Raw genomic sequence first — 115,343 nt, forward strand, 5'->3', positions numbered from 1 at the left:
TTAGCCAGGTATTGGATGGGTCGAACGCCATATGGTTAGGCACAATATCTTGTAACCAACCTAAGCCATTATTCAACAAGCTGCTTTTTAGCTCCCGCAATTGTTCCAGATTGCCGATTTCGGGATTTATCTGGTGCATATTAATGCCATCATAGCCGTGCATACTGCCTGCTACGGCGCTCAGGATCGGCGATGCATAAATCGTGTCTACACCCAGCTTACTGAGGTAGCCGTGCACGTTTGCTAAGTCGTGCAACGTAAAGTCTTTATTAAATTGAATGCGGTAAGTCGCTAATGGAGCCTTCATGGTTTGTCTATCGTTCTTTTATCTAACAGGGAGAACAATGATTTATGGCTAAAGTTTTAGATTGAAAAACGGTAAATCGGCAAACGATTTTATATCACAAACGTTCACCTCGTATAGGAAAGTTCACGCTTTACAAACAGAAATACGCTGAAAAAATAGCGTGAACGTCCATCTAACGTATTAAGACAGATAAGATACTATGAAATGGCAAACGAAACTTCAGTATTACAACAGTTATTTTAGAGCGACCTATCATCTGGGCGATTTCGATCTGCCTTTCGGTATCGATAAGATGTTGTGCAAAAACGAAGCACTGCGCTCGAAAAATAGAACATTGTTTCTTGATTTTCTACGCGAGTATGGTGCTGCTGAAGTGGAGGCGGAGATGCGCAGTTTTGATCACACCGCAGAAAATCTCCTTGTGCTGGATCAAGCAAGCGTACAGCACTTTCTTAGCGATTCACATGTGCACATGCTTCAGTCTGATATCTGGATTGATGATGAAGACTGTATTTTCAAAGTGGTCGATGTTGCCGAGAAAGACGTGCTGTTTGAGTTGGATAAAACACTGACCGCCATTGTAGGTGTTAATGTGTTGCCGCAAGAGATTGTAGGGCACAGTTGCGTATGGATCGATGTAAGCGACTTTAGCCAACATGTAAACCGTTCGAATCTAGAAAAATATCGCACCCGAATCGCCTCGTAGACATCCATGAATAATGGAGATATGATGATCGCTGCATTTTAGCACACACAGGGCGGTACATAGCTCGTCATGGACTACCAAGCAACCAAAAAAGCAAATCCAAAAAGTAAATAAAATGAGTACAGAAAATTTATACAACGCAGAAGCTATTGACAAATTGAAGGAATTGGTCAATGCTATTGATATCGGTATGCTGTCGACTTATCCTACGGATAGTGGCTATGTGCACGCTGTTCCGATGAGTAGGCAAGAGGTAGACGACGAAGGGAATATTTGGTTTTTGTTCTCTTCGGAGAGCGAAACCTTCAGCCATTTACGTGCAGACAATAAAGTAAGTTTATTATACAGCGATGTAAGCGATTACAAATTTCTAAGCATCAATGGCTCCTCTGAAATTAGTGAAGACCAGTCCCGCATTGATAAATATTGGAATAAAATGGTCGAGGGATGGTTTGATAAAGGGAAAGAAGATCCACGGATCCGCGTACTGAAAGTGATACCAAGTGAGGCCCATTATTGGGATACAAAATCCAATAAGCTGGTCACGTTTTTGAAGGTGGCTGCTGGTGCGATCACCGGTCAAAAAACAGATAGTGGCCGAGAGGGTAACCTAGACTATTAGGTCGATATTTTTAAGTTTCTTTTAAGCGGCGAATCCAATCGCCGCTTTACCATTCCAATCCATAGTACATGATAAAAACACCCCGAATAGAAGACCTCGCCATTTTGAGTGACAGAAATACATGCGCCGTGACGGATTCGTGTGGCGGTATAGTCTGGTATTGTCCTGACAGGTTTGATAGCGAACCACTTCTTTCGTCCCTTATCGATCCGGCTGATGGCGGCTATTGGTCCGTGCGTGTACAACATTCTACGCCCAAAAGCCGACGATACCTAGAAGGAACAAGTATCCTGGAGCATGTCTTCGCAGATGCCGCTGGCGTAGAGACAACGTTTCGGGACTGGATGCCGGTGTCGGAAAGCCAGCACGGCATTATCAGAGAATTTCCGGTCATAGCGCAGCCGTTGAACGCCACCTTACGCATTTGGAATACGGTCAAGCAACGCGCCGGGCGTCCTGAGATGATTCATGAGAAAGCGGTGCGCTTCGTAAACGAAGGATTGTACCTTATTTGCAGCCATCCGATTCATATTTTGGATGATTGCACGGTTAATTTTAGCATGAACACCGGCGAGAGCGGCTGGGCTTTTTTGACCAAGCATATGGTCACGTTCGATTCAACTGTTCTGAGCCATCTATTCCAGGAAACCCAAAAGAGTTGGAAAGAGATAACGGGCCTTTTTGATTACCAGGGACTTTACAGAAATGAAGTTTTAGCATCCATACGAAGTATACAGCAACTCACCTGTGGTGTCACAGGCGGTGTGTTGGCTGCGGCGACCACCTCGTTGCCGGAGGTTATCGGTGGTGAACGGAATTATGATTACCGATACGTTTGGGTAAGGGACGCTGCCCTGATTACCGCTGCATTAACGACGCTTGATGTGGAAGGAAAGGTGGAGGTAAAGTTTCTCGAATTCATCTATCAAGCGATGCGTAAAAATAGTGATAAGTGTGTATATCCATTGTATACCATTGATCACGAAGTTATTGATCATTTGGAAGAACTTCAGGCCGATGGTTATGAAGGAAGTAAGCCTGTCCAGATCGGAAATATAGCCGGCGATCAACGGCAGTTGGATGCGGAAGCGAATATATTGATATCGGCAAAGATGATTTACGATAAATATGGAGAGCGTTACCACTGGAAATCCGTGCGTGCGGTTGCCAACCATGTCTGCGATCATTGGCAAGCGCCTTGCCATGGGATATGGGAGGAAGGTGCTGAACTACAGTATACCTGCGGCAAAGTATTTGCCGCAATAGGACTGGAAATGATAGCTAAGTTCACAGAGGATTTCGAGGAAGCCAAGCGCTGGCGAGATGAGGCTACCGAAATTCGAAAATTCGTAAGCACGAATTGTTTGACGGATGATGGGGCCTTTGCTAACTATGCAGGATCGCAGGATGTTGATCTTTCGGCGGCGCTTTACGTCCTGTGGGACTACGTGGAGCCTGATGCAAAAGAAATGCAGGCCACGGTACGCCGTTTGGAAGCAGAATATTGTCAAGAGGATTTATACTGGCGCACGCTGGTCGAATTTGATTCCAAGCGGGAAGGTGCATTTCTTGCTGGCTCCTGCTGGATGGCGCATTATTACGCAGTGGCGGGTGATTTCGAAAAGAGCAGCAGAATTTTGGACGCTGTAAAATCGTTCCAGAATGATTTGGGCTTCTTTTCCGAAGAGGCTGATGTAAAAAATGATCGGTTTTTAGGAAATTTTCCCCAGACGTTTGTACAGTCGTCTTTTATCTGTGCAGCCAATGGGTTAAGCCGGGAACGAGAGGGCGTAGATACCGTGACACGGGTGGAATAAATACCTGCTCCGCCAAAATAAATCCAGTTCTATGGAATCAGATTGTCGTAAAAACTCCTGTTTTGATAATATACAAAGATATGTGAAAACTTGGTCGCAAAATTGCCGTTATCTATACACTAATGTTGCTCTGATGCTGTTACCTGATTGCGGGTATAATGAATGATGATGCTGTGCTAGATTAACGTTAGTGAACTACTTGGAAAAACATAAGATTTATACGATGAAAATAGGTATCACTTTCTCTGCTTTCGACCTTCTACACGCGGGACACATTAAAATGCTTGAAGATGCAAAAGATCAATGCGACTACTTAATCTGCGGGTTGCAGACCGACCCGACATTGGACAGGCCTGAAAAAAACAAGCCTACACAAACGGTGTTTGAACGCTACATGCAACTAAGAGGCTGCAAACACGTCGATAAGGTTATTCCGTATGCTACAGAGCAGGATCTGGAAGATATTTTACGCTCTTTTAAAGTACATGTCCGCATTTTAGGCGACGAATACATGGATAAAAATTTTACCGGCCGCGCGTATTGTGAAGAGAAGGGGATCGATCTATATTTCAACAGACGCGAAAATAGATTTTCGAGTTCATCGTTACGTAAGATTATCGCGACGAAACAAGAATCGGTTGATACAGCGATCGTCAATCTCAAGGAAAATTTCGAGTTTGAAACAAAGCGCGCGAAAGCATAGTCTAGGTTTATCTTAATATCAGGAAAATAAGAATGAAAATAGGAATAACATTTGGAGTATTTGATTTGCTTCACATCGGACATTTGGTTATGCTGGAAGAGGCTAAACGAAACTGCGATTACCTCATTGTAGGTTTGAAAGCAGACACCAAGGATGTTGATGCGGAAAAAGCAGCTCCTGCGCAGACGGTTGTCGAGCGGTTTATCAAGTTAGAAGGATGCCAATTTGTGGATGAAATTCTTCCCTATGAATCTGAAGAAGATCTGATGGACATCTTGCAGTCGCTTTCCGTTGATGTACGGTTTATCGGAGAGGAATACAAAAATGTCAATTTTATTGGGAAGCAGTATTGCATCGAAGAAGGTATCCATATTCATTACACGAAGAGAAAGCATCGTTTTTCAAGTGGTGGACTGCGTTCTATCGTTACGGAGAAAGAGCTCGCAAAATCTATGTTGGCGAAACCCGCAGATAAGTATTCCTTGTCACTTCAACGTTAGGCGCATAAAATAATAAGTAGTAATTTTTTAATCATAAACTATATATATATTATGGGAAGTATAGCAATTTTAAACGATTTAACAGAAATCAATAACGATCGTGTAGCTGGGTTTGAGAAAGCTTTAGCGGATATCAATGACGAAAATGTAGACTTGAAGGCTATTTTTCAACGTTACGCTGAGCAGAGCCGCAAGTTTAGCCAAGAACTTAGCGCTCTAGTTGCTAGTCATGGTGGAGAAATAGAAACTGGAAACAGTGTAAGTGGTACGTTGCACCGCGCATGGATTGATGTGAAGGCATTATTCGGTGGTTCGGATCGTGTAAGTATCTTAAATGAAGCTGAACGCGGCGAAGATGCTATCAAAGCAGCGTACAAAACAGCTTTGGAAAAAGGTGAAATTTCCGGTGAAGCACTTTCAGTGGTTACGAAGCAAGCAACTGAAATTAATGAAGGTCATGACGAAATCAAGGCACTTCGTGATGCAGCGCGCTTAAGCGAATAATTTGTTCATATATTTTCAATGAAGGCTGTGCACGCGCGCAGCCTTTTTTTTGTGAAGGGTGGTGTGTGAAGGATATTGGGTAGTGAAATATATTTCTTTAGATTTTAGTAGGTATTGATCGTGTTAAAAAAAAACCTTAACCTCCCTCGCTCAAACCTCTCTGCCGCTCGCCGCGGCAAGGCATCACTTTTGGGGACAAAAGTGACCAAAATCCTTTGTCTCCTTCAGGTGCGCCGTCCCACAGCCCATACCCGCGAAACGAAAATGTTTGCCAAAGCTGAAATAAAATCGAAATCGTAGTATATCGATTTCGATATGATTTCTAGGCTTCGCCCATCCCCTCATTCCCAAACATTTCCCTTGCCTCCCCGCACGGGAAGGATACGTTGTAAATTTGAGTAGTGGGTAGTACGTAATGCGAATTAGACTTTAGTAGATAGTACATAGATTTTAGTATGGTGTACAGTCTTATTTTTCAATTTTAACTGTTAAATTCTAAATTCTTATTGATCTTTTTTTGACTTTTGAATTTTCAATTTTTACTTTCAAATAGGAACGATGGCGTGGCAATCTAGCGTATTGCGTATTGAGTATTACACCTGACATAGACGAAGTTGTACCTTCGCACTATCACAAACCGTATAGAAATGACCCCAACGGGGTCAACTATATATAGCCAAAAATCCGTCACGATTTTCTACCCCGGGAGGGGTCGCATTACGAACGAACAATATATATGCGACCCAATACGGGGTCGGTTTAAGCTCCTGATTACTTGCTATAGATATGTGACCTCTACGAGGTCAATTCGGTTATCGCACCTTTTTTAATTAATCGACATGTCGCATCGAAAGCGATTGGTAGTGCGTATTTGGTAGAGAGATGTGTTTCTTTAGATTTAGTAGGTAGTATTTAGATGTTAGTACTTCGTACATATAAATATGTTAATATCAATCTATTGCTCCCAACCCTTGTTAACAAAAATGTCGCCTCGAAAGCTTTGCAATATGTACAAACTTGCCGCTGCACAAGCCTTCCCTGTAAAGGTTTCAAGCAACGGGCTTTTGCTTTTTGGCCAACAAAAGTAGTGCCTTGCCGCGGCATGCGGCGGAAGGTACTTGGGCTGGACAAGGCGAATAAAAGCAACGTTTTTAAAACATCAAAATACTAACAGCCGGGGTGACAAAAAGGGATACAATAGCCGATAAACCGACCAGCACAGCTGCATTTTCTTCTTCCGTTTCTAAGAACGAAGCAAATACAACGAGGTTTGCCGCAATCGGGAAGCTCCCCATTAGTAGCATCAGCATACTTTGATCCTCATCCAATACACCAATAAATTGCTTTTCCGCCAAAACAAAAAGAATTAAAAATACGGCGCCGGCTAGATAGCGCATGCCCAAGATTTTACCGAGCGCAGCGTACGCTACTTTTTTAAAGTGTATCGTGCCGAGCGTCAAGCCGATAATGAGCATCCCGAGCGAAGATACGATCCAACTAACCACGTTGGCAATACTTTCGGCCTGTTCTGGAAGTTTCACTTCAGCAACATTTAAACCGATAGCTAGCGCGCAAGCATAGATCGCTGGTATCTTAAAAACTTTCGTCGCTGCTTCTTTAACGGATATGCCTTTCGTTCGCGACATCAGGTAAAACCCGATGGTATCTCCATACAACGCATTTCCAACATAGGCGCTAATGACTAGCGGCATTTGTTCTTCACCAAATAGCGCCATGACTACGGGAATCCCAAACCAACCGATATTGAAATAAGAAAATGCACCTTTCAATAGATTTCCATCAAAATCGTCGCCGACAAATTTTTTGGTAAGCATGGCAGGGAGATTCATCGCCAGGGCCAATAGAAATATCATCGAACCGATGACAGCCGTCTCTTCCAAATCGGCTTTCAACAGATTTTCAATAATTAAAAAAGGAATCAAAAGAAAGAGTAGCAGTTTTGAGATCCAGCGGCTGCTGAGGTCCCATTTTTTCTTTAGTCCCCATCCGATCAGCATAAAAATGTATAGTGGCAACACTTTGGTTGCTAGTTCTTGTAGTACCTCCATCGTTAAATATTTTTTAATAGACTGTCCGACAAGAGGTCTGCCTGTTCTACATTAAACCAAAAAGCGTTGATATCCAGTTGTAATCCGGCTAGCTGGTGTCCAATTACATAAAACGGAGACGGGCGTTTTCGGCTTTCCGTGGTCACGCGCAGGCTGTCTAAGTCTGCCTTGATCCCGCCGGCAGGATACTCCTCCACATATTTTTTCTTTAGTAGCCGTGGTAATAGGGGCTGATCTATTATTTTCTGAACAAGGGCGGCGGGTCCCGAAGCATTAATCACATAGTCCGCTTCACTACTTTCACCTTTTTCGGTGGTCAATACAAAGCGACCGTCTTTCCATTCAATATCATTGGTGTTGCCGATGATGCTCAGCTGTCCGCTACGAAGCACCTCTCGTATCTTCAACGCATTTTCCATCGGCATGGCATGGCGGGTGATATCGAAGTAAGGTTTCATCCATTGCAGAAATAAAAGCTTTTGGTCTGCAGGTAGCAACTTCCAGATGTCATACGTTTCTTCCCGGAGGGAATAGAGTATATTTTGCAGCAGGCACTGTTTCCCCGCGGCCAGCGCGATGTCCTCTTCCAATAGGGTAAGCTGATCCTTGTCTTCGCGCTCTTCTGCAGCCCAGTCTACCGGCTTTTCTCGGTAGCTTTCTGCTTCCGATCGAAACATGCGGATGAGGTCGGTCAGTCTAAGCGCCTTTTGCTTTTCCCGAATATGCTTCCGCACATTGGCCAGCGTGAGTACTTTGCGGATGTAGGGAATTTCGGTGGGTGATTGCACGCGCGGGAGCAAGCCTTTCAACGAGAAAAAGCTGATAGGGCCCTCGTGGCCATTACCGATAAGGGTTATTAAAGCGTCGATAGCGGTCAGGCTACTTCCCACGATGCTGACACGTGCTGATTTATCTGTTATTTCAGCAAGAATGCGGCTCGATGGCCATGGCGAAGGGAAGAAGCCTTTCTGTTTGGCCAGTTTCTGGAAGGTGTTGGATGCGGGGTTGCCCGTAGCGAGAATGGCGTAATCTGCTTGGTGGGGTTTGCTGTGCGTCGTTTTTAGCGAGATTGTATGATTACGTTGGATTGTTGCGTCGACCACCTCATTCTGCACCAGCTGAACGTTAATACCATGCTCTTTCGCTATAGCACAATATTCATGGAACATAGCCTGTACATAGGCGCCGAATAGCATCCGCGGCGGATAGGCATCCGGATGGATACTCACCTGCGGAAACTCTTTGGCAATCATATCCTGATTTTGGTGCATCCATTGCACGAAGTGCATGCGTTCGTAAGGAAAAATGCCCATTAATCCTGCTTTCGTATTGAGAAGATGACCTTCTTGTCCGGTGCCAAAAGCGAGCCCCTCACCAAATTCATTTCTTTTTTCGAAGATGATTATGCGTAGGGGCTGTTTAACTTGACGGACTATATATTTCAGGACTAATTGTAAGAAGCACGCTGTTCCGCTAGCTCCAGCGCCGATGATGGCGATAGTTTTTGATCTTTCGTTCATACTCTCGGATGAACAATGCTAGCTCCTGATAAGTTCAGAAAAAAATGGAAATAAATAGTACATAGCACCGCAATTTTCAAATGACGCACAGGCTATTTCGCCTGTGCTCGTGCCGATCATACCAATTATTCCTTTATGGTTAATGATGGAATGCTAAACCAAAACGTAGAACCTTCTCCCGGTACACTCTGCAGACCTATTGTGCCCGCATGCAGATGTATGATCTCTTTAGAGATATAGAGTCCGATACCAAAACCACTCACCGTTTCCGTGTACGTATTCTCTACGCGATAAAAGCGGGTAAATATTTTTTGTTGGTCTTCGGGTGCAATTCCTGCGCCTTCATCGGTTACGGCAACGTAGAGGTTGCTCTGTTGTCGCTTAGCCGTTATGCTGATCGTACTTCCTGCAGGGGCGTATTTGATAGCGTTGTTTATAAAATTAATGATAACCTGCTCTATCTTATCCCGATCGGCCAATACGTAACATTCGCCCTCAATTTGTACATCAAAAACGTGGCTTGTCACCGTTTGTCGGAGCATTTGCTCGATATTAGAAAGTAGGTCGTGCGCAGGAAATTCCGTTTTATTTAATCGCAGCTTGCCCTCGCCTATGCGTGCGATATCTAAGAAGCTTTCAATAAGCACCTTCATGCGTACGCTTTGTCTGTTTGCGCTCACGATGAGCTCGTAAAACTTGTCATTTTCCAGGGCTTTGCTTTTAACCTGCAAAATTTGGAGATAACCCGATAGCGCAGTTAGGGGAGATCGTAATTCGTGACTCACGATACCCAAGAAATCGAGTTTTCTCTTTTCTTCCATTTTCTGGGTAGTAAAGTCGATAATGACGCCATAAGCCATTAAATTATTATTTTCTTCGTTCCAGATCTTGCTTCCCACCATGCGAAGCCATTTTTTGTGCTCAGCAGTTGTTCGCAAATTAAATTCGAGGTCGAAGCTGTTATTTTCTCGAATGACATCGAGCATGCTTTCGTTCTGTTCAATATCGCCAATGGTATACTTCCGCTCAAATAGATCGGTCGCCGTAACGTCATCATCGTCGTCAAATCCATACATCTGTCGGGTGTGTTTGTTGATGATGATTTCATTGGTTATTGGGTTGAACGAAAATGTGCCGATTTTTCCGGCATCCACAATAAGTCGTTGTTCCAGCGCATTTTGCGCTATCGCTCTATTGAAAGCATCTATTCGCTGTTGCGAATGAATGCGATCGCTAATATCCAAGATCGTTCCCGAGAAATGAATAGGGTTGTTTTCGCCGTCGAAGTATGCCCTCCCTTTGGCTTGGACCCAGGTGATACGGTTTCCTGATTCGTCGACGGTACGAAACTGAATATCATAGTAACCCCCTGAAGCAGGATTTTGTGCATAACTAATCGCGTCCGCCACCGCCTGCCTGTCTTCTTCGTAGATGTATTGAAGCGCTACTTGATAGGGGATTTCTTCCTTTTCGTCCGCGCCGAACAGCTCTCGGCTGCGCTCGTCCCAATGAACCACTTCGGTCGCTATATTAAACTCCCAAATCCCTATTTTGGCTGATGTCAAGGCGAGGTTTAATCGGCGTTCGCTGATAGAGAGCTTTTCGAATGCAGCCTGCAGATTGGTGTTCACCTCGGCGTTTATCAATTCAGAATGTCGGAGCTGGATATTAGCTGTGGCCAGGTCGTCGTTCACGTTTGTCAGTTCTTCCATTGTCGCAGTAAGCTCTTCCATCGTCGCCGCAAGCTGCTCATTTGTGTCTTGCAATTTGCGTTCACGATCTTCCAGCAGCTTCCTTGACTCGACGGATTCGGTGACATCCATAACCGTTCCGATAAAGCGTATGGGTTGATCTTGCTCATCAAAATATACCGTGCCAACAGCATGTACCCAAGTGATTTTACCATGGGCAGGATTTACTGTTCGGTACTGTGTATCATACCGCCCGTTACTTTGTTTGCGGTCGAAAGCGTGTTTGACAGCCGCTAATGTTTGCTGTTTATCGTCTGGATGGAGCCCGGCTACAAAGTCCCGGGTGTAGCTTACATCACTTTCGGTAGGTACGCCGAAAAGCTCTTTGCAGCGTTCGTCCCAAAGCAGGATATCTTGCTGTACATCCAAGTCAAACATGCCCAAGTTAGACGCTTCTTTCGCCCGTCTGGATTGGTCGAGCGCAAAGTCCAGCTGTTTGTACGAGTTACTTAGCTCATCAACGGTAGTCGAAAGCTTCTCGTTGATGGCCATATATTCTTCCGTTAGCGCCCGCTGTTCTTCTATACTGGAGCGTAGCTCTTCGTTTAAAGCCGCTTCCTGCATTTCTTTTTTCCGTACAGCAGCCCATGCCTCCAAACGGCTCGAAACTTCCTGCGCTGTATGAAGAATAGCATAGGTTTCCCGGTTTTCGTTCAGCAAGGCCCGGTATTCGAAATCAAAATAAAAGGTGGTAGGAATACCGTCTAACAAAATGTTGGCCGGTACGTCGTGTGCGCGGTACGTCTCCCCGGTCAACCATACCTTCTTTAAAATACCTACGAAACCCTGTGTTTCAAATTCGGGGAAACTATCTCCTAAATTTGTTCCAAGCACCTCGTCCGTTGTAGCCCACATATCGAGCATGTCCTGATTTACGTAGGCGATATGTAAGTCTTTATTATCATATATGGCAGTTGCCTGCGGAACCTGTTGCAGTATGTTAAGAATCTCCTGTGGCGAATTAATCATAAGCGAATTTAAATCAATTTAGTCTCGACAGCAAGTGTCGAATTCCTCATCGTCACCAATACGTATTTTATCAGCGAAAATACCGAAAATAACGCAATATGTAAACGTAAAACCATTACATTTTCCTCGATTAGAAGTAAAAAAACGGGCCATAGTATTCCGTCATTCATTTTTGAATCACGCATGGTTTAGCGTGTATAAAGCAAGTGAAATAAACCAAGGTAATCGAGCAATCAACAAGATAACGCCAAGTGCCGCTTTTACATAGGAGATATGTTTTATTTGTTTTTGTTAACTTAAAATAAGTGTATTTATTAACTGTAGAATTATGTTTACAGCAAATATAGAATTATAAAGTTAATTTTATGGCGACAATATGTTTGTTTATGGTTGAGTCTCGTTAATATTTGTTTTCTATCCATCAGTGATTCGTTTTGTTGATATAAATATCTCTTTAAATGAAATCTAATGCACATATAAACGTGCTGCCTTGATGCTAAAGGATTTATGTATCGTCGAGAAGAAACAAACATGGCCAGGCAGATGATGAGGGAGTACAGATATCATTCACCGTAGTTGCAACGAAAAAATATATACTATAACCCGAGTTTTTATGATGACAACAAAAGCAGAGCTAAAGACCTTTTTCAAAAACGGGGATGTGCCCGGACAGGAACAATTTTGGACATGGATGGATAGCTATTGGCATAAGGAGGAGGCTATTGATGCTGAATCAACACTTTACACCAATCCAAAGCGAACGCAATATCAGGTCGGGGGCGTGCCTATAGGCACATCATTTGATCGCATTCCGATACGCGAGGTGTTGGACTTCATTCTGTATGGCAAGCCGGAGCGCACGCTGGCGATTACGACCTCGCCTCCAGACGCCGTGATAACGATCAACGGTGTTGTGGCAAGCTCACTAAGCGTATATGAGGGCGCCAATATAACCTACACGGTAGAACGTCCTGGATATTTTTCGAAAACAGCTACTGTCAAGGTGACGGAAGATATGACCGTGCACGTCGCACTGGAGCCAGATCTTTCCAACACCGAAATAAAATTTAAGATTCGTACATCGGAACCAAACCAAGAAGTTCCAATTGCTATGCTTCGTACATCCGATACGCAAACCTTGGCGAAGATAAGCTACGGTGATGGGCAATCCAACTTGGTATCCGTACCGGAATACAATGGTTCTGAATCTTGGACAGATAACGAGGGGAATGTCCATCATGTTGATAATGGGAATACATTTTACCATGTTTATGAAACTGTGGGCGATTATGAGATCAGCATCAACGCGGGCGCCAATGTGAGCTATGTACGTTTCTGTGAAGGGTTAACCAGCGATCCGCAAGGTTATCTTTCGCCTACGGTCAATAATTTTGTGCAAGAGATATCCGTATTCCGGTCAGACTCGATAACGAACCTGGATTATACATTTGCGGGATTGTCGCTGGCTAATGTGACGCCTGGTTTCAAACTGGAAACACCCGAGGCAACAACGTTGATTGCTAGTTTTTACGGATTTGGAGCGGGCCGCGAATTCGAAAGCTTTCCGGCAGCCATGCTTTCCCTAATCCGTAAACCTACCGTGTTGCGAGGAACCTTTTTCAAGGCCGGACTCAAAAAAATTCTTCCAGGTTTTCTAGACAGTCTAACCGAGCTGCAGAGCGTATTCGAATGTTTTAAAAACTCTAAACTAGGGAAGGGCTATTATAATGGTGTGGATGCAGGACAGTTTCCGACTATAGCCGTGCAGGGAAGCGACGACTTCGTGCCCGTATCACTTTTCTGGAACAACGCTAAATTAACCGATATCAGTCATGCGTTTAACTATATCGGCGAAGGCTGGTTTGGTAATCTCAGCAGTGGATACTTGGCCTATTTTATCATTCGTAGCGAAATATTTTGGAACGGTAAGACATCGGGGAATGCACAGGGAACTATTGTAAGTGCATTTTACGCGTTTGGGAAGTGTAATCGGATACTGTGTGAGCCGAATATATTGAAACATGCTCCAGCTATGGTTTACATCGGCGGAATGTTTACGCAGACCAATACCACGCAGCATGCTGTCGGCTGGGGCACCATGATTCCCGTGGCGGCCAGCGAATCAACGGTGTATCAATTTTCGGAAAATGCGGGAAATTATACGGCTGTAGCAGTGCCAGGAAAAGGCTTGACGTTTGACCTGAGCGTCATGTTTCCCGAGGCGGCGTATCCGAAAATCACCTGTATCTCCGGTGCATTTACAGCTGCGGCAACAGGCGATGGCATAGGCTTTCAACACCCTATTGACTACACGCCGAATGGGTTGCCAGCAAAACTTGATTTGAGTATAAGCGGTGCGGATTTTCTTGCAAAATTTCCGAATGCAAATGCCGGCAGTATCGATGACTACGCCAAGTTGATCTTAGGGCAATCCGGCGGTACGGATTCAGATAAAAATGATGGCCGACATGGTGTATTCCATCTGCTGGATCAGGACGACAGGATTCGTGACAAAGCAACATTGCCAAGCCTAGTTTTCAACAACGCTATTGCTTACTAATTTAACGCGTTTAAATCGATTTGTATATGGACACGAAACAAATGAGGTGGGCGGCGAGTGCGTTGTCTACAGAGGCTGCACAGGCTGCTAACTTGCGCGCTGATCTACCTGCTGAGGATGGCGTCATGCGCATTGGAGCTACGCGAATAGGGCACGCCTATATCTTCGAGCGAGGAAATCCAAATCCAGCGTCGGACTCCGATCTGCTGTTTAAATATGATGCGGCAGGAAATCAGATCCGCCGGGAAGTGAAGAAGGTAAGTTAAGCAGCTTCGTAAGAAGTACCCGGGGGAGACAGGCAATTTAGCCTCCCCGGCTTTCCATGCCTTCGTGGGACGGAGAAAACTTATGCGTGCAGGCCCAGCTTACATGATGCGCTAGCAGAAGTTTATCAAAATATTTATAAGCGCCAAACTGCAGGAAAAGCATGTAGTGCAGACGCTAAAGTCACTAGATGGCCATTAACTAACAAATGAGCGTAAGGCTCTTGAAATAATGATTTACATATGGACAATTCAACTGTTATAGCAGGTGTACCCAATCTTGATATATTGCCAACGGAAGCCGAAGATCAGCGTATAAAGCTTGAAATCAGCACGTTTTCAAATGCGCCGCAAGCTCTTCAAGCTGCTGTGGGCTATCAGGAACCCAGTGAAACGCCGGATACGATTTCTTTTCATGATACCCAAGGTACTATCGAGGTGAATGGGAGTGGGCAGCTACAGTTTACGCTACCTATTGCGCTGCCGCCGGCTATCAAAAGTGTGGCACCGCAGGTCAATCTGATCTACAGCAGCGGATCGGGCAATGGCATCGCTGGTTATGGCTGGGCCCTTTCCGGAGTAACCGGTATCTCGCGAATGGGGCGAAACATGGATAGAGACGGGGAAATTCGAACGATCCAGTTTGATTATACCGACTATTATATGTTTAGCGGTCAGCGGTTAATCCTGAAATCCGGCGAGTATGGTAAAGACGGCGCTGAATACGTTACCGAGAAGTATTCCAACACCAAAATACGATCCATAGGGGAGAACCCGGAACGCAACGGGCCAGCACATTTTGAGGTAACTTTTGAAGATGGATCGCAGGCATTATACGGAAGTAGTGCCGAGGCCCGTACCCCGATCGAATACAATATTGTGCACTGGCAGGACGCACAGGGCAATTACATATCCTACGGTTATGTGCAGGGCGACAACGTCGCCTCCATATACCGTATTGAATGGGGTGGTAACGCACGGGCTGGCACGCCCCATTTTAACAGTGTTATCTTCGATTACGCGCAACGTGAGCTTCGCGAAACCTCCTATGTCAACGGAACGCTTTTCGCGCAACATAACTTGCTATCTGGCATTTATGTGCATGCCAATAATGCGCTCTTCAAAACGTATAAAATGGCCTACGAGAAAGACGATAAAGGCAACCGCTATCAATTTCTGAAGTCCATTACCGAGACCAACGCCGCAGGCGAATCTGCAAATCCGGTAGTTTTTGATTATGCAAAATCCAACCCTGGTCGATGGACGAGGACATCCATTACCAATGATAAAAACCAAAAGTTGCTATACGGCGATTTCGACGGCGATGGCAAACTGGATGTCATTAAATACGCCGATGCGTTTAAAGGCTGTTTGCGTTATGAAAACATCTACCGTCCGGGCGATGTCACAGACAACGACAATTCGCAGACAGGCTATTGGGAATCCTATTGTGCAGAGCCCATAGATTACCCGGCAGGCATTTATCACTTTGGGAGCGTATTTGATGATGATAAACCACAGCGGATAAATGTAGGCTCTCTGATTAGTAGGGCGCAGCTGGAAAGAGCGAAGGTATTTAACCTAAAAAACGCGCAAGGCGAAATACTGTCTAGGCAAGGTTTTTTTATTCATGATAGGGTTTCATCGACCAACAGCCCGATTCCTGGCAGACGGGATCTTGTTATTAAGGGGTACTCATTAGAGGGCGATAGCGAAACAAATGCCAGACAACTGAAGGAAGAGTTTGTGCGAACGATACCAGCCGATCGATTTGACTTGACTCGGCCTCGGAATTATCAAAATACTAGCCAAATTACGCACTGGGTTAATACCATCATCTTAGATGTCCGAGAATTGGACATCGATGGCGACGGTGTTTCAGAGTTGATTTTTGTATTGAGAGATTATATGTATTGGGAAGAAAGACCTCCTGCGATTGGAGGAGGTCAGCAGCAGCCTCAATATAAAGAAGAGGTTGCTCACCGCTATCTTTTAGTACGCCCAAGCGAGTCTGATCCCGAGAAATTGACATCCTTCATTAATTTGTATTCCAACTCCGAGTATTTCTTTTCTGGTACGGCATTACAGGGTGATTTCAACGGTGATGGCTGTGTTGACTTTATCGATTTCGACAGCGGAGGTAGGGCGTTCTTGACCAAATTTGAAAAGAATGCATTAGGTCATTATTATGCGGATCGATCTCAATTCTCTGCTGTGCCTATTGATGGACTGCGACATCGGGCTATTGTGGGCGATTTTACGGGCGATGGAAAAACCGATCTTTTGGTTCCGCAGGCTATTGATAGCGAGCAATGGAAACTCTACATTTCAACCGGTACGGGATTCCGCGTGCAGGTGTTGGAAGGCTTTCAACTGTATAAAGAGAGTTTTGACTTTAAAGGAGATACACATTCTCGAAACATCAGTAGACAGTATTTTGCGCAGGACCTGAATAAAGATGGAAAAGCGGATTTTCTCGCATTCTACTCGCATATGCTTTTTCGTTTTAAGCAGGAAGAGACAACAACCAAGTTTATGATCTTGTATCATGAGAACAAAGGAATAGATGCGCAGGGAAATGTTATCTTCGAGAAGAGAAATATAGACGGAAGCCAGTTGCGAGGCCGCCGGCGGTACAAGATGGATTGGTACCCCGATGAATATGATGTGTATTGGACCGATGTACAGCCTTACGCTTCGCATTTTCAGAGAAGTGAAAAACCAACCTTAGCGCATTTTTCCCCGCTGATCGGTGATTTTCGGATCAATAATTTCAATGAGAACATTCTGGTTTTCCGGGAAGGTAGTTTGGTAAAATACGCCCATTACAGCGTTGCTGACGAAACGTATATCACGGCGATCACGCAGGGTGGTATCGTGACACAGGTGAAATACGATGAACTGGATCCGCAGGTGAACCCCGGTTTTTACGATGCCGTGAAAAAAGAGCAATATCCCTATGTGGAGATGGATCGGCTATCGCGCACCTTCGTGGTTTCCCAACTGCGGCAGGAGAATAAGAAGCAAGATTTTAAATACCGGGGCTTTGTGGCCCATGTGCTGGGTAAGGGCATGCTTGGTTTTCGGAAATCTGCCCGGTCCTCTTGGTATACGGATCCGCTGGTCGATACCAAGATCTGGAGCGGTAGCGAGATGGATCCCCTAAACGATGGGCTTCCCATAAAGGAGTGGACCGTCCGCACGCGGGATGATAATGCGCTTATTTTCCCCACGGACCTTTCGCCGGATAATGCACAATTGCTTTCTTTTAGAGCCATTTCGTACGCCCATTCCCAACCATCGCCGGGTGTGACGGCCATTGTCCCGGTAAAGACGATAGCCAAAGATTTCCTGACAGATGTACTCGAGGAGCGCACCATAACGTATGGCGACTATTACCTTCCCGCCAGCACAACGACGGTGATCAACAATGGCTATGCCACAACAACCACTGTTTTAGCCTATGCACACAACATAGCCGGTACCGGGAGAGATTACTTTGTCGGCCGCCCGAGCAGCAAAGTGGAAACTGTCCAAGCTTATGCCGATACCAAACAGCAAAAAGAGGAGTATACTTACGATGACCATCTGCTAACAGCTAAAAAAACCTATAACAGAGATGGCTCTGGCTGGGTACAGGAAACCTACGAACATGATACCTTTGGCAATATTGTCAGCAAGACTATCTCCAATAGCGTGGATGCCATGACCCAAACTGAGACCACTGCATATGAGCCTATGGGGCGCTTTGTGGTTAAGAAAACGGACAATCTGGGGCTGGAAACACAGATCAGCTATAATGATCTGGGGCAGGTGCTAACCCAGAACGACCCCTCGGGCATGATGCAGACCAACGTGTATGATGGCTGGGGCAAGATGCTTTCTTCGCAAACCAATCTGGGCGGTACGACAACCTATGTCTACCAAAAAATGACCGACAAAGGAACTCGCGTCACGGAACAGCTGCCTGACGGAACCACGAAAACAGTCTTTACCAATAAACTGGGGCAGCAGGTTAAAAGCAGACAGCGCGGGTTTAATAGTGCGGGATATGTGGTTATTAGCGGTGATCTACACTTGTCTACAGATCCGGAACAAAATAATCTACTATCAACCCTAACGGTGTATGACGACTTGGGGCGAAAAGTTATGGAGTCGGAGCCCCACCGCGACAAAAGTCCCGATAAATGGAATACAATCAGTTATGACGATAGCGTATTCCCTACTGTAGTGACTGCGCTTGCTTTTACAGGAAAGCAAATGCGTAGCCGGCAGGAGGGGCGAACGAGCATTGCGGAAGAATCAAACGGTTATCTACGGATTAACAAACAAACAGCCGATCCTCTTGGAAATGTACTTTCTTCGGAAGACGCGGGTGGTGTTATTAACTTCTCGTTCAATGCGGCGGGCGATCAGATCAGCGCCCAGTATGTAGACAATACCGTCCGAACAGCCTATGATGCCTGGGGGCGGCGCTCACTTTTCGCCGATCCTGCCAATGGCGAATACAGCTTTGCCTACAACGGCTTTGGTCAGATCACGAAAGAAATCAGTCCAAAGGGGTATAAAGAATACCGTTATAATGAAAAAGGGCAGCTGATTGAACAGATTGAAAAATCAACTGAAGAAGGCATTACCGACAAGACCATTAACTATCGCTATGATGCTAAAGGTCTTTTGTTGGAGCAGTCTGGTACCGCAAACGGTGAGCCATTCCGGACGTTGTTTACCTACGACAGCTATGGCCGATTGCTGGAAAACCGGGAAGAAAGCTTTGGTCGCGTTTATATGCAGCGCGATATCCAATATGATGACAAGTCCCGGATTGTGTCCTACGTTAAAAGTCTGCAATCAGAGGGCGTTGAGACGGTAGCACGCATTCAGCATAGCTATGATCCCTGGAGCGGTCTGCTGTTCACAATTAGCGATGCCGATACCGGCAGAGAGTTGTGGCGTATAGACGAGAGCAATCCCAACGGCCAGATCCTGCGGAGCCAGTTTGGCGAAACCCGTATCAGGAATACTTACAACGAGCAGAATATGCTGACAGAGACCTTGCAGGAGTCAAACCAAGGACGGATCTTGGGGCAGCAGTATGTATTTGACCCGGTTCGCAATGAGCTCAATAGCCGCGTGCGGAGCGGAAACATCGCACTCACGGAAAGTTTCGCCTACGATAATAACAATAGGCTGGTAGAATGGACGAACCCGGTAACAGGTTCGCAATCAACCAATACGTATGACATCCAGGGGCGTATTATTGCGCTTGATACGATTGGTACAGTTCGCTTTGATAATGCCGGGCAGCAATATAGGCCATCGCGGGTAAATTTGAATGCCACCGGGAAGCAGCATTACACGAATGACCTGATTCAGGAAGTTGTTTATAACGAGAACAGCGACCCTCGGCAGATCCTGGGAACGCAGGCTACTATTGCATTTGACTATGGCCTCGGGTCTACGCGCCAGCGTGTGGTTGTCAATGACAAGGCGCCAACAGGGAGCCTTGAAGGTCAACCAAATGCGAGTTCTGGGGGCGGCTTTACCAAGTATTACAGTGCAGACGGCAGTTGTGAGGTCATCCGGAACAATGCTACCGGAGAAGAGAAGCACATCCTCTTTATCGGTGGTTCGCCTTATGAAAGTAGTATCGTGTATTTGAAAGACTACGCGGAGCGTGGGGGTTCTTATAAATTTTTGCACAAAGATTACCTCGGGAGTATCCTCGCTATCAGCGATGAGAACGGGCATTTGGTTGAGGAACGGCATTTTGATGCCTGGGGTAACCTGACCCACGGCACGATGGCTTTGCTGGATCGGGGCTATACCTCACACGAGCATTTCGACAAGGTGGGCATTATCCATATGAATGGCAGGTTGTACGACCCAACCTTGCGCCGCTTTCTAAACGCCGACGCCCACATCCAAGAAATGTTCAATACCCAGAACTACAATAAATATGGCTATGTGCTCAACAATCCGCTGATGAACACAGACCCTAGCGGGCAGTTTTTTCTGGCGTTCATAAGCTTTGTCGCTATACTAAAAGGAATAGTCATTGGCGCGGTGGTGGGTATCGCAACGTATTCGTTGACGGCGTTGATTACCAAAACGCCGTGGCGGCTCAGCGGAGCCCTAGGCGCGATGCTACAGGGTGCAATTACAGGAGCGATAACATCGGGCTTTAATGTAGATATTTTCAGTACGACCATCGGCACGTTGAAATATTTAGGGCAACAGACCCTTTCGGCGGTGATGCCCAGCTACAGTTTGAACATTGGTAACTTTGACTTCAGTATTTCCGCAAGCATTGCATTTGGAAAAGGCTGGGGATTCGGTGCCAATTTAAGCGTGACTTTTCGGGCAGGTGAGTTCTCCATCTCTGGCGGATACGGTATTATGAACTATGGCAGCCATGCCGGAAGCGGCCAGTCTGGCTGGGAATATCGATACTCGAAGATGTTTAGTTATGACAGTAAATCGTTTGGTTTCAAATTGGGTACCAATAGCTGGAGAGGTTTGCACCCCCAGCAAGCAGGCATCCTAGGATTTGGGTTCGGGAAATTTTCGCTGACATACGAAAATGATGGTTCTCCGTTTGCAAAAGGAATTGGTACAGGCGTACTAGCGGATAATAATGATAGCTACCGTACTGCTGCAATGACATTTCGCTTAGGGGACAGCTTTCAATTTGGATTTAATTTATTTACAGGAGAGAGAAGTCGGGAGAGTTACGCTGATAAGGAAATGGGCGCCGATAGAGCTACCATGGACCTTTATGCTGGTAACCAAAAAGGTTTTTTTAGACGGCTGATTAGCTCGATACCCACGGGATTGGTCAAGAATGGTGTTAATTATCCGTTTGGATTGGTTGAAGAGAGTGAACCTCGTTATCGCTTGGGCGCAGCATACGTGGGCTGGAATAATTATAGGATCGGTATAGATTCCGATCGGTATGTTCGGTATCCGATACAAGTTTTGGGTGCACATTATTATATTTCGCAGCAACCCGGTCAGGAAGTGTTGTCGAATGCTGTTAAACCTTATTTTCAGTATCAATCCCGTAACAAATTTACATCATGGTAATGTATAGACTAATCACTCTTTTTGTGTGTATCTTTCTGTGTTCCTGTTATGCAACAAAAAGATTGCCGGACGGTACAAAGGTATTATCAAAAAAGTATAAAAATATCGACAAATTTGATCCATTCATTTATTCACAAATAGACCCTAATTACTTTTATAAACAGGTGGAAGTTTACAAAACTGGTAAGAGTTACAAAGATGTGATGGGATATTGGCGCGGACCATCAAGCCGTCGGCTTCAATTTTATGACGGTGGTTATATCCGAATTCTCGTCGATAACCAAAAGGAAAGCCCCGATCCAGATCTTTCCGGCAAAAGAGGGATAATCTATATGAAAAATCAAGATATCAGAATTGATAGAGATACCGCAGATCAAGATGGTACCCTGCAAAAACAAACCCTTAAAGTAATAGTCAAGGGAGATAAAATTTATCTGGTTGAGAGATTATTTGGAATGTCGTGGGGCTGGTCATCAAATCCAATGTGCTATGTTTTTCAAAAAGCAGAAAAGGTTCCTGAGGAATGGAAGCAATACAAGCCGGATTGGTAGTTGTTTTTTCAGTAACGTCAAGCAATATGCGTCACCGACTATTCCATCGCTCATCCCTTCCGTCCTTTGCCAGGACAGGGCATTCCTTTTGTAGGGCAAAAGGAACCAAAACCCCGTCGCTTGAAACCTTTGCAAGGGATGGCTTGTGCTCTTGAAAGTAAAAAGTAAAAAATAAAAAGTAAAAAACAATACGTAATAAAATGTACACACAGTACCATTTCTATATACTAAGTACTCAATACTACAATCTATAAAAGAGGCGACATTTCGGTTAAAGATGTGCAGTACAATCGTAAGTCACCATAGGCAATACAAGCGATTGAGCAGTCTGATCGCTGCATGTCCCGGGTAGGGACATAGCGGTGGGATTTTTAGTTCGGCGATTTCCGGTTTGTTAGGAAGTTTAGGAGCTTACGGTTGGGGAAAAGCCATGAATTTACTTGGCTTGAGCCAATTCTCACAAAGTGCCTACGGTACGATCTTATTCGGAGCGCTATCGGGCGGCATTGGTGCAGAATTAAGCGGTGGAAACTTTTGGCAAGGTGCAATAGTAGGGGGTGTTGTTGCTGGGTTGAATCATGTGATGCACTCCATCAAAAGCCCTTCTAACGCTTTTGAACAAACAGAAAATGTTGGAACCAATTTACAAGACCTTGGTGATCCACCGTATATGTACGACGGTAAGACGTATAAAACGAAAGCCGATTTATATGGCGCAATACTGGTGGATCAAGCTGCTGAACAATTTGGAATTAAAGATATCGTATCTTTAGCGGCAGCTTTGGATTACCGAGGGTTGTTAAGTAAACCTTTTGTTATGGAAGGTGCTTCCAGTAAAACATCTTTTGCTTCTAAATATGGTGCTAAAATTTTGCCGCAAAATATGCCTGTGAGACTTCCCACTCATATAAGTAAAGGAACGTTGAGATACACCAAGGTTTTTGGACGGTTTTTGGGTAGAATGGCAGGGCCTATAGGTTGGGGAATATTAGCCTATGATGTAGGCATGACACTCTATAACACACAAATTATATATAATGGTATTATCGATGGAAAATAGAAATTACAGTATTGTTATAAAATATATATCAAAGGAATTTGGTATTAAAGAAAGTAAATTAGGAGCTTATACGTCCCTTTCCGATTTAGGTTTGGATGGGGATGATGTTCTAGACTTTTTGCTTGAATTTTTTGATTTCTTCGAAATTGAATATGAGGATACAAACTACAAAGCATTTATCCCCCGAGAAGGGGGGGGGATAGGCAAAACTTTGTCAAGTATATTTAATAGAAAAGTGAGGCGATCTGATAATGAGATTTTTATAGAGGATTTGGTGATATCGTTGGATAAAAAGAAGTGGTGTAAAATTTGGATTAGCTAAAGAGTAGACTTCAACCAAATATTTTATTAAGTTTCGGGAGCAGATGACGGATTAACAAATGCTGTTAAACCCTATTTCCAATATCAATCACGTAACAAATTTACATCATGGTAAGGCAAATAGTTATTATACTTTTATGCATCGGTATCTTTTCCTCTTGTGCGCCAACACGAAGATTGAGAGACGGTCAGAAAATAATGGTCAAAAAATATCGTAATATCGATAAATTTGATCCTTCAATTTACGAGGAGATAGACACTAATTATTTTTATCAAAAAGTTGGAACTTGTTACGCCGACCGCAAGGTTAGAAATATTAAAGACTTCAAGAAAAAAGAATCGAGACTGAGGATTAAATTCTACCCGGGCGGTTATTTGCGTTTTTTAGCCTTTTCTGGAATGCCTGAGGGGCCTGATCCAGAAGATAGTGGGGAAAGGGGAGTTATTTATAAAAAAGGTGATAAAATAAAAATTGATACGCAATCTGCTACAGATGTTGGTAGTCTTTACAAACAAACCTTTGAAGTAATAGTGGATGGGGATAAAATTTATCTGGTTGAGAGATTATTTGGAATGTCGTGGGGCTGGTCATCAAATCCACTATGCTTTGTATATGAAAAAGCAGAAAAGGTTCCTGAGGATTGGAAAAAATACAAGCCGGATTGGTAATTGCATTCTAGTAATGTCAAGCAATATGCGTCACCGACTATTCCATCGCTCATCCTTTCCGTCCTTTGCCCGGACAGGGCTTTCCTTTTGTAGGGCAAAAGGAACCAAAACCCCGTCGCTTGAAACCTTTGCAGGGATGGCTTGTGCTCTTGAAAGTAAAAAGTAAAAAATAAAAAGTAAAAAACAATACGTAATAAAATGTACACACAGTACCATTTCTATATACTAAGTACTCAATACTACAATCTATAAAAGAGGCGACATTTCGGTTAAAGATGTGCAGTGCAATTGTAACGTCACCATCGGCAACAAAAGCGATTGAGCAGTCTGATCGCTGCATGTCCCGGGTAGGGACATAGCGGTGGAATTTTTAGTTCGGCTATTTCCGGTTTTTTAGGAAGTTTAGGAGCTTACGGTTGGGGAATATTAGCCTATGATGTAGGCATGACGCTTTATAACACACAAATAACATACAATGGTATTATCGACGGATAATAGAAATTACAATATTGTTATAAAATATATATCAAAGGAATTTGGTATTAAAGAAAGTAAATTAGGAGCTTATACGTCCCTTTCCGATTGAGGTGTGGATGGGGATGATGTTCTAAATTTTTTGCTTGAATTTTTGATTTCTTCGAAATTGAATATGATGATACAAACTACAAACCATTTATCCCGCAGGAAGGGGGATTTTTAGGCAAAACCTTGTTAAGTATATTCGATAGAAAAGTGAGGCGAACTGATTGCGAAATCCTCATAGAAGATTTGGTGACATCGTTGGATAAAAAAAGTGGTGTAAAAATCTGGATTAGTGAAACAGATAGCGTAGTGGGTAATGCGTATGGGTAGCGCAAGAAGTTCCTTGTTCTTATTTATTGAAAGTTGAGAGTTACCTTACATGAATAATGCTTTAACGCGGCATGCGGCAGCATTTGTATAGTTTTCGCAATTATACTTCCTTAACGCGGCATTCGTCAGATGACAACCGAGGTAGTCAACATGTTGGAAAGCAAGTTTCCGTTATTCGAGAGCAGCGTTATCTGCTTTTACGTAGGAGAGACGGTCAATTGATGTGGTTGTTAGGCTACATATTGAATTTTTATCGAAATTAAGTTTCTTTTCGATGTATCATTTCTCTTTACTTTAGTAGGCAGTTTACGGGCTGCGATCTTATGCTTATCAATATTGCTATTCGGTTGAAATTAGGGAAGCAGCGGTTGAATCAATTTATTTATGCTAATACGTATTGTAATCTTGTCTCTTTATATGACGTTAATCTCTTGTACTAGTCGATTAGAGTTTACATATAATGATGCGGTGAGAAATCAGTTAACGTATTTTTTTGAGCCTAATAACGAGTCAATGCGTTTTTATCATGATATAGAAAATTCTGAAATATCAGGCTATTTCACTCCCATTAATAAGCTTAATTATTTTATGAACGCAGATAGTCTTGCAATGAGAGAGAACTGGAAAAAGATTGTTAATGATAGCGATAAGAAGATATACATCCAAGATTTGGGCAATGGCGATTATTCTATCTGTACTTTACATAGTACTGGCAATATGGTTCATTTACGGATTCTTACTCTTTAATTTTAGGCATAGGTTGCACAAGAGTTTCGGACATATTGTAAAACCCTATATAAAGCACTAACCTATGGCAAAACGAACCGTATTCGTGATCTTTCCCCGGCTAATCAGGCTGTCGAAAATGGAGTTTCGGGCTTCCTATTTATGCGAGCGACTGGTCTATGCAAAAATTTAATCTGACATTTGATAAACAAGAAAAACATAAAAATGACTACTGAAGATATTACTAACCTCGTGGAATTTGAGTTAAAAAATCAAGAATTCGGGGTAACCGAACAAATCTTGGAAATTCATTCCCCAGCTTTGTTAGAAAATAAATTGCAAATTGCTAATGTTGCTTTCAAAGGAGATGCTGTTAGCGTGTTTATTCCGATTGAGGGTGAGCATTTCTATCTGGTGTTTTATATAGATACGGAAAAACGTGAAATCACAGGTATTTCAACGGAACCCTACATTTCAGTTTATTTCAAGGCGACATCGAAAGAATTAAGTGCGTCCGAACTAAATGGCTACACAAATCTTGAGTTGTCAGAAAGTTGGAATAAGGGTGACAAAAAGCCATCGGAACGCGCTTTCTACTCCGTTAGCGGTATTATTATTGAACCAAATACAAAACCCAACGATTTTGAGACTAAATTCAAGGAATTAATTTCCGAACTTAAGAAAGATAAGGCAGGCGTTCAACAGCTTGCTAAGTTTGCTGATGGATACATACAGGTGGTAATGGATTTTCATAATGGGAACGGAATACTAGGAGGGCCGAATTTGAATGAGGCGAATATTAGAGATTTAAACGATTTAGGTTTGTCCATAGACTTCGCTTTTTATGCGTCTGGACGCTCTTATAAATCATAGAAAAAGTGGTGAATGCTTTTTCTTTGATCAATGCGTCGAGAAACATAAGTCAAATGGAAGCAACTGCACTTTCCTTTATTAAATGAAATGTCGCATTTGAAGGGGTAATGCGTATTGTGTATTGCGAAAAGTGCAGGTATTCTATAGTTGTCGCTTCTGACCATTATTAAACGCAATGTCGCGTCAGTTTTGTTGCGTCTGTCGTCATTGGCCTTCGCACTATCCAATAAGGATGCAACTAAAATAAGCGACGGGGTTTTGGTTCCTTTTGCCCTACAAAAGGAACGCCCTGTCCTGGCGAAGGACGGAAAGGCTGTGCGATCGACAAACTGTTTAACATGCAAAACTCTACCTTTAGAATATTAATCGAACTGTCGCATTTGAAGGGGTATTGCGTAATGCGTATTGTGTATTGCGAAAAGTGCAGGTATTCTACAGTTATCGCTTCTGACCATTATTAAACGCAATGTCGCATCAGTTTTGTTGCGTCTGTCGTCATTGGCCTTCGCACTATCCAATAACGATGCAACAAAAATAAGCGACGGGGTTTTGGTTCCTTTTGCCCTACAAAAGGAACGCCCTGTCCTGGCTAAGGACGGAAAGGTTGTGCGATGGACAGACTGCTTAACATGTAAAACTTTACCCTTACAAGTCATGTTTTGCTGCGGTATTTGTATAATACAAATTCCTTAACTACAAATGATTCGACCTAAAATTACAGACCTATGCGACAATGCAAAAAAAGCTCCCCGGCACATGCAGCACCGGAGAGCTTTTTTAAGGTGTCTTGCGCAGCAAGACGCCCGAATGTTCAGCTTGCAGGAATTATCTTACAACCCGTACATTTTTTGCGTTGATTCCTTTCTTTCCTTCTTCAGTTTCATATTCAACCGTATCGTTTTCACGAATGTTTCCTAATAAACCTGTAGAATGGACAAAAATGTCTTTGCCACCATTGGAAGGTGTGATAAAACCAAAACCCTTTGTTTCGTTGAAAAATTTAACTTTGCCTTGTTGCATGTTCTTAAAATTAGTAAATAAAGCTTTTTTTATTGACGTAAAATACGTTAAAATGTTCAATCTACAATTTTTATTCCAAATAGTAAAATAAAGTAAACTTTCTTTGGTCGTGTTCCCCCGACTTGCGCTGTCGTCGGTAATTCGTCTAAACAATCTGCTTTACCAACTGTTTCTTAGATGTATGGAATGGAAAGAAAGATTATGGGGCTTTAATGTCCTTTACGGTTTTTATGAAAACCCACAAATATTCAATTTCGAATTTAATGCCGAACGATTGATCGTGCGCAATTTGGCGCTCCGAACCGCCAATAGAGATATGTACAAAGATTACCTATATGATAATTATCCCTTTCATCTGAAAACGGAGCTTAAAAAGTTTGATCGTGTTGCCAAAAATTTATTGAAGCTTACCGTTGCCGATGCGATTCGTTTCTTCAAAAAGAAGAAGGTTAATGTTGTTTGCTCCGATTTAGATTATCGTGAGGAGTCTGCCATTTTCACGGCAATGCGTGTTGAAGAGAGCGAACTCAAATCGTTTATGCACAATGTGGATGGGCGTCTGGTCGAAAACCACGTCGTGCCCGAGCAAGTGATTGACCGCGCGTTTCTATGGATAGACGGCTCGGAGTTGCCCAATTTTGCTGTGTAGAATTTCGGACAGTTCATGATTTTATCAGTCATCTTCTCATAAGTGCTGTTATTTTTGAAATAAAGGTAGCCTTAAAAATACTGCCCCATTGCTTATACCCTTGTTTTACACCTTATTTATTTAGCAAAATTTTTATATTTATTATTTTTTGTCGTAATTTAGTGACTTATTATTGCCGGATTTGCTATGAAAAGTGAGGACATTATTTACACGCTGATTGCCGCTGTGGTCGTCAGCAAGATCATTATTGGCTTCTTAATATTTTATCTGTTAAAGCGCAAGCGTGAGTTGCACTTGGAGCGGGCCAACTTGTCTACCACCAATGGGGAATTGCAAAATCACATAACCGTTATCGAGGAGCAACAAAAGGAATTGTTATCGGCAGAAAATTTCAAACTGAAAATCCTTTCCTTAGCATCGCATGATTTAAGAACCCCTTTTCAGGAGTTGCTCATCCTATTCGAACATGTAGAAATCTTAGGCTTGAGCGAGCGAGAGTTTAAGGAAGTTGTAGCGGATATCAAATACAAAGCCAATGTATCGAAAGGTATGTTGGATAATGTCCTGATTTGGACTGCCGGCCAGTTACGTAAAAGAGAGTATTCCGTAATTCGTTTTTCGCTTCTGGAACAGGTGCGGGCTACCACAGATCTTTTCGGTATACAATTACGGACGAAAGAATTGGTATTGGACTGCCGTGTAGAACCATCGACGACGCTTTTTGGAAACGTAGAGATATTCAATTTCGTGTTGAGGAATTTATTGAGTAATGCCATCAAGTATAGCCATGTCGGTGGTGTAATCGAGGTGGGTGTCACGGAAGAAGATAACCAAATTATCAGTTTCTATGTGCGAGATTTTGGGAAAGGAATGGATGCTGATCAATTAGCCAATTTGCGCGTTGGTGAGGCAGTATATAGTCAAATGGGTACCAAAGACGAAATGGGTGCCGGGCTAGGACTTTCTTTGTGTAGAGACCTTTTAGCGAAAGTCGGTTGGTATCTTTCCGCAGAAAGCGAACTCGGAAAGGGGAGCTGCTTTACGCTGGTACTTAACGCAGAATCAGCTCGTAACGTAACAAATCTTGGTCGTGACCGCTTCCAGTCGAAAGTAAGCTAATATAACCGATCTTTATCGGGTTACCGATTACCAGCGACGCGAAACGCGAAATAAATATATGAGGCCAACTATAGACAATAAGTTAAAAATGAAAATAAACCCAAGCAAATAGATGAATGTCGATGGGTCAAGAAGGTAATAGATAATAAGTAATGCAACAACACCAATAGAAGATAGTATCCCTATTTTAATATATTTTTTTTGTTGTGCCGAGCGATGAGATAAACGTTCCTTCTGCTTCTCTTTTCCTTTTGCTAATATTGCTTCCACTGCTGAAAATTGTCTGTTGTTTCTTAGGTCTTTATCCTGATGTGCATAATTCAAAAACTATGTTATGACAAATGCAGGTACAACAGCTCTCACAAATACTATGCCCAATTATTTAATTTCAAATTTTGTACACTATATAGTTGATATTCGCCTTAGTAGGCGAATCCATTTCGTAAGGTTAGGCATCGAATATATTTCGGTGCATACGCACCTGTTTAGCATTACCTTATTTCTACCGTAATTACTTGTGATTGAAATCAGTGAGATTGACAATATTCTTTATTTTTTCATCCAGTTCTCGCGTCGATAATTTGAGCATTTCAAGTTCCTCAGGTACTTCGTTTCCAAATTTTCCAGATAGGTATTCGACGATGCCCAATATGGAGGATACAGGCCTTCGAAGATCATGCGATTGGTAAAAGGCTACCTGTCTGAGATGCTCGTTTTGCTGGGTCAGCTGCGCCTCCTGCTTCACATTTTTCGTGATGTCCAGGGCATTGCAGGAAACGCCTATTATTTCGTTTTCGGGATCAAGCGCTAACTCGAAATAAACAAGCCAATGCGTATTGGCGACCTCATTCACTACTTGCGTTTGTATAACATGGGATTCGCCATTCAGGGCACGGCTGTAGCTATCAACGAATTTCGCACCGGTATCTTTCTGAATGTATGCTCGAATATCATCGCCTTCTTGGGGTGTCGTCTTAAAATTGTCCCAGACAAGCTTAGCGAAAATGGAGTTAAAGCTTATGATGCGAAATTCTTTATCTAATAATAAATGAATGACCCATTTGCTTTCAAAAAATGATTTGAGCTGTATTTGTGATTTCCGAGCATCTTCCAACTTTTCTTTCAATAACATAATGCTGGCTTGCAGTTCGAAAAGCTGAACGATTTGTTTTGCAAGTATGGACAACATCGATACCTGGGTCTCCGTTAGGGTCAGTGAATGATCATCGAGTACACACAAGCTTCCTACATGATGTTCATCATGCGTTAATAACGGCACACCCGCATAGAAATGTATAGAAGGAATCTCCGTCACAAAAGGATGATTCGAAAATTTGGGGTCTGCGTGAAGATCTGGCACCACAACGGGGTGAATGCTATCTGCCGTGAGGCTAAAAAATAAATCATCCCAGGGCACTTCGCCGCCTGCCACGCTCCAATTGTACCGATAATGGTGCTTCACCGCATCGAGGATAGTGATTGATGCGATTTTAGCGCCACATATTTCGGCAGCGAGCTGTACGAGATCACGCACCTCCTTTTCATTTTCGAACTCAATACTCAGAAAACGATCTAATGCTTGTAGCCGTTTTATCTCTCTTAGTGGCATAGTACTTCTATTATATCCTTCAAGCGCCGCTCAGCAGCGTTCATTATCGGATCGATGGAAGGCTAGTTTCCAAATGCGTCTTTAAAGATGCTGTCGAAAACAGATGGGCTAATCGGTTTCTTCAGGTAATCTTTTACCAACGATTTGGACAAGCTCTGCTCGCGGTCATCCGAAGCAATGGAAGAACTAACCATATACACATGGCTTTCGTTAAAAATAGTCATACGTTCCATATTGTCTACCAGCTCCCATCCATCCATTAAGGGCATATTGATATCAATCAACATTAATTTCGGGACGCGATCGAGCGTCTCTGGCATTTCCTGAAAATGCTTCATCGCATCTGCGCCATTGTTGAAAAAAAGCAACTCAACATCGCTAGAGCAATTCTTTAAATAGGTTCTGCACAAAAACTGGAAAACCGGGTCATCGTCAACAACACTTATCAACATATGTAAATAAAATATTCATTTAGTTAAAATAGTAAAATTATCCCATAATCAAATTAACGGCTCAATAATACGAAAAAGATGATTAAAATGTGCCTTAGTAACAATAATATCAGAAAAATAATGCCATCGAACTAGACCCCTCATAGCGTAACAACCCGTTAAATTTTGTAACGTATTTCAAGCTTAATTGTTTTTAATATCATCGAATGATTAGCCAATAAATTGGATTTTTTAAAAATATGTAAAGAAAAGTTTACATTTATACCTGTATCCGATTCTAAAGATCTGTAATTTAAAGTAATTTGATATTCCTATAAGTATTTCAAAATTGCACTGCGTTTCTAAGCTTACCGCGAACCATCATCTTAGACGTTTTTACGCGCTTGTCGTTATTTTTTTATGTACTATCCTCTGTTATCTGTATCATCATCGCTGTACGATAATAAGCTTTTAAAAACCTTAATGATAAAATCAGAAATATTTGTCAATATTAGGGAATAAAAGCCGGCAAAAATAAACTTAAGTAGGAGATTTTACTATATTTGGGCATAATTTAGATTTAGTTTAAATAGTTACCTTGGTCCTATGATAAAAAGATACATGTTATCTGCGCTGCTACTGAGCGCGCTATTCGGTAAAGCACAACAAACGACATTATTAACTGCAGATTTTTGGAAATCGAAACCTTCGTTGGTTCAGGTGAAGGCCGAGATCGAAAATGGAAGCAGCCCCTCGCAGCCAAATGCGGCATCTTTCGATCCCGTGACGATGGCTATTATGAATAAGGCGTCTAACGACGTTGTAAAATTTTTGATCGAGCAAGAGGGTAATGGTGTTTATAAGAAAACCCATCATAGCCGTAGCTACTTACACTGGGCTGCATCAAGCGGAAACCTAGAGTTGGTTGAGTATTTGATCAGTAAAGGTTCCGACGTGCATTATCAGGATAGTCATGGCGATGCCATAGCAGCATATGCCGCTTCGACTGGAAATAAAAATACCGCAGTCTTTGATGCCTTATTCGCTGCTGGCGTTGATCCAAAACAACGTTATGAGGGCGGAGCCAACCTACTATTACTGGCCGTTCCGGCTGATAAGGATTTATCCGTAACGAAATACTTTTTGAACAAAGGGCTTTCGTTGGAAGCTACCGATGACTATGGCCGTACCGCCGCAGACTATGCCGCCAAGCTAGGTGATATGGAATTGGTACAAAAGCTGATGGATAAGGGCGTGCGTCCGACCGATAACGCACTCTTCTTTGCTGCTCAAGGTTCAAGACAAACCAGCAATGGATTGCCAGTTTACAAGCATTTGATCGAAAATTTAAAATTAGACCCAACCGCAAGCAACAAAGATGGTGCTACAATTCTCCACCTGTTGGTTAGAAGGCCAAATATAGAGCTGATAAACTACCTGATAGCGAAAGGTGTAGACCTTCAAAAAGCCGATAACGAGGGCAACACTATTTTAATGAATGCGGCAGCGGGTCATGATGTCGACTTGGTCAAGTTGCTGCTTTCCAAAGTGGAAAATGTGAATGCGCAAAATGACAAAGGCGAATCGGCACTAACGCGATCCATAGCGAATGGTTCGGCACAGATAGCTTCCGTTTTGCTTGAGCATGGTGCCGACATTCATGTTCTGGATAAAGATGAGAAAAATCTAGCCTACTACTGGTTCAGCTCATTTAGAGATATGAGCCAAAACCCAGGCAATGGGGGAAGAGGCGCTGCTGGTGACGACTTTGAGGAGAAACTTGCCCTTTTTAAGCGCAACAATTTCTCCGTTATTGAAAGCCAGAAAGACGGAAGCTCGCTATTTCACATTGCTGTGGCAAAAGAAAACCTTTCGCTGGTAAAAAAAGCTGCTGAACTAGGCGCTGATGTCAATTCGCAAGATCAGGAAGGCACGACTGCATTGCATAAAGCCGCGCTTATTGCAAAAGACGATACGATACTAAAGTCGTTGATTGCGTTGGGTGCAAAAAAGGATCTTAAAACAGAGTTTGAGGAGACGGCATTTGATCTCGCGCAAGAGAATGAATTTTTAAGTGGTAACAGTATTTCTTTAGACTTTCTAAAATAACGATATGATGAATGTATTGAGAATTGGGGTGTTATTGACGTTTTCTTTACTGTGCTGTAAGGCTGCTGTAGGGCAATCGAGTCGATATAAGTGTATGGTGCAAATGAATAGTTACGAAGGTGAGGCAGCTTATGTAATCATCTCGTTAATAAGTCCGAATGGTGCTTACGAAAAAACACTGTCTGTCCTCGGAACGGATAAACAATGGTACAATACGTTGAAGGAATGGTATAAATTCCAAACAAAATCCAAGGAAAAGCTAAGTGCCGTAACGGGTGCTTCCGTAGGCGGGGGAGATCGCGCGGTGCGTACCCTCGTGATTGATGATGCCAAATTGAATAAAGGCTATACCTTGCGTTTTGAGTCAGCCGTGGAAGAACAGAAGTACCATGTGAAAGATGTAGAAATTCCACTAACCACCGAAGCCGTTACCGCTCGCGCGACAGGGAAGGGGTATATCCGTTTTGTGAAGCTGAATAAGACACCTTAATTGGGTGCCGGAGTAAAATAACAATGACCTTATCCATCTGGCGATATGCTCATTTAGCACTGGCTATCTTATCATCGCTTTTTTTATTTATTCTTGCTATTACAGGCGCCATTTTGGCGCTTGATGCTGTTGTCGAAAAATCGGCAGCTCACCGGGCGCCGAATTTTGACGCGTTAACCCTCGCGGATGTTATACCGGTCATGCGCCAGCAGTATACCGAAATAGTCGAGTTGTCCGTTGACCATAACGGATCGGTTCAGATTGATGCGTTCGATGCAGCGGGCAATGCCGTTAAAGCTTACGTCGATCCCAATACGGGACAACGGCTTGGCGACGTGACGCTAAAGCATGATTTTATGCTAGGCGTTACCGCATTGCATCGCTCTCTATTTTTACATGAAACCGGGCGAATACTTGTCGGGATCGCCTCTTTCCTGCTTTTTTTGATTACCACAAGTGGGTTTGCGCTGATCGTGAAACGACAACAGGGAATCCGTCATTTTTTCACAAAAATCAATCGGGATTTCCTAGCCCAATACCTGCACGTCGTCGTAGGACGATGGAGCTTGCTGCCTATCTTGCTGATCTCGCTCACGGGTACATACCTCTTTTTGGCCCGGATGGATGTGTTTAAAAAGCCCTCGTTAACCGTGACGTACGAGACGAGCAATGCCGATCAAGCGCAGAAGGCGATAGCAGATTTCGACATATTCAAAACCACGAAACTTGCCCAGACAGAGAAAATTGAATTCCCTTTTGTGGAGGATGATCCCGAGGAGTTTTTCTTGCTATCCACAAAGAAAGGTAACTTCACGATTAATCAAATAACGGGAGACGTCGTTGCGCAGGCGAAGTATTCTTCGGGCGTTCTGTTGGAGAAACTGAGTTTGGAGCTGCATACCGGCAGAAGCCATATGCTCTTGGCCATAGTACTTGGCATTGCCTCGCTAAATATCGTATTGTTTATCTATTCGGGCTTTGCCATTACCTATAGACGGACGCGCAATAGCATCAAAAATCGATATAAGGCAGAGGAAGCGTCGATTATACTCTTTGTGGGATCCGAAAATGGAAGTACACTATTTTTTGCGAACCAAGTGCATGGTCAGCTCCTTCAAGCGGGCAAACGATCCATGATTGTGGAGATGAATGCTTACGGTAGGTATCCAAAGGCGACGCATTTTATCTTTTTTACATCAACTTTTGGTTTAGGTGATGCACCAACGAATGCAAACAAGTTTTTAACACGCTTGTCGTCGTTCGAGCAACAACAAGAGGTCTCTTTTTCTGTTGTAGGTTTTGGATCGCGATCGTACTCCAATTACTGCGGATACGCGATTGACGTCGATAGTATGCTGGAACAGCAGTCTTGGGCTAAGCGTTTTCTACCGCTCGCTACGGTCAACGATCGGTCGGCGGAAGAATTTGTTGGCTGGGCGACCCAATGGTCGGAAAAAGCTGCGATAGCGCTGCATACAACGCCTGCGGTCTACCAGTCGCAGGTAACAGGCTTACGGAAAATGAAGGTGGTCGAAAAGACCGCCGTTACAGCCGATAATCAAACGTTCAAGATCGTGCTAAAGCCCATTGCAAAAGCCCACTTTTCATCGGGCGATCTTTTGGGAATTTTTCCAACAGCAACGCAAGATGAACGATTTTATTCCATTGGAGCGTACAAAGGCATGGTGCACCTGCTCGTTAAACTGCACGCGCAAGGGTTGGGGTCTAATTTTCTGTACGGACTAGCACTGGGCGAGGTTATTCCGGCGCGAATCCTCAGCAATGCACACTTCCATTTTCCGCAACATGCGCCCCGTGTGTTGATGATAGCTAATGGCACGGGCATAGCCCCGTTTCTAGGTATGATCATGAGCAACAAACGGGCTGTGGAAAGCCATTTGTATGTAGGCTTCAGGCAACATAATGCCATGGCAGCATATTACGAAGGATTTGCGGATACGGCCATTGGCCAAGGAAAGCTAACAAGCTACGCTGTAGCATTTTCCAGAGAAAAGGAATCGCAGTATGTAATGGATCTCATCAATCGCGACGCACCTTTCGTTATGGATCTGTTGGAAAGCGGAGGTGTCATTATGATTTGTGGATCGCTAGCGATGCAACAAGATGTGGAAATGCTGTTGGAAACGCTCCTGCTTATCCATAGACAGCCTGCTTTAGCGAACTATAAACAACGAGGACAGCTATTAGCAGATTGCTATTAAGGCGTAATGTACAACGTAAATATCTTGATGAAAGCCATAGTTCATATGCTCAGCGCCGTCTTTTTGGTCGGCTGCCTGTCCATGTCGGTTCGCGCGCAGGTGACCGTGACTCGCACAGCAACACTCATGGGTTCCAGGTTTGAGTTTACCGTGATAGAAAAGGATAGTATGCTTGCCCAGGAAAGAATAGCGGAAGCTATGGCGGAGGTGAGCAGAATCGAAAACCTAATTTCTGAATGGCAACCCCACACGCAAATTTCAGAAGTAAATCGGCATGCGGGCATTCGTGCCGTTCAGGTAGATCGGGAAGTTTTTGATCTAACAGCTAGAGCAATCCAGTTTTCGAAATTGACACATGGTGCGTTTGATATCAGTATCGCGGCTATGGACCACATCTGGCGATTTGATGATACGATGGAAGCGTTGCCCACAGCAGAAGCCATCAAGAAATCCGTAGAAAAGGTGGGGTTCCAAGACATTATTTTAGACAGCGTGGCCTGCACCATTTTTTTGTCAAAGCTGGGGATGAAAATAGGGTTTGGCTCGATTGGGAAAGGCTATGCTGCAGACAAGTGTCGAACGTTGATGAAGATGAAAGGCGTGGTGGGAGGCATCATCAACGCGTCGGGCGACATTGCGACCTGGGGAAATCAGCAGCATGGAGAGGCTTGGCTAATTGGCCTGAGAAATCCTTTTAAGCAGCACAAAATGGTTAAGCGGCTTAAGATGCGTGAGCGTGCTGTCGCTACGTCCGGAACATATGAGAAGTATGTGGAGTTTGAGGGGAAAAGGTATGCGCACATCATCAATCCGAAAACAGGCTACCCGAGCACAGGGCTGGTCAGTGTCACGATCTATGGTCCATCGGCCGAGTTTGCCAATGGATTAAGCACCTCGATTATGGTCATGGGCGTAAAAGCTGGAAAGAAAGTTCTTCGAAAGTTTCCGCATTACAAAGGGATTTTCATCACCGACGACGGCAAGGTTTTGCGATAATAACACAGGTGAAAATCACGCGTTAGGGCAGCTTCCTTTCGTTATGTTTTAATGCTTGATGAGGGGCGCTATCAGGCAAAAAATATGACTTGTTCCACTCAAAACCGATTGAAAATCTCTCCTGCAAACAGGTCAACGAAGCATTTTCAACGCTGTCAAAAAAATAGGGCAACGCGCATTTTATACGGGTTGAGATGGAGTGAGTTTAGTATTTAATGTTTAGCTTTGCTTTTCATTGGAACACTAATAACCTTTTTTGTGGCACTGATATTTAAAGATGGCCGTCCGGTAGTGAGGTTGCGTGCGTTTCGCGCAATTGATGATCCAGAAACCTGCGAGCGTTTTATAGAAGGGCACGCGCGGGTTTTAACCGCTATAGGCGTGCAAAAAGTTACCTCGTCAAAGAACGACTGGATGTATAATCCAGCTGCGTTTGTATTGATCGTTGAATCATTAGATGGAGAAAATGTATTCGGCGGGGTTCGAATACATGTTTCAGGAGGCAGTGAACCCCTGCCCATCGAACAAGCAACCGGCAATATGGATGCCGACATCTATGAGCTCGTGTACAGACATGCTTTACAGGGCACGGGCGAGGGATGCGGCTTGTGGAATTCACGCGAAATAGCAGGATACGGAATTGGCAGTATTTTTCTAACAAGAGCTGGCGCAGCTATTGCCACTCAAATTGGCATTACTTCTTTGTTTGCCCTCTGTGCACCCTACACGGTCAAATTGGCCGAAAGCGTGGGCTATCGAATCGATACCAGCGTAGGAAATAACGGTACGTTTTATTATCCGAAACTGGATCTTATTGCAACCGTTATGATTATGCACAATCTGGATACACTAAGCGAGGCCGATCAGGAAAATAAAGATGCTATTTCATCCTTGCGAAGTAATTCTAACGTGGTGCGCATTGAAACGTTGCGAAATAAGGAAATTGAAATCCATTATCAAATCGATATTCCAAATCTTGATCAATGGAATTTGAACCAAGTTATTGAAAACTTAAAACTTATTCCCAAAGACTTCGAGGCAGATGATACCAACCTCAATATATTATGACGGATACAAAACACTATGGCGCCGCTTACCTAAGCGATACGGGCAATTTCTTAAAGCATATCAAGACACAGTCTTACCAACCTTTTGCAGCCGTCCAGGCGGGCGTCGTTCTTGATCTGGGTTGTGGTACCGGGATGGATGCGATCAACCTTGCCGATATGTTGAAAGGCCGTGCCGAGGTGGTCGGTGTGGATCACGATGCCGCCCTGATCGAAAAGGCGATGGCCGATGCCGCTGATCGGAAAAATATTCGTTTTGTAAAAGGCGAAACACAGCAGTTAGCCGAGCAAGACCATTCCGCTGCGGGTGTGCGCATGGAGCGCGTTGTGCAGCATCTTATCGAACCCGACCGTACATTTGCGGAAGTATATCGGGTTTTGCAAGCGGACGCTCCATTCGTCGTTGTAGAAACGATCTGGAACAGCTTGAACCTCTATGCTGGCCTGGTAGAAACCGAACAGAAAATTCGAAATTATCTAGTCGATACCAAAGTAAACAATGGGTTTGCAGGCAATAAACTCACCACAGATCTTGCTCGGCATGCGTTCAAAAATATAAGTATCGATACCTATTGCATGGTCGTTCGTTCCTTGGAAGAGGCAAATCGCTATTTATTTTTGGAACGGATTTTTTCCGAAATGCAGGAAAACGACGCGCTGACCGCACACGAAGTAGCTGAATTTTCCAAAGGGTTGCAGGCTGCCGATCGGGGAGGCTACTTCCTAACGTCCATGAACATTGTCATCGCGAAAGCGACGAAATAATCGCGGTAGGATGAAATTACGTAGTTGGATACTTTTTTTACTGGTATGTCTTGCGACGTCCTGCTCGACGAGCTCTTCCCTGCGGTTTGATGGCGTGCACGATGATCCCTTTATAACAAAGGAAATCGCCTTATACACCGGTAGCAGTAAGACCTTTCCTGAAATTCTTAACGATAATACATTTAAAAATTTCGAAAATGAGGTGCCAAATCTAGGCATATCCAATACCGATAAGTGGTTAAGGTTAACGGTCAATAATTCCGGCGAACGGGAACGATTTCTGCTTGAAATTGCGTATCCGCTATTGGATGAGGTCGAACTCTACTCGCCGGTAGGAAATGGCAAATACGCGCCAACAAAGCTTGGCGAACACGCCGTGTTTTCAGAAAGAAAGTATAAAATGCCGAGTTATCTGTTTGACCTCACTATTCCGAAAAATGAACAGCGAGTTTTTTATGTAAAGGTTCGAAGCACCGAACAAATTATACTTCCTATCTACATCAGAAGCCGGCTTTCCCAGGTTTTTCATGCCAATAAGGACAATTTGGTTAGCGGGGTTTACATCGGCATCGTGTTTATCATGGCCATCTATAACCTGTTTCTTTTCTTCTCCGTACGCGACCGTGGTTACCTCTATTATGTTGTTTATGTGGTTTGCGCAGGCATCACGCAAATGGCAATCAAGGGCTACAGCTTTCAGTATCTTTGGCCATCTTGGCCCGATTTTGCATCCGTAGGTCCCGTACTGTTCGGCTGCTTATCCGGATTAAGTGCCCTCTTATTTGCAGATTCCTTTCTGCAACTGCAACGCAATGCCCGTCGAGCCCGTCGAGTGTTCCGGGTGTTTATTGTGCTGTTTATCTCCAGTGCGCTCATGGCTATCATCGGGCTGAAGCAAACGGCTTTTTTAGCGATGCAAGTTACGACGGGCCTTGCTTCAATTTTCGTGCTGTATGTCTCTTACCGTGTCATGATACGTGGTTACCGGCCCGCAAAATATTTCGTTTTTGGCTGGACAGCGCTTCTTACCGGCTCGGTCATCTTTTTATTAAAAGACTACGGCATTTTAAATTACAACGATTTCACCAGTAATGCCGTACAAATTGCATCCGTGATCGAAATGGCTTTGCTTTCTTTCGGTTTGGCTTATAGCATCAATATGTTAAAGCAGGAAAAGGAGATGTCGCAAGCGCGGGAGCTGGCTATCTCTTTGGAAAACGAACGATTGATTCGCGAGCAAAATGCGTTTTTGGAATCGAAAGTGGAAGAGCGAACCGTGGAATTAAGAAGTTCAAATGAATCCTTACGCGATACGTTGCAGCATTTGAAAGAGACTCAATCGCAACTTGTTGAGGCCGAAAAGATGGCCTCGCTGGGACAACTCACGGCAGGTGTAGCCCACGAAATCAATAACCCGATCAACTTCGTCACCTCCAACGTCGCTCCATTAAAGCGCGATATCAAAATGATTTGGGAAACCTTGGATTTTGTGGAAGAGACGGCATTTCAAGACGGTTTATCTTTGGAAGAACGAAAAAAACGCGTACAGTCTTTCAAAGATGAAATGGACATTGATTATTTGAAGACCGAAGTAGAGTTTTTGTTAAAAGGTATGCATGACGGTGCGCACCGGACAGCGGAAATTGTGAAAAGCTTACGGATTTTTTCGCGGGTCGATGAAGATACGGTCAAGTTTGCTGATCTTAATGAAGGGCTGGAATCTACCATGGTCATTTTAAGCAGCTTGATGCGCGAAGGAATTGAGGTCGACAAAAAATATGGCGATTTACCCAAAGTAGAATGTCACGCCGGTAAGCTAAATCAAGTTTTTTTGAATATTTTAACAAATGCCGTCTACGCCATCAATAAAAAGTTTGATAGCAACCCCGGCGGTAAGCTGCAAATCGAAACAGGTATTCATGAAGATAGCCGTTACATTTTCATCCATATTGTGGATAATGGTATCGGAATACCCAATGACATTCGCGAGAAAATTTTCGAACCATTTTTTACAACAAAAGACGTGGGAGAAGGCACCGGATTAGGTATGTCAATCGCTTACAATACAATAGCCAAGCACCATGGCAGGATTCTTGTCGATTCAGAAGTAGGGCGAGGAACCACCTTTACTTTACTGCTTCCTATTGAGCAGAATAATTTATAAAAGGACTCCTAAAACCCCACAAATATGATTAACTTCGTTTACACGCTCACCACGTAAACATTTTAGCGTTGTTGGATTATGCAAAAAAAGATACAGGTATTATATATTGATGATGAAATAAATAATTTGGTTGGTTTTAAAGCCAATTTTAGATATCAATATGATATTTACATTGCATCTAGCACGCGGGAAGCAGAAACTATTTTAGCGGAAAATCCAGAAATCCGAATCATCTTTTGCGACCAACGTATGCCAGACGAGCTCGGCGTGAGCTTTTTACAGCGCATCAAGCGGGATTATCCCAGGCCAATACGCATTTTGTTGACAGCTTATGCAGATATGGAAACGGTGGTTGATGCTGTTAACAAAGGGCATATATTTCGGTTTGTACGCAAACCTTGGATGGAGGAAGAAATCATCTCCTCTATTGAAGAAGCTGATCGATTTTATGTGACGAGTTCACTGTTGGATATACAAAACGAGCAGTTGCAGAAAGCTTACGATGAGCTGGACAAATTTGCCTATAGCGTGAGCCATGATCTTCGCGATCCCTTGTCCGGTGTACTATCTGCTGTCAAATTAGCACTGCAGTTTGATCAGGTAGAGCATATCCACGAATTGCTGGGCTTAATGGTCAATTCATTGACCAAGCTTGATGCGTATATCGATAGTCTGCGCGATTACTATTTGCTGCGTAGAGGAGGCCTTACGCTGTCGGATATTAATTTCACGCAACTGTTTGAAGACATTGGTGAGTTTTATAAAGTATCAACCCGGAGCCATGCCGTGATCTTTAATACACGGGTAGAGCAGAATAGTATTTTTCGAAGTGATAAAGTCGTGCTGGAATTAATTCTGCATAATCTGCTCTCCAATGCGTTTAAGTACCAACGACAAGATTTTGCAGGCAAGGAGATTGAACTTGCCGTTAAGGTAGCGAATAGTGAGGCCGTTATCACGGTTCGCGATACAGGCATAGGCATTCCAGAAGAGCACTTGGATGATATATTCACCTTATTTTTCAGAGCGAGCGATCAAGCTCAGGGAATGGGTTTCGGTTTGTATAATGTGCAAAGCGCCTTATTGAAATTGAAAGGCAGTATTGAAGTAGAATCGAAGCTAGGTTTAGGCACGACGTTCAAGGTAATTATTCCGTCCAAGTAAAACCTATTTCCATTTAAAAACGGGTTTATTTGTATATTTTGCCCGTAAACCGGCCTTAAGAAAGTAGTTTTTGACGCAATAAAAATTCGAGTTGCTCATTGGAAACTTCCAGTTTGGAATACGTTTCTAAAATTTGCTTGCGTTCTGCATACAGTTCATACGCACGCTGAATGGTTTGATCCAATTCCTCTTCACTCCATGGTTTATTTAAGTAATGGAATATTTTGCCCTTGTTGACAGCATCTACAACGGCAGCCATATCGGTATATCCTGTAAGCAAGATGCGCATCGGATCGGGATCAATTTTTATGATTTCCTCCAAAAATTCGACACCGGTCATTTCAGGCATACGTTGATCCGTGATGATCACATCAATCGGGTTATTTCGAACGATTTCTATCGCTTTGGCGCCACTAATCGCCGTGAAAACATCATACTTAAGACGGAAAGTCGCCTTAAATGAAATTAAGTTATTCTCCTCATCATCAACGTAGAGAACCTTCACTTTCTTGCTTTTGTCTTCCATAGGATTTCTTCTTTTGTTAAAGTTAGGCAAAAGTAAGGTAATCTTTCCACATAAAAATCAAAAAAAAGGGCATAACAACCGATAGAAACGGTTTCACAGTCTTTATTTTACATCTTCGTATCACGTATAGCAAAACATAGGGTATAGCAGATAGTAAGAGTGGCTCTTATAATAGATTGGTTAAAATTATTTAATCTATTTTCAGCTGCTCTTTGCTGTCATTTGTCTGTGCGCGGATTTTGTCTATAGCATGCTCACGCTTATGCTGATTCCGTTCTTTTCAAGACGAGTACAGTAATTTCCGGCCACATGCCAATACGCCCTTTCAAACCGTGAAAGCCAAATCCTCTATTCACATAAAGGTACTGCTGGCCCTTTTGGTAGAGTCCGGCCCACTGTTTGTAGAAGTACTGAATCGGGCTCCACTTAAATCGCCTTATTTCGAAGCCAAACTGCATGCCGTGTGTGTGACCCGACAACGTGAGTTGAATGGGTTGTTGATGCTGTCTTACTACCTCATCCCAATGAGACGGATCATGGGACATCAAAATATTGAATGACTGGTGGGGCACATTGGCGGTAGCCTTTGCTAAATCGCCATACCGTTGAAAGCCACCTTTGCCCCAGTTTTCAACGCCGATCAAACGAATGCTTTCGCCGTCTTTTCTTAACGTTACGGACTCGTTAAGCAGTAGCCGAAATCCCATCGCACTATGGTTTTGCTTCAGTTGATCCAGGTTTCTACGCTTCGCCATGCTGTTCTCCCAAGCCATATAGTCGCCATAGTCATGATTTCCTAAAATAGCGTATTTTCCATACGGAGCGTCCAGTTGGGCAAAGGTGCTCATCCAAGCCGTCACCTCGGAAGCCGCATTATTCACAAGATCTCCAGTAAAGAGTAACAGATCGCTGCCTTGGGCATTCGCAAGGTTAACGCCGCGTTGGACTTCCCGTTTATTTTTTAAACTCCCCGCATGTATATCCGACAGTTGGGTGATGCTAAAACCATCAAATGATTTCGGTAAATCTGGAAAATAGATTGTGGTTTTTCGGACTTTGTAATGATGTCGGCCTCGCGTTAATCCGAATACAATCAAGCCGAACAGGATTATTGCTAAGGCTACAACTAGCTCACTCACGTAAAGGTTTCGCGCAGGAAATCCATTAAATGCCCGGCCGACGTCTTCCAAAAGCAAGAAAGGAACAGACACTAACTTCGGAACAAAAAAGAGCAGCATGGCTGATATAAACGTTGGAAAATATTTCGCGGTATTCTTCCGCAGTCGCGGGAAAGACAATAAGGCGACGATCGATAGGATCAGCAACAGGTCCAGTGCCCAATATATGTAGCGCAATGCAGCGCTTGAAATAAGCGTTGAAAAAGCCTGATAAAAATAGATATCGCCGAGTAGGAAAAGTATAAAAATGAGTGCAATTCGTTTTGCCATATAGCCTTGTTTTACAACAGTAGACGCATGTGAAGTCGAATTACTTTATATTATTCGCTCTTTACCTCATCCTCCAAAATTTCCTCTTTACGGACGGATGTTTCTGGTTCGAGCGCGTTGATGAGCGCCACGATATCATCCGGTGAGAGATAGAGCTGTGCTATTTTGTTTTTGTAACGCATGGATAGTCCACTATGTCCTAAAATAAATGCTTTTGTTTTGATGATGTAGCTTCCCATACCGCGGTTAACGGCAAAGGTGTCGGCAACACGTTCGGCTTTGCGAACAAAGCGTTTCGATAGCCAGTACAGCAGGCCAAATTTGGCAATACTTAGCGTACTCCGCTGCTCGTAGTCCATCACATGCCCCAATTCATGCCCAATCCATCCGATAAGAACATCATCTTCTATGTGGTGTATCGGCTCGATACTGTGTTGCAATTTGAATACGGGGCTGATCAAAATATCGTACTTTCGTTTGTTTTTCGGCCCTAGTAGGGAGCTTACGACAGGGCGCGCCGCCATAATAGAGCCCTTTAATTTTTGTGTAAAGATAAATCGTACGCAGGTATTTTTCAACTCGGGATAATGCGATAACGCCTTCACGATCTGCGCATCCATCACTTTTGGTATCTGTTTATGGGCACGTAGATCCGTTAAGGATGTACCCAGCGTATTATCTATCATTTCAGAAATCTTTCCCATTCATCTTCGCTTAAGTCCGGTTATAGAACAATGCGCATGATGAAATGGTTGATATTTTTTGTGGATACGCCCGGTTGATGAAACGTTCGTCGCGTTTGATTGATCCGCAATCAAACCTTTGTGGCTTGCTGGCGTTCCCCTAGAAAACAAAACAGCGATATGGAAAATAACGGAAACAATAAGCCAAAGACCCAACAGGAGCGTGGGGTGGCAGAAAATGAAAAAGAAAATTATACATCGGTGTCTTCCGACAAGCAAAGTAAGGCAGATACCGAAGATAAAAAGGACATCAAAGAGACAGATAAAAAAAAGGAGTCGGAGCGTTCTGGAGGCGATTTAGCGGGAAATGCTGCAGGGAATTCCGATTAATAAGTTTTCTATTTATAGCTGCTACACAAGGAGTTGATCAACTATTGCTACATGGTTGATCAACTCAAGCTGTTGCTAGCAGGCAAGCAAAATTTAGCCCTGTTTTGATTCGTTGTTTTTTGTTAATTTGCTATCCTTTACAACACATCATGATGAGGCTTATTTTATTGCTGCTGCTGTTATGTCCAGCTATGTTCGTCAACGGGCAATCTAAAGTGATCCAGGCGAAACGCTATTACCCAGAAGACGCTGCTGAATTCACCAAAAAAACATCGCATAGCTACAACGAGCTCGGCGGATATGAAGCGGCTAAATTTGGTGAAACGACGATGATTATCCGCGCGGTCACCAATTATGGCACCTTTTATTTTGTCTTTAAAAAGAAAAACAAAGACAACGACGAACCGATTAATCGCAACTTGTACGCCTTTATCCTTGTAGAAGACCATGCTGGAGTACTTGAAAAGGTCCGTTTTCAAGACTTTGGAAATCCGCTGTATTGGCCAGCGTTTGATTATGACAATTGTTTGGTCGAAGACGCCGATCAAGATGGCATTCCAGAATTTTATTTGAGCTATATGGGTGAAAGTGATGGGCTTGATGCAAAGCCATACAAGCAAATTGTTTATTTCTTTGGCTCAGCAGTGCCGAAAGCTGGAGTAGTAAAGGCTAAGGCCACCGCTTACTATCCGGCAGGAAATGAGGAGGATGTGTATACGGTTGCGTTTGATAGTGCTTGGCAAAGCATGGCACCAGCGGTAAAGGAGCGCAGCAAAGCGATACTAAACGCACACAAGAAGGCGTACGGCGAAACTTTTTTTTGATAAAAACGCTTAAAATTTCTATAATTATTAGAACTTTGTTCAATACGTTAGGATTATGGATTTTTGGCAGCGATCATCGGGGTGTGGGCATTGCTTGAGCACGGCGCGATGATGGTAAGTGGATTTTTGCTTGCAGTCGTTGTAGGCTTGACATTGGGTTTAATAGGAAGTGGCGGAACCATATTAACCGTGCCTATTTTTGTATACGTAATGGGCGTTGATGCGGTGATGGCAACGACATACGCGCTTTTCGCCGTCGGTGTTACGTCGGTAGTAGGTACAGTTCGTGGCTTTTTCAACAACGAGATAGATCTTCCAGAAGCTTGTCGTTTCGGTATTCCTTCCTTACTTACGGTGTTCCTCACGCGGACGTTTTTATTGCCGCTGGTGCCTGAAACAATCCGATTTGGATCTTTTGAGATACATCAATCAATTGCGTTGATGATTATTTTTGCGCTGATCATGTTTGCTTCGGGGATCTCCATGGTTATAAGCTCCAGTAGCTTGACCGGATACACGTTGGCGGCTGAAAAGTCCAGTGCAGCAAAGACGACCATACTTGCCGTGCTCGTGGGATTGATCACAGGCGTTGCGGGGGCGGGGGGCGGATTCCTGATTGTGCCGGCTCTACTAAGCGTACTCAGGCTCTCTATACGAAAAGCTGTATCCACGTCGTTGTTGATCATTAGTGTTAATTCGCTATTCGGCATGCTGGGCGACATGGAAAAAATAAAGGATTTTGATTGGTTCATTCTTTGCGGATATACCCTGTTTGCGATCATCGGAATCTTTGCCGGATTTTCCCTGTCTGAGAAAGTAAGTAGTTCCGTTTTAAAGAAGGTATTTGGTTATTTTATTATTTGCCTGTCCATATTTATCCTTTGTAAAGAGTTACTTTTATCCGTATAGCAGGTGTTCGTAGGATCGTAATCATTTATTTCATTGAAAAAAATAAAAAGCGTATGTTTTTCCAACAGATTTATGATAAAACATTATCCCAGGCAAGCTATTTTATAGGTTGTCAGGCAAGTAAAGAGGCTATTGTTATCGACGCCAAGCGCGACGTGGACACGTACCTAACGATTGCCAAACAACAAAATATGAAGATTACCCAGGTGCTGGAAACGCATATCCATGCTGATTTTTTGTCGGGCACGCGGGAGTTGGCAGCGCTGACGGGGGCTGCGATATCCCTGTCCGATGCAGGAGGTGATGCTTGGCAGTATCAGTATCCGCACATCGGATTAGTAGACGGAACTATCGTACACGTCGGAAACCTGTCGTTGGAAGTTTTGCACACCCCCGGCCATACGCCGGAAAGCATCAGCTTATTGCTTCGCGATCATCCTGCATCTGATGAGCCGGTGATGATCTTTACCGGAGATTTTGTGTTTGTCGGTGACGTAGGTCGTCCAGACTTGTTGGAAGAAGTCGCCGGCGTAGTTGGATCTCGAGAGCAAGGTGCTAAACAGCTTTTTGCTTCCTTGCAACGCTTTATGGCGTTGCCAGACTATGTCCAGGTATGGCCCGGGCACGGCGCAGGCTCAGCATGTGGTAAAGCACTGGGCGCAGTACCCTGCAGCACCGTAGGCTACGAAAAAATTAGAAACTGGGCCTTGCGCTATTCGGCGGCAGATTACGCCAAGTTTGAGGCCTATCTATTAAGCGATCAGCCTGAAGTACCGCGTTATTTTGCCGCAATGAAAACGTTAAATCGTATGCCTCGCCCTTTGCTTACGGAAGTACCTGTGCATCCGGTTTTGCGTAGCCTGGATTGGCTGGCCAAAGATAGCCAGATTATTGATGCCCGGCAGAAAATCGATTTCGCTGCTGCACACCGCGCTGGCGCTCTCAACATACAGCATAATCAAGCGATGGCGACTTGGGTAGGATCACTACTCGACTATACCGAGCCCCTTATTATCGTTTCTAATGATGAGGAGCGGGAGGAAATCACGCGCAAGCTGATGCGGATCGGTTTCGATAATATAACAGGTTTTATAACAGAATGTAGGGAATCTGTGGCGCAAGAATCAGTGCAGCTGATAAATGCGCAGGAGGTGGAGCAATCCATGGATAACGAGGCCTATTTATTGGTGGACGTGCGCAGTAGACAGGAGTTTGAGCGCGCTCATATTCCGGGTGCGGTACATAGTTTTGTTGGCCATCTGTACAAAGAGGATCTTCGTAAGTTCGACGGCAAACACGTCATTATATACTGCCAAGCGGGTGATCGCGCTTCGGTAGCGTATTCCTATCTAGCTAGCCGAGGAGTGCGTCCACTGTCGCTATATTTAGGTAGTTTTCAGGAGTGGCAACAGTCGGATAGGCCTGTAACGTAAAGCGGTCTCCCCAGTTTGTGCGCAGAAAAGCCAAGAGACAGTTTGCTGTGGGTCAGCTCTCGGTTACCATCTGTTTTGCTCAATCAATCGGATCAAAAGCGGTGTAGGGATGCTTTGGCTCGTAATGGTTCCAGATGAGGTTTGCTATTTTGCGGGTCAATTCCTCTGCGGCGTTGTCTCGCGTCCAACGTTGGTCCTTGTTGTTTTTGGTCAACACGGCGAATGCAAAATCGCCTGATGGCGCGTGTACAAACACCACTTCACCACGGGCGGCATCCACAGAGCCTGTTTTCGACGCTGTCGCGATGTGGGCCGGAAACTGCGATAACGAACGCTCATTATAAAATTGATTTTTTAAATAGCGGTACATTTTGCTGGATAGGCGAGGCGTGAATAGTTCCTCCTGCTCGATCATCCTCATCAATTTAACAATTTCACGCGGCGTGGTTTGCCCCCAGCCATATTGCTCCCATATCTTTTCGCGTCCTGCTGTTCGCGAGTTTACCTTCGTGTCTTTGAGGCCCAAGCGATCCATTAAAGGATTGATGGCCTGCCCGCCGCCAGCAAGCTCTTGGCACCATATGGAGGCCACATTGTCGCTGTAGGTCAGCATCAGCGATATCATGGTACTAAGGTCAATCTGCGCACTATCTTTGAAAAGCTGCATGAGACCGGATCCGCCGTATGCGCGCTCCAAGCGGTAGCGGTAATTTGCCTGCAGCAACAGTTCCCCGGCATTTATCTTGTCAAACACACCCACGAGAAGCGGAACTTTGACAATGCTGGCTGTGGGAAAAACCGTGTCGGCAGAAAGTTCCACAGTTTTATTCGCTTTGAAATGCTGCACGTAAATACCGATCTCGCCATCGAAACCGGCAATCAGCTCTTTCAAATTATTGGTTAATTTTTTGTCTGTTTTTTGCGCATGTGCAGTGGAATACATGGATATGCATAGGAGAAGTCCGAAAATATAATTTGCCATGCTGTAAAATAGAAAAAAAAATCAGTTTTCGCTAATAAGCTGCGGTAAATCGCTGCTTTATAAATTTAGGATCTTCCAGCTCGTCGACAATGGCCACAGCAAGGTCTTCTACTGCAAGTTTTGAACGCCCTTCTGTATCAAAGACGGGGCTGTCCAGACCTGTTCGATAGCTACCCGTTCGTGTGCCAGAGCTTGCTGCATTCATCTCTATGGCCGGACTGAAAAAAGTCCAGTTGAGGTCGTGTTCCCGCTTCACAATTTCCAAATAGTCAGAAGCTGCCTGTGCACCCTCTTTAATTTCTTCAGGAAAATCTTCTCCGTCGATCAGTTTTTTGCCGTCGATTTCGAGGCTGCCCGCGCCACCGATGAACAAAGCGCGTTCTACACCTGCTTCTTTCGCAGCGTTGATTATCGCCCGACCGCCTGCTATGTAATCATCGTACAGCGATGGGTTCGACCAACCCGCGTTGAAGGCAGATACTACAATATCGTTGCCTTTAATGGCCGCTGTGAGCGCGGTATACTCGCTAACATCGGCTTGTACAGCCACCACATTCGGAGCCGATTTAATCGCTTGAACATTTCTCGCAATGGCGGTCACCGTATAATTCCTATCCACCAATTCTTGTAAAATCGCTGAGCCAACAAATCCTGTTGCGCCTATTAATGCTACTTTTTTCATGTCTAACTATTATTTTATGAGCGCGCTACGCTCGGGTTGTTTGTAAAAACCGTTTAACGAGTGACGGCCCGTTGGTGGAGGTGCGCCCTTCCTCTTTATGTCGATATGTAGCGTTCACCGTAGTGATTTCTTCATGCCGCAACATAAGAATGGTTTTTTAATCCATATTGTTTTCTTTATTTGATCTTCGCAGGCGCGCGAAAATCTGGCGTTAGGCGTAGGGACGTTTAGGGCAAATAGTACGGTAGAAATGCATGTTAACGATACATTTACACGATTAAAGGTTTGTAAAATTATCTAAGATTAATATTTTATCTATACAATCTATTTATGATCTTTTGAAAAATTTTAAACAAAAAATACTATTAAAATTTTTTTTGAATTTTATTTGTTTTAATTTTATGTAATCACACACACAATTAACTACACTTGATGGTTGTTAACACCGTAAAAGCTTCCTGACCGCCCGGCCAGGAAGCTTCCTTTTATACGTAAGTACCGATTTGTAGGGTAATTGAAGCGATACTACAGTCGAGTACCAGCTTTATAGTATAATTCTGCCAACGTTTTCTGATAGCTCATAATCAAACTTTCCCGTTTAATTTGCATATCGATCAGTTTGCTCTCTCTGCTATTGATGATAAATAGGGTAGTCTCGCCCAAATCGAATTTCTGTAACTCTCCTTGTAGAAGAATTTGCTGGTTAGCGATGTTCTCAATTTGAAGGCGGATCTGCTGGCTGTACGCCGTGAGATCATTATACTTCAATGTGACGTCGTTTTTTATATTCCGACCTAGAATAACCTGGTCATAGCGCAGCTCATTTTGCTTAATCCGCACTTCTCGCAGCTTGCCACGTTCAGCGCGCAAAAATATGGGAAAGGCAAAGTCTACGCCCAGCTTATAATTTCCCCAGTTAAAATCATAATGGGGCGGCAAGGATTCATTAAAATTACGGCGGCTTGATATTAAGGTTCCGGAGAGATTCAGTTTGGGTTTAAGCATCTCCCTTCTATACCGCTCTTCAATAGACAACTGCAGTTCTTTGCTCTCCAGTTGTAAAATTTCCGGATGCAGGGTTTCTGCCTGCGACAACAAGTCTAGCAATAGCGTTGCATCGGGAGCTAACTTGGAATTGGCCATGCTATCGGGCATAGCACTCTCCGGTAATTCCACCGGCTGCTGTTCCGGGCTCCAGAGATGGTTGGAGAGAATTAGCCGTGTGTTTTTTAATTCAATTTCATACTTCGCCAGCTCCATTTGCCTTTCTTGCACGGTAATAGCGGCTTCGATGGAATCGATGGGCGGCTTATCGCCCAATATGGTTTGTTCACTGATTGCCCGAAAGCGTGTTTCTGCCAGTCGGACACCTTCGGCAATGAGCATATACTGCTGGTAAGCATAATACCAATCCCAATAATCCGAGACTGCCTCGAACCAAATGCTGTTGATTTGCTTAATTTTTTGCGCTTCTGCATACTCCAGCATCGCCTCGGCTTGCCATAGCGTGTTGCGCCGGCCGTCAATAAAAAGACCTTGCCCGAGTGGAATGCTGATCCCGACAGCGGATAGCCCCGCTCGATCTGTTCGGGTTTGCGGATTGGTATAGGCACCGACGTTACGATCATAACCTACCTTTAAATCTGCTCCGGCAAGCCACAAGGGCACTTTCAATTCGCTGGACCAGTGGTTGTAATAATCGGTATTTCCGAAATGTTTATTGTTGAATGAGGTATACAGCGCGGGATCAAATTTTCCGAGCGCCTGAAAAACCTGTGCCCGTGCCGTTTCGCTCAGTAAGCTTGTTTGCTTCACTACAGGATGATGCGCCATGAGTAGCTCTTCAAGATCCACCAGCGTGAACACAGGATTTGTGTTCGGCCGGTTAGCTTCTTGCGCCATGGCTGCCGATACAAATAGCGATATGCATAGCAGGAGCAGTCTCCAAAACTTGATCATGCGGATTGTTGTTTTACTCTTCTTTGGGTTCACGTTCTAAACTAGGTGGGAAGCCATTTAATTGACGCCAGATCTCATACCATAGTGGCACTGCATTGAGGATAACGCGGCTGTATACGCCCGATCCCAACCGTAATTGAGGGGGCCATGGTTCATCGCCTTCCGGAACGGGGTGGGCAGGCCGGATCAATAATCTGTATTGCCCATTCGCGCTACTTACTTTGTCGATCACGGTTACTTTGCCAGCAAATGTTCCGACGGCAACCGATGGCCAACCCGAAAATTGTACCGATGGCCAACCTTCGAACTGCAGGCGGGTATCGCTTTCTTTGAGGATAAGCGGGACATCCATAGCGTTGACGTAGATCTCGGCAGCCAACTGAGGCGCCCCAGGTTGTAGCGTTGCTACCGATTCACCTTCTTTGATATTTTCGCCTATCCCGGCCTTTAACGTCTTCACAATAAATCCGTTTTGCGGTGCCCGAACTACGTACAAATTTCGTCGAATATCAATATTCGTGATTTCATTGCGTAATTTCGCAATGTCACCTTGAACGCTCGCTTTCGACGACAGTGCAGAACTAAGATCGGACTGAGCTTTCGCTAGCGCCTCATTATATTTAGCCCGTATGTTATCAAGCTCGATCCTGGCGTTCGTTAAAGACTGTCTGGAGTTTGTCAGTTTGTTTTCCGCACTCACCACTTTCGCCCGGTCATTCTGTAAAGTAAGGCGCCTCGTCTCGATATCAGTCAGCGAAAACAATCCGTCTTGGTAACCGCGCTCGTAGCGTTCCAAACGCGACACGCTCGTTGCATACATGGTTTCCGTCGCAACCAAATCAGCGCTGTCAATTTTCACAACATTACGCGCTTGTATTACATTATTCTGGGCCGCTTCCAGTTGATAACGTAAGCCCGAACCCAACGCATCAATCTGTGCTTCGGTCGCTCTCATCTTTTGCGAAGCAGCATCCTCGCCACTACGTTTTGCCAATAGCTGCTCCTGCAAACGTTGCGGAAGATCGGGGTCGAAGTACGATTGGCTGGTTTCTGAGATCACCAAAATGGTATCGCCCTTTTTAACTTCTTGTCCTTCGCGTACAGCCCAACGTTCTATTCTGCCGCCAATCTGATTCTGAACCGTCTGCGGTCGATCTTCAGGACGTAATGCTGTGACGGTGCCCTTACCGGGAATCGTCTGCCGCCAAGGCAAGAACAAAACGATAACAAAAATGATCGACGCAACCAACATTAAACGACCCAAAAATATGGAACCTTTTTCTTTCAAAAGTTGCCCCTGCCCGTGTTGAGATAGCTCTTGCCACTCCACAAAACTGTCTATACTGAATTTTTTATCGGCCATATGGTTCTGCGCCCTCCTCCAACGCTAGATCAGTAACGGCACCAAGCTTGACGCTACCTGTCAACATGTCAAAAATAGTATTCAAGTTCAAGAATAGTTTTTCGATCGCATAGCCGATTTGCACAATAACAACTTCTGCGGCCACAAATTGACCGAAGGTCATTTGACGTTCGACAACAAAGTATGAACCAAGCAATAGCATAGCACCAAAGAGTAGTGTTCGTATAATCACGGATCCCGCAAAAAATCGTTTCAACACTTTGAAATGTTCATTACGGGAACGTAAGTATTTGCTGCTGATAAAATCAGTCTGCGATATCACTTCTTGCATTTTTGCTGGATTGCCCCGATAATTTTCAATATGCGCGGCTACGTTTTCCAAGTAAGCTACTGTTTCATATTTATAGGCTGATTCCTGAATACTCGTGCTCAAGCCTTGTCGGTAATAAATAACCAACACAAGGGCTATTGCAATAATCACCACCAAGCCGAATGTCAGAAACACAGGGTGATAAAAGGAGAGCAGAACCACACTAAAGAATATGGTGACAACAGCCGCCATGATATCGATCAGCAGCTTGATGATCCCTTTCTGAATAATAATGACGTCGAAAAACCTATTGACCAATTCGACCAGATTTTCGTCTGCTAATTCCTTTGCCTTGATGCGCGGTAAGCGATAAGCAAACTCAATCGCAGATTTTAGGAAGATCTTCTGCTCCAGATACTCGACTAAGCTCATCTGTCCGATAAGTAATATACCGGCAATGGCGACACCAACGATGACAAAAGCAATGAGGATATACGTGGAGCTATACATCGCTCCGTTATTCAATAAATTAAAGATCGCTGTTATTCCTACCGGAATTGTTAAACTGAAAGCACCGATAACGATGGCATACAGGAAGATATAATTTATCGTTCTGCGTTCCGGATGAAGAAGTCGTAGCAAGCGTTGCAGAGGCGTGATACTACCGTGTTTGTGCGTCATAAATAAAATGTAAAATTTTAAGAAATCTTGTCAATTTTATCTTTTGCCTAGCTATCGGCAAAAGACCACTATACGGCTTAGCAGTCCGGAGGCGGGGAGGGTATACTATCGAAATGCGCTGAGGTAAATAAAATGCTTGAGTTTTTCCGGAGCAATGCGATACTTCGCTCTTTGATGGGAGTACTTTGGAAATAATCCGATAGCAAACAGATTAATTTACCTGTCGTTTTCTTAATCTCGTGACTTTCGTCGGTCTCGGATGCATCGGCATCAATCGGCATGCTCGAAATAATACAATTTTTGTCCGGAAATACGCTAAATAGTAATCCGCTCGTCTTCAATGCAAGTAACGCAAGGAGGAACGTGCTTAAAAGCTGTACAAAAAATGTGTTTCGTAAATACTGGAGCATTCTTTGGTATTTGTCGATGCAATTATACAAAATATTCAAAAAAAAAATACACCGAAAGTCATGAAAGTGCGCGGCTAACTATTTTGTGACGAATTTCTTATAAAAAAACGGGGAGGAAAATCTGATTTGTAGATTTTGGTCGACGCTGACGCGCAGACGATTTTTTGAGCAAGATTTTGTTCGTGGATATGTTTGGATGACAACCTCAGACATGTCAGCCAAAATCGATTATGCTATAAGCCACTTATGCCGAATAAAACAATCTGCCTTCTACATTGTTGAACAGATGTTGTGTCAAACCACATTCCTATGATAAATAAATCCTTGCCCGTTCTTTCTATACTGCTGCTGCTAGGAAATTTTGTTTTTGCACAGGTTTCCGACAGTCGCTGTGATTGTCCAGAAAATAAGTTCGCACCGACCCAACCCGAAGCGTTCTTCCATCTATCTTCGGGAGAATCCATAGCCTTGTGTGGTTATCGCGCAGACGATGATGCACGCGACCTTTTTTCCGAATTTGTAGTCACGGTTTGCGGATCAGATACGATCCTTGATTTTTGGGATGCCAGTCTGCTGTGCGAGGTGCGTCAAATCGGGGATACGCTCTTTATAGGACAGATCGCCAGTTTGCCGATCGGTATGGAATACGCACGGGAAGACATAGCATGGCTTATAGAAAAGATAACGCTAGCCGAAGGGACGCTTGATCGAAAGTTGCAATTAAACACGGATGTGAGGCGCTACAGCAGAAGCGAGATCGACACCGTTCTGCGGCAATATGAGCAGGCAGATTCTGTTCCGAATGAATACAACATGGCGCTGGTTGCCCGGCTTTTTATAGCAACAATTTCAGGCGATACGATGGCTCGATCATATTTTATGCGCGTCAGAGAACGGTTCGGTATACAGGATGGTGCGTATTCACAGGAGTATCGCTTTCTGCAGCACATGCTTGCGCACTGGGATAGGGAAGAAGGCGTTTCGTCCGCAGGCTATTGATCTCGCCTTCCTCCCATATTTTTTGCGTGATGGATTCGAGAGCTGTCGCTACCGCTCTATATCTTTTAAACTGGTCATCTTTTTGTATTCCAAAAAGCCCTTAATATCTTCAAAGTGCTCGCGGACACGTTTATTGCCAAATTCAAACACCTTATTGGCCAATCCATCTAGAAAATCACGGTCGTGCGATACCAGAATCAATGTGCCATCAAAATCCTGCAACGCATCTTTTATAATATCTTTGGTTTTCATGTCCAAATGGTTTGTCGGCTCGTCCAGTATTAAAACATTCACCGGTTCTAATAGCAATTTGATCATCGCCAACCGGGTTTTTTCACCGCCAGACAATACTTTTACCTTCTTGGTCGTATCATCACCACTAAACATAAAAGCGCCGAGTAAATCCTTAACACGTACCCGAACGTCGCCAACAGCGATTTGATCAATTGTTTCAAATACAGTCAATTCTTCATCCAGCAGGGCCGCTTGATTTTGTGCGAAGTAGCCAATTTTCGCATTATGACCGACCTTCAGCACACCGTCGTAATCGATCTCGCCCATAATTGCTTTGATCATGGTCGACTTTCCTTCTCCATTTTTACCCACAAAGGCCACTTTTTCACCGCGTTCAATAACCATGGACGCATCTTTAAAGACGATGTGATCTCCGTAGACTTTACATAGTTCTTCGACGATCACTGGATACTGACCTGAGCGGGGCGATGGCGGGAATTTTAAGCGCAGCGCAGAAGTGTCAACCTCATCGATTTCAATGACTTCTAATTTTTCCAGCATTTTAACCCGAGATTGCACCTGCAAGGTTTTGGAGTACGTTCCCCGGAATCGATCTATAAACTCCTGATTGTCGGCAATAAATCGCTGTTGCTCCTCGTAAGCCTTTAACTGGTGTTGGCGTCGCTCTTTGCGAAGTTCCAGGTAATGGCTGTATTTTGCTTTATAATCATAAATACGGCCCATAGTAACCTCAATGGTACGGTTTGTAATGTTGTCAACAAAAGCTCGATCGTGTGAGATCACGATCACGGCTTTCGCGGAATGTAAGAGGAAATCTTCCAACCATTGGATACTTTCAATATCCATGTGGTTGGTGGGCTCATCGAGCAAAATAAGATCTGGTTTTTTCAATAATATCTTTGCCAGTTCAATGCGCATCCGCCAGCCCCCGGAAAACTCCGATGTTTGCCTGCCAAAGTCAGCGCGTTCAAAGCCCAAACCTTTTAAAACCTTTTCTACCTCGGCATCGTAATTGGTCTCTTCGATAGAATAAAATTTCTCACTGAGTTCCGATACGCGTTCGATAAGTCGCATGTAGTCATCAGTTTCATAATCCGTACGCGTATTCAGCTGCTCGTTTAAGGATTCGAGCTCGTCCCGCATATGATAAACCTCCTCAAAGGCCTTTGAGGTTTCTTGGAAAACCGTCACATCATCCTGCGTTAACAAATGTTGTGGCAAGTAAGCGATAACAGCTTCCTTCGGGCCAGAGATATTGCCTGTAGTGGGCTTTCCGGCTCCTGCAATGATCTTCAATAACGTTGATTTACCGGCTCCATTTTTTCCCATCAATGCGATCTTATCATTTTCATTAATGGAAAACGATACATCGCTGAATAGCGTAGTTCCTCCGAAGGATACTGAAATATTATTTACGTTGATCACGATCTGCTTATTTTAAATCCGCGCCAAAGATAAGCTAATAACCGTGTTTTACAGCGAAAAACTGATTTTTTGAAGATAAGATCTCTATTTTATTTGCTGGGCAGGTCAGCTCCGTCAAGAATAGGAATAGCAAACCAAAATGTCGTGCCCTGGCCTTCTTCACTTGTCAAACCTATTTCGCCATGGTGTAGGCGTACAATCTCTTTCGAGATAAACAGACCGATACCAAAGCCATTGACGTGTACATTCTGCGCGTTTTCAATCCGGTAAAATCGCTCAAATATTTTGGCCTGCTCGCTTAGCGATATGCCACTTCCCTGATCGACCACCCGCGTGATCAACTGATCACCAACTTGCTCTGCTTCCACACGAATTGCTGTTCCGGAAGGAGCATACTTGATTGCGTTGTTCACGAAGTTGATAATCACCTGCTCCAATTTGTCCCGATCGGCATAGAGAGAAAGCGTATCCAAATCATGCTCAAAAACGAAGCTATGCGAGGATATTGTTTCAGAAAGCGTCTTTTTGATGTCGACAAAAAGGGCGTCCGCATGAAACGTGCTCCTGCGGAGTTGCAGTTTGCCTTCGTTGACACGTGCAATATCCAGAAAGCTATCGATCAATAAGCGCATGCGCTCTGCCTGTCGGGTAGCGTTGATGATCATAGCGTTCACCCGATCGTCGTCCATTTGATTTCTTTTCAGCATCAGAATTTGAAGATATCCCGATAGCGAGGTTAACGGCGAACGGAGCTCATGGCTGGCGATACTTAAAAAATCGATTTTCCGCTGTTCCTCTTCCTTTTGCGCCGTAATATCGATGATAACGCCGTAAAACATGTTATCCGGTCGCTCTTGATTTTCTGTTCCATTGCCGAAAGATCGTAGCCATTTCATTTTTCCAGATCGGTGGTCTACAAGCTGGTGCGTGTAGTCGCAGGGTTTATTGTGTAGAAGAGCATCGTGTATGGCGCGTTCGGCCACTGCAAGGTAAGCTTCCAATGCCTGCAAGGCAATATGTTGATCCTCCTCCAACGCGAACATCGCGCGGGCATGTTCGTTGAGCTGTATGGCATTCGTTTTCCGGTTAAATGTAAACGTTCCAATCTGGGCAGAATCGACAATAAGTTGGTGTATCTTTTCCTTTTCGGCAATAAGATGGTTGAAGTGATCAATTTTTTCCTGCGCGATCGTTACGTCGGTAATATCGCGAGCGGTACCGGAAAAAAGCATCGGTTGATTAAGCTCGTCAAAATAAGCACGGCCTTTGCAGTGTAACCACCGTAATCGACCATCTGTAGCACCCACTGTGCGAAACTGGACTTCATAAAGTCCGCCAGATTTAGGATCGATGGCGGTTTGTACAGCTTGGTCAACGAACGCCCGATCATCATCATGTATGTAGCGCAGCACTTCGTGATAGGGAATAGCATTGCCGCTGGGATAGCCAAACATCTCTTTTGTCCGGTCGTCAAAAAAGACATTCGCCTCCGCGATATCGAGTGTCCATGTACCCAACTCCGCAGACTGTATGGCCAAGTTCATACGATCCTCATTCAATTTAAGTTTGTCGAATGCATCTTGCAGTTCGTCATTCAACGATCGCGAGATTTCTTCAGCTTTTACCAAGCTCAGGTTAGATGCTTCCAAGTCTTTATTCAACGCCATCAATTCTTCATTCAGGCTGCTGAGTTCCCTATTCACCTGCTGAAATTCGATATCGCGTTTCTTTAGCGCATCCATAGCACTCGTGGCATCGCTGATATCTCGAACAGAACCGATAAGACGGATGGGCTTATTCTCCGTGTCGAAATACACAAGCCCCAATGCATGCAAGCGTTTAAGCGGGCCATGATTGTCTGTGCCTGTACGAAATGTTACATTGAAATCCGCTTGCTTGTTGTGCTCGTCATAAGCTTCTGATAGGGCTCGGATAACGCTCAGTTTATCGGCCGGATAAATACCATTTAGAAAATCCAGTGGCGAATCTCCTTTCTTATCGGCGGTGACGAAAAATAGATCTCTGCAGCGTTGGTCCCAAGAGAGCATATTTCGTTTGATGTCTAAATCGAACAATCCGATCTGCGCCGATTTTTTTGCTAACTCAGCTTGAATAATAACATCGTCAATTTCCTTTACGGAAAGCTTGTCTTCCAAGCCTGTCTTTGCGGCGCCAACATTTTTTACCGATTGGATAATAGCATAGGTAAGACCTTCTTTATCAACCAAAGCTTTAAATTCAAAATCATAATAGCAAACCTGCTGTTGCTCGTTGGTGGTGATCTGTATGGGCACATGATTCAGCTGCTGTGTACGGGCCGTGTACCAGACGTTTTGAAGGATTTTTAGAAAAGAATGTGGATCGGTATTGGAAAAAACTGAGGCGAAAGGCTCCCCGATGATGTTGTCCTTTCTATTCCAAATATGGAGCATACGCTCGTTGGCAAACGCAATGTTTAATTCTGGACCATCGAAGACAGCTAATGCATCCGGAGCATAACGGAGCACATCAAACAATACCTGATCCGACGTAAGCATAGATTGAGAATTTTAGCTAAATATAGTCATAATAAATCTCCTTAGCGAAAAAAAAAGTATATATAAAAACAGGCTTCACAGGGTGTATGCCCAAGTTTTTTTTTCATATATTATTTAATAAAACGTGAGTCATGTAGGAAAAGAGCCACACATAAAAAGCAGGTGTCCTTGTAGGGCTGTTGTGCCTAAAATTTTCCGCAGGTAACCAGAAAGATTTTGCGCGGCAATGGATCGGTCATACTGTACAGCTGTTGCTGGGAAAGACCGCTGCTTAGCGTGTACAGCGAAATTTTACGATTTGGTTTGCGGGAGGTAATTCCATTAGCGTTGGTAACGCACTGTTGTGTTTCAAGGGCTAGTGTTCATCTTGTTGCTGCGCTGTCGGCATTTATGGTGCGGTCTGTAGTGCATCCTGCAGCACGTTAAGGAATTCGTCCATATCGAAGGGTTTAGCCAAGAACACATTAGCACCTGCTTCTAAGGCCACTTCATAGCCATTTCGACTCGCAGAAATACACAACACAAACGTGTCTTTCAGCTTTTCTTGGCTGCGTACATACCGGATACTTTCATCACCGGTGACGACTGGCATCCAAAGGTCAACGATAAACAGGTCCGGCTGTTCTTCTTGAAGACGATCGAAAATCTTACTGCTATCCGTTTCGGATATAACTTCGGCGTCTATATCCTCCAACATCAATTCCAGCATATTGACGATGCCGAAATCGTCATCGCAAATCAAGATTTTTTTCATCCTCATTTATGTATTAGATTAAGTGTATATCGTCGGATCTATGCACGATTCCAGCACGCCTGTACTGTTCCGTTTTACGCATGGAAAAGGTTGATTGCCAAAAATAGCACGTCCTGCTGAACTGTGAAAATATTTTTTGAATTTCTTGCTAAATAAAGTTTGCGACAATGAGGAAACGATCCATGGCTAAGTATGCTGGATCCATCTTCTATTTTAAATACATGGCTTCCCGGTGTTCTAATACATCTTTTATGGTGGGTATGCCTTTTGCTAATAAAGATTCGTGGTGCGGCGCTTTAATAATCACCTTATACGTTTTGCCATTGACAGCAAGAAAAAACAAGGCTCCGCTGCTGATCTGGTTTTCATCAACCAAAAGCGTATATTTTTCAGCAGGCTGCTTGAGCAGCTGATGTTTACTAAAAAGTTTATGTAGTTGTTCCATTTTAAAAATTTCCGGGGTCATCACCTTCCTGCAAAACAAGCGTCGCCATATTGGCGTGCACCCGAAGGCGATTGCTTATGCTTGACGTAAAGATACGTTCCAAAAAGTTTCTATTTCGCTTCACTAGGCAGAGTAGGTCGGCGCCATGCTCGTTGATATATAGATTCACGGTGTTTTCGATAGACTCCTTAAAATCGAGGAATACGAACTCGAGCTGCTCGTCCTGAAATCTTTTCCGCCAACGTTCTGAAATACCGATTACCTCGGCGTTGTATTCCTTGTGCACATACACGCATTTCACACGCACGCCAAACGGGCGGACAATAGTAAATATCTCTTGCAGTGCTGCTTCATCATTATCGCGGAATAGTGTGGTAAAGATCACTTCTTTGATCCGCTTGTACTGCGATTCTCGGGGTACGGATAACACCGGTATCTTCACGCCACGTATCACGCCTAACGTGTTTGAACCAAAAATTTTGTCAATCAAACCCTGGGCTCGGTTTGTTCCCATCAGCACAAAATCTATTTTCTCCCGTTCAATGATTTCCTGAGCGTTGGATACCACGGTGCCTTCTTCAAACAAGAAGGTGAGCGGGATCGCCGCTAAGTCTTTCTCGATCGCGATACTACGCAGTAATTCCGTATGCCGCTTGTAGCTTTCAAATTGATGAAATTCATAGTTTTCATATACCTCGGGCACAATTTCTGGCTGGCCACCGTGTGTGGCAGTCAGAACAGGCTGCATGTAGGTATGCAAAACGTAAATGGAAGCCTGAAGGTCCTTCGCTAGGTGTAGGGCATACGTGAAGGCGTTATTAGCCGCGTCCGAAAAGTCAGTAGGAAACAAAATTCTCATGAGCTCAGGTTTTTTTATTCTATCAAGCAATTTACGCAATTTTACTAGGTTGAACAAGCAGAATAAGTGAATTGTTTTTTTTCTAAAAAGCTGTAGCATTCAGAAGAAAGCCGTCGTTCTATCAACAGTTATTAAAACGAGGTGTATGATGAGATTTTAGTTCGCTGTTCAGGTAGTAAAAGATTATTTCGCTAAATTGGCTTATCGGAGCAGACGATTAAATGAAGAGCATTCGGCAATACTGGAAAAAAGAAACTCTTTTGTCATTAAGAGGGGCATTAGAGGACTGTGTTTTGGGAAAAACCGAACGAGGCAAATCTTTCATTTATAAAAAATACTATGGTTATGTGATGGCGGTGGTTCTTCGGTATGTTAATGCCGAGATGGATGCGGAAGAAGTGGTGAATGAAACATTTGTAAAAGTGTTTCGGAAGAGCGAAACCTTTGAAAGGCATGCCGATGACGAAGTCTTGGAAAAAACCTTTCGATCATGGTTGGCACGCATCGCGGTTAATACGTCCATTGACATGTTGCGTAGCAAAAAGCCCCTTGATTATTTTGACGATACGGCACCGGAAGATCTAAAAATGCACAGCACTGTGATCAATGATAGGCTCGGTGTTGAGGATATTTTAAAATTGCTGAACAAAATACCGGATATCCAGCGTACCATATTTAATCTATTCGAGGTCGAGGGGTATTCGCATGAAGAAATAGGGGAGATGCTTCGTATTCCCGAAAGCACGTCAAGAACGTACCTGACCAGAGCGAAGCAACGGTTGAGAAAATTGTACATAGAAGAATTTAATGTTTCGCAAAATATACATATGTAATTGCGGGGAAAGATGGAAGAAAGCAACAATAAGGAACTGATCGAGGTTATCAAAGAGCGTCTTAAAGTCGCCGATGATAGACCTTACCGCGCGGGAGCATGGGAGGGCTTTAAGGCGAAATATGAGCCGAAAAAGACGACCAAGCTATTGCCGGCGTATTGGGCTGCCGCAGCGGCATTGGTTGTGGCTGGGTTTACATTTTTGCTTCGTACTGAAGATCAACCACGTGATTTCGTTGTTGTGCAACAGGAAAATGCCGGCACGCAAAACCAAGAGCTTAAGCCGCAAATCGATTCGAAAAGCGGATGGAAAGAGGAGCAACAGCGGCCGACTGAGACACCACGGCCAGCATCAGGTGCGTTGTCAGACGCTGTCTTCCCTGACGACGCGGTGCCATCATCACGGCTAGCTTGGTATGATCATTCGACTATAGTCGCTATGAACGAACGTGGTCTAAGCGGACCAACGCAGCCTTGGCAGACAGGACAGTCCATGTTGAACTTCAAGTTGAACCTTTCACCTAAAATAGCTTCGTTTGGCGATGACGTGGATCACCCCGAAATCCGGGAGACGAATTTGGGCGAGGGATTTGAACTGGCTCAACGGCCTGATGCACACGAGTTAGCGCGGGATAAAGCGGCTTTAAAACTCAACCCGACACGCTTTAACTTCAATGATAAATTCGAAGTGGGTGCTTTTCTTAGCCCATCGACCACAAATCAACGTTTTGATGTTGGAGGCGGTTTGGTGCTCGCATACCAGTTGTCGGATAAGCTGGCACTCCGAACCGGTGCCGCTTTCAACCAGTATGAGGTCGGTCTGTTAGGTTCAGAACTGAGCGCTTCCTCCAGCGAAGGTATGCGCTTCAATTCGCCAGAAACCCCCGTGGATGGTGCAGCACTTGTTTCAAAGGATGTTCCTTATAGAGCAAGCAATTTGCTCTTGCCTGACTTGAATTTCGTATCCGGCAAGGTGCAGACATTGGATATACCGTTGGAAATTAAGTACAATGTCGGTCGGCAGTTTTATGCCACCGGCGGTATTTCCTATGCTGTCGTACTTTCGCAGGAACGCTTTAACCACATCACCGAGTATAGTGGCGCTCCAACATATTCAAGCGCTTCAGACTCTGGACAGCCGACCAACCAGCCAACGGCCGTCGAGCGTACTTTGCAAGCCGAAACGAATAATGTCAATACGAATGGTTTTGGTGGTTTCGCCAACTTCTCGATAGGCCGAAAGACAACACTCAGCAAGTCGTTTAAACTGTCTATAGAGCCTTTCGTCAAGATTCCTATTGGACAGTTTAAACGTGCAGATATGAATTACACCAATGGCGGCCTTCGCGTGATCACGACGTTTTAACAGCGGAGCATCGATAAAAGTCTTTTCTGCCTAGGTGCTATCACGATAGTCTGTCGCACAAGTAGGCCGCTACAGCTGGTCTGTCCTTACCCAGGCCATCCCTGCGGCAATTGCACCCTGCACGCCGGGATCGCCGTCTTCAAAGACGAGGCATTCCTGAGGCGTCACGCCCAGCTGTTCGGCGGCTAATAAAAACGGTTGAGGGGAAGGTTTGCCTTCCGGTGTGTCGCCGGCGCAGACCAGCGTTTCATATGTGCCAGTCAACTGGATCACGTCCAGGGTAATACGTAAGGTGGATCGTGAACCTCCAGAAACCAGTCCTATTTTCTTCTGACCAATGTTTGCTAGTAAATGTTGAAAAACGTGGTCTACGGGCAGGGTCTGCTGGATAAACTGCTCAATAAAAACGGCAGATTTTCGCTTTGCAAACTCCAGGACGTTGATTTTTTTTCCGTAGCGCCGGCCAATCTCTTCGGCTACGGCCACCGTCGGCCATCCGGCCAGCTCGTCAACGATGCCGCCATCCAGATCGATACCGTATTCACCAGCAGTGGCAACATACGATGCGCGGTGTGCAGCCATGTTATCGGCAAGGGTGCCATCTACATCATAAAGTAGGGCACGGTAGGGGGCCGATTTCTGTTGTAATAGTTCGAATTTTCGTTGAGATTCTGCATTCATAGCGCAAACATAAAAAATCTTGACAGATCATACCGATCCAGATTCTATTTTTGTTTTTTTCCTACGTGCTTTTTCTTTCATTATTAAATTCAGTTCCCGTCCGGTTTGGCCACCTACCGAAGTGTTTTCCTGTGCACGACGGAAAAGGTAAGGCATCACCGCTTTAACTGGGCCATAAGGCATATATTTTGCGATGTTGAAGCCGGCTGCCGCAAGATTGAACGATAGGTTGTCAGACATGCCTAATAGCTGCGCAAAATACACATGGTCATTTTTTGGCGATATGCCGCGCTTCAAAACCTCCTCGGCCAATAGCTGGGAGCTCTCTTCATTATGTGTACCGGCCATCATGCCGATTCTGTTGATGTGTTCTAAGCAAAAAAGGATAGCCTCGTTGTAGTCTACATCACTCGCCGGCTTATTCGGTTGGATGGGTGATTCGTATCGTTTTTCTGCTGCCCGAGCGCGTTCAATTTCCATATAGGCACCCCGTACAATCTTCGCACCCAAATAAAAATTCTGGGTTTGCGCGTAGGCGAAGTCGGCTTTTAAAGAAGCAAGCTTATCGTGTCTATACAATTGGTAGGTGTTATACACGATGGCTTTCTCTTTGTTATATTTTTCCATCATTTCCCGAGCGAAGTCATCAATCGTATCCTGTATCCAAGAGTGTTCTGCATCGACAAGCACTTTGATGTCGGCGTCATAGCATGCTTTGCAGATTTTGTCGATACGTTGGTGTACCTTGTCAAATTCTGAACGTTCCCGTTCCGTCAATGTTTGTTTTGCATCCAGCTTGGCGAATAGATCAAAGCGGCCTAAACCGGTGGGTTTAAATACGCAGAAAGAAATATGGGGGTTATTTTTTGCGAAGGCTACCGTGCGTAATATTTCGTTGCAAGTGCTGTCAAAGCTCTGCTCTGACTCTTCACCTTCGACGGAATAATCCAAGATGGTGGTAACGTTTCCCTTGCCCAATTCGTCTATCGTGCGGGCACAGCCCTCAATCGATTCTCCGCCGCAAAACTGTTTGTAAATGGTGTTCCGAATGATACCTTGGATAGGTAACCCTATGTTTAGGGCAAAAGTGGTAAGGGGTGTTCCCACTTTGATCAAGGCATTACTTGCAACCATCTTGAAAAGCCAATAGGCTTTATCCAACTCCTTGTCACTTTTGTTACGAAATGCAATTTCCGTATTATCGAAATCGATCTTTACCTCGCTATGGGCAGCTATCATATGTGTAAAATTAATGGCCAAAATTAAATATTTATTTTGAATAGCCTTATATTTACAAGATGCTAAAAATGGATTTATTTTAATTTATGCAAACGTTTTCATTAAAGGGAGAATATATTCAAATGATTCAGCTGTTAAAGGTGATGAATTGGGTAGAACATGGTGCTATGGCACAGCTTGTTGTGGAGGAAGGACTAGTCAAGTACAATGGCGAAGTAGATTACAGAAAAAGGCTTAAAGTAAAGCGCGATGATGTTGTGGAGTTTGACGGACAGCAAGTCAAAATTATTTAATATCTTAGCACATGACAAAACAAATAGCTAGCTTAGGCTATACCGTATATTTCGAGAAAAACCTTGATTCCTTATCCTCTTTTATTGCCGCTCGCGCGTATTCACAGATTTTGATCCTTGTGGATCGCAATACAAACGATCATTGCCTACCACTGTTGCAGCAGGCAATACCGCAGATCTCAGACTACGATATCATCGAGGTAGACCCTGGAGAGGAAAATAAAAACATTGACTTTTGTATAGGGGTTTGGAAAACCATGCTCGATTTTGGTGCTGACAGAAAAGCGTTGATGATTAACCTTGGCGGTGGAGTTGTTACTGATTTAGGCGGATTTGCCGCGGCGACATACAAAAGAGGAATTGATTTTATACAAATACCGACGACATTGTTGTCGCAGGTAGACGCTTCGGTCGGCGGAAAAACGGGTATCGATTTAGATAATGTGAAGAACATTATCGGCACGTTTACACAGCCACAGGCTGTTTTTATTAGTTCGCTGTTCTTGAAGTCATTGGACGATAGGCAGATGCGTTCTGGATTTGCAGAGGTCATTAAGCATGGTTTGATTTTTGATCGTAACCTGTTCGAGCAAACCCAACAGGTGGATTTGGAGGCTGATGATCTCGATGAAATCATTTATAGATCAGTCGCCATCAAGAATGAAGTGATTACCCAAGATCCTACAGAGCAGGGCCTGCGAAAGATACTTAACTTTGGCCATACCATCGGACATGCTGTGGAGGGGTACTCGCTCCTTCACGACGAAAACCCGCTGCTGCATGGCGAGGCTATTGCCATCGGCATGATATGTGAAGCTTACTTGTCCGTTAAGCTGAATGGACTGAAAGAGGAAGGTCTGCACCGCATTGTTAAACGCTTTGATGAGCTATTTGATCGGTATGCATTAAAGACAGAAACCTATGAAGAGCTTTTGGCGCTGATGCAGAATGATAAGAAAAACGAGTCCAAGCGCGTCGGTTTTGCGCTGCTTGCTGATGTAGGACAGTGCGACTATAACTTATTTGTCGAGGAAGAGGCTATTAAAGAGAGTCTGGATTTTTACAAAAACTTACCGGTATGATAAAAAGAAACCTATCGATCTTGCTTTTTACATGGTGCAGCATAATGTATTCCCACGCACAACACAAAGTGCTAATTTTTTCAAAGACTGCAGAATTTCGACACGAAAGCATCCCAAAGGGAGTGGCTACCGTTTCCGAAATCGTAAAAAAAGCGGGGATAGGTGTTCAACATACCGAGGATGTCGCCTATTTTTGTCAGGATAGTTTAGCGAATTTCCAGGCGTTGATATTTTTAAGCACCACGGGAGATCTTTTCAATGCCGCACAAAAAGAAGCTATTCAGCAATTTATTCAAGCTGGAAAGGGTTTTGTGGGGATTCACGCCGCTTCCGACACCGAACACCACTGGCCTTGGTATGGTGAGCTCGTTGGCGGCTATTTCGCTAGTCACCCGGCAGTGCAAAATGCAAAACTAGAGGTGCTCAATCAAAAACATCCATCCACAGAAACATTGCAGCGTGTTTGGTGGCATAAAGATGAGTGGTATGATTTTACCAAGGTGCAGCCGGGTCTCCATATACTGATGACCGTTGATGAAAGTACATACAAAGGTGGAAAAATGGGTAAGTTTCATCCGGTCGCTTGGTTTCGAGAGTTTGACGGCGGACGAACGTTCTATACCGCCCTCGGTCATACCGATGAATCTTTCGATAGCCAGGAATTTCGCCAACATCTATTGGGCGGAATTAAGTATGTGTTAAATATACAGTAACCCACGTTGCTGCCCGAGCAAACAAGCTAAACCCAATCGGTTTAGCTTTTTTTTTTGAAAATTTCTGGAATCTTTTATTTGTTTTAACATAAGTATTTCTATACATTAGTTATTGAAATTTATTATTGTAAAATTATAATTCTAAAATGATTTTATTATTATATTAAGTTTCGGAGTAAAATAGCTATAATTTGTATTTACTTATCTGGATTAAATATATTGTTAATCGGTTTTAAACTAATAATAGTGCCTATGTGTTAAATAAAATCACCACATATACAGGTTACGCGCTTGTTATGTTCAGCGAACTTTAATTTTAAACCTTCACTTTTACGTATGTAATGAAAAGAATAATCCTTTTTTTTGGACAGGCATTTTTTTGCCCCAATTATCCTATTATGCAAGTGTTTTGGATTTCCTGTACGCTGTTGTGTATATGGAACTATGCACTGGCCAGCGGCATCGAACCGCCGCCGCAGAAAACCGAAGTCATGGCGCATCTGCTACCGCAAAGCACGATTCGGGGGAGTGTGGTAGACGCTGTAAGTAAATCGCCGCTAGCGGGCGTCACCTTAAAAGTCATCGGCAAGAGTGCTGCTACATCAACCGATGAAAACGGCGTGTTTGAATTATCGGTCTCGGTAAACGACATTGTTGAGGTCAACTACATCGGCTACCAGTCGCTACGTGTCACGGTAGCTTCGATAACAGCCAACCTCACTATTGAAATGCAGACAGATAACAGCAGCTTGGAAGAGGTGTTGGTGACCGGCTATGGGTCGCAGCGAAAGAAAGACCTTACCGGTGCGGTTGCTGTCGTTAATGTCGCCCAGTTAAAGACGCAGCCAGCTGCTACCGCTGTTGAAGCTTTGCAGGGGCGGGCGACAGGGGTGCAGGTGGTGAATGATGGAGCACCCGGTTCAACGCCGCAGATCAAGATTCGCGGTTACAGTACGATCAATAACAATGAACCGCTTTACATTATCGATGGTGTGCCCTTCGAAGGTAAGCTGAGTTGGTTAAATCAAAATGATATTGAAACCATGCAGGTTTTGAAAGATGCATCGGCGGCTTCGATTTATGGTTCACGCGCCAATAACGGTGTCGTCATTATCACAACGAAAACCGGTAGGCAAGGTAAGCCGGAAATTTCGTTCGACTCTTACGTGGGGTTACAAACACCGCGGCCGAATACTTTTCCAGAGATGATGAGCCCACAACAAGTGTATGACCTTAATAATCGATTAGGGGGTACGAATTTGCTTTTACCCGAATATTTGTTGGCTGGAGGACTTGGACGAGAAAATGTGGCGTCTATGACCCCCGCAGATTACGATATGTCCAGGTACAATTACTCGCGAAATCCCAACACATTCTATCAGATTACGAAAGCGAATAGAGAAGGTACAAACTGGTTTCGGGAGCTGTCGCAGAATGCGCCCACACAAAGCTATCAGCTTAGCGCTACGGGCGGCGGAGAAAATGCTACCTATGCCGTTTCTCTGGGACATTTGAAACAAAAGGGTGCCATCATTCATAGTGGTTTCGAGCGATTTAATGTACGATCGAACACCGTTTTTAAAGCTTTTGGCGGTAAACTGCGTTTGGGGGAGAATATGCAGTTCGGGCACACCCGAGGTTTTGGCGTTGGCGTTAATCCAAATGTAGCGGGCGGTTATATGGGCGACGGCAGCATTTTAGGATTTGCATTTCGTGTACAAAATATCATTCCCGTATACGATGAAGGAGGGAATTTTGCTGGCTCTAGAGGGGGTTGGGGAAACGGCCAAAACCCAGTAGCGATGGCTTTCCGAGGAAAGGATAATGTCAATAAAGCCAATATGTTCTTCGGTAATGCTTTTGCCGAATATGACATCCTGGACGGTTTGATGTTTCGCTCTAGTTTTGGTATGAAGTACGAAAATTACAACGGTATGAATATTACCTATCCAAATCCAGAGTTTTCGGAAGGTTCGTTTAATAATGCCCTGAGCGAGTATGCGGGTTACAATACCGAATGGACATGGACCAATACCCTAAATTGGCGAAAGGTGATTGATAAACACAACATCAATGTGTTGGCGGGTACAGAAGCGATCGATAATCGTTCGCGGGATCTTTCGGCCAGTAGAAACGGTTTTTTCCTGTTGAACAGCTTGGACTATTTCTACCTGAACGCCGGTACCTCCAATTTCGGCAACTCGGGGATCGGATCTTTAGGCGCGCTTTTCTCTATTTTCGGAAAAGTCGATTATAGCTTTGACGATCGCTTTATTTTAAGCGCTACCGTTCGTCGGGATGGATCTTCCAACTTCGGTGCAGCCAATCAATATGGCGTGTTTCCAGGAATCAGCGGAGCGTGGAGGCTTTCCAATGAAGAATTTTTAAAACCTGTTGCTTGGATCAGCGATTTAAAGCTGCGGGCTGGTTATGGTGTCACCGGCAATCAGCGCATACCGGTGTTGCAGTTCATGAACCGATATAGTTCTATTATCAACGAGTCGTCGTACCCTATCAATGGAACGGTGGCCACCGGTATCTGGCAAAGCGACTATGCCAATCCTGACGTAAAGTGGGAACAGGTAAATGCGCTGAATTTAGGTATAGACTTTACGCTGTTTAACGGCGATATTGATGGTGCGATTGACTACTACGATAAGCGTACCAATGATATGTTGTTTCGGGTTCCGCTACCGGCAGCGGCGTTAGGCAATGCCAGAGCCCCGTATGTCAATGTAGGTAGCATGAGCAATAAAGGATTGGAATTGGCACTCGGCTACCATTACGGCTATCGGCAAGAAAGTGATTTCAAGTTGGATTTGGCGGGTACGATATCACGAAACGTGAACAGGGTAGAGTCGTTGGCGCCATCAATAACTTCGCAGGTTTATGGCAACCTTCGGGATCTACAAACGACCATTTTACAGGCAGGGGAGCAGTTTGGTGCGTTTTACGGTTATCAGGTTGTCGGAATATACCAGAGCGATAGTGATGTTGCAAACTCTCCATCTTATGCCGGCGCACGCCCCGGAGGCCTTAAGTATGCGGATATCAATGGTGATGGTGTGATTAACGATGCCGACCGAACGGTTATCGGATCGCCCCATCCCGATTTTATTTATTCTTTAGCCATCAACACGGCCTATAAGAATTTTGATTTGTCGATGTTCTTTTATGGTTCACAAGGTAATCAAGTTTTTGATGCGACGCGCTATTTTACAGATTTTAGTGTGTTTGATGGTGCAAAAAGCGCTCGACTACTCGATGCTTGGAGCCCGGAAAATGCGGGGAGCGGTATACCCTCACCGGCACTAAACGCCTCGAGCTTTGAGTTTCAGTCCTCCTCGTATTATGTACAGGATGCCAGCTTTTTGAAATTAAGGACGATGCAGCTGGGTTATAATCTGCCTGTTAAAAACCTTTTTGGAGAAAATACCGCTGTCAGCCGCTTGCGTGTGTATTTAGGGGTCAATAACGTTTTTACGATTACGAAATATGATGGCTTAGATCCTGAAGTTACAGCTATGCCCAGTGATTATCCTGCTCTAGGTGTCGACATAGGGAGTTACCCGCAAGCGAGGCAATACACATTCGGCGTCAGTTTAGGTTTTTAGTTTTTAAAGAATTTTATCATGAAAAATTACACGATATATATAGTGGTCTTATGTTCGGGGTTATTGCTTGCTGGATGTGGAAAAGATTTTCTCAATAAGAATCCGCAGGGCGCGCTAAGTGAGGAGCAAGTGCTAAACAGCGATGGCGTGGAAGCAAATCTACTGGGTGCCTATGGGATATTGAACGGTAATGTTAGAGGCACATGGGGAAATGTGGGTGCAGCACCTAGTCAGTGGCTTTTTGGGGAGGTTCCATCTGACAATGCGCATAAGGGCTCTGAGCCTACGGACGATCCCGGTATGAATCTTATCGAGTTGTTAACGCCCAATCCGGCAAGTACGCACCTCACGCACATGTGGCAAGTGTATTATGAAGGTGTAGCGCGTTGTAACAGAACGCTCGTATTACTGCGAAGAGATCAGGAAGGTGAAAATACCATTTCGGCGGCACGTGCGGTGGAGATACAGGCAGAATCCAGGATGTTGCGGGCACATTACTATTTTTACCTCTGGCGTGTATTTAGAAATATACCTTGGATCGATGAAAATACCGCATTCGACGAGGCACAAACTATGCCCAATAATGAAGATGTATATCCAAGAATTGTTGCTGATGCGCAATTTGCCGTTGACAATCTTCCAGAAGCCAAAATAAACGGAGAGATGGGACGGATGGATAGAACGACCGCGAAAGCGTATTTGGGTAAGCTTTACTTGTACCAGCGCAATTATGGCCTTGCTCTACCGCTTTTTAAAGAGGTTATCGGCGGTAAGGATATCACCTCGATGCCATTTCAAAATAACTTCAACGTAGATACCGAAGATGGCCCAGAGGTGGTAATGGCCTCCAAGCATGCTATCAACCCAGATGGCAGTGGTGACAATGCGAATGTGGGCGATATGTTAACGGGCATTCACGGCACTTCGCCGGTAGGCTGCTGCGGCTTTCATCAGCCCTCTATCGATCTGGTGAACGCGTATAAAGTGGATGCAAATGGCCTCCCGTATTTTAATAACGCGTATCGTGTAGATCCTTATCTATCGGATTTTGGAATAACCGATACAGCGGCAAAGCGACGCTATGTGGTCAGCGATACATTACGTGTGGATCCGCGCTTGGACTACACCGTGGGCAGGCGAGGCGTTCCGTATTTGGATTACGGTGTGATGCCGGGTGATGGCTGGATCAGGGCGGTGAGCTGGGGCGGCCCTTTTATTGGTATGAAAAGTATGATTAACCAAAGCCAGTTTGCATCGAACGCCGTACCAGGGGCGCCGTACATCACTGGATTGGACGTCAATATCATCCGCCTCGCCGATGTGATTTTGATGGCTGCCGAATGTGAGGTGGAGCTCGGGAATCTGAGTGGTGCTTTGGCCTATGTAAATGCCATACGGGTGCGGGCGGCAACCTTGCCGGCGAAACAGGTAGATGCTGTTGATGTTGCCAATTACCTGGTTGCGCCTTACCCTTCCTTTCCAGATGTCAATTACGCCAGAAATGCCGTACGTATGGAGCGTCGGCTGGAGCTTGCTATGGAGGGGCACCGATTTTACGATCTGGTGAGATGGGGCATTGCAAAAGAAACGATAGAAAGTTACTCGGCATTTGAAGGTCGGTATCTTCCGGCGTATAATGGAATCATCTTCAATACCTGGAATAACTATTATCCGATTCCACAAATAGAGATTGATAGAAGTGGGCGGACGCTGATACAAAACGACGGTTATAATTGATAACCGCTTCGTTTATTTTTTATCGAAATGATCTACCCGGAGTCTTGCGTGCAAATGAGGTAACATCTTTGGTTTGAAAAAACATCAAGGTGTTACATGTACACTAAGAATCTTTTCCATATAGCTGTATAGAAGCTAAACCCAAACGGTTTAGCTTTTTTATTTCAAAAAAAAGGTCTTTAAATATTTGTTTTCTCGTAAACGTTTGCGTAGTTTAGTTGTAACAACATCGTTGCTAACACAATAGAACTAAAAAGTCATTTTAACATATAATCACTTTCGCTAAGATACTGCGTCTTTGTCGCTTCGTTAAGATTCGATAATGAACCCTTATTTTTTCGATTTTGAGAAACTAATAAAGGAGCCTATGTAGAAATATGTACTAAATTTTGCGCAATCTGCGCCCGCTGATCAATAAACTTTAATTGTAAACTTTTTTTGCTAACACCATGAAAAAAATTACCACTTTTTCTGGGGGGGAATCTTTTTACCCCAAAAAACCGATAAATAGAGCATTATGGATATCTGGAGCCTTGCTGTTGGTTGGAACTTACACGCAAGCCGCTGTGTATTCTCGCGTTCCGGTCGCTGTATCGATGAAGATGGAACGCGTTCAACAAAAAACTGTACGCGGGAGCGTCGTTGATGCAGCCACGAAAACGGCCTTGGCCGGCGTCACACTGAAGGTCGTGGGAAAAACAGCAGCCACGTCAACCGACGAAAACGGCGTATTCGAACTTGCGGCCGCGGTCAACGATGTGATCGAGGTCAATTACATCGGTTATCAGGTGGCGCGCGTAACCGTGCTTGCGTCCACAACAAATCTTACTATCGAATTGCAGGCCGATAACAGTAGCCTTGAAGAGGTGCTGGTAACGGGCTATGGCACCCAGCGGAAGAAAGACCTGACCGGTGCCGTTGCTGTCGTGAACGTAGAACAGTTAAAAACACAACCCGCCGCTACAGCCGTAGAAGCTCTGCAAGGCCGTGCGACGGGGGTGCAGATCGTCAACGATGGCGCACCGGGTTCTACACCGCAGATCAAAATTCGTGGTTACAGTACCATTAATAACAACGAGCCACTTTACATTATAGACGGCGTGCCTTTTGAAGGTAAATTAAGCTGGCTAAATCAAAATGATATCGAAAGCATGCAGGTATTGAAAGACGCCTCCGCTGCCTCTATTTATGGTTCACGGGCTAATAATGGTGTAGTCATTATCACCACTAAAACCGGTAGAGAAGGAAAGCCCCAGATTGCTTTCGACTCGTATGTAGGGCTGCAGACACCCCGTTACAATACCTTTCCCAAGATGATGAGTCCGCAGCAGGTTTATGATTTAAATAATAGGCTGGGTGGCACAAACTTGAGCTTGCCGGATTATCTATTAACGGGTGAACTTGGGCGTGAAAATGTGGATGCGATGACGCCTGCTGATTACGACATGTCGCGATACAATTATTCTCGAAATCCGAGCACGTTTTATCAAATTACCAAGGCCAATAAGGAGGGTACAAACTGGTTTCGGGAGCTGTCACAAAATGCCCCCACACAAAGTTATCAGTTGAGCTCAACCGGCGGCGGCGAGAACGCCACATATGCGGTTTCCTTGGGACATTTGAAACAAAAGGGTGCGATTATACATAGTGGATTTGAGCGGTTTAATGTCCGGTCAAATACAATATTCAAAGCATTTGACGGCAAACTTCGCTTGGGTGAAAACATGCAATATAGCCACACCCGCGGTTTTGGTGTGGGCGTAAATCCAAATGTAGCGGGCGGTTATATGGAAGAAGGTAGCATCCTCGGCTTTGCTTTTCGAATCCAAAACATCATCCCGGTGTATGATGAAGGCGGGAACTTCGCTGGTTCAAAAGGCGGCTGGGGGAATGGACAGAACCCCGTAGCCATGGCCTTTCGCGGAAAGGACGATGTGAATAAAACAAATATGTTTTTTGGGAATGCATTCGCAGAATACGACATCTTGGATGGCTTAATGTTTCGATCCAGTTTTGGTATGAAATACGAAAACTATACCGGTATGGATATTACCTACCCCAATCCAGAGTTTTCAGAAGGTTCATTTAATAATGGCCTCAGTGAATATGCAGGCTATAACACGGAATGGACCTGGACAAATACGTTGAATTGGCGTAAGCTTATCGGTAAGCACAATATCAATGTGTTGGCCGGTACGGAAGCGATCGATAATCGCGCACGCGATCTTTCCGCCAATAGAAACGGATTCTTCCTATTGAATAGTCTGGATTACTTCTATCTCAATGCTGGTACCTCTAACTTCGGCAATACGGGCACGGGTTCGCTAGGTGCACTATTTTCCATATTCGGAAAGGTAGACTACAGCTTTGATGATCGCTACATTTTAAGCGCTACCGTACGTCGCGATGGGTCATCAAACTTTGGTGAAGCAAACCAATATGGTGTGTTTCCCGGCATCAGCGGTGCTTGGAGGCTTTCGAGTGAAGAGTTCTTAAAACCCGTTACCTGGATAACCGATCTTAAATTGCGTGCAGGTTATGGTGTAACAGGTAACCAGCGTATCCCTCCTTTACAATTTATGAATCGGTATACCTCGATTATCAACGAGTCGTCCTACCCGATCAATGGCACCGTAGCAACGGGTATCTGGCAAAGTGACTATGCCAATCCGGATGTGAAATGGGAACAAGTTAATGCATTAAACTTAGGTCTCGATTTTACCTTATTCAATGGTGATTTTGATGGTGCTTTTGATTATTACGATAAGCGCACCAAAGATATGCTATTCCGCGTTCCACTCCCGGCTGCTGCGGTGGGCCGGGCGAGAGCGCCTTACGTGAACGTTGGGAACATGAGCAACAAAGGGGTCGAGTTCGCCTTAGGTTACCATTATGGCTATCGTCAGGAAAGCGATTTTAAATTAGACTTGGCGGGCACCATTTCACGCAATGTGAATAGGGTGGAGTCGTTGGCACCGTCGATAACTTCCCAGATTTATGGAAATTTTAGGAGTATGGAAACTACAATTCTCCGTGCGGGTGAGCAGTTTGGCGCCTTTTACGGATATCAAGTTGCTGGAATATACCAAAACGACAGCGATGTGGCCAACTCGCCATCGTATGCTGGCGCACGGCCGGGTGGTTTAAAGTTTGCCGATATCAATGGAGATGGTAATATAAACGACGCCGACAGAACGGTTATTGGCTCTCCTCACCCAGACTTTATCTATTCGCTAGCCGTCAATACAGCCTATAAAAACTTCGATTTCTCGATGTTCTTTTATGGATCACAAGGCAATGAAGTTTTTGACGCCACGCGGTATTTTACCGATTTCAGCGTTTTCTCCGGCCAAAAAAGTGCTCGGCTATTAGATGCCTGGAGTCCTGAAAATCCGGGCAGTGCTGTGCCCTCACCTATACTAAATGCATCGACTTTCGAGTATGCCTCATCTTCTTATTACGTGCAAGATGCTAGCTTTTTAAAGCTGAGGACGATGCAACTCGGCTATAACTTGCCGGTCAAAAATTTATTTGGAGAAAACACGTCAGTGAGTAAGCTGCGGGTGTATCTGGGTGTCAACAATGTTTTTACAATCACCAAGTATGACGGACTGGATCCGGAGGTAACAGCCACCGCGAGTGATTATCCGGCTCTTGGCGTAGACTTCGGAAGCTATCCGCAGGCTCGCCAATATACATTCGGCGTAAGTTTAGGTTTTTAATATTAAAAGGAGTTTTATCATGAAAAAGTACGCATTATATACCTCGATCCTTCTATCCGGTCTTTTGCTTTCCGGATGTGGGAAGGATTTTCTTAATAAGAACCCCCAAGGAGCCCTCAGTGAAGAGCAAGTGTTAAACAGCGAAGGCGTGGAAGCTAATCTGCTTGGTGCCTATGGCATCCTGAACGGAAACGTTAGCGGTACCTGGGGAAATTATGCTTCTGCACCGAGCCAATGGCTCTTTGGCGAAGTAGCTGCCGATAACGCACATAAGGGGTCCGAAGAAACAGATCAACCTAATATGAATCTCATTGAGTTGTTGCGCCCTAATCCTGCAAATGATAACCTATCGCAAATGTGGCAGGTTTATTACGAGGGCGTGGCGCGCTGTAACAGGACCATCGCGCTGTTAAAGAAAGATCAACAGGGCAGTGGCACGGTCAATGCTTCGCGCGCCGTGGAAATTGAGGCCGAAGCCAGAATGTTGCGCGCGCATTACTATTTCTATCTGTGGCGCGTGTTTAAAAACATACCTTGGGTTGACGAAAATACACCGATAGATGAGGCGAAGGTTATGCCCAATGATCAAGACGTGTACCCGAAGATTATTGCCGATGCGCAGTTTGCCGTAGAAAATCTTCCGGAAAGCAAGATAAGCGGTGAAAAAGGCAGGATGGACAAGATGATTGCAAAGGCCTACTTAGGTAAATTACATCTTTACCAAGGCAATTATAGCCTAGCGCTGCCTTTGTTTAAAGAAGCTATTGGAAGTAAGGACATTACGGCTATGCCTTTTCAGAATAACTTTAACGTAGAAACGGAGGATGGGCCAGAAGTGCTAATGGTATCGAAGCATGCCATTAATCCAAACGGCACGGGCGATAACGCGAATGTCGGGGATATGCTCTCTGGATTGTACGGCACATCGCCTGTAGGTTGCTGTGGCTTCTATCAACCGTCTATTGATCTGGTTAATGCTTATCGGGTAGATGCTAATGGCTTACCGTATCTAAATGGGCAATACCGTCAAGATCCTTATCTATCCGATTTGGGTTTAACTGACACCGAGAAAGCACAGTATGCCGTGAATAGATCGCTACGTGTCGATCCGCGGTTGGACTACACGGTGGGCCGTCGCGGGATTCCTTATCTTGATTACGGGGTGATGCCGGGCGATGCCTGGATTCGCTTAGCCAGCTACGCAGGCCCGTTTGTCGGCATAAAAACAATGATCAACAGAAGCCAATTTGCATCGCATGCCGTACCGGGCGAACCGTATATCACGGCGCTTGATGTCAATATCATGCGTTTGGCCGATGTTATTTTGATGGCTGCAGAATGCGAGGTGGAGCTAGGAAACCTGAGCGGAGCGTTGGCTTATGTGAATGCGATACGCCTGCGGGCGGCCAAACTGCCTCCGAAGCAGCTTAATGGCGTAAACATGGCCAACTATGTTGTTCAGCCTTATGCATCCTTTCCCAATGCGGAATATGCGCGTAACGCGGTGCGTATGGAGCGCCGGCTGGAGCTGGCATTGGAAGGCCACCGTTTCTATGACCTCGTGCGGTGGGGCATTGCGAAACAAACCTTGGAAAGTTATTCCACTTTTGAAGGCGGCCACTTGCCCGCTTTCGGTGGTGTAACATTCAATACGCAAAACGCATATTTCCCTATTCCACAGATCGAGATTGATCGAAGCGGGGGATCCTTAAAGCAAAACACCGGCTATAACTAAATTTTTTCATTCTAGCCCTCAAGCCCGATTCTTGGTAGCGATTTGCTGTCAAGAATCGGGCTTTTTTGCTGCCAGTCTATACCGACAACGCTATCCATTGCTTATTGATCAGCAGGTTGAAAGACAATGCGATCCTACTTAGGTATGAGGTTTGGAATAATTCGGACGCGGTATACTGCTTTTTATGTGCGTCTTTTTGTATGTTTACGCTATGAAAAACACTTTGCTGGCTATAACGATGCTTTTCGCAACGTTTAAGCTATTCGGGCAAACATTTGATGTGAATCCAATAAAACGTGAGCTGGAGCAATCGCCGATCCTAAGGAATCATTTTTTTGGGGTATGTCTGTATGATTTGGATAGCAACCGCTTTGTTATGGGTGTTAACGAGAATAAGCATTTTACACCGGCTTCAAACGCCAAAGTATTCACTTTATTTGCCGCACTGAAGTATCTTGGTGATTCTATTGCGGGGCTGCACTACGTAGAGCGTGGCGACTCTCTTATTTTCTGGGGAACCGGCGACCCCACGTTTTTACACCATAGACATGATTCGGGTAAGGTTTTTAACTTCTTGAAAAAAAGTGATAAAAAGCTTTTTTATGCAATGGATGATTCAGCTGAAGAAACCTTTTACCGAAAAGGTTGGGCCGTGGAAGATTATGAGGAGTATTACCAACCCGAAATCAGCAGTTTTCCTATTTACGGCAATGTAGTCACGTTTCGGGAACAAGGTGGGCGGCTTAGCTCTTCTCCCAGCTATTTTCAGGCAGCGGTATCGCAGCAGGCCGATGGCAAGACGGACTATACGCTACGACGAAAGTTTGATACCAATCTTTTTGTACAAAATCGGAGCCATCCGCCCCATAAGTATGTGAATGAAAAGCCTTTCAGGTATTCAACGGAATTATTTATCAAACTCCTTACGGATACCCTAAAGCGGGAGGTTTCGCTTATAAAAGCACCACGCCCGGTGGAGGTGCAGACCATATATTCGACAGCTACGGCATCCTTATTACGTGAGATGATGCTGCCCAGCGATAACTTTCTGGCCGAACAGCTGCAGATGATGGCCGCTCTAAAAAGATATCATGGATTTCGAACGGCACAGCTGCGGCAGGATATGGGTAAAGAGTTCTATGATTTCTTTCGTGATAAGGTAGACTTGTATGACGCTAGCGGGTTATCCAGCTATAATAAAGTGACACCACGTAGTATGGTCGAAGTGCTGTTAATGGTCGTGTCGATACTGCCGGACACGACTGCGCTCCATCAGCTGTTCCCGGCAGGTGGTGTGGACGGAACGCTGAAGCGAACCTATAAGCTCGATGCTGGCGAGCCCTTTGTTTGGGCAAAAACAGGTACCATTAGCGCGGTGCACAATCAAAGTGGTTTTATTCGAACACGATCTGGACGCAACCTTGTTTTTTCCTTTCTCAATACAAACTTCTTGGGCGGTTCAAGCTCGGTGAGTAGGGAGATAGCGCGCGTGGTCACGTTCATTCGGCAGCACTATTAGCGGATGTATAGGAATAATTCGTATTTTACTATTTCACTTTCTTATATTTAGTGAACATTGCTATATTCGCTATAATTTATGCGCGTCATCAAAAAAAACGACAAACGCTTGATTCGTTCTTGGTCTATGTACGACTGGGCGAATTCTGCCTACAATTTGGTCATCACATCGACCATTTTTCCAGCTTATTATACAGCCATTACACAAACGGAAGAACATGGAGATGTCGTATCGTTCTTTGGTTTCGAAATCATCAATACCGCCTTATCAAACTTTAGTTTAGCTTGTGCGTACCTGATCATGGCAATTACGCTGCCGTTTATCTCCTCGTATGCCGATGTGCACGGAAAGAAAAAGCAGATCATGATGTTTTTTACCTATTTCGGGGCTTTATCGTGTATGGGCCTATTTTTCTTTCGACTAGAAACGCTCGAAATGAGTATTATCCTGTTTGCGTTGGCTGCCATGGGGTATATAGGGGGCGTGCTCTTCAACAATTCCTACTTGCCAGAAATTGCAACAGCAGACCAGCAAGATCGGGTAAGTGCGCAGGGATTTGCCTATGGCTATGTAGGCTGTGTGACCTTGCAAATTATCTGCCTCGTATTTATACTATCGCCGCAATGGTTTGGAATAACGGACCCTTCTTTTGGTCCGCGGTTGTCCTTCCTGCTGGTTGGTCTTTGGTGGGCGGGTTTTGCAAGCATTCCCTTCCGCGCACTACCTGGAAACCAGCGCTCTTCTATTCGTGCCTCGAAAAAGCTTTTTCGGACCGTGATTATAGAATTTAGAATTGTACTTCGTAAAATAGGCCGCATGATACGCATCAAACGTTTTTTGCCCGCCTATTTTTTTTATGCATCCGGTGTACAGACCGTGATGATTGTGGCGGCGGCCTTCGGAGCGAAAGAGCTGAAAATGGAAAGCTCAAAACTTATTATTACCATATTACTCATACAGTTGGTGGCTATCTTAGGCGCCCTTTTCATGTCCAAACTATCCGAGCGGTTTGGCAATATTAAGGTCTTGATAGCCGTTGTTACGGTTTGGCTGGGCATCTGCATTGCCGCATTTTTCGTGAGCAGCGAGATGGAATTTTATATCTTGGCTTGTGTTGTTGGTCTGGTGATGGGCGGAATACAGTCGCTCTCCCGATCCACATACTCCAAATTTTTACCCGAAGATATCAAAGACACGGCATCTTTTTTTAGCTTTTATGACGTGACCGAAAAACTGGCCATTGTCATGGGGCTACTCTCTTTCGCATTGATCGAGCAGATGACGCATAACATCCGCTATTCAGCACTGGCGTTATCTATTTTTTTTATCATAGGCGGGCTGCTTTTGCTTCGGGTTTTACGGTTTAACAAAGCAATGACTGCATGAAAGTACAACTCTTTATCCCTTGTGTAGTGGATCAAATTTACCCGGAGACTGCATTTAACAGTATCAAACTGTTACAAAAAGCTGGTTGCGAAGTGGTTTACAATCCACAGCAAACCTGCTGCGGACAACTGGCTTACAATGCTGGTTTCTGGGACGAGGCTAAACGTATAGGCCTTAAATTTATAGCCGATTTTCCAGAAGACGCGTACATTGTGGCTCCCTCTGTTTCCTGCACAGGCATGGTGAAAGATGGTTACGATGATTTGTTTACCAATTCAACCTTACATAATACCTGCCGGAATATACAATCCAATATGTATGAAATCAGCGACTTTCTGGTAAATGTGCTCAAAAAAGATTACTTTGGAGCAGAGTTGGTCGGCACAGCGGTGTATCATCATTCCTGTTCGGGCGATCCTACGTCTAAGACCATCGGCGAAGCAAAACAACTCCTTAGCCAGGTTGGTGGATTGGAGTTGCTGGACATGCGCGAGCCGGACGGCTGTTGCGGTTTTGGAGGAGCTTTTGCTGTGAAATTTGAAGGGATCTCCTCGGCGATGGCAGAGCAACGCGTTTTGAATGCCATACAGGCAAAGGCAGACTTTATCATCTGCACCGATAGCACATGTATCATGCAATTGCAAGCCTATATTGATAAGCAGCAATTACCCATAAAAACAAAGCACATCGCCGATGTATTAACATCTGGTTGGGCAAACATATAACACAAAAGCTAACATAATGAACTCAAGAAGAACTTTTCTAAAAAATGCGGGGCTCGCGGCAGCAGGTCTTGCCTTGGCACCCTCGTTGGACGTTTTTGCAGCGAAGAAATCATGGTTTGACATATCGCTTGCCGAATGGTCATTGCACAAAACGTTATTTAAGGGCGACCTAAAAAATATCGACTTTCCAGAACTGGCAGCGAAAAAATTTGGTATCTATGGTGTTGAATATGTGAATCAATTCTTTAAGGATAAGGCGAAGGATATGACCTATTTAAAGGATTTGAACAACCGCGCAAAAGATAACGGTGTAACCAATGTGTTGATCATGATTGACGGCGAAGGAAATCTCGGCGACGAAGATGCCAGCAAGCGTAAAACGGCCGTAGAGAACCACCATAAATGGATTGATGCCGCAGCATTTTTAGGATGTAAGGCTATCCGGGTAAATGCAGCGGGAAAAGGAACTCCTGAACAAGTGAAAAGCAATGTGGTTGAAAGTTTATCAGCCTTGGCCGATTATGGTAAAAAAGGGAAAATCAATGTGATTGTGGAAAACCATGGCGGCATATCGTCGCACGGCGATTGGCTAGCAGATGTGCTAAAGACCGTAAATAAAAAGAACTGCGGCAGTCTTCCTGATTTTGGCAACTTCTATGAATACGACCGCTACCAAGGGGTGCAAGATCTCATGCCTTTTGCCAAAGGGGTAAGCGCCAAGAGCCACGATTTCGATGCCAACGGTGATGAGACGCAAATCGATTATGAAAAAATGATGAAAATCGTGAAGAATGCCGGGTTTAAAGGCTTTGTTGGGATAGAATACGAAGGCTCTAAGCTTCCGGAAATGGAAGGTATCGCAGCAACAAAGAAATTATTGGAACGCTTTAAAACACTTTAACCAACTAGACAATCCACCTAACCATTAAAAGACGAATTACACACTTATGAGTCAACAACAAGACGAACTATTAGTTAGCCATTTAGCCAAGAAGGGATTGGATGATAAGATGGTATTGGGGCATCCGGCCAGCCTATTTGTTCTGTTTTTTACAGAGATGTGGGAACGTTTTAGCTACTACGGCATGCGTGCCTTGTTAGTCACCTTTTTAATAACGGAGATTGCTGACAAGGGCTGGGGCTGGACCAATGCAGAGGCCATGGAACTGTATGGTTGGTACACCGGCCTAGTTTACGCGACACCGCTGATTGGGGGTATGATCGCAGATAGGCTAACAGGCTATAAAAAAGCTATTATCCTAGGTGCCCTTATCATGACATTAGGCCACGCCTCCATGGCGTTAGAAGGGGAGGCTAAGGTCTTTTTTTACATTGGTTTAGGGTTGATGATCTTAGGCAATGGTTTATTTAAACCGAATATTTCCTCTATGGTAGGGCAGCTCTATCCAGACAATAGTGCAAAGAAGGACTCCGGTTATACCATCTTTTATATGGGGATCAACGCAGGGGCTTTTTTAGGATCGTTGCTTTGTGGTTACATCGGCGAGAAGATCGGCTGGCACTACGGTTTTGGTTTAGCTGGCGTTTTTATGTTCTTCGGGATGTTGCAATTCTATTTCGGTCAACGCATATTTGGGGTCATCGGAGATTCGCCCAAAAAGGCGATTCAATTACCGAGCGATGCTGATGCCGTGCCGATTCCAGGTAAAGTGGTGCGCGATAGGCTGATCGTCGTTGCCGTGCTTGTGATTGCGAGCGTATTCTTTTTTCTCGCTTTTGAGCAGGCAGGTGGCTCGATGACAATTTTCGCCAAAAACTATACGCAACGTGTTTTGGAAGGAACAGCCGGCACAACGTTTAAATGGGTCGATGCGGCGCTAACGATATTACCTATCCTCGTGGTTACGTATGTGTTGACTCGCTTGGCGGGAAAGATCATTAAGCAATATCCGCTGACGATTATCTTCACGCTGATCTCCTTTTTCTCGATCATGCTTTTGGGCTTGTGGAAGGTGCACCGCGAGTTCACATCTGACGTCACTGAAGTGACGGTCGCTTGGTTCCAAATTCTGAACGCTTTTTTTATCGTCACGTTGGCTTCCTCGTTCAGTAAATTTTGGGAACGGGTTTGGAACCCTTCGGGACCTGTGAAGTTTGCTTTGGGGCTTATACTTGTCGGGGTCGGTTTCTTGGCGCTATCCTACGGAAGTATGCAGATTCCTCCTGGCGCTGCCACGGCTTCGGTCAGCATGATATGGCTTGTCCTTGCTTACTTTTTTCATACAACGGGCGAACTCTGCGTTTCGCCGGTGGGTTTGTCGTACATGAGTAAGCTGTCGCCACAGAAATTTATCGGTTTAATTTTTGGTTTTTGGTTTTTGGCATCGGCTATAGCAAACAAACTGGCTGGCTTGAGCGGCGGCTTGATCGATAAGATTACGGCTATGTATTCCATGTCGACTTTCTTCTTGATTATCGCAGGCTTACCTATTGGTGCCGCCTTGCTTTTACTTGTTTTTAGTCCGCTATTGCGCAAGATGATGCATGGCATTAATTAATCCAACACAAGATCTTCTGTAAAAATGCGCGTAAAGATGTTACGCGCATTTTTTGTTTGTTCAAACCGATATTTTAATTGATTTGCTTATTTTTGGCCATCAAATAAATGCGTATGACAGAGAATTCTTCGGTTTCACTTGATAACCACGCAAGTGGAGAACGAGTATTGGGCCATCCGGCCGGTCTTTTCGTTCTTTTTTTTACCGAAATGTGGGAGCGCTTTTCGTTTTACGGAATGCGTGTGTTGTTGATCCAATTTTTAACCGCCTCCGTGTTGGGCGCAAACCCCGGCTGGGGATGGACAGCCGAACAGGCTGGTGCGCTCTACGGAACCTACGCGATGCTGCTGTACATTACTCCCATTTTCGGGGGGGTCATTGCCGATAAATATATTGGATCGCGCGCCGCTGTGATCATCGGTGCTGCTATCATGACATTAGGGCATGCAGCCATGGCGTTTGATTCGCCGATCTTATTTTTCGTCGGTTTGGCCTGTTTAGTTATTGGTACCGGCTTCTTTAAACCCAATATGCCCGCGATTCTTGGCGAGATGTATAAGCTTCTACCGGAGAAAAAGGATGGCGCCTATACTATCTTTTACATGGGTGTGAATGCTGGTGCATTTTTCGGTATGATGCTTTGCGGCTACTTAGCGGAAACGGTAGGCTGGCACTGGGGTTTTGGTTTGGCAGGCATATTTATGTTGCTCGGCACCTTTCAGTTTTGGCTGGCAGGCCCACTGTTGGGAAGGTTGGGCATGCTCGATAAAACGAAGAACGCCGATCAAAGCGCTGCTACGGCAAATTTGGAAGCAGGGGAAACAACGCACAATAAATTTACCGGTCTGGATATCATCTTGATGATCGTGGTGGGTGTCATTGGCTTACTGTACGCCTTCAATGATCCGCTTTCCAAAAACAATGTGCTTGATGTTTTTGCTTTTCTCGACACCGCGAACTTACGTGGCCAGAACATCATGGTCATCGGCGCGCTGCTTTTGTTTTTGGTTCTTATCGTGATGCGTATACAACGCTACGCGAAAGTCGTCCGTGATCGGATGTATGGTGTGATCCTGTTGGGATTCTTTCTCATTTTCTTCTTTATGAGCTTCGAGCAGGGAGCGACCTCGCTGGTTCTTGTTGCGCGTGACTATGTCGATCGGGAATTGACGGGAAACAGTTTGCTTGCCTTTAACGTGATGAATACCTTGCTTACCATCGTGCCGTTGATTATCATTTCCTGGGTATTGATCAAGTTGGCCATAGTCACCTGGAAAAAAATAGCTTGGTCAAATATCATCTTGTTTCTCTGCTTTATTTTAATTTGGGCAGCAGGGATATGGATGTTGTACAGTGAATTTTCCGCTGAAAAATCAGCGATTAAAGTATCTTGGTTCTCCATTTTAAATTCATTTTTCATTATCGCCTTGGCTTCTTCTGTATCCAAAATCTGGGAGTCGAAGTTTAATCCTACAGCTGCGATGAAATATGGTTACGGTCTTATATTAGTCGCGATAGGCTTTTTAATACTTGGTTTTGGTTCGCTCGGCGCAAGCAGTGGGGCGAAGATCTCCATGATATTTTTAGTCTTGACCTATCTTTTTCATACATTGGGTGAGCTCTTTATTTCGCCTGTTGGATTGTCCTATGTGTCTAAACTGGTGCCTGCGCGGATGTTGGCGTTTATGTTCGGCATGTGGTATCTGGCCATTGCGATAGCACAGAAATTAGCAGCCATCTTAGGTGGGCAAGTGGAAACTATACAAGAAAACTATTCGCTCAGTCATTTCTTTTTCCTGTTCACCATTATTCCGGCAGCAGGAGGAATACTTGTAATGGTCCTGAATCCGCTTATTAAACGTTTAATGCACGGGATTAAATAACTACAGCAAGCGGCCAACTTTTACGCAAAAAAGTTGGCCGTTTCTATCCTAAATCTTTACCGATCATGTCAAAACAGGTTACCTTGGATGATATCCAAAACTTCGAAGGGAAATATCCGAAACAACTTTGGTACCTTTTCCTTGTCGAGATGTGGGAGCGTTTTTGCTTCTATGGCATGCGGGGCGTATTGGCCATATTTATGGTTGACCAGCTCTTGCTTTCCGAAAAAGATGCCAACTTAAAATATGGTGCTATACAGGCATTTGTCTATGCCTTTACGTTTGTGGGCGGCATTTTTGCCGATAAAATATTGGGGTTCAAGCGATCGCTAACCTTCGGCGCAATCTTGATGATTTTAGGGAATGGCCTTATTGCGATAAATCCACACGATTTCTTTTACTTCGGTATTGCCTTGACCATTATTGGTACGGGTTTTTTTAAACCTAACATATCGTCTATGGTGGGCGATCTATACAAGGAAGGTGATTCACGCCGCGATGCAGGCTTTGGTATCTTTTATTCCGGGATAAACGTCGGTGCACTGTTGGGCGGTGCGCTTTGCGTATGGTTAGGAAAAGAGCACTCATGGAATTTAGCATTTTTGGCAGCTGCCATTGTGATGCTTATTGGCATCATCATCTTTCTAGCAACAAAGAAACAGTTAGGACCCATTGGCAATAGCCCGATCGCTCATCTTCCTAGATCCAAAAAGACGGCCTGGGAGGTATTGGTTTACGTCGGTGCGCTAGTCTGCATCCCGCTTATTTTCATCATGGTAAATAACACGCGGTATACCGACCTTTTTATGTATACGATTGGTCCGTTGGCTTTAGGTTATTTTCTATATCAGATATTCCGAGAAACGGATGCAAAAGTACGGCAGAAGCTTATTGCCGCCTTGGTATTGATCTTGTTCTCTATCTTGTTTTTTGCCATTTTCGAACAGGCCGGAGGGTCATTAGCGCTATTCGCCAAGGATAATCTGCATACGAACCTGCTGTTCTTCGATATTGACCCTAATGTGGTCAATAACGGGGCAAACTCGTTGTTCGTTATTGTTTTTAGTCCTATTCTTGGCCTGCTGTGGTTGGCATTGGCCAAGAAGAAACTGGAACCGAATACCGTGATTAAATTTGGACTTGGATTTCTGCTGTTAGGAATTGGCTATTACGTATTCTTCGGAACACGCTTTTTCGCTGATGAATCCGGAAAAACTTCTTTAGGGGTGTTCACCCTTGCTTATCTTGCCGTCACGCTGGGTGAACTGTGCCTGTCACCGATCGGCCTGTCGATGATTACTAAATTATCGCCAAGGCATTTGGGCGGCATGATGATGGGGCTTTGGTTTCTGGCCAGTGCGTATGGACAATATGTGGCCGGTTTGCTTGGCGCAGGCATGTCATCTCCGGATGAAGGTGCCTCGCTTATGGATAAGTTGCTTGGTTACACCGCGGGCTACCAGCAGTTGGCTTGGTACTCGTTTATAGCCGGTGTTATTTTGATTGTGCTTTCGCCTTTTGTGAAAAGGCTGATGCATGGTGTAAACTAGAGGCATCTCCGTACCCGGGTAGCAGGGTTGCTAGAGAAAAACGGGCAGCTGTCCTCCGGGGCAAGAAGCATGCGCGGGGCAAAGCAAATTTTGCGCATGGAAGGCAGATCTCTTTCATGGAATAGGGCTTCCGTAGTTGCTGGGCTGCCATCCTTGCTGTATTTTCACCATAGCGGCAGCAGGGATAGACATCCGCTGGTTTTTTTGTATATTTAGTGAATTTAAAATTTTGATAACGCGTGTCTGACAGTTTAGTCATTATCCCAACCTATAACGAGAAGGAAAACATCGAGAAGATCATTCGGAAGGTATTTTCCTTGGCGGTGCCTTTTGATATCCTGATTGTTGACGACGGCTCGCCGGATGGTACGGGAAATATCGTTAATGCTTTGCAGAAGGATTTTGCTGGCCGCTTGTATTTGGAAGAGCGCAGTGGAAAACTGGGCTTAGGTACAGCCTATATTCACGGTTTCAAGTGGGCGTTGGGCCGGCATTACGATTATATTTTCGAAATGGATGCTGATTTTAGCCACAACCCTGAAGACCTCATTCGTTTGCGAGAGGCCTGTTTGCTGGGAGCAGATATGGCTGTAGGCTCACGTTATATAAAGGGTGTCAACGTCGTCAATTGGCCGATGAGCCGCGTGTTAATGTCGTATTTTGCCTCCGTTTACGTGCGCTTTATCACGGGTATAGGGGTTCAGGATGCGACGGCTGGTTTTGTGTGTTTTTCCAGGAAAGTGCTAGAGAAAATTCCATTAGATCAAATCAAATTTGTAGGCTATGCATTTCAGATCGAAATGAAATTTAAGGCTATATTGTATAAATTCAACGTAGTCGAAGTACCGATCATCTTCACGGATAGGACGGAGGGTGTTTCGAAGATGAGTACCCGCATATTTAGGGAAGCCTTTTTTGGGGTCATCCAACTGAAGACAGAGAGTTGGTTTAAAAAATACAATTAAGTATCTTTATTGCTGTTAACGAAGTATGATGAATGAACATCTTGATCCGAACGCCGAACGATTAACGCCCGCTGATAAGGATATAGAACGTGCCTTACGGCCGCAGGCATTCGAGGATTTTACTGGTCAGGCTAAAATCCTGGAAAACCTCTCTATTTTCGTTCGGGCGGCGAAGCTTCGTGGCGAGGCTTTGGATCATGTACTGTTACATGGCCCTCCCGGGCTCGGTAAAACTACGCTGTCGAATATTATTGCGAATGAGATGGGCGTGAATATAAAAATCACGTCGGGTCCTGTCTTGGATAAACCGGGCGATTTGGCCGGCCTATTGACAAACCTGGAAGAAGGTGACGTACTTTTTATCGACGAGATTCATCGGTTGAGCCCGCTGGTAGAAGAATATTTGTATTCGGCCATGGAGGACTTTAAAATCGACATTATGCTCGAAACAGGTCCAAATGCCCGATCCGTTCAAATATCCCTTAATCCATTTACATTAATAGGAGCCACAACCCGGTCTGGCTTACTAACAGCGCCACTTCGCGCGCGCTTTGGTATTAATGCTCGACTACAATATTACGATGCTAAACTCTTAACCACTATTGTATTAAGATCCGCAAGTATCTTAAATACCCCAATCAGCGATGAAGGAGCATACGAAATCGCACGAAGGAGCCGTGGCACACCTCGTATCGCCAACGCACTTCTTCGTCGGACGCGAGACTTTGCCCAAATTAAAGGTAATGGCGCTATTGACAAGGCCATTGCACAATATGCGCTAACGGCGTTAAATGTCGATGAAAATGGTCTAGATGAGATGGATAACCGCATTTTATTAACTATCATCGATAAATTTAAGGGCGGACCCGTAGGGCTGAAGACCATTGCTACGGCCGTGGGAGAAGATGAAGGTACTATCGAAGAGGTTTATGAACCGTTCTTAATTCAAGAAGGGTACCTCATGCGTACATCTCGAGGAAGGGAATGCACGGAAACAGCATATCGTCATCTGGGTAAAATAAACCTAAACAAAGGAAATACCTTGTTTTAGTAAACCGCACTGCAGTAATTGGTTATTTCTTTAGATAATCCGCTCTTACTCGATAAACTGGAGCTTGTCTTGATAAGACGATAGCCGTGGTTTTTCACGATTCCTGTAAACGTTTGAGAATACGCTTTGCTCGGCTGGTTAGTGCAGGGCTGGGTGTCTTCAGCAGGTGCTGGATTTGTGCGGTAAGTTCTTCCCGTATCCATTCTTGTTCTACGCTCAAATAATAGAGGATATCCAAGCAGTTAACTACCACCGCTACCGGACAACTCGGTGTGATGATCCAGTCGAAACATTGTTCGATCCAAATCTCATCATACCTGTCGTTTTTTTCAACCCATTGCCGGGGCGGTTTGGTAACGATCATACCAATCTTCGAAAAGCTTCGAATACAGCTCCAATTTTTTAAGGAAGATAAGTGACGCATGAAATCTGGGTAGATCGGGCGGATGATCTGTGGTGCTTTAATCGCGGTATGTTCCAACAACCAAGAAGCGCGGAAGGCGACTTGCGCATCGTTATGGTAAGCGTATCGCAGCAGCGAAGCTGGCGTGAGCCCGTGCGCGCTGATAAATTCTAATCCAAAGACCTTAGCATCAAATGCACGAATGTCATGCCTTAGAAACTGCAAGACTGTTTCTTCCTCACTCGCCATAAAATTTAGGATTGAAATTGACTAGAAAAAGCTGTTTCGTAGCGCGTGTAATAGCCGTATACAACCAGCGTAGGAATTCTGTGTTCAGCATCTCATCATTCAGGAAACCTTGATCAACGAAAACACAGGGCCATTGTCCGCCTTGCGCCTTATGGCAGGTAATTGCATAAGCAAACTTTATTTGTAGGGCATTGTAGTAAGGATCTTTCTTTATCGCGTCTAGGCGATCTTTCTTGGCGGGTATATCGCTGTAATCCTGCGCAATGGAGCTATACAAAAGTTGTTGCTGCTCATGCGGCAGATTGGGCGAGTCTACGTGTAAGCTGTCAAGCAATACCCGGCAAAGAATGGGATCGAGCTCGTCATCGTCCAAGAATTCCAAGGCGATATCGGCAAACCGAAAGCCGTGTTGCTCATGTATGTTACTCACTTTCCGAATCTTCGCCAGATCGCCGTTGGCAATAAATCCCGTATTTTGCTCATCATGTTGTTGCAACCAGTAGTAATTATTGCGTACCACCATAACCAAATCGCCGCCAGTAATTTCTTCATCACGAAAGAGTATTTGATTCCGGATATGTTGGTTGTAGAGATTGGCGGAACGGTTTGATCGGCAGATCACGATCGAATTTTGAATATCGAACGTATCGTAGCTATAATGCAGCCCTTCGATCAGGCGGTCGCCGTTCATGCGGAAGATGTCGGAAAAGCCTTTGGTATGAAATTGCGGGAAGGGTAAACTATCTTGTTGTTGCTCCAAGTCAATATCATCGCGTACTCTCGTGGCATTGAACAGTATGCCAGAGTCCTGGCGCTGCCGTACCACTTCGCGCAGCTCGTAATGAAAAGTATGTAGGTGATAATTGGCACGGATATACTGTGCATCCAGGGCGGGGCTTTCCAGCATGCCCACCGGCGGCAATTGAGCACTATCGCCCACAAACATGAGGGAGCAATTTGAGCCCGATTGCACATAGCGAATCAGATCATCTAAAAGACTACGGGAAAAGAATTGCAGCCCATCATCAGCAATCATAGACGCCTCATCCACAATAAACAGCGTGTTTTCATGCGGGTTCTCTGCCAACACAAAATCTATATCTATGGTTGCCGCAGACTTTTTTCGGTATATTTTTTTGTGAATGGTGTATGCTTTGCGTCCTGAGTAGTGTGCCATCACCTTGGCTGCCCGGCCGGTAGGCGCCAACAAAACGGATCGTTTGTTTAGCGAAGGTAGTGCATTGACCAAGGCGCTAATCGTCGTGGTCTTCCCTGTACCTGCGTATCCTTTCAAAACAAAACATGTAGATGGTTTGAACGTTAACAAAAACTTTTCCAATAAGGCGAAGAGCTCCCGTTGTTGTGCCGTTGGTTGCCATACGAATTGCTTGATGAGCAGGTTTTGAATATGCATAATCAAAGTTATCCAAAAGGTTGGTCAATTCAATTGGAAAAGCTAATTTTGTTTATCAATCGAGGCTATAGCCACATATTATATGAAGTACACGGCAGAACATTTTCATCTCCATTATATTCCACAATATCGTTTGTTAATCAAGTCAGATTTTTTGGAAGATACGATGGTCATCGTAGACGAAAAACAGGAGGTCGTCGCACTTTATAGTTACCCCTCGGAATTTCCCGATCCGGCAGCGCTCAAATTATTGGGTTTGCCTTTTGCAGATGTCTCTATCAGCTTGCCACTGGAAAGTTTTATGTTGGTGCCTTCTGAAGTGTACAGCCAGCGCCAGGTGCAACAATATCATGATTTTCAGGATGGTAAAGGTGTGGTGCAAGAATATGCTTTGCCTATGGAGGGAATTACTGCATTATACCAATATGACCACCTGCTGTTCAAGCGCTGGACCGCAATATTTCCCCAAGCTAAGTTATTTGCTGACTTTCAAATTATCTTCGCGTTGGTGGAGCAGCATGTACTCAACACGGCTTCTGTATTAGGCGTGCATGTGAAAAATAAAAAGGTAGAAATGTATGTTTTCCAAGGGAAAGAATTGCAACTGTACCATGATTTTGATGTCGATACTGCCGACGACTTACACTATTTTATCCTAAACGTACGAAGCACATTGGGTATTACGGGGCTGTTCGACAAGGTGCTGCTATCTGGCGTCGCGGCAACCGATCCTTTCGCGCATGCCGTACGTAGCTATGCTAATGAGTTGGTTTTCCTACAGGGAAACTCTGCCCTGTATGCGGAAGATGCAGCGGTACAGACGAAAATTGAATCTTTACATATCATTGCCGAATTCCCGTCATGCGTATCGTAGGCGGACAATATGGCGGTTTGCGATTGAGCCCCCCAGCCAATCTTCCGGTAAGACCAACGACCGACATCGCGAAAGAAGCGCTGTTCAATATTTTAGAGCATAAGCTGACACTAGCTGATTGCACCTGTCTGGATCTTTTTGCGGGTACAGGCAATATCAGTTTCGAGTTGGTATCACGAGGAGCGTTGGATGTGGATGCCATCGATATCCATTTCAAATGTCTTCAGTACATTAAGGAAACCGCATTAAAGCTTAATACGGAACGTATCAGCACACGCAAGGCCGATGTGCTAAAATATATTTCCTCGTGTAAAAAGCAATACGACTTTATTTTTGCTGACCCACCATATGATTTGCCCAAACTTCCACAGCTGGCCACGCTGATATTCGAAAACGAACTGCTCAAATCCGAAGGACTGCTCGTGATTGAACATCCGTCGACACGGAAGATGGACGATATTCCCTATTTCTTAGAGACGAGAAAGTATGGTTATTCTTCATTCAGTTTTTACAAACATACCTAACATTGCGCTATGATAAAGACCGCTGTTTTTGCCGGGTCCTTTGATCCCTTTACGCTTGCCCATTATGATTTGGTCAACCGAAGTTTATCGCTCTTTGATAAGGTTATTATCGGTATCGGCGTTAACCGTGCGAAGCAGGGTCTGATGACCTATGAAGAGCGCGAAGACGTGATTTCGGAAATTTTTGCGGCGAACCACCGGGTGGAGGTGCAACAATTCAATGGGCTTACGGTACAGTTCTGTGATCGCGTGCAGTCCACTTATCTATTAAGAGGACTGCGTAATACGAACGACTTTGAATTTGAAAATGCTATTGCGCAAAATAATTTGATTCTGGCGCCCCATATAGAAACGTATTTCTTAATGGCAAAATCGGGATTGGCTCATATCTCTTCGACCATCGTTCGGGATATTTTTCAACACGGAGGTGATATCTCCAATCTGGTGCCTTCTGAGGTCTTGGCTTTCTTAAATGAAAAAGCCTAGGTACGTCCGATTTTCACTTTTTTGCCCTTGATCTTTCCGTTGGCCGCATTTTTTATAATCGTTAGGGCCGATGTGCGTTTAACGGCTACAAAAGATTCTTTATCTTTTACTTCGATAAGACCAATGTCGTCTTTTTGCACATCAGGCAAATTGAGCATAAATCCCACAATGTCAACCTTATTTATTTTATCCTTTTTCCCGCCGGTGACGTAAAGGGTAGCAAAAGGCGCATCTGCTGGCAAGGGCAATTCATCGATGAGCTCGAGCACGGTACAGCTTTCATCCACATAGGGATAATCCTCATCAGGTTTTAAGATAATGAAAACCTCGCCGGAGGCCTGCATACGCGCAGTACGTCCGTTTCGGTGGATAAAGGCGTCTTCCTTGTATGGCAGCTGATAATGTATGATGACATCTACTTCCGGAATGTCCAGTCCACGTGCAGCTAAATCTGTGGTGATTAGGATACGGTTCGAGTTATTTCGGAATTTTAAAAGAGCAAGCTCGCGGTCTGACTGTTCCAGGCCGCCATGAAATACATCGTGAATCAATTCACGGTCTTCCAGTAGATTACTGATATGGTCTACGGCCTCGCGATGGTTGCAAAAGATAATGGTTTTTTTCTCGCCATTCATGCACAATAGCTGAAACAGTGCTTTCAGCTTATACTGCGCCGGGGCAATGATCTTCTGCATCTTTAAATTGGGCACAGAGCTGCTATCATCGGAGAAATCTACTGTGATGTAATCCTTAATTCCGGTAAATTCCGGAATCTCGGACATCTTGGTAGCCGATGTCAACACGCGGTGTTTCAATGCTGTAAGCTGTTGAATTATGGTAACCATTTGCCCGTGAAAGCCAAACTCCAGCGACTTATCGAACTCATCCAAGATTAGGCTATGAACGTGCTGGGTGTTAATATGGCCGCGTTCCAAGTGGTAGGTAATCCGACCGGGTGTGCCGATCAATATGGTAGGAGCTTCACGCAGCTTATTACGCTCTGTTTTCGTGTCGTTACCACCGTAAACGCAGGTAGTTTTTAACCCTTGGTGCACTTTTCGAACGACCTGCTCTATTTGTAGAGCCAGTTCGCGCGTAGGAACAACAATAAAAGCCTGGGTACCCGACGTCTCTGCCTCCAGCTGTTTATCCAATAAGAGGGTAAAGGCCAAGGTTTTTCCGGTTCCAGTAGGCGAGTGTAAAATAAGATCTTTGGACGGATCGTAATTATCGAGGACAGCTTTTTGCATTTCGTTTAACTCCGAAATTTGCAAACGCTGTAGTATATGCAGAAGTTCCATGCTGCAAAAGTAGGGAAATTAAAAAGTAAAAATTAAAAAGTAAAAATTAAAAAGTCAAAAGGGAGAAGTTAAAATTGAAAAATAATGCTGTACAGTCTAACTAAACCTATATACTACCTACTGATATCTAACTTCATTACGCACCAGCAATTAAGTCCATCCCACCACCTTTCCGTCCTTAGCCAGGACATGGCGTTCCTTTTGTAGGGCAAAAGAAACCAAAACCCCGTCGCTTGAAACCTTTGCAAGGGATGGGTTATGCATTGGCAAATTTCTACAAACTGCAAAGCTTTCGATGCGACATTCTTTCTATCTCACTACCCACCACCAATATATTACCGCCCACAACCATCTACATACTACATACTATGTACTATCTACTAAAGTCTAATTCGCTATTAGGGACAAAAAAAAGCGTTCCCTATGTAGAGAACGCTTTTGAAGATTATTTGAAGGGTTTAAAAGTAGAATTGTACCCCAAGTGTCGGCGCTAAGGAGTTTACATCCAATCCGAATGTGTTATTTGTTACATCATTTGTTTTGTCTTTTTGCGATTCAAAATACAAACCGCGTACTCTCAGCTCGATCCCTACGTTGCTAACGGGGAAGTAGGCAAAGCCTGGCGCAAGTTCGACACCATATCTTTCGAATTTTCTTTCTTCAGTTCCGGCCATTGTTTCTGTAGTTTGTTTACCCCAAGCCATAGGAACCGATAATTGGGAGAAAAACTTAAAGTCACCTTCGCCAATGTAATTTCTTACGAAAGGGGATACGTTAAACCAATTGGTCTTATAGTCTAGATTCGTGCCGTTGTCTCGGTTGCTCCAGCTGTAACCAATGCCCGTTCCAACAGCCCAATTGTCGCTAACGAAGTAACCCGCAGTTGGATTGATTGAAAATGCGTTGTATTTGCCATCGATATCCTCATACTTCGATGTGCTAAATCCTACCTGGCCACCAATAAGGAATTTACCTTGTTCGGTTTGCGCATGGGAAGCCAAGGTTAGTGCAGATACTGCGGTTAATGTTAAGAATAATTTTTTCATGTTACTTGTACTTAAAATTTGTTAATAAAGTTTGACTTTTAGTCTGATATGTTCAGTGTGTTCAATGTTTATGCCATTGGATTGCTTTGTGTGTCATCAAAATGTTTGATTGTACAAGCCATTGACGCACACCCAATTTAATACAGTTCCCTACAGTCTATTAATCTGAGGTTCGTGCATTAAAATACGAAAGTATTTTATTAATTACGCTTGTAAACCAATCTAATAGATATTTTTTCGGTAAAATTGTCCACTTATGTCAGGCTGTTGGATAATTTGTCATATGACTTAATGCCAGATGCACGCAACCCAAAATAGCTAACACAATACAGGTCGATCGCTGGCCAAAAATTCGAAAAGTTCGAGGAGACGCTAAAGGCGTGTAATTACCATGCGTAACTACATAGGAAAAGAAAAAGGTCCGATACTATCGGACCTTTAACGCATTAAAATAGTGAAATTATTCGAAATATTCTTTGATACGTTCAAAAAATGACTTTTCGCTTTTGCCAGGCTGTGGCTTGAAATTAGCGGAGTCTTTTAATTTTTCGAGAAGTGACCGCTCTTCGGCAGAAACGGCTTTAGGCGTCCATACGTTTACGTAAACCAATTGGTCCCCTTTATGGTATGAATTCACCTCTGGCACGCCTTTTCCTTTTAAGCGCAATATCTTACCGCCCTGTGTTCCTGGTTCGATTTTGATCTTTGCTTTGCCGTCTATGGTTGGTATCTCCACGCTCGTGCCTAAGGCAGCATCAGCGAAGTTGATGTACAGATCATAGATCACGTTGATCCCATCCCGTTTGAGTGTTTCGTGCTGAACTTCTTCGATAAGGATGATTAAGTCTCCAGGTACGCCTCCGCGTGGTGCAGCATTTCCTTTTCCACTCATCGAAAGTTGCATGCCTTCGCTAACACCGGCTGGGATATTGATAGCGATGGTTTCTTCGCCGCGCTCCAGACCTTCACCTTTACACGTGGTACACTTGGATGTGATTTCGACCCCTTCGCCATTACAGGTCGGGCAGGTGCTTGTTGTTTGCATTTGCCCTAGGATGGTATTGGTCACTCTGCGCACTGAACCCGAACCACCACAGGTGTTACAGGTATGGTACGCTGATTTATCTTTTGCCCCTGTACCGCTACAGGTATGACAATGTACTTGTTTATTAACTTTAACTTTCTTTTCAACCCCTTTGGCAATTTCCTCCAAGGTTAGTTTCACCTTGATTCGCAAGTTTGAACCGCGTTGTACGCGACGGCCACCACCGCTGCGCGCTCCGCCGCCGAAGAAACTTTCGAAAGGACTTCCGCCTCCGAAAATATCGCCAAACTGGCTGAAGATGTCGTCCATATTCATGCCACCACCGCCAAAGCCAGACGCAGAGTTGCCGCTGTGACCAAACTGATCATAGCGCTGGCGCTTTTCAGGGTTGCTTAAAATTTCATAGGCTTCTGCGGCTTCTTTAAATTTATCTTCCGCCTCTTTGTCATCCGGATTTTTGTCCGGGTGATACTTTATAGCCAGCTTACGATAGGCTGACTTGATTGCTGCGGCATCTGCTGACTTCGCAACGCCCAATACATCATAATAATCTCTCTTCGCCATCTCTTATTGACCTATTACTACTTTAGCAAAACGAACTACCTTATCATTGAGAAAATATCCCTTTTCTACCACATCGATCACTTTGTTCTTCAAATCTGGAGATGGCGATGGAATCGCGGTAATGGCTTCCTGAAATTCTGGATCAAAAGGTTTTCCAATGATATCATCCATCTCTTTCAAACCTTCCTGCTGCAACGTTTTACGGAACTTTTGGTTTACCAAATCAATACCCTGTCTTACAGATTCAATATCTTGTGCCGTTTGCATGGCCGACAAGGCACGATCCAAATCATCTAAAACAGGTAACAGCTTATTTAAAACATCTTTACTAGCTGACTGTATAAGCTCAACACGTTCTTTCGATGTTCTCTTTTTATAGTTGTCAAATTCGGCGAATAATCTTGCATATTTGTCGTTGGCCACGGCCACTTCCTCTTTCAGTTTTTCCTCTTCGCTAAGCGCCGACGGACTATCCGGTGTCACATTGTCTGATCCAAATTGATCCAGATTTTCCACGTTTTCGTCTTGAATATTGTTTTCCTGTTCGTTCATCATATCTAAATAGTGTAGCTCTTGATAATACCCAAATGCGATAAGCAAGAATAACGCCATCGCATAAAAAACCGACACCCTGTCAGTCTATCAAAAAATAAACTACCAAAATGTCGGTTGACTGATGTTATGTCAGTTTAGCTTTTAGATCGCCACTTGATCATATAAGGCCGTGTCAGCTGTTTTCAGTATACGAGCTGGCATATTTTTAATGATCTGGTAATCATGTGTAGCCATTAATACCGCTGTTCCGGAGGCTGCAATATCCCGAAGGAGCAATACAATTTCTTCGGATGTTGCCGGGTCTAGGTTTCCGGTAGGCTCATCGGCTAAGATAATTTCTGGGTTATTTAGCAGTGCCCGTGCAATCACGACGCGCTGCTGCTCGCCACCCGACAGCTCGTGTGGCATCTTTCTTAATTTAGACCGTAAGCCTACTTTTTCCAACACGTCCAACATGCGGTTTTCAATAAGGCCGCGCTCTGTCCAGCCCGTAGCTTTCAAAGCAAACTCCAAGTTTTTCTCCACCGTGCGGTCATTTAACAAATGGAAGTCCTGGAAAACGATGCCCAGTTTCCGGCGTAAAAAAGGTACATCATTTTCATGAAGTTTTCGCAGATCAAAGCCCGCTACCATGCCTTCACCATTCCCGATGTAAAGATCGCCATAAATAATTTTAAGCAAACTACTTTTACCGGTGCCGGATTGCCCGATGAGGTATATAAATTCACCTTGGTTGATATCCAGGTTTACATGAGAAAGCACCAGGTGCTTTTGTTGATAAATATCTACGTTCTTTAATTTTATAACTGTATTCTCTATCATATTTACCGCTTAAACGTCAATTTTTTTAATTTGGCCAAATGGCATGTCTTGGACAACCTGCATAATGTATGCCGCCTTGTGGCCTAACCCGATTTTTTCCAACGATTTATCAGGTCTATCCACCCGAAAATATGCAAGAAGCGTGAAAGCCTCATCCCGCAACTGTACATAGTCTGGAATTTTGGCTACTCCCTTTACTTTTATTACATACATAAAACAAAGGTAAAATATTTTGTGAAACCCACGCCTTTTATCGTACACTATTTACTAGGCGTGCGTGAACAGGAAAGCGGGCACGTCTACACCATCCGCATAATCTGTTAATCCCGGACACTGGCTTCCACCCAATGAAAACGTCGAAATCTTGCTTTCTATTGCCCCATTGCTAACGATGCACTGGATCTTTTCCGCCTGTTCATCCAGCAACTTCGTGACATCTTCCAATTTGCTATATGTTTCATAAAAGAGGACTGCAAGCGGTGAGGCTATCCGCTGATCTTCTTTGACTAACAAAAACCCGTTATCAAAGTGCTTGTCGCCGTTGATCAGGTAGATGGATTTGTTATAATCGTAGTTATTGCCGTATTTAAAATGCTCACGGATCGGTTCAAAAGATGCAATAGCTTCAAAAAAGCGCGATAGGGGAAAGTCTTCGGGAATAAACATTTTAGACACGGAGCGGCAACCCAATCCGAAATAATCAAAAATATCGTATCCGAGATGCTGTAATTCCGCTGTGCTTTCTTCACCGGTCAAGATGGCGACTGCATTTCTATTTTTTCGGATGATATGAGGCTTCTTCCCGAAATAGTGCTCGAAATAGCGTGAGCTGTTGTCGCTGCCTGTGGCGATAACGAGATCGTAGTCGGCCAAGCGGTCGACTATGGTAATTTTGGAGGCGAAACGGGGTTCTATACCGTTTAAGGCGTTGACAATAAACGGTGTTAGGCCTGCATCATCTGATGATAGTTTGATTTTGGCATGGAAGCCCGCTAGCAATACCGACATGATATCCTGAAAGCCGACCAGTGGAATGTTTCCGGCTAAGATAAGTCCAACAGTTTTGTCAGACTCCAGGTCGGGGTAGGGCGCTAGCCATTCTGCCAACGTACTTTCCTGCAAATTAGCAGTCAACGCTGCGATCTGTTTGCGGGTATTGGGAACGGTATACCAAGGATTTTTTATCGCAGCAGACTGCAGGATCTCTTCCAAACCAGCGCCGCCGGTCTGCAACAATCTTCCAAGCGCAGCAAAAGCTTCGATTCGTTGTTTCTTTGTCAAAATAGAATAATTTAGAATTGTTCTCTTATTTTTTTCAAGTATCTTTGTGTCTCTTAAGAATAACTACTAACTTTGTATAGTATTGGGCTTAAGGAGCGAGAACAAAATTAGTTTATTTATTATAATTGTGAGGTTGTAAATGGCAATTAAAATTACTGACGAATGTATAAATTGTGGGGCATGCGAGCCAGAATGCCCGAACAACGCGATATATGATGCTGGTGTAACGTGGAAGTTTTCGGAAGGAACGGCTTTGGAAGGCGTTATTGATTTCGGTGATGGCGTAACATTAGACGCTAACGCGGCACAAGATGCTATTTCCGATGAAGTTTACTACATCGTTTCCGATAAATGTACGGAGTGTGTTGGATTTCATGATGAGCCGCAGTGCGCTGCTGTTTGTCCCGTGGATTGTTGTGTGGATGATGAAGAAGTTGTTGAAACGGAAGAAGAGCTGCTCGCTAAGAAAGCTTGGTTGCACGCAGAATAACGAAACGTTAATATACTTGTTAAAGCACTATCGATGGATGGTGCTTTTTTTTTTATAACGGTTTTAATACGCCAGACAATTTGGTATAAAGGCCAATTTTCATATTTTTGTTTCTTTAAGAAACGAAAACAAGACTAAATGCTAAAAAAACAAGTTGGTTTTATTACCCTTTTTACAGTTTCGATCGCCATTATACTAACCTTAATTTATGAATTCAATTGGTTTGCTATACATCCGAACTTTATGATGGGCGTTCGGTGGGTAGTCGCCGCAACATTAACCTTAAATGCGCTTTTCCGAAAAAATTTGACCACCTGGATATTGACCTGTCTTATTTTAGGTGTGTTCGTGGGGTTAGATTTTCCAGATTTAGCCAGATCTATGCAACCCTTATCCCAAGGGTTCATTAAACTGGTTAAGACGATTGTTGGGCCTATACTATTTGCTACGTTGGTATTTGGTATTGCCGGACATTCCGATTTAAAGTCGGTTGGCCGTATGGCTTGGAAATCCATGTTATATTTCGTCTCCGCGACGACCTGTGCGATTTTTATTGGTTTGATCGTTATTAACCTTACCAAAGCGGGTGTGGGGGTCGATGTGGCGAATATGCCACACGAGGAACTTCCCTCCGGCGCGACGATGGTTGATGCTGATCAAAAGGCCATGCAACATATTGCTCCTGAAGTCCACGGCGTTTACAAGTTTAACGCTTTTATTCGAGACACGTTCCCCGAAAATATCATCAAAGCCATCTACGAAAATAAAGTATTGCAAATTGTGGTGTTTGGCGTGATATTCGGTATCGCACTCGCGCTGGTCGAAGAAAAGAAGCGAAAGCCTTTAGTCGACTTTACGGAAAGTCTTTCCGAGGCGATGTTTAAGTTTACCAATATCGTTATGCTGTTTGCGCCAATAGGTGTCGGGGCGGCCATGGCCTATACGGTGGGCCATTTAGGAGTCGACATATTAAAAAATCTTTTTATGCTGCTGGCAAGCTTGTATTTGGCGCTGATTCTATTTTTATCATGCGTTCTTTTACCGGTGGCCTTATTCCTCAAGATCCCCGTCAAACGGTTTATTGCGGCGATTAAAGAGCCTGTTTCCATTGCGTTTGCGACAACAAGTTCAGATGCCGCACTCCCCAAAGCTATGAGTGCTATGGAGAAATTTGGGGTGCCACGCAAGATTGTGTCTTTTGTAATTCCTACAGGTTACAGTTTCAATTTGGATGGAACATCATTATACCTATCGTTAGCTTCTATATTCGTTGCGCAAGCGGCAGGTATACCGTTAACGATTGGGCAGCAGCTTTTAATAGCCTTCACCTTAATGATTACTTCAAAAGGTGTGGCCGCGGTGCCCCGTGCGTCGCTTATCGTACTGATTGCTACGGCCGATCAGTTTGGTTTGCCTACATTCGTTATTGCCGCTATATTAGGCATTGATGAATTGATGGATATGGCACGTACGTCTGTCAACGTGATAGGAAACTGTTTAGCTACGGTAGTTGTTGCCAAATGGGAAGGGGAATTCGATGAAGATGCGCCATATCGTGATAACGAAGATGAATAGCATGGACTGATTCCCGTGCCCATCTGTAGCCGATAGCGACGGTTTTTTTCGTTCCTCGAGCAGTTACACATTCTGCAACAATAAAAAGGAGAAGGGCGCCATCAACATGGCGCCCTTCTCCTTTTTCACCAAAAAGCCGCTCGTTTTCGCGAGCGGCCATTCTTCTTTAATCCATATGCAAAAAGGCTTATTGATAACCCAATAGCTTCATAACCTGTTTGGAGTTTTGTTCTTCGCCAAAAACTTCATAGTTGAATGTCTCGTCGCGATTGCGTCGCACGAGTACATGCTTAGGAGACGGCAGTAAACAATGATGTATACCACCGTAACCGCTTAACACATCTTGATAAGCGCCTGTATGGAAAAACCCTAAGTATTGCACCTTGCGGGTTTTGGGCATAAACACCGAGTTCATATGTGCTTCCTGGTTGTAATAGTCCTGCCCGTCGCAAGTGATACCGCCTAAGTTTACACGTTCATATTCTGAATCCCAGTTGTTTATCGGTAGTAAGATGTATTTTTGGTTTAACGCCCAAACGTCAGGCAGATTGGTGATGAAAGAACCATCGATCATGAACCATTTCTCCCGGTCGTTTTGCTGCTTGCGGCCCAACACTTTGTATAAAATGCCGGATGCTTCAGCCACCGTGTATTTGCCAAATTCGGTGATGATATCGGGTTCCATTACTTCATGATGGGCACAGATCTGTTTTATACGGTTCACAATCTCGTTGACCATGTATTCATAGTCGAAATCATGAACGAGTGAATCTTTAAATGGCATGCCGCCGCCAATATCCAATGTGTCCAGATCTGGATTCACCTTTTTGAATTTACAATACAAGGTGACATATTTCTCCAGCTCGTTCCAGTAATACGGCGTATCTGAAATTCCAGAGTTAATGAAGAAGTGGAGTAACTTTACTTTAAAATTAGGGTTGTCAGCCACTTTATTATTGTAAAAATCAATAACATCTTCCTGTCGAATTCCTAAACGCGAGGTGTAGAATTGCGAATCAGGCTGTTCCTCCGATGCAATGCGAATGCCTAGAGCGCAAGGCTCTTCCAGCTCTATTTCATCATCATACAAGTTAAACTCTTCCTTGTTATCCAATACCGGAATGATATTTTTGTAGCCATCATGAATCATGTCAATGATATACTGCTTGTATTGGTATGTTTTAAAGCCGTTACAGATTACGGTGATATCCTTCGTCACGGTTCCTTGACGTTCCAGTGAATCGATCATTGGCATATCAAAGGCAGAAGAGGTTTCCAAATGTATTCCATTTTTCAAGGCCTCTTCGACGATGTGCTTGAAGTGCGACGACTTCGTACAATAGCAATATTTATATGACCCGCGATAGTTATGCTTCAAGATTGCTGTTTGAAACAAAATTTTCGCTTGTTGAATTTTCTTACTGACAATAGGTAAATAGGTAAAACGTAAAGGGGTGCCGTACGTCTCTATCATCTCCATCAAATTCAAATCGTGGAAGTACAATTCGTCGTCGATAATCTCGAATCCGTCTTGTGGAAAACCAACACTTAAGTCAAGAAATTCCTGATAGCTCTGCATTTTTTATTATTTTTGGCAAAGATATACTTTCGTCATGAATACCGTACTATTGGGTATGATATTTTTAATATTCATTATCAGAAAGTTATAAAAATTACGAAATAATTACATGGCTTATTCTATTCAAAACGAGTTAATAAAGGATACCCTTCAAGCCGTTGAGGCGCTTTACGGAGTTGATGTTCCTGAAACACAGATCACGCTACAAGAGACCAGAAAGGAATTCGACGGGCACATCACTGTTGTTGTTTTTCCCATTACGCGCTTTTCGAAACAGTCGCCCGAGCAAACAGGCGCCGCCATAGGCGAATGGCTTCGGGACAACGTGCAGGAGATTGCGGACTTCAATGTAATAAAAGGCTTTTTGAATATCAGCTTGTCCGATGAGTATTGGATAGATGTCGTGAACACGGCCCTGTCGAAACCAGATTTTGGCAGGTTCCCGTCTAATGGCAAACGCCTAATGGTCGAGTATAGCTCGCCTAATACCAACAAGCCGCTACACCTTGGCCATATCCGTAACAATCTATTAGGCTTTTCCGTGGCGGAGATCTTAAAAGCCTACGGCTACGATGTCGTTAAAGCAAATCTTGTGAACGATCGCGGTATTCACATCTGCAAGTCTATGTTGGCTTGGCAGAAGTTTGGCGAAGGGGAAACACCCACTTCATCTGGTTTGAAGGGCGACCATCTGGTAGGTAAATACTACGTTATATTTGATAAGGAATATAAGAAGGAAATCGAAGCCTTAATGCAGCAAGGTGCCACAGAAGAAGAGGCGAAGAAGCGTGCGCCACTAATCAAGGAGGCGCAGCTGATGTTGCAGAAATGGGAAGCCGCTGATACCGAAGTGATCAACCTTTGGAAAACAATGAATGGCTGGGTATATGATGGTTTTGAAAAAACATACAAGCAGCTTGGTGTCGACTTTGATAAGTTTTATTACGAGTCAAATACCTATCTATTAGGCAAAGATATTATACAAGATGGTTTGGATCGGGGCGTATTCTTTCGCAAAGAGGACAACTCGGTATGGATCGACCTGACCGACGAGGGCCTGGATCAAAAGCTTGTTTTGCGTGGCGATGGCACATCGGTATACATTACGCAAGACTTGGGCACTGCTCAGCTAAAATATGACGATTTCGGTATGGAAGAGTCTATTTATGTGGTGGGCAACGAGCAAGACTATCATTTTAAGGTTCTTTTCCTGATCTTGAAGAAGCTTGGGAAAGCTTGGGCGGATGGTCTTTTCCATCTTTCTTATGGCATGGTCGACTTGCCATCCGGTAAGATGAAATCCCGTGAAGGTACGGTGGTTGATGCTGACGATTTGATGGAAGAGATGCTGGCTACGGCCAAGACCCGTACGGAAGAGCTAGGCAAAACGGAAGGTTTTTTTGAGGATGAAAAGGCTGACTTGTATAACACCATTGGTATGGGGGCGCTGAAGTACTTCCTTTTGAAAGTAGATCCGAAGAAACGCTTGTTGTTTGACCCTTCGGAATCGGTCGATTTTCAAGGTCATACCGGACCGTTTATACAGTATACGCATGCGCGGATAAAATCGGTGTTAAAGAAAGCTGGTTTTGATACGGCGACTGCGCTGGGAAAGCCCACCATACTATCATCGTTTGAGCAGGAGCTGGTGCAGGCTTTAAGCAACTATCCGGCTGTGATCGAAGCCTCGGCAAAAGAATTTTCACCCGCCCAACTGGCGAACTACGCGTACGATATTGCAAAACTCTATAACAAGTTTTACCACGAGGAAACCATTTTAAAAGCCGAAAATGCAGACATTAAAAATTTCCGTTTGCATCTCTCCGCGGTAGCTGCGCGCGTGATAGCGGAGAGTATGCGCATGCTCGGCATTGCTGTTCCAGAACGAATGTAACATGAAAAAAATAAAGATTGGACTGATCGGTTTTTCTATTGGGGGGCAAGTGTTTCATGCGCCCTTTATCGTAGGAAATCCGCAGCTGGAGCTGTATAAGGTGACGGCAAGAAAAGATGAACAAAAGAAGCTTTTGGCCACGCGGTATCCGCAAGCTATTGCGGTCGAAAGCGCGGATGATATTATAAACGATAGCGCCGTTGATTTGGTGGTGGTTGCCACGTCCAACGATGTTCACTACGCGTTGGCTAAGCGGGCCCTAGAAGCCGGAAAACATGTCGTCGTGGAGAAGCCGTTTACCAACACCAGTGCAGAAGCCGATGAACTCATCGACCTGGCCAAGGAAAAAGGCTTGTTACTCACGGTGCACCATAATGCGCGTTTTCATTCGGATTACAAAACCGTTTCAAAAGTTATTCAATCTGGCGTGCTCGGCCATTTAGTCAATTATGAAGGGCGCTACGACCGTTTTCGCAATTACTTACGTGAAGGCGCATGGCGGGAAGAAGATCTCCCCGGATCCGGTATACACTATGATTTAGGTGCACATCTGCTGGATCAGGCGCTACAGCTGTTTGGCGCTCCCGACTGGATTTTTGCCGACCTGCGGAAGCAGCGTGAAGGAGCTAAGGCGGTTGATGATTTTGAATTTATCCTAAGCTACCCCAATCTTAAAGTTTCACTTAAAGGGCAGATGTTAGCCAAAGAATCTACGGCCCGCTATGCGCTTTACGGTTGGAACGGCTCCTTCGTCAAGCCGGGTACGGATCCGCAGGAGGAGTTGCTGCGCGCTGGTATTTTGCCGCACGAGGTGGCCAACTGGGGGCGTGAAGACGCTGCCACCTATGGCCGCTTATCCTTACTTCAGGCGGGCAAGGATGTGGAAAGAACAATCGAAAGCGAGCTGGGATCTGGCCCGGATTTTTACGCCAATGTGGCGGCTCACCTTCGCGGAGAAGCTTCGTTGTTGATCACAGCGGAACAGGGGAGGGATGTTATTCGTGTGTTAGAAGCTGCCGAGGAATCGTGGAAACAGAAAAAAGCCATATCCTTGAAAGATAGATTACGCGCCTATTAATGGAATACGATGCCGTGATTGTTGGAGGTGGTGCTTGCGGACTGATGTGCGCGGCGCAAGCTGGACTCTTAGGGAAGCGGACGTTGCTGTTGGAAAAAAATGATAAAGTAGGCGCTAAGATCTTGATTTCTGGCGGTGGCCGCTGTAACTATACCAACCTGCATACCGATATTCACAATTTTGTTTCGGAGAATCCGAATTTTCTTCACGCCGTGTTTTCACAGTGGACGGTGGATGACACTATACAGTTTTTTCAGTCGTTCGGGAATATCATCGGACAAGAGAAAACATTGGGTCAGCTTTTTCCGCAATCGAATAAGGCGAAGGATATTGTCGGCGTGTTTACCAAACTGATGTATGAGACCCAGCAAGACATATGGCTACAAGCGGAAGTAAAAACAATAGCGCAGGATGGAGATGCCTATACCCTTACGGTGTTACATGAAGGCGCAACGCGCCATATACGCAGTGACAAAGTTGTCATCGCCTCGGGCGGTTTGCCGATAGCAAAGTTAGGTGCTTCGGACTTTGCTTTGCGCACGGCGCGCAAATTTGACCTTCGGGTAGTGGATACGGCGCCGGCACTGGTACCATTGACCATCACGGGCAAAGATGCCGACTGGTATGCCTCACTGGCCGGAAATGCTGTTTTTTCTCGCGTCGCAAATAAGCAAATCAGCTTTGAGGAGAACATTTTGTTTACGCACTGGGGATTAAGCGGGCCAGCTATCTTACAAATATCGTCTTATTGGAAAGCGGGCGAAGTTTTTACCATCAACCTGTTGCCCCACTTCGATGTTCAAGACCTGATCAAGCAGGAGCGCGCAGCGGGAGGGCGGCGCACAGTGAGCCAGTTGTTGCAAGCGCATTTCACCCGAAAGATGGTCGACGCGCTGGGCAAGTTTCTGCCTATCGACCTGAAAATTGCTTCGCTGAGTAAGGCCGATGCCAAATTAATTTGGGACACCATCCACCATTTTGAGGTAAAGCCGGCCGGTGACAAAGGCTACGATAAGGCGGAGGTGATGCGGGGCGGTGTGGCGACAGACGAGCTGCAGGCCAAAACACTGGAAAGCAAAAAGCATAAGGGTCTTTATTTCGGCGGTGAGGCAGTCGATGTAACGGGCTGGCTAGGTGGATATAATTTTCAATGGGCCTGGGCATCTGGGTATGCCATTGCGCAAGATCTGTAATCGTTATCGTATAAAATAGCGATGTTGCTCGGCGCATAGGAGAGAAGTGGTTCGCACAAAAGGCCGTTTAAAAAATTAGGCATTCAGACTAAAAATAGTACCTTTGCAGCTGAAGCAAACTGGTTCTATCGCTGTCCTTCTATTGGGGGAGAGAGGAAAGTCCGGGCAACATAGAGCAATACGCTTCCTAACGGGAAGGCTCCCAGAGTCTGGGAGACAGCAAGTGCCACAGAAAATATACCGCTGCAGTTTCTGTAGTAAGGGTGAAAACGTGAGGTAAGAGCTCACGGTATTGTATGGTGACATGCATTACGGTAAACCTCGTGTGTTGAAAAACCAAATAGGTTGCGAACATGAAGGCTGCTCGTCTTCTATCGTTTCGACGGTATTCGCAACGGGTAGGTTGATCGAGCTTACATGCGAATGTAAGCCTAGATAAATGATAGAAATCCTGTAAAGGATACAGAACCCGGCTTACAAGGTTTGCTTCTTTTTTGTAAATTATTCCATTATTTACTAATTTGTTTGACTATTACCAAGAAGAAAATATATGACAACAATCCTGATTATCGACGACGAACGTCCCATACGGAGTTCACTGCGTGATATATTAGAATATGAAGATTACAAGGTTTTGGACGTTGATAACGGGCTTGAAGGTCTTGACGTATTAAAAAAAGAAAAGATCGACCTCGTACTTTGCGATATCAAAATGAACAAAATGGATGGTATGGAAGTGCTGACTGCTGCGCAGGAGATCACGGATACGCCATTTATTATGATTTCCGGTCATGGCACCATCGAGACCGCTGTTGAAGCTGCCCGGAGAGGGGCATATGATTTCCTCGAGAAGCCTTTGGATCTTAACCGCCTATTGATCACGGTACGCAACGCGCTGGAGAAAGGTACGTTGGTTAAAGAAACGAAGGTTTTAAAAAAGAAGGTTTCTAAAACGAAGGAGATCCTTGGTGCGTCTTCTGGCATTCGCCTAATCAAGGAGACGATCGAGCGGGTGGCACCTACTGATGCGCGTGTCTTGGTTACTGGTGAGAACGGATCTGGAAAGGAACTTGTGGCCCGTTGGCTGCACGAAAAGTCCAATCGTTCCACATCACCCTTGGTGGAGGTTAACTGTGCGGCTATCCCATCAGAACTGATCGAATCTGAACTTTTCGGACACGAAAAGGGCTCATTTACTTCGGCTGTGAAGCAGCGGATCGGTAAATTCGAGCAGGCAAATAACGGTACCCTATTCCTTGACGAGATTGGCGATATGAGCTTATCTGCGCAAGCGAAGGTATTACGGGCGTTGCAGGAGAATAAAATCACGCGTGTGGGTGGCGAAAAAGAAATTGACGTTAACGTGCGTGTTATTGCGGCAACAAACAAGGATTTACTCAAAGAGATCGAGGCAGGCAATTTCCGTATGGACCTTTACCACCGCTTGAGCGTTATTTTGATACACGTCCCTTCGTTGAATGAACGTTCAGACGATATCCCGCTTATTGCAACAAGTTTCTGTGATGAGATTTGTGGTGATTACAACATTCCGACTAAGGAGATTACGGTGCAGGCTATGCAAGCACTACAAGCATTGCCTTGGACAGGAAATATCCGTGAATTGCGTAACATGATCGAGCGCTTGGTTATTTTAAGTGATAAGAAGATTACTGATCGTGATGTTAGTCTGTATGCTAACCCGTCGAAACAGCACAGCGCGGTAGGCCATGTCAGCGAAGTCAGAAACGGCGGTGGCGGATTTGAGTTCGACGAATTTGAGTCGTTTCAGGAATTTAAAGATCATGCGGAGAAGGAATATATCAATTTCAAACTCGACAAAAATGCGTGGAATGTGTCAAAGACGGCTGATGAGATAGGGATTCAGCGAAGTCATTTGTACCATAAAATAGAAAAATTTGGTCTTAAACGGGCGGACTAAAAAGAAAAGCTGTGGAAATTTCCACAGCTTTTCTTTTTAGTCATTGAATTTCCTTTTTTGCCTGCGATACAGGACAATTATGATAACAATCAATATAATGACTCCAACGATAATAGCGGAAGTAGGCGATGTTTCCTGAGATGCCGCCGCAGCAATATGCTTTGAATGTGCTTGGATAGCAAGGGATACGTAACTGAATAATATTAAAAGACCCGCTTTTCTCATAACCTAATCATTTAAAATTTATAATTTCGATAAGATAACTTTTTTTGTTTGGTAATCAAAATTATAGTGCAAAAAACGAACCGCTTTTGCCAATTGGCGAATAAAGCTGGCCCCAAAGGATTAATTTACGGAGAAAATGGGCTATACCATCTCTACCGGTGTATGTAGTAGCTCCGTGGCTTCTTGCAAAATCCGTTTCCGTTTACCACCATCGGCTTGCAAATGGTCAAGAAATTTCGGCATGTGTATTAAATCTTGCACGAGAATGCATTCGTTTTTGAGCAGGGTAGCTTTGTCCATCGTTGACAAGGTGCTGAGGCAAGTAATCGGATAAAGCCCTTTGTTGTCGACACGTTGTTTAATGTTTTTTTCTGCTGGGTAGTCCCAGGCAAGCAGGTTTAGCTTATAGTATGACCCGAATGTTTTGGAATCCAGGGTCAAGTGTGCGTTTGTCACTAACCAACCATCAGAAAGTTTCTTCTCGCTTCCGAAAAAATTATAGGGTAGTCCTTTGATATCGTTAACACGCGAAAGGAAATACATCGGCGTAGTGACGGATATTTTCGCGTCAGCGTCGTTACGAAACTTGCATTCAATAGCGAGTAGTTCATCTCCTTGTAAAGCGATGACATCTATTTCGTGGGTGATTGCGCGTCCCTTAATGGTTTGACTGGTCATGGTCTGGTAGCCGTCGTCGGCAAATAACTTTGCAATCCATCGTTCGAAGTAAAACCCTTCAGGGCCTAATTCTTGAAGTGCTTTCTTTAACGCGTAGCGTGCTGCGTGTGCTCCTTTGTGCTCCTTTAAGCTGTCAAAAGCCATATCATAGAGTTCGCGGGTGCTAATGCCATCATACAATTTAGCTTGTATAGCTTGATAGACCTGCTCGACTTGTGCTTCCGTAGCGCCGGAACGAAATAGCGACTGCCTTAAGCTATGTGGATCAAAGGGAACAAGCTCGCCCGAATATTTTTTTACCTGCATGCGTACCGGATTTCGTAATCGATTTTACGAAAAAATAGGAAATTTTACAAATACAGCAAAACATTTTAAATTGACTGGCTGTTATCTTCATAAAACTAAAGCTATGGGAATTTTAGATCTAACAATTGATAAGGTTAAAGAAAAAATAGATGAGGCTTGCGAACATGGCCAAATATCAAATTCGGAACGTATTCTCTCTGTAGTAGCCGGCGGCTTTATTGTAGGCTGTGCTGTTAAACGTGTTTTGAAAAAGCCATTGACTGCAGTATCTTGTCTGACGTTGGGGGCTGCCTTGGTGACGCGCGGAATTACGGGTAAATGTGCGGTAAAAGGCGCTGTTGATGCCGCAAACGAAAGCAACGAGAAAGATATTACGATTATCGAACATCGACATATTGTTAAGTAAGGCTTTTCCGGAGAAATTTTTCAGTATGAGCCTTGAATAAGGTATTTGGCGACCGCGTAACGTGGTTGCCATTTTTGTTTTGCAGTAGTGAGTGGGTAGTGCGTAGGGAGTATCGCGAATTGGGATGGTAGTACCTAGTATGTAGATGTTAGTATATAGATATTTGTATGTAGATTGGGTATTGGGTAATGCGAAAATGAGCGTCACTGCGAGCCAGAGGAACGATGGCTTGACGTTTCGAATAATAAGACATTATGCCCTTGTACTGGTTTCCGCGTTGTGCGACGATAGGGGACTGTGCTGCGAAGCGCTCTTAAAAAAGAGCACTTTCTTCTGCATACGATTATTGAACGAGTAGGTTGCAGCCTCGAATATCGCTATTATCGAAACGTCCGAGCACTTCGAAACTACCATCTGCGTAACGCTTGCCCAGATCTTGTGTCGCTAGGAATGCGCAGGAATGGTAGTTAGCCAAATCGATCACATTGATCGCTCCCGTTTGTCCGGAATTGATTAGGCTTAAAGGATCGTTTGTGTCTCGCATCAATACTTTCATCCAGGGAGGTGTTTTGAAGCGACCTTGACCAGCCGAGTAAGCCTGCGATAGTAGCTCTGTCATCCCGTATTCCGAGTGGATATGCTGCACGTTAAAGGTGCTGCAGAGGACATTGTGTAACTCTTCGCGAATCATTTCTTTGCGCTTGCCTTTCATGCCGCCGGTCTCCATCACAATAAGTTCTGGAAAATCGATCTGATAATGATCGCTAAAGTCGAGGAGGGCATAGGTCACACCGATAAGTATCGTTTTTGTACCTTTCTTTTTCAATTGCAAGAGCAGCGCGTACAGCTCGTCATGGTTATACAAAAAATAGCCAGATTCCGGCTGCGCACTTTGTGCGATTAAATCATCGACCATATAAATAAGCGATGAGCCTTCGCGTTCTAGGTAAGAGGGGAGCAGCGCTAGAACGGCAATGTCGTTAACGTCGCCGTAGAACTGCCGAAACGCTTGGCGGAAACTGTCTTCGTACCAAGAGACGTCTGCCACCGCGTGCTTGCTTGTGCTGGTGCCGGTTGTGCCGGAACTAGTGAAATGCAGCACCGGATCGTTAGCCGCTGCGTATATATATTGGGTTTTAAAAAATTCGATGGGTAAAAAAGGAATCTCTTGGTATTGCGTAATTGCACGGTGGTCCACCCCCAGCGCATCCACGTATTGTTGATAAATCGTATTGTGCCGGTATTGATAATTAAAAACGGACAAAGCGGCTTCTTCAAACCTCGAGTCGCTGTCTATAGAGAAAATTGTTGATCGCATACGTGTCGTTTCCGTACAAAGATACGCCAATTTAAATTTTTCTGGCGTAAAAGTTCACGCTGGGGCTGAAATGCGGATGTTAAAAATACCGAATCACGAGGCATGCGAAAAAGCATAAAAAATCCCGATCGATGCCGATCGGGAGTATATGTTTTTTTGTCAAACTCGGTTGAGCGAAGTGCTACAGCATGCCCCCGTCTACTGGAATGACTTGCCCTGTTACATAGGCTGAAAGATCAGAAGCGAGGAACAAACAGGCGTTGGCGACATCTTCGGCTTCCCCAGCGCGTTTCAACGGAATGTTTGCTTCCCAGCCTGCTACCACGTTAGGATCCAGGACATCCGTCATTTCTGTGCGGATAAAGCCTGGGGCAATGACATTGCTGCGGATATTACGTGAACCTAGTTCTTTGGCCACAGACTTCGTGAAGCCTATAATACCAGCCTTTGAGGCTGCATAATTTGCTTGACCAGCATTTCCCTGTACACCGACCACCGAGCTCATGTTGATAAAGGAACCCTTGCGATTCTTCATCATCACCTTCGAAGCCGCCTTGGTGACATTAAATATTGATTTCAGATTGATATTGATCACGTCGTCCCAGTTCTCCTCGGTCATACGCATCAATAATCCATCTTTGGTTATACCTGCATTATTGACAACGATGTCTAGGGTGCCAAAGTCGGCTACGATGTCACTGATCAGCTTTTCCGCCTCAGCAAATTGTGAAGCATCCGAGCGATAGCCTTTAACTTTGGTTCCAAAGCCTTGCAGTTCAGACTCGAGCGCCTGCCCTTTCTCTACAGAAGATAAATACGTAAATGCAACATTCGCTCCCTGTTGAGCAAAAACTTCGGCAATTTTTCTGCCGATGCCTTTTGATGCTCCTGTAACCAGAGCGGTTTTGCCTTCTAATAATTTCATTTTACTAATGAGTTTCCGTTTAAACTAATCCACAAAAATGTTAAATATTCGGATATTATCCCAATTTTTTTTCGATAACTGCGTTGCCAGGTCATCAGCAGGAACGTGGAGCTCAGAGTTTCATCAGGATCCATACGCCTAAGATTGTTGAAAAATTGGTAGTATTAATGAAAGAATTTTGACATTTTGATTGCGCTAAAACCGATTTGAATGTTAATTTTGTACGGAATTTAAGAATCATGGGTAAAAAAGCTAAAAAATCTGAAGTAGATGTGGTGTTAATCGGTGCGGGCATCATGAGCGCAACCTTGGGGACTTTAATTAATGAGTTGAGTCCAGATATCCAGATTGAGATTGTTGAACGTTTAGATCTCGTTGCTGCAGAGAGTTCAGACGCTTGGAACAATGCTGGAACGGGACACTCCGCGTTGTGTGAGCTGAACTATACGCCTG

93 protein-coding genes and 1 other RNA gene (2 of these 94 only partly in view) are annotated in these 115,343 nt (G+C 44.4%); 59 read left to right on the forward strand and 35 right to left on the reverse strand.

What is annotated here, in order from left to right; translation table 11 throughout:
* On the reverse strand, positions 1-307 hold the 5' end (the start) of the coding sequence (gene treY / locus B0I21_RS02395; RefSeq protein ID WP_133638729.1) for a malto-oligosyltrehalose synthase. The gene continues 3,782 nt to the left of window position 1, outside the view; only the first 307 of its 4,089 coding nucleotides appear in the window; the start codon lies at positions 305-307; its stop codon lies off the left edge, out of view.
* A gap of 199 nt (positions 308-506) precedes the next feature.
* Between treY and B0I21_RS02400 the strand changes: the two genes are divergently transcribed.
* The 6 genes from B0I21_RS02400 (at position 507) to B0I21_RS02425 (ending at position 5,159) form a co-directional block, all read left to right on the forward strand.
* Positions 507-1,013: a hypothetical protein gene (locus B0I21_RS02400; protein ID WP_133638730.1), complete on the forward strand. Its 507-nt coding sequence runs from the start codon at positions 507-509 to the stop codon at positions 1,011-1,013.
* A 115-nt stretch (positions 1,014-1,128) separates the two neighbouring features.
* The gene (locus B0I21_RS02405) at positions 1,129-1,635 is read left to right on the forward strand and encodes a pyridoxamine 5'-phosphate oxidase family protein (protein WP_133638732.1); all 507 of its coding nucleotides are present in this window, start codon (positions 1,129-1,131) and stop codon (positions 1,633-1,635) included.
* Between the two features lie 68 nt (positions 1,636-1,703).
* Complete coding sequence (locus B0I21_RS02410) at positions 1,704-3,452, forward strand: glycoside hydrolase family 15 protein (RefSeq protein WP_133638734.1); 1,749 nt, start codon at positions 1,704-1,706, stop codon at positions 3,450-3,452.
* 223 nt (positions 3,453-3,675) lie between these two features.
* Complete coding sequence (locus B0I21_RS02415) at positions 3,676-4,155, forward strand: adenylyltransferase/cytidyltransferase family protein (protein ID WP_133638736.1); 480 nt, start codon at positions 3,676-3,678, stop codon at positions 4,153-4,155.
* Between the two features lie 32 nt (positions 4,156-4,187).
* Positions 4,188-4,655 carry an adenylyltransferase/cytidyltransferase family protein gene (locus B0I21_RS02420; RefSeq protein WP_133638738.1) on the forward strand — a complete coding sequence of 156 codons (468 nt, stop codon included), beginning with the start codon at positions 4,188-4,190 and terminating at the stop codon, positions 4,653-4,655.
* 51 nt (positions 4,656-4,706) lie between these two features.
* Entirely contained in the window at positions 4,707-5,159 is a 453-nt protein-coding gene (locus B0I21_RS02425) for a PA2169 family four-helix-bundle protein (RefSeq protein ID WP_133638740.1), read from the forward strand.
* Between the two features lie 1,151 nt (positions 5,160-6,310).
* Here the strand turns inward: B0I21_RS02425 and B0I21_RS02430 are convergent.
* The 3 genes from B0I21_RS02430 to B0I21_RS02440 form a co-directional block, all read right to left on the reverse strand.
* Complete coding sequence (locus B0I21_RS02430) at positions 6,311-7,228, reverse strand: AEC family transporter (protein WP_133638742.1); 918 nt, start codon at positions 7,226-7,228, stop codon at positions 6,311-6,313.
* 2 nt (positions 7,229-7,230) lie between these two features.
* Positions 7,231-8,748 (reverse strand): FAD/NAD(P)-binding protein, encoded by a 1,518-nt coding sequence (locus B0I21_RS02435; RefSeq protein ID WP_133638744.1) that lies wholly within the window; start codon positions 8,746-8,748, stop codon positions 7,231-7,233.
* A gap of 125 nt (positions 8,749-8,873) precedes the next feature.
* Positions 8,874-11,468 carry an ATP-binding protein gene (locus B0I21_RS02440; RefSeq protein ID WP_133638746.1) on the reverse strand — a complete coding sequence of 865 codons (2,595 nt, stop codon included), beginning with the start codon at positions 11,466-11,468 and terminating at the stop codon, positions 8,874-8,876.
* 613 nt (positions 11,469-12,081) lie between these two features.
* Between B0I21_RS02440 and B0I21_RS02445 the strand changes: the two genes are divergently transcribed.
* The 8 genes from B0I21_RS02445 (at position 12,082) to B0I21_RS02480 (ending at position 26,429) form a co-directional block, all read left to right on the forward strand.
* Positions 12,082-14,028, forward strand: a complete 1,947-nt coding sequence (locus B0I21_RS02445; protein ID WP_133638748.1) for a PEGA domain-containing protein — start codon at positions 12,082-12,084, stop codon at positions 14,026-14,028.
* Between the two features lie 26 nt (positions 14,029-14,054).
* Entirely contained in the window at positions 14,055-14,294 is a 240-nt protein-coding gene (locus B0I21_RS02450) for a hypothetical protein (RefSeq protein ID WP_133638750.1), read from the forward strand.
* A gap of 240 nt (positions 14,295-14,534) precedes the next feature.
* Complete coding sequence (locus B0I21_RS02455) at positions 14,535-21,377, forward strand: polymorphic toxin type 23 domain-containing protein (RefSeq protein ID WP_133638752.1); 6,843 nt, start codon at positions 14,535-14,537, stop codon at positions 21,375-21,377.
* Positions 21,377-21,928, forward strand: coding sequence for a hypothetical protein (locus B0I21_RS02460; protein WP_133638754.1), 552 nt, complete (start codon positions 21,377-21,379; stop codon positions 21,926-21,928). The genes B0I21_RS02455 and B0I21_RS02460 overlap by 1 nt, the downstream gene beginning before the upstream one ends.
* 430 nt (positions 21,929-22,358) lie before the next feature.
* Positions 22,359-22,988, forward strand: coding sequence for a hypothetical protein (locus B0I21_RS02465; RefSeq protein WP_133638756.1), 630 nt, complete (start codon positions 22,359-22,361; stop codon positions 22,986-22,988).
* The gene (locus tag B0I21_RS02470; RefSeq protein WP_166637754.1) at positions 22,978-23,310 is read left to right on the forward strand and encodes a DUF1493 family protein; all 333 of its coding nucleotides are present in this window, start codon (positions 22,978-22,980) and stop codon (positions 23,308-23,310) included. Before B0I21_RS02465 ends, B0I21_RS02470 begins: the two co-directional genes overlap by 11 nt.
* 197 nt (positions 23,311-23,507) lie before the next feature.
* Positions 23,508-23,978, forward strand: coding sequence for a hypothetical protein (locus B0I21_RS02475; protein ID WP_208292247.1), 471 nt, complete (start codon positions 23,508-23,510; stop codon positions 23,976-23,978).
* A 1,803-nt stretch (positions 23,979-25,781) separates the two neighbouring features.
* A complete protein-coding gene (locus B0I21_RS02480; RefSeq protein ID WP_133638762.1) occupies positions 25,782-26,429 on the forward strand; it encodes a DUF4279 domain-containing protein in 648 nt (215 codons plus the stop codon).
* An 825-nt stretch (positions 26,430-27,254) separates the two neighbouring features.
* Here the strand turns inward: B0I21_RS02480 and B0I21_RS02485 are convergent.
* Entirely contained in the window at positions 27,255-27,449 is a 195-nt protein-coding gene (locus B0I21_RS02485; RefSeq protein ID WP_037502086.1) for a cold-shock protein, read from the reverse strand.
* A gap of 181 nt (positions 27,450-27,630) precedes the next feature.
* On the opposite strand from B0I21_RS02485, the gene B0I21_RS02490 reads away from it, so the two are divergent.
* Together B0I21_RS02490 and B0I21_RS02495 are read left to right on the forward strand one after the other, a co-directional pair.
* Complete coding sequence (locus B0I21_RS02490) at positions 27,631-28,098, forward strand: hypothetical protein (protein WP_133638764.1); 468 nt, start codon at positions 27,631-27,633, stop codon at positions 28,096-28,098.
* A 186-nt stretch (positions 28,099-28,284) separates the two neighbouring features.
* Entirely contained in the window at positions 28,285-29,217 is a 933-nt protein-coding gene (locus B0I21_RS02495; RefSeq protein WP_133638766.1) for a sensor histidine kinase, read from the forward strand.
* 511 nt (positions 29,218-29,728) lie between these two features.
* Here the strand turns inward: B0I21_RS02495 and B0I21_RS02500 are convergent.
* Both B0I21_RS02500 and B0I21_RS02505 read right to left on the reverse strand, forming a co-directional pair.
* Positions 29,729-30,826 (reverse strand): GAF domain-containing protein, encoded by a 1,098-nt coding sequence (locus B0I21_RS02500; RefSeq protein WP_133638768.1) that lies wholly within the window; start codon positions 30,824-30,826, stop codon positions 29,729-29,731.
* Between the two features lie 62 nt (positions 30,827-30,888).
* Positions 30,889-31,278 (reverse strand): response regulator, encoded by a 390-nt coding sequence (locus B0I21_RS02505; RefSeq protein ID WP_133638770.1) that lies wholly within the window; start codon positions 31,276-31,278, stop codon positions 30,889-30,891.
* 585 nt (positions 31,279-31,863) lie between these two features.
* Between B0I21_RS02505 and B0I21_RS02510 the strand changes: the two genes are divergently transcribed.
* The 8 genes from B0I21_RS02510 (at position 31,864) to B0I21_RS02545 (ending at position 42,234) form a co-directional block, all read left to right on the forward strand.
* Entirely contained in the window at positions 31,864-33,366 is a 1,503-nt protein-coding gene (locus B0I21_RS02510; protein ID WP_243835923.1) for an ankyrin repeat domain-containing protein, read from the forward strand.
* Positions 33,367-33,370: 4 nt separating this feature from the next.
* The gene (locus tag B0I21_RS02515) at positions 33,371-33,856 is read left to right on the forward strand and encodes a DUF2271 domain-containing protein (protein ID WP_133638773.1); all 486 of its coding nucleotides are present in this window, start codon (positions 33,371-33,373) and stop codon (positions 33,854-33,856) included.
* A gap of 23 nt (positions 33,857-33,879) precedes the next feature.
* Positions 33,880-36,078, forward strand: a complete 2,199-nt coding sequence (locus B0I21_RS02520) for a PepSY domain-containing protein (protein WP_133638774.1) — start codon at positions 33,880-33,882, stop codon at positions 36,076-36,078.
* Positions 36,079-36,105: 27 nt separating this feature from the next.
* Positions 36,106-37,074, forward strand: a complete 969-nt coding sequence (locus B0I21_RS02525) for an FAD:protein FMN transferase (RefSeq protein ID WP_243835924.1) — start codon at positions 36,106-36,108, stop codon at positions 37,072-37,074.
* 258 nt (positions 37,075-37,332) lie between these two features.
* The gene (locus tag B0I21_RS02530) at positions 37,333-38,142 is read left to right on the forward strand and encodes a hypothetical protein (RefSeq protein WP_133638778.1); all 810 of its coding nucleotides are present in this window, start codon (positions 37,333-37,335) and stop codon (positions 38,140-38,142) included.
* The gene (locus B0I21_RS02535) at positions 38,139-38,906 is read left to right on the forward strand and encodes a methyltransferase domain-containing protein (RefSeq protein ID WP_133638780.1); all 768 of its coding nucleotides are present in this window, start codon (positions 38,139-38,141) and stop codon (positions 38,904-38,906) included. The genes B0I21_RS02530 and B0I21_RS02535 overlap by 4 nt, the downstream gene beginning before the upstream one ends.
* 10 nt (positions 38,907-38,916) lie before the next feature.
* A complete protein-coding gene (locus tag B0I21_RS02540) occupies positions 38,917-41,070 on the forward strand; it encodes a sensor histidine kinase (protein WP_133638782.1) in 2,154 nt (717 codons plus the stop codon).
* A gap of 78 nt (positions 41,071-41,148) precedes the next feature.
* Positions 41,149-42,234, forward strand: coding sequence for a hybrid sensor histidine kinase/response regulator (locus B0I21_RS02545; RefSeq protein ID WP_133638784.1), 1,086 nt, complete (start codon positions 41,149-41,151; stop codon positions 42,232-42,234).
* Between the two features lie 55 nt (positions 42,235-42,289).
* Here the strand turns inward: B0I21_RS02545 and B0I21_RS02550 are convergent, their stop codons facing one another.
* From B0I21_RS02550 to B0I21_RS02560, 3 genes are all read right to left on the reverse strand, one after another.
* Positions 42,290-42,760, reverse strand: a complete 471-nt coding sequence (locus B0I21_RS02550; RefSeq protein ID WP_133638786.1) for a response regulator — start codon at positions 42,758-42,760, stop codon at positions 42,290-42,292.
* Positions 42,761-43,020: 260 nt separating this feature from the next.
* Positions 43,021-44,208, reverse strand: coding sequence for a metallophosphoesterase (locus B0I21_RS02555; protein ID WP_133638788.1), 1,188 nt, complete (start codon positions 44,206-44,208; stop codon positions 43,021-43,023).
* 50 nt (positions 44,209-44,258) lie between these two features.
* Entirely contained in the window at positions 44,259-44,912 is a 654-nt protein-coding gene (locus B0I21_RS02560; RefSeq protein ID WP_208292248.1) for a hypothetical protein, read from the reverse strand.
* Between the two features lie 159 nt (positions 44,913-45,071).
* On the opposite strand from B0I21_RS02560, the gene B0I21_RS02565 reads away from it, so the two are divergent.
* From B0I21_RS02565 to B0I21_RS02580, 4 genes are all read left to right on the forward strand, one after another.
* On the forward strand, positions 45,072-45,281 hold the full coding sequence (locus B0I21_RS02565) for a hypothetical protein (RefSeq protein ID WP_133638790.1): 210 nt from the start codon (positions 45,072-45,074) through the stop codon (positions 45,279-45,281).
* Positions 45,282-45,430: 149 nt separating this feature from the next.
* Positions 45,431-46,105 (forward strand): hypothetical protein, encoded by a 675-nt coding sequence (locus B0I21_RS02570; RefSeq protein WP_133638792.1) that lies wholly within the window; start codon positions 45,431-45,433, stop codon positions 46,103-46,105.
* A 63-nt stretch (positions 46,106-46,168) separates the two neighbouring features.
* Complete coding sequence (locus B0I21_RS02575; protein ID WP_133638794.1) at positions 46,169-47,014, forward strand: sulfite exporter TauE/SafE family protein; 846 nt, start codon at positions 46,169-46,171, stop codon at positions 47,012-47,014.
* A 53-nt stretch (positions 47,015-47,067) separates the two neighbouring features.
* On the forward strand, positions 47,068-48,447 hold the full coding sequence (locus tag B0I21_RS02580) for an MBL fold metallo-hydrolase (protein WP_133638796.1): 1,380 nt from the start codon (positions 47,068-47,070) through the stop codon (positions 48,445-48,447).
* Positions 48,448-48,526: 79 nt separating this feature from the next.
* Here the strand turns inward: B0I21_RS02580 and B0I21_RS02585 are convergent, their stop codons facing one another.
* The 5 genes from B0I21_RS02585 to B0I21_RS02605 form a co-directional block, all read right to left on the reverse strand.
* Positions 48,527-49,429 carry a serine hydrolase gene (locus tag B0I21_RS02585; protein WP_133638798.1) on the reverse strand — a complete coding sequence of 301 codons (903 nt, stop codon included), beginning with the start codon at positions 49,427-49,429 and terminating at the stop codon, positions 48,527-48,529.
* Positions 49,430-49,460: 31 nt separating this feature from the next.
* Entirely contained in the window at positions 49,461-50,111 is a 651-nt protein-coding gene (locus B0I21_RS02590) for an NAD(P)-dependent oxidoreductase (RefSeq protein ID WP_133638800.1), read from the reverse strand.
* Positions 50,112-50,636: 525 nt separating this feature from the next.
* Entirely contained in the window at positions 50,637-52,070 is a 1,434-nt protein-coding gene (locus B0I21_RS02595; protein ID WP_133638802.1) for a TolC family protein, read from the reverse strand.
* A 13-nt stretch (positions 52,071-52,083) separates the two neighbouring features.
* Positions 52,084-53,433, reverse strand: coding sequence for an HlyD family secretion protein (locus tag B0I21_RS02600; protein ID WP_133638804.1), 1,350 nt, complete (start codon positions 53,431-53,433; stop codon positions 52,084-52,086).
* Positions 53,423-54,424: an ABC transporter transmembrane domain-containing protein gene (locus tag B0I21_RS02605; RefSeq protein WP_133638806.1), complete on the reverse strand. Its 1,002-nt coding sequence runs from the start codon at positions 54,422-54,424 to the stop codon at positions 53,423-53,425. Before B0I21_RS02605 ends, B0I21_RS02600 begins: the two co-directional genes overlap by 11 nt.
* Before the next feature lie 719 nt (positions 54,425-55,143).
* Between B0I21_RS02605 and B0I21_RS02610 the strand changes: the two genes are divergently transcribed.
* Entirely contained in the window at positions 55,144-55,833 is a 690-nt protein-coding gene (locus B0I21_RS02610) for a hypothetical protein (protein WP_133638807.1), read from the forward strand.
* A 48-nt stretch (positions 55,834-55,881) separates the two neighbouring features.
* Here B0I21_RS02610 and B0I21_RS02615 read toward each other — a convergent pair whose 3' ends face one another.
* The 5 genes from B0I21_RS02615 to B0I21_RS02635 all read right to left on the reverse strand — a co-directional run bounded on the left by B0I21_RS02615 (position 55,882) and on the right by B0I21_RS02635 (position 62,108).
* On the reverse strand, positions 55,882-57,513 hold the full coding sequence (locus tag B0I21_RS02615) for an ABC-F family ATP-binding cassette domain-containing protein (protein WP_133638809.1): 1,632 nt from the start codon (positions 57,511-57,513) through the stop codon (positions 55,882-55,884).
* Positions 57,514-57,602: 89 nt separating this feature from the next.
* Positions 57,603-60,050, reverse strand: coding sequence for an ATP-binding protein (locus B0I21_RS02620; protein ID WP_133638811.1), 2,448 nt, complete (start codon positions 60,048-60,050; stop codon positions 57,603-57,605).
* A 388-nt stretch (positions 60,051-60,438) separates the two neighbouring features.
* Positions 60,439-60,804 (reverse strand): response regulator, encoded by a 366-nt coding sequence (locus tag B0I21_RS02625; RefSeq protein ID WP_166637755.1) that lies wholly within the window; start codon positions 60,802-60,804, stop codon positions 60,439-60,441.
* 208 nt (positions 60,805-61,012) lie between these two features.
* Complete coding sequence (locus B0I21_RS02630) at positions 61,013-61,249, reverse strand: hypothetical protein (RefSeq protein WP_133638815.1); 237 nt, start codon at positions 61,247-61,249, stop codon at positions 61,013-61,015.
* 1 nt (position 61,250) lies between these two features.
* Positions 61,251-62,108 (reverse strand): universal stress protein, encoded by an 858-nt coding sequence (locus B0I21_RS02635; protein ID WP_166637756.1) that lies wholly within the window; start codon positions 62,106-62,108, stop codon positions 61,251-61,253.
* Between the two features lie 260 nt (positions 62,109-62,368).
* Here B0I21_RS02635 and B0I21_RS02640 point away from each other — a divergent pair, with 260 nt between their 5' ends.
* Both B0I21_RS02640 and B0I21_RS02645 read left to right on the forward strand, forming a co-directional pair.
* Positions 62,369-62,941: an RNA polymerase sigma factor gene (locus B0I21_RS02640; protein ID WP_243835925.1), complete on the forward strand. Its 573-nt coding sequence runs from the start codon at positions 62,369-62,371 to the stop codon at positions 62,939-62,941.
* A gap of 12 nt (positions 62,942-62,953) precedes the next feature.
* Positions 62,954-64,306 carry an outer membrane beta-barrel protein gene (locus tag B0I21_RS02645; protein WP_133638821.1) on the forward strand — a complete coding sequence of 451 codons (1,353 nt, stop codon included), beginning with the start codon at positions 62,954-62,956 and terminating at the stop codon, positions 64,304-64,306.
* 69 nt (positions 64,307-64,375) lie between these two features.
* Here B0I21_RS02645 and B0I21_RS02650 read toward each other — a convergent pair whose 3' ends face one another.
* Positions 64,376-64,987, reverse strand: coding sequence for an HAD family hydrolase (locus B0I21_RS02650; RefSeq protein ID WP_133638823.1), 612 nt, complete (start codon positions 64,985-64,987; stop codon positions 64,376-64,378).
* Between the two features lie 27 nt (positions 64,988-65,014).
* The gene (locus B0I21_RS02655) at positions 65,015-66,226 is read right to left on the reverse strand and encodes a proline dehydrogenase family protein (protein ID WP_133638825.1); all 1,212 of its coding nucleotides are present in this window, start codon (positions 66,224-66,226) and stop codon (positions 65,015-65,017) included.
* Positions 66,227-66,312: 86 nt separating this feature from the next.
* Between B0I21_RS02655 and B0I21_RS02660 the strand changes: the two genes are divergently transcribed.
* From B0I21_RS02660 to ruvB, 16 genes are all read left to right on the forward strand, one after another.
* On the forward strand, positions 66,313-66,519 hold the full coding sequence (locus B0I21_RS02660; RefSeq protein WP_133638827.1) for an RNA-binding S4 domain-containing protein: 207 nt from the start codon (positions 66,313-66,315) through the stop codon (positions 66,517-66,519).
* A gap of 11 nt (positions 66,520-66,530) precedes the next feature.
* A complete protein-coding gene (aroB, locus tag B0I21_RS02665; RefSeq protein ID WP_133638829.1) occupies positions 66,531-67,601 on the forward strand; it encodes a 3-dehydroquinate synthase in 1,071 nt (356 codons plus the stop codon).
* Positions 67,598-68,314, forward strand: coding sequence for a ThuA domain-containing protein (locus B0I21_RS02670; RefSeq protein ID WP_133638831.1), 717 nt, complete (start codon positions 67,598-67,600; stop codon positions 68,312-68,314). Before aroB ends, B0I21_RS02670 begins: the two co-directional genes overlap by 4 nt.
* A 341-nt stretch (positions 68,315-68,655) precedes the next feature.
* Positions 68,656-71,928: a SusC/RagA family TonB-linked outer membrane protein gene (locus B0I21_RS02675; protein ID WP_133638833.1), complete on the forward strand. Its 3,273-nt coding sequence runs from the start codon at positions 68,656-68,658 to the stop codon at positions 71,926-71,928.
* A gap of 18 nt (positions 71,929-71,946) precedes the next feature.
* A complete protein-coding gene (locus B0I21_RS02680; protein ID WP_133638835.1) occupies positions 71,947-73,665 on the forward strand; it encodes a RagB/SusD family nutrient uptake outer membrane protein in 1,719 nt (572 codons plus the stop codon).
* Between the two features lie 449 nt (positions 73,666-74,114).
* Positions 74,115-77,387: a SusC/RagA family TonB-linked outer membrane protein gene (locus B0I21_RS02685; RefSeq protein ID WP_133638837.1), complete on the forward strand. Its 3,273-nt coding sequence runs from the start codon at positions 74,115-74,117 to the stop codon at positions 77,385-77,387.
* Positions 77,388-77,406: 19 nt separating this feature from the next.
* Positions 77,407-79,122, forward strand: coding sequence for a RagB/SusD family nutrient uptake outer membrane protein (locus B0I21_RS02690; protein ID WP_133638839.1), 1,716 nt, complete (start codon positions 77,407-77,409; stop codon positions 79,120-79,122).
* Between the two features lie 211 nt (positions 79,123-79,333).
* Positions 79,334-80,641, forward strand: coding sequence for a D-alanyl-D-alanine carboxypeptidase (locus B0I21_RS02695; RefSeq protein WP_166637757.1), 1,308 nt, complete (start codon positions 79,334-79,336; stop codon positions 80,639-80,641).
* A 78-nt stretch (positions 80,642-80,719) separates the two neighbouring features.
* A complete protein-coding gene (locus B0I21_RS02700; protein ID WP_133638844.1) occupies positions 80,720-82,027 on the forward strand; it encodes an MFS transporter in 1,308 nt (435 codons plus the stop codon).
* On the forward strand, positions 82,024-82,752 hold the full coding sequence (locus B0I21_RS02705) for a (Fe-S)-binding protein (RefSeq protein WP_133638846.1): 729 nt from the start codon (positions 82,024-82,026) through the stop codon (positions 82,750-82,752). Before B0I21_RS02700 ends, B0I21_RS02705 begins: the two co-directional genes overlap by 4 nt.
* Before the next feature lie 16 nt (positions 82,753-82,768).
* Positions 82,769-83,653, forward strand: a complete 885-nt coding sequence (locus B0I21_RS02710; RefSeq protein WP_133638848.1) for a sugar phosphate isomerase/epimerase family protein — start codon at positions 82,769-82,771, stop codon at positions 83,651-83,653.
* Positions 83,654-83,699: 46 nt separating this feature from the next.
* Positions 83,700-85,271 (forward strand): peptide MFS transporter, encoded by a 1,572-nt coding sequence (locus tag B0I21_RS02715; RefSeq protein WP_133638850.1) that lies wholly within the window; start codon positions 83,700-83,702, stop codon positions 85,269-85,271.
* Positions 85,272-85,384: 113 nt separating this feature from the next.
* On the forward strand, positions 85,385-87,154 hold the full coding sequence (locus tag B0I21_RS02720; RefSeq protein WP_133638852.1) for a peptide MFS transporter: 1,770 nt from the start codon (positions 85,385-85,387) through the stop codon (positions 87,152-87,154).
* Between the two features lie 65 nt (positions 87,155-87,219).
* Positions 87,220-88,704: a peptide MFS transporter gene (locus B0I21_RS02725; protein WP_133638854.1), complete on the forward strand. Its 1,485-nt coding sequence runs from the start codon at positions 87,220-87,222 to the stop codon at positions 88,702-88,704.
* A 239-nt stretch (positions 88,705-88,943) separates the two neighbouring features.
* Positions 88,944-89,669: a polyprenol monophosphomannose synthase gene (locus B0I21_RS02730; protein WP_133638856.1), complete on the forward strand. Its 726-nt coding sequence runs from the start codon at positions 88,944-88,946 to the stop codon at positions 89,667-89,669.
* 28 nt (positions 89,670-89,697) lie between these two features.
* Positions 89,698-90,720, forward strand: coding sequence for a Holliday junction branch migration DNA helicase RuvB (gene ruvB, locus B0I21_RS02735; protein WP_133639002.1), 1,023 nt, complete (start codon positions 89,698-89,700; stop codon positions 90,718-90,720).
* A 94-nt stretch (positions 90,721-90,814) separates the two neighbouring features.
* On the opposite strand, the gene B0I21_RS02740 is transcribed toward ruvB, so the two are convergent.
* Complete coding sequence (locus B0I21_RS02740; RefSeq protein WP_133638858.1) at positions 90,815-91,372, reverse strand: hypothetical protein; 558 nt, start codon at positions 91,370-91,372, stop codon at positions 90,815-90,817.
* Positions 91,362-92,786, reverse strand: coding sequence for an ATP-dependent DNA helicase (locus B0I21_RS02745; RefSeq protein ID WP_133638860.1), 1,425 nt, complete (start codon positions 92,784-92,786; stop codon positions 91,362-91,364). The genes B0I21_RS02740 and B0I21_RS02745 overlap by 11 nt, the downstream gene beginning before the upstream one ends.
* Positions 92,787-92,868: 82 nt before the next feature.
* On the opposite strand from B0I21_RS02745, the gene B0I21_RS02750 reads away from it, so the two are divergent.
* Genes B0I21_RS02750 through coaD form a run of 3 tightly spaced genes read left to right on the forward strand, consistent with a single transcriptional unit; the run spans position 92,869 to position 94,670 of the window.
* Positions 92,869-93,660: a DUF3822 family protein gene (locus tag B0I21_RS02750; protein ID WP_133638862.1), complete on the forward strand. Its 792-nt coding sequence runs from the start codon at positions 92,869-92,871 to the stop codon at positions 93,658-93,660.
* Complete coding sequence (gene rsmD, locus B0I21_RS02755) at positions 93,648-94,184, forward strand: 16S rRNA (guanine(966)-N(2))-methyltransferase RsmD (RefSeq protein ID WP_133638864.1); 537 nt, start codon at positions 93,648-93,650, stop codon at positions 94,182-94,184. The genes B0I21_RS02750 and rsmD overlap by 13 nt, the downstream gene beginning before the upstream one ends.
* Positions 94,185-94,193: 9 nt before the next feature.
* Positions 94,194-94,670: a pantetheine-phosphate adenylyltransferase gene (gene coaD / locus B0I21_RS02760; RefSeq protein WP_243835926.1), complete on the forward strand. Its 477-nt coding sequence runs from the start codon at positions 94,194-94,196 to the stop codon at positions 94,668-94,670.
* On the opposite strand, the gene B0I21_RS02765 is transcribed toward coaD, so the two are convergent.
* The 7 genes from B0I21_RS02765 to B0I21_RS02795 all read right to left on the reverse strand — a co-directional run bounded on the left by B0I21_RS02765 (position 94,667) and on the right by B0I21_RS02795 (position 101,284).
* The gene (locus tag B0I21_RS02765) at positions 94,667-95,920 is read right to left on the reverse strand and encodes a DEAD/DEAH box helicase (protein ID WP_243835927.1); all 1,254 of its coding nucleotides are present in this window, start codon (positions 95,918-95,920) and stop codon (positions 94,667-94,669) included. The two genes, coaD and B0I21_RS02765, sit on opposite strands and share 4 nt — an antisense overlap.
* A 509-nt stretch (positions 95,921-96,429) precedes the next feature.
* Positions 96,430-97,017: an outer membrane beta-barrel protein gene (locus B0I21_RS02770; protein ID WP_133638868.1), complete on the reverse strand. Its 588-nt coding sequence runs from the start codon at positions 97,015-97,017 to the stop codon at positions 96,430-96,432.
* Positions 97,018-97,477: 460 nt separating this feature from the next.
* Positions 97,478-98,626 carry a molecular chaperone DnaJ gene (dnaJ, locus tag B0I21_RS02775; RefSeq protein ID WP_133638870.1) on the reverse strand — a complete coding sequence of 383 codons (1,149 nt, stop codon included), beginning with the start codon at positions 98,624-98,626 and terminating at the stop codon, positions 97,478-97,480.
* Positions 98,627-98,629: 3 nt separating this feature from the next.
* Positions 98,630-99,238, reverse strand: coding sequence for a nucleotide exchange factor GrpE (locus B0I21_RS02780; protein WP_243835928.1), 609 nt, complete (start codon positions 99,236-99,238; stop codon positions 98,630-98,632).
* Positions 99,239-99,322: 84 nt separating this feature from the next.
* Positions 99,323-100,003, reverse strand: a complete 681-nt coding sequence (locus B0I21_RS02785; RefSeq protein ID WP_133638872.1) for a cell division ATP-binding protein FtsE — start codon at positions 100,001-100,003, stop codon at positions 99,323-99,325.
* Between the two features lie 9 nt (positions 100,004-100,012).
* Positions 100,013-100,216, reverse strand: a complete 204-nt coding sequence (locus B0I21_RS02790) for a fructose-6-phosphate aldolase (RefSeq protein ID WP_133638874.1) — start codon at positions 100,214-100,216, stop codon at positions 100,013-100,015.
* A 54-nt stretch (positions 100,217-100,270) separates the two neighbouring features.
* Positions 100,271-101,284: an acyl-CoA reductase gene (locus B0I21_RS02795; protein ID WP_133638876.1), complete on the reverse strand. Its 1,014-nt coding sequence runs from the start codon at positions 101,282-101,284 to the stop codon at positions 100,271-100,273.
* 139 nt (positions 101,285-101,423) lie between these two features.
* Here B0I21_RS02795 and B0I21_RS02800 point away from each other — a divergent pair, with 139 nt between their 5' ends.
* Positions 101,424-101,774: a 4Fe-4S dicluster domain-containing protein gene (locus B0I21_RS02800; protein ID WP_133638878.1), complete on the forward strand. Its 351-nt coding sequence runs from the start codon at positions 101,424-101,426 to the stop codon at positions 101,772-101,774.
* A gap of 138 nt (positions 101,775-101,912) precedes the next feature.
* Positions 101,913-103,349: a dicarboxylate/amino acid:cation symporter gene (locus B0I21_RS02805; RefSeq protein ID WP_133638880.1), complete on the forward strand. Its 1,437-nt coding sequence runs from the start codon at positions 101,913-101,915 to the stop codon at positions 103,347-103,349.
* Positions 103,350-103,536: 187 nt separating this feature from the next.
* Here the strand turns inward: B0I21_RS02805 and B0I21_RS02810 are convergent, their stop codons facing one another.
* Positions 103,537-104,928 carry an arginine decarboxylase gene (locus B0I21_RS02810; RefSeq protein WP_133638882.1) on the reverse strand — a complete coding sequence of 464 codons (1,392 nt, stop codon included), beginning with the start codon at positions 104,926-104,928 and terminating at the stop codon, positions 103,537-103,539.
* Between the two features lie 109 nt (positions 104,929-105,037).
* Between B0I21_RS02810 and argS the strand changes: the two genes are divergently transcribed.
* From argS to B0I21_RS02835, 5 genes are all read left to right on the forward strand, one after another.
* Positions 105,038-106,822 carry an arginine--tRNA ligase gene (gene argS, locus B0I21_RS02815; protein ID WP_133638883.1) on the forward strand — a complete coding sequence of 595 codons (1,785 nt, stop codon included), beginning with the start codon at positions 105,038-105,040 and terminating at the stop codon, positions 106,820-106,822.
* 1 nt (position 106,823) lies between these two features.
* Positions 106,824-107,900: a Gfo/Idh/MocA family oxidoreductase gene (locus B0I21_RS02820; protein ID WP_133638884.1), complete on the forward strand. Its 1,077-nt coding sequence runs from the start codon at positions 106,824-106,826 to the stop codon at positions 107,898-107,900.
* Positions 107,900-109,093 carry a BaiN/RdsA family NAD(P)/FAD-dependent oxidoreductase gene (locus B0I21_RS02825; RefSeq protein WP_133638885.1) on the forward strand — a complete coding sequence of 398 codons (1,194 nt, stop codon included), beginning with the start codon at positions 107,900-107,902 and terminating at the stop codon, positions 109,091-109,093. The genes B0I21_RS02820 and B0I21_RS02825 overlap by 1 nt, the downstream gene beginning before the upstream one ends.
* A gap of 112 nt (positions 109,094-109,205) precedes the next feature.
* Positions 109,206-109,586: RNase P RNA component class A (gene rnpB, locus B0I21_RS02830), an RNA gene on the forward strand.
* Positions 109,587-109,643: 57 nt separating this feature from the next.
* Positions 109,644-111,032 carry a sigma-54-dependent transcriptional regulator gene (locus B0I21_RS02835; RefSeq protein WP_133638887.1) on the forward strand — a complete coding sequence of 463 codons (1,389 nt, stop codon included), beginning with the start codon at positions 109,644-109,646 and terminating at the stop codon, positions 111,030-111,032.
* A gap of 366 nt (positions 111,033-111,398) precedes the next feature.
* Here B0I21_RS02835 and B0I21_RS02840 read toward each other — a convergent pair whose 3' ends face one another.
* Positions 111,399-112,241, reverse strand: a complete 843-nt coding sequence (locus B0I21_RS02840; RefSeq protein ID WP_133638889.1) for an ATP cone domain-containing protein — start codon at positions 112,239-112,241, stop codon at positions 111,399-111,401.
* Between the two features lie 103 nt (positions 112,242-112,344).
* On the opposite strand from B0I21_RS02840, the gene B0I21_RS02845 reads away from it, so the two are divergent.
* Positions 112,345-112,647, forward strand: a complete 303-nt coding sequence (locus B0I21_RS02845) for a YgaP-like transmembrane domain (protein WP_133639005.1) — start codon at positions 112,345-112,347, stop codon at positions 112,645-112,647.
* Positions 112,648-112,990: 343 nt separating this feature from the next.
* Here B0I21_RS02845 and B0I21_RS02850 read toward each other — a convergent pair whose 3' ends face one another.
* Positions 112,991-113,965 carry a LuxE/PaaK family acyltransferase gene (locus B0I21_RS02850; protein WP_133638891.1) on the reverse strand — a complete coding sequence of 325 codons (975 nt, stop codon included), beginning with the start codon at positions 113,963-113,965 and terminating at the stop codon, positions 112,991-112,993.
* A 181-nt stretch (positions 113,966-114,146) separates the two neighbouring features.
* Positions 114,147-114,890: a 3-oxoacyl-[acyl-carrier-protein] reductase gene (fabG, locus tag B0I21_RS02855; RefSeq protein ID WP_133638893.1), complete on the reverse strand. Its 744-nt coding sequence runs from the start codon at positions 114,888-114,890 to the stop codon at positions 114,147-114,149.
* A 239-nt stretch (positions 114,891-115,129) separates the two neighbouring features.
* Here fabG and B0I21_RS02860 point away from each other — a divergent pair, with 239 nt between their 5' ends.
* A protein-coding gene (locus B0I21_RS02860) for a malate:quinone oxidoreductase (protein WP_133638894.1) crosses the window boundary here: on the forward strand, positions 115,130-115,343 show its start. Its footprint extends 1,280 nt past the window's final position; the window shows 214 of its 1,494 coding nt (coding positions 1-214); its start codon is at positions 115,130-115,132; its stop codon lies off the right edge, out of view.

This window comes from Sphingobacterium paludis (assembly GCF_004364125.1).
Classification (GTDB): domain Bacteria; phylum Bacteroidota; class Bacteroidia; order Sphingobacteriales; family Sphingobacteriaceae; genus Sphingobacterium; species Sphingobacterium paludis.

What these genes read in the sequence shown, in the direction of transcription:
- B0I21_RS02430 (WP_133638742.1), bottom strand. Translation starts at nt 7,228, where the DNA reads ATGGAGGTACTACAAGAACTAGCAACCAAAGTGTTGCCACTATACATT.
- B0I21_RS02520 (WP_133638774.1), top strand. Translation starts at nt 33,880, where the DNA reads ATGACCTTATCCATCTGGCGATATGCTCATTTAGCACTGGCTATCTTA.
- B0I21_RS02580 (WP_133638796.1), top strand. Translation starts at nt 47,068, where the DNA reads ATGTTTTTCCAACAGATTTATGATAAAACATTATCCCAGGCAAGCTAT.
- B0I21_RS02745 (WP_133638860.1), bottom strand. Translation starts at nt 92,786, where the DNA reads ATGCATATTCAAAACCTGCTCATCAAGCAATTCGTATGGCAACCAACG.
- B0I21_RS02705 (WP_133638846.1), top strand. Translation starts at nt 82,024, where the DNA reads ATGAAAGTACAACTCTTTATCCCTTGTGTAGTGGATCAAATTTACCCG.
- B0I21_RS02400 (WP_133638730.1), top strand. Translation starts at nt 507, where the DNA reads ATGAAATGGCAAACGAAACTTCAGTATTACAACAGTTATTTTAGAGCG.
- B0I21_RS02835 (WP_133638887.1), top strand. Translation starts at nt 109,644, where the DNA reads ATGACAACAATCCTGATTATCGACGACGAACGTCCCATACGGAGTTCA.
- B0I21_RS02610 (WP_133638807.1), top strand. Translation starts at nt 55,144, where the DNA reads ATGATAAATAAATCCTTGCCCGTTCTTTCTATACTGCTGCTGCTAGGA.
- B0I21_RS02410 (WP_133638734.1), top strand. Translation starts at nt 1,704, where the DNA reads ATGATAAAAACACCCCGAATAGAAGACCTCGCCATTTTGAGTGACAGA.
- B0I21_RS02630 (WP_133638815.1), bottom strand. Translation starts at nt 61,249, where the DNA reads ATGGAACAACTACATAAACTTTTTAGTAAACATCAGCTGCTCAAGCAG.
- B0I21_RS02500 (WP_133638768.1), bottom strand. Translation starts at nt 30,826, where the DNA reads ATGCCACTAAGAGAGATAAAACGGCTACAAGCATTAGATCGTTTTCTG.
- B0I21_RS02515 (WP_133638773.1), top strand. Translation starts at nt 33,371, where the DNA reads ATGATGAATGTATTGAGAATTGGGGTGTTATTGACGTTTTCTTTACTG.
- B0I21_RS02740 (WP_133638858.1), bottom strand. Translation starts at nt 91,372, where the DNA reads ATGGCGAGTGAGGAAGAAACAGTCTTGCAGTTTCTAAGGCATGACATT.
- B0I21_RS02850 (WP_133638891.1), bottom strand. Translation starts at nt 113,965, where the DNA reads ATGCGATCAACAATTTTCTCTATAGACAGCGACTCGAGGTTTGAAGAA.
- B0I21_RS02470 (WP_166637754.1), top strand. Translation starts at nt 22,978, where the DNA reads ATGGAAAATAGAAATTACAGTATTGTTATAAAATATATATCAAAGGAA.
- B0I21_RS02785 (WP_133638872.1), bottom strand. Translation starts at nt 100,003, where the DNA reads ATGATAGAGAATACAGTTATAAAATTAAAGAACGTAGATATTTATCAA.
- B0I21_RS02700 (WP_133638844.1), top strand. Translation starts at nt 80,720, where the DNA reads ATGCGCGTCATCAAAAAAAACGACAAACGCTTGATTCGTTCTTGGTCT.
- B0I21_RS02415 (WP_133638736.1), top strand. Translation starts at nt 3,676, where the DNA reads ATGAAAATAGGTATCACTTTCTCTGCTTTCGACCTTCTACACGCGGGA.
- B0I21_RS02565 (WP_133638790.1), top strand. Translation starts at nt 45,072, where the DNA reads ATGGAAAATAACGGAAACAATAAGCCAAAGACCCAACAGGAGCGTGGG.
- B0I21_RS02710 (WP_133638848.1), top strand. Translation starts at nt 82,769, where the DNA reads ATGAACTCAAGAAGAACTTTTCTAAAAAATGCGGGGCTCGCGGCAGCA.
- B0I21_RS02465 (WP_133638756.1), top strand. Translation starts at nt 22,359, where the DNA reads ATGAATTTACTTGGCTTGAGCCAATTCTCACAAAGTGCCTACGGTACG.
- B0I21_RS02675 (WP_133638833.1), top strand. Translation starts at nt 68,656, where the DNA reads ATGAAAAGAATAATCCTTTTTTTTGGACAGGCATTTTTTTGCCCCAAT.
- B0I21_RS02485 (WP_037502086.1), bottom strand. Translation starts at nt 27,449, where the DNA reads ATGCAACAAGGCAAAGTTAAATTTTTCAACGAAACAAAGGGTTTTGGT.
- B0I21_RS02510 (WP_243835923.1), top strand. Translation starts at nt 31,864, where the DNA reads ATGATAAAAAGATACATGTTATCTGCGCTGCTACTGAGCGCGCTATTC.
- B0I21_RS02845 (WP_133639005.1), top strand. Translation starts at nt 112,345, where the DNA reads ATGGGAATTTTAGATCTAACAATTGATAAGGTTAAAGAAAAAATAGAT.
- B0I21_RS02405 (WP_133638732.1), top strand. Translation starts at nt 1,129, where the DNA reads ATGAGTACAGAAAATTTATACAACGCAGAAGCTATTGACAAATTGAAG.
- B0I21_RS02620 (WP_133638811.1), bottom strand. Translation starts at nt 60,050, where the DNA reads ATGCTTACGTCGGATCAGGTATTGTTTGATGTGCTCCGTTATGCTCCG.
- B0I21_RS02595 (WP_133638802.1), bottom strand. Translation starts at nt 52,070, where the DNA reads ATGATCAAGTTTTGGAGACTGCTCCTGCTATGCATATCGCTATTTGTA.
- B0I21_RS02625 (WP_166637755.1), bottom strand. Translation starts at nt 60,804, where the DNA reads ATGAAAAAAATCTTGATTTGCGATGACGATTTCGGCATCGTCAATATG.
- B0I21_RS02505 (WP_133638770.1), bottom strand. Translation starts at nt 31,278, where the DNA reads ATGTTGATAAGTGTTGTTGACGATGACCCGGTTTTCCAGTTTTTGTGC.
- B0I21_RS02555 (WP_133638788.1), bottom strand. Translation starts at nt 44,208, where the DNA reads ATGGCAAAACGAATTGCACTCATTTTTATACTTTTCCTACTCGGCGAT.
- B0I21_RS02490 (WP_133638764.1), top strand. Translation starts at nt 27,631, where the DNA reads ATGGAATGGAAAGAAAGATTATGGGGCTTTAATGTCCTTTACGGTTTT.
- argS (WP_133638883.1), top strand. Translation starts at nt 105,038, where the DNA reads ATGGCTTATTCTATTCAAAACGAGTTAATAAAGGATACCCTTCAAGCC.
- fabG (WP_133638893.1), bottom strand. Translation starts at nt 114,890, where the DNA reads ATGAAATTATTAGAAGGCAAAACCGCTCTGGTTACAGGAGCATCAAAA.
- B0I21_RS02445 (WP_133638748.1), top strand. Translation starts at nt 12,082, where the DNA reads ATGATGACAACAAAAGCAGAGCTAAAGACCTTTTTCAAAAACGGGGAT.
- B0I21_RS02435 (WP_133638744.1), bottom strand. Translation starts at nt 8,748, where the DNA reads ATGAACGAAAGATCAAAAACTATCGCCATCATCGGCGCTGGAGCTAGC.
- B0I21_RS02535 (WP_133638780.1), top strand. Translation starts at nt 38,139, where the DNA reads ATGACGGATACAAAACACTATGGCGCCGCTTACCTAAGCGATACGGGC.
- B0I21_RS02690 (WP_133638839.1), top strand. Translation starts at nt 77,407, where the DNA reads ATGAAAAAGTACGCATTATATACCTCGATCCTTCTATCCGGTCTTTTG.
- B0I21_RS02525 (WP_243835924.1), top strand. Translation starts at nt 36,106, where the DNA reads ATGAAAGCCATAGTTCATATGCTCAGCGCCGTCTTTTTGGTCGGCTGC.
- B0I21_RS02590 (WP_133638800.1), bottom strand. Translation starts at nt 50,111, where the DNA reads ATGAAAAAAGTAGCATTAATAGGCGCAACAGGATTTGTTGGCTCAGCG.
- B0I21_RS02650 (WP_133638823.1), bottom strand. Translation starts at nt 64,987, where the DNA reads ATGAATGCAGAATCTCAACGAAAATTCGAACTATTACAACAGAAATCG.
- B0I21_RS02810 (WP_133638882.1), bottom strand. Translation starts at nt 104,928, where the DNA reads ATGCAGAGCTATCAGGAATTTCTTGACTTAAGTGTTGGTTTTCCACAA.
- B0I21_RS02765 (WP_243835927.1), bottom strand. Translation starts at nt 95,920, where the DNA reads ATGCAAAAAGCTGTCCTCGATAATTACGATCCGTCCAAAGATCTTATT.
- B0I21_RS02725 (WP_133638854.1), top strand. Translation starts at nt 87,220, where the DNA reads ATGTCAAAACAGGTTACCTTGGATGATATCCAAAACTTCGAAGGGAAA.
- B0I21_RS02655 (WP_133638825.1), bottom strand. Translation starts at nt 66,226, where the DNA reads ATGATAGCTGCCCATAGCGAGGTAAAGATCGATTTCGATAATACGGAA.
- B0I21_RS02840 (WP_133638889.1), bottom strand. Translation starts at nt 112,241, where the DNA reads ATGCAGGTAAAAAAATATTCGGGCGAGCTTGTTCCCTTTGATCCACAT.
- B0I21_RS02495 (WP_133638766.1), top strand. Translation starts at nt 28,285, where the DNA reads ATGAAAAGTGAGGACATTATTTACACGCTGATTGCCGCTGTGGTCGTC.
- coaD (WP_243835926.1), top strand. Translation starts at nt 94,194, where the DNA reads ATGATAAAGACCGCTGTTTTTGCCGGGTCCTTTGATCCCTTTACGCTT.
- B0I21_RS02790 (WP_133638874.1), bottom strand. Translation starts at nt 100,216, where the DNA reads ATGTATGTAATAAAAGTAAAGGGAGTAGCCAAAATTCCAGACTATGTA.
- B0I21_RS02455 (WP_133638752.1), top strand. Translation starts at nt 14,535, where the DNA reads ATGGACAATTCAACTGTTATAGCAGGTGTACCCAATCTTGATATATTG.
- B0I21_RS02420 (WP_133638738.1), top strand. Translation starts at nt 4,188, where the DNA reads ATGAAAATAGGAATAACATTTGGAGTATTTGATTTGCTTCACATCGGA.
- B0I21_RS02770 (WP_133638868.1), bottom strand. Translation starts at nt 97,017, where the DNA reads ATGAAAAAATTATTCTTAACATTAACCGCAGTATCTGCACTAACCTTG.
- B0I21_RS02605 (WP_133638806.1), bottom strand. Translation starts at nt 54,424, where the DNA reads ATGACGCACAAACACGGTAGTATCACGCCTCTGCAACGCTTGCTACGA.
- B0I21_RS02600 (WP_133638804.1), bottom strand. Translation starts at nt 53,433, where the DNA reads ATGGCCGATAAAAAATTCAGTATAGACAGTTTTGTGGAGTGGCAAGAG.
- B0I21_RS02670 (WP_133638831.1), top strand. Translation starts at nt 67,598, where the DNA reads ATGATAAAAAGAAACCTATCGATCTTGCTTTTTACATGGTGCAGCATA.
- B0I21_RS02440 (WP_133638746.1), bottom strand. Translation starts at nt 11,468, where the DNA reads ATGATTAATTCGCCACAGGAGATTCTTAACATACTGCAACAGGTTCCG.
- B0I21_RS02750 (WP_133638862.1), top strand. Translation starts at nt 92,869, where the DNA reads ATGAAGTACACGGCAGAACATTTTCATCTCCATTATATTCCACAATAT.
- B0I21_RS02425 (WP_133638740.1), top strand. Translation starts at nt 4,707, where the DNA reads ATGGGAAGTATAGCAATTTTAAACGATTTAACAGAAATCAATAACGAT.
- B0I21_RS02825 (WP_133638885.1), top strand. Translation starts at nt 107,900, where the DNA reads ATGGAATACGATGCCGTGATTGTTGGAGGTGGTGCTTGCGGACTGATG.
- B0I21_RS02800 (WP_133638878.1), top strand. Translation starts at nt 101,424, where the DNA reads ATGGCAATTAAAATTACTGACGAATGTATAAATTGTGGGGCATGCGAG.
- B0I21_RS02480 (WP_133638762.1), top strand. Translation starts at nt 25,782, where the DNA reads ATGACTACTGAAGATATTACTAACCTCGTGGAATTTGAGTTAAAAAAT.
- aroB (WP_133638829.1), top strand. Translation starts at nt 66,531, where the DNA reads ATGACAAAACAAATAGCTAGCTTAGGCTATACCGTATATTTCGAGAAA.
- B0I21_RS02645 (WP_133638821.1), top strand. Translation starts at nt 62,954, where the DNA reads ATGGAAGAAAGCAACAATAAGGAACTGATCGAGGTTATCAAAGAGCGT.
- ruvB (WP_133639002.1), top strand. Translation starts at nt 89,698, where the DNA reads ATGAATGAACATCTTGATCCGAACGCCGAACGATTAACGCCCGCTGAT.
- B0I21_RS02570 (WP_133638792.1), top strand. Translation starts at nt 45,431, where the DNA reads ATGATGAGGCTTATTTTATTGCTGCTGCTGTTATGTCCAGCTATGTTC.
- B0I21_RS02715 (WP_133638850.1), top strand. Translation starts at nt 83,700, where the DNA reads ATGAGTCAACAACAAGACGAACTATTAGTTAGCCATTTAGCCAAGAAG.
- B0I21_RS02475 (WP_208292247.1), top strand. Translation starts at nt 23,508, where the DNA reads ATGGTCAAAAAATATCGTAATATCGATAAATTTGATCCTTCAATTTAC.
- B0I21_RS02540 (WP_133638782.1), top strand. Translation starts at nt 38,917, where the DNA reads ATGAAATTACGTAGTTGGATACTTTTTTTACTGGTATGTCTTGCGACG.
- B0I21_RS02460 (WP_133638754.1), top strand. Translation starts at nt 21,377, where the DNA reads ATGTATAGACTAATCACTCTTTTTGTGTGTATCTTTCTGTGTTCCTGT.
- rsmD (WP_133638864.1), top strand. Translation starts at nt 93,648, where the DNA reads ATGCGTATCGTAGGCGGACAATATGGCGGTTTGCGATTGAGCCCCCCA.
- B0I21_RS02545 (WP_133638784.1), top strand. Translation starts at nt 41,149, where the DNA reads ATGCAAAAAAAGATACAGGTATTATATATTGATGATGAAATAAATAAT.
- B0I21_RS02805 (WP_133638880.1), top strand. Translation starts at nt 101,913, where the DNA reads ATGCTAAAAAAACAAGTTGGTTTTATTACCCTTTTTACAGTTTCGATC.
- B0I21_RS02660 (WP_133638827.1), top strand. Translation starts at nt 66,313, where the DNA reads ATGCAAACGTTTTCATTAAAGGGAGAATATATTCAAATGATTCAGCTG.
- B0I21_RS02720 (WP_133638852.1), top strand. Translation starts at nt 85,385, where the DNA reads ATGACAGAGAATTCTTCGGTTTCACTTGATAACCACGCAAGTGGAGAA.
- B0I21_RS02780 (WP_243835928.1), bottom strand. Translation starts at nt 99,238, where the DNA reads ATGGCGTTATTCTTGCTTATCGCATTTGGGTATTATCAAGAGCTACAC.
- B0I21_RS02635 (WP_166637756.1), bottom strand. Translation starts at nt 62,108, where the DNA reads ATGAGAATTTTGTTTCCTACTGACTTTTCGGACGCGGCTAATAACGCC.
- B0I21_RS02450 (WP_133638750.1), top strand. Translation starts at nt 14,055, where the DNA reads ATGGACACGAAACAAATGAGGTGGGCGGCGAGTGCGTTGTCTACAGAG.
- B0I21_RS02680 (WP_133638835.1), top strand. Translation starts at nt 71,947, where the DNA reads ATGAAAAATTACACGATATATATAGTGGTCTTATGTTCGGGGTTATTG.
- B0I21_RS02560 (WP_208292248.1), bottom strand. Translation starts at nt 44,912, where the DNA reads ATGGGAAAGATTTCTGAAATGATAGATAATACGCTGGGTACATCCTTA.
- dnaJ (WP_133638870.1), bottom strand. Translation starts at nt 98,626, where the DNA reads ATGGCGAAGAGAGATTATTATGATGTATTGGGCGTTGCGAAGTCAGCA.
- B0I21_RS02585 (WP_133638798.1), bottom strand. Translation starts at nt 49,429, where the DNA reads ATGGCAAATTATATTTTCGGACTTCTCCTATGCATATCCATGTATTCC.
- B0I21_RS02820 (WP_133638884.1), top strand. Translation starts at nt 106,824, where the DNA reads ATGAAAAAAATAAAGATTGGACTGATCGGTTTTTCTATTGGGGGGCAA.
- B0I21_RS02695 (WP_166637757.1), top strand. Translation starts at nt 79,334, where the DNA reads ATGAAAAACACTTTGCTGGCTATAACGATGCTTTTCGCAACGTTTAAG.
- B0I21_RS02550 (WP_133638786.1), bottom strand. Translation starts at nt 42,760, where the DNA reads ATGGAAGACAAAAGCAAGAAAGTGAAGGTTCTCTACGTTGATGATGAG.
- B0I21_RS02685 (WP_133638837.1), top strand. Translation starts at nt 74,115, where the DNA reads ATGAAAAAAATTACCACTTTTTCTGGGGGGGAATCTTTTTACCCCAAA.